This is a genomic window from Pseudomonas sp. PDM18, assembly GCF_014852585.1.
GTDB lineage: Bacteria > Pseudomonadota > Gammaproteobacteria > Pseudomonadales > Pseudomonadaceae > Pseudomonas.
Genome location: NZ_JACVBX010000018.1, coordinates 1 through 88,547, shown reverse-complemented (window position 1 = coordinate 88,547; position 88,547 = coordinate 1). Strand labels below are relative to the sequence as shown.

Here is an 88,547-nt window from a genome sequence, read left to right as displayed (position 1 = left end):
AGGACGGCGGGAGGCAGCTTGGGCTCCTACTCGTGCGACCAACACCGCGGACCTGCAGCTTGCCTCCCGTCGCTCTCACCTTCGAGCTTATCGAGCTTTGCAGACACAAGCGGGCCATGCCCGCGACCAGCCGGGTACCAGGCCCATCAGTCCGGCGTGGAGGAAAACCCGGCCTGTCGGCCGGTTCGCGGGCATGGCCCGCTCCTACAGGGGAAGCTTGGAGCGGGGGTTGCTCAAAGCTCGACCTCACCCCCGGCCAGCGCGCACAACTCGGTGAAGTCGACGATCTCCGTCTCCCGACCATCCACCCGGATCAGGCCGTGCTTCTGCAGGCGAGTGAAGCTGCGCGAGACCGTCTCCACCGCCAGCCCCAGGTAATCGCCGATTTCGTTGCGCGACATGCTCAGGCGGAAGCGCGTGGCGGAAAAGCCGCGCTCGCGGAAGTGCGCGGAAATGTTGAGCAGGAAGGCCGCGATGCGCGAATCGGAGTTCAAGCGCGAGAGCAGCAGCTTCATCTGCTGATCCTCGCGGATCTTGCGGCTCATCATCAGCATGATCTGGTGCGACAGGCCGGGAATCTGCAGCGACAGCTCTTCCAGCTGGTTGAACGGAATCTCGCTGCACAGGGTGCTTTCCAAGGCCTGTGCCGACACCGGGTAGCTGCCTTCACCCATGCCGGAAAAGCCGAAGATCTCGGTGGCGAAATAGAAGCCGGTGATCTTCTCCAGGCCCTGCTCATTGGTGGTGAAGGTCTTGATCGAACCGGAGCGCACCAGGAACACGCTATGGAACGGGTCGCCCTGGCGGAACACGAAGTCCCCCTTGTGCAGCAGGTGCCCCGGCTTGATGATCGCCTCCAGCTCCTGGACCTTGTCGTCACTCAGGGTGGGCGGTGCCAGCCGGCAGTTCTTGCAGTACGGTTGCGGTTTGATCATCTGATTCATCCATATCCCCATGCGCCGGCTAATCGCGCGCAATTCAGCGTTCCTCGGGCGCATTGCCCCCTCGTAGAACCATAGCAACTGACAGCCATCTGTCATCCGTCGGATCACCAGCCGGGAAGCTGGCCAATGGATTTTTCATACCCGCTTGACCCTTTCTTCACCGCGCCGACCTCAGTCTCCACGTCCATGCACCTGGGGCTATTTGGGGGAGACCGCCAACTCCGGCGTGCAGCGACGTGATCGGTCGGGACGACGCGCGTCGATCCCGCTCATTTTCCGGAGATACGTCGTGAATAAACTGCCTCAGATCACCCTGGCCTTCTGGGTGATGAAGATCTGCGCCACCACCCTGGGGGAAACCGCCGGCGACCTGCTGTCGATGACCCTCAACGTCGGCTATGCGATCAGCTCGCTGATCCTCATCAGCCTGTTCCTCGTCACCCTGTTCGGCCAACTCGCCAGCAAGCGCTACGTGCCCTGGCTGTACTGGCTGGTGATTCTCTCCACCAGCACCGCCGGCACTACCATGTCGGATTTCATGGACCGCACTCTAGGCCTGGGCTACGCCACCGGGTCGGCGATCCTCATCAGCATTCTGGTGGCGATCTTCGCGGCCTGGCGCTTCAGCGGCACCTCGCTGTCGGTGGACAACATCCGCAGCTTCAAGGGCGAGATGTTCTACTGGATCGCCATCCTCTTCTCCAACACCCTGGGCACTGCGCTGGGCGACTTCCTCGCCGACGACTCTGGCCTGGGCTTCGCCGGCGGCGCGCTGCTGATCGGCAGCCTGATCGCCGTGGTGGTGGCGCTGCATTACTTCACCAAACTGTCCTCGGTGCTGCTGTTCTGGGTGGCCTTCGTGCTGACCCGTCCGTTCGGCGCGACCCTGGGCGATGTACTGACCAAATCCCACGAGAAGGGCGGTCTGGACTTCGGCACCATCGGCTCCTCGGCCATCCTCGCCGGCATCCTGGTGGTGCTGGTAGTGGTAGTCAGCGTGCGGCAGAAGCGTGAAGAGCAGGATGGCGCAGCGGTGCTGTCTTCCTGACCCAGTAAAATGCTGCCCGTCCCCGTGAAAGTGATGACGGGCTAGCCTTGTGAAATTTGTTCTGTTATTTTTCATGAAAAATAATCAGAACAATTTCACGAGGTAGCGATGTTCCTGCGTTCGTCCGAACCGGTCGGCACCTACTACGCCGGCGCCAACCCCGAGCTGATCCAGCACCGTGAAGCCCTTCACGAGCCGCTGGAGTGCGAAGTTCTGGTGATCGGTGCCGGTTTCAGCGGCCTGCACACGTCGCTGCAACTGGTCGAAGGCGGGCGCCAGGTCTGCATGATCGAGGCCAGCCGCATCGCCTGGGCGGCCTCCGGACGCAACGGCGGGCAGGCACTGCCGGGCTGGTCCAGCGACCTGGGCCCCATCGAGGACGACCTTGGCCATGAAGGTGCGCTGCGCCTGTGGCAGGGCATGCTCTGGGCCGCCCACGAACTGCGCGACCTGCCGCAACGCCACGGCTTCGATTGCGACTACCGCATCGGCCACCTGTGGACCGCCGTGCTGCAACGCCGGGTCGGCTCGCTCTACGACTGGCAGGCCGAAGCCAATCGCCGCTGGGGCTACGAAGGCCTGCAGTTCATTCCCCGTGAAGACCTGCCGCAGTGGATCGCCAGCGACCGCTACCAGGCCGGGCTGTACGATCCGAACTCCGCGCACCTCAATCCGCTGAAGCTGGCCTACGGCCTGGCGGGCGCCATCGAGCGCGCCGGTGGCCGCATCTTCGAGCAGACCCGCGCGCTGAGCTTCCGCGAGACTGGCAGCGGCTATGAGGTCACCACAGAGCATGGCAGCGTGCGCTGCGCCTCCCTGGTGCTGGCCTGCAACGCCTACATCGACGGGCTGGACCGCGACGTCTCCGAACGCATCCTGCCGGTGGGCACCTACCAGGTCGCCACCGCGCCGCTGGGCGAGGAGCTGGCCCGCTCGCTGTTGCCGAAGAACTGCTGCGTCACCGACAACCAGTTCGTCCTCGACTACTTCCGCCTGACCCCCGATCATCGCCTGCTGTTCGGCGGCGGCTGCACCTACCTGGGCGGCATGCCCTCGGACATCCGCGCTGCCACGCGCCCCTATGTCGAGCGGGTGTTCCCGCAGCTCAAGGGCGTGGAGCTGGAATTCGCCTGGGGCGGGCACATCGACTGCAGCATGCGGCGCACCCCGGACATCGGCCGGCGCGGCAATCTCTACTGGCTGCAGGGCTATTCCGGCCACGGTGTACTGCCCAGCCTGGCCGCCGCCCACGCCGTGAGCGAAGCCATGCAGGGGCGCAGCGACGAGCTTGACCTCTATCAACGCATCCGCAATCCCGGGTTCCCCGGCGGCCAGCGCTTCGCTGCGCCACTGGAAGCCGTCGGCAAGGCCTGGTATCGATTGCGGGACTTTGTCTAATTCGGAACCTGCCATGACCCAGACGGTTGCCAACGAACACCTTGCCACGCTGATCCGCGACCTGCGCAAGCACAAGAACCTCACCCTGGGCGAGCTGGCCGAGCAGATCGGCCGCTCGGTGGGTTTCCTTTCCCAGGTCGAGCGCGGCCTGTCGCAACCGACCGTCGCCGACCTCACCGCCATCAGCGAAGCCTTAGGCGTACCGACCACCTACTTCTACGCTGGCGACACCCGCCGCGAGCGCGACTGGGTGACCCGGCCGAACGACCGCCGCACCCTGTACTACGCCGGTGGCGTCACTGACATCCTCGCCTCGCCGAACATGTCCGGCGGCTTCTCCCTGCTCGACAGCATCCTCGCCCCCGGCGCCACCAGCGGCGAAGGCCACCTGAACGACAGCTCGGAGCAGGGCGGCTTCGTCCTCGAAGGCGAGCTGACCATCTGGTACGAGGACGACACCGTCACCCTCTACCCCAACGACAGTTTCCAGCTGCCGCCGCACAGCCAGTTCCGCTACGGCAACCTCACCGACCAACCGACCAGGGTGCTGTGGATCTTCACGTGAATTTCGACCGGTACCTGCTGCGCTCGCCCATGCGGCGTTGGAAGTCGGCTCGGATTGCTCATTTAGCGGCCTAAACTCCGCATCCGAGACGACTTCCGCCTTGCCTGGCCTTCGCTCGCGACGGTCCCGCCTCGAAATTTCTCCCAGCGCCCGAGAACAAAAAGGCACCTCAATGAACCGCCCGATGCATCCCGACCTGCTCAGCGAAGTCCGCGCCTTCCGCCAGCAATACCCGGACATCCGCTACGTCGACCTGATCTGCCTGGACATTCCCGGCCACTTCTACGGCAAGCGCTACCCCGTGGACATGCTGGAAAAAGTCGCCGCCGGCAGCCCGCTGAAACTGCCGCAGAACTGCGTGCTGCTGGGCGTACAGGGCGGCCTGCACCCCATCGGCGACTATTGCTTCAACGACGGCGACCCGGATGCGCCGCGCCGCCTGATCCCCGGCTCGCTCAAGCCGGTGCGCTGGGAGAACCAGCCGCTGGGGCAGATGCTGATCAGCTCCGACGGCACCGCGGCGCCCATCGAGTTCGAACCGCGCGAAGTGCTCGCCCGCGTCATGCAGCGCCTGGAGTCCAAGGGCATCCGCCCGGTGGTGGCCTTCGAGCTGGAGTTCTACCTGTTCGACAAGAAGCTCGATGCCGGCCTGCCGCAGTACCCGCGCGACCCGCTGAGCGACGACGAGGACGACCAGCCAAACATGCACATCGAGCGCCTGTCGCGCTTCTCGGATGTGCTCCATGAAATCGTCGAAGCCTCCCGCGAACAGGGCGTGGACGCCAACGTCATCACCGCCGAGATCGGTCCGGGGCAGTTCGAGATCAACTTCGCCCACTGCGACGATGGCCTGCACGCCGCCGACCAGGCTGCGCTGTTCACCCGCGCGACCCGTGGCGTGGCGCTCAAGCACGGCTACCGCGCCAGCTTCATGAGCAAGCCTTACCTGCATGCGCCGGGCAGCGGCATGCACGTACACGTCAGCCTGTACGACCGTGACGGCAACAACCTGCTCGACCGCGACAACCAGCAGGCTCTGCGCCACGCCGTGGCCGGCTGCCTGGAACTGCTGCCGCACTGCATGCCGATCTTCGCCGCCAACCACAACGCCTACCGCCGCTACGGCTCCCGCGTGAACGCCGCGAGCAAGGCCAGCTGGGGCTTCGAGGACCGCGATGCGTGCATCCGCATTCCGGAGTCTGACGGCAAGAACCTGCGCATTGAGCACCGCCTGGCCGGCGCCGACGCCAACCCGTACCTGGTGCTCGCGGCGATCCTCACCGGCATGGAGCACGGCCTGGAAACGCGCCGGGAACCGATCCCGCCGCTGAACGAAGACCGCGCCAGCGGCATCGACTTCCCTCGCGACATGCTCGGCGCCGTCGCCGAAATGGAAGACCACCCGGTGGTCAAGGAAGGCCTGGGCAGCGAGTTCGTCTTCGTCTACTGCGAGAACAAACGCCACGACCACCTGGATTTCATGAACGAAGTCAGCGCGCGGGAGTACCGCTGGTTCCTCTGACGCGTAATGCTCTTTGTAGCGAGCTTGCTCGCGATTGCGGGCATGCTCCACTCCTTCAAAATCAAAAGCCCCTCTCCCTAACCCTCTCCCGCAGGCGGGAGAGGGGACTAAAGCGGCATCAGGCGAAACTCCGCGTGAACCGGCAACTCCAAACGGCCCCCTATCCCTTCGGAGCGGGGCGCGCAGCCAGGGCTGGGGAGAGGGTGGCTCCTGCGCGCACTGCACCTGCAGGGGCGGCCGGTGCCCGCAATCGCGTCCATGGGACGCTCCTGCAGGTAAGCGTCGTAGCCAGCCAGATTCTCTGAACCCGCTCCGCTGCCCGGCGGTCCATTCCATGCAAGAGGCAATCTCACAAGGAGCCACCGCATGGACCTCATCCGTATCCTCATCGCCATCCTTCTGCCGCCGCTGGGCGTGTTCCTCCAGGTCGGTTTCGGCGGAGCGTTCTGGCTCAACATCCTGCTGACGCTGCTCGGCTACATCCCCGGCATCGTCCACGCCGTGTACATCATCGCCAAGCGCTAACCCGCCCGGCTGCCCTCCCAGAAATGCTCCGCCAGCATCCTCAGCTCCGCCGCCAGTTCCGCCATCCGCGCGGCGCTGCGCTGGCAGGTCCCGACCTGCGCTGCGTTGCTGTCGGCCGAGCCGCGGATGGCGTGCAGGCTGCGCTGCACGTCCTCGCTGGCGGCGCCCTGTTCCTCGATGGCTTCGGCGATTTCCAGGCTCATCCGCTGGATCGCCGAGACCTGCTCGCTGATGCGCTCTAGCGTGCCCGCCGCCTGGCCGGCCTGGGCCAGGCTCGCCACCGCCTGATCGCAGCAATGCCATAGCGCCCGTACCGACTCCTCGGCGCCCTGCTGAAGGTTGCCTACCAGCGACTGGATGTCCCGCGCGGAATGCTCCGTGCGCGAGGCCAGCGCGCGAACTTCGTCGGCGACCACCGCAAAACCGCGTCCGCTTTCCCCGGCGCGCGCAGCCTCGATGGCGGCGTTCAGCGCCAGCAGGTTGGTCTGCCCGGCGACGTCGCGGATCACCTCGAGCATCCGCGAGATCGCCTCGCTGTGCTCCTTCTGTTGTTCCACCGCGGTGCTGGCTGCGCGCACGCCGGCTTCCAGCGCGGCGAGTTGCCCGCGTGTGCCGTGCACGTCCTGATGCCCGGACTGGGTGATGCGCTCGCTGCACTGCGCCGCCACGGCGCTGTGCTGCGCGTGGCGAGCGACTTCCTGGACGCTCTGCGCCAGTTGCTGCATGGCGCTGGCGACCTGCTCGGTCTCGCGCTGCTGCAACTGCGAAGCCGAGCTGCCGCCAGCCATGGCGTCGGCGAGCGCGGCGGAGTGCTCGGCCAGTTGCCGGGACGCGTCGGCCATGCGTCCGACCACGGCGGCGGTCTCCGCCTCCAGCATGCGGAAGGCGAAATCCAGCTCGCCGAATTCGTCCGCGCGGCCCGAGTAGAGCTGCTGGCTCAGCGGGTTGTCGGCAATCTTGCGCGCGCGCCCGAGCAGCACGCCAAGCGGTTGCAGGCGCAGTACCAGCCAGGCGCCGGAAGCACCCAGCGCCAGCAGGAACGCCAGGGCGGTCAGCTTGGGCAGCAGCAGAGCCAGAGTGGCTGCGCTGGCCTGCGCCAGCCCCAGCCCGACCAGCAGTTGCGGCAGTAGAGGTAGGCGTGGTCGACGCAATGTCCCGCCCTGGCGCATGCGCGCATAAAGGCGCTCTGCCGCGACGACCTGCTCGGCACCCGGGCGTGTGCGCACCGACTGATACTCGACGACCTTTCCCCCATGACGGATCGGCGTGACGAAAGCGCTGACCCAATAGTGGTCGCCGTTCTTGCAGCGGTTCTTCACCAGCCCCATCCAGCTGCGCCCAGCCTGCAAGGTCTGCCAGAGGTGGGCGAAGGCGGCGGGCGGCATGTCCGGATGGCGCACGCGGTTGTGGTTGAAGCCCACCAGTTCCTCGGCCTCGAAGCCGCTGATCCGGAGGAAATCCGGGTTCACATGACTGACCGCGCCCTTCAGATCGGTGGTGGAAAGGATGTTCGCGTTGAGCGGCACGTCCACCTGGTGGCCGGTGACCGGCATGTTGAGCTTCATCGCTGGTGCTCCAGGCGTGTCTGGAACAGTTGTTCCGGCGCCAGTGGCTTGCTGAACAGGAAGCCCTGGGCGTGGCGGCAACCCTCCTGGCGCAGGAAGTCGAGGTGCTCCTGGCGCTCGACACCCTCGGCCACCACTTCCAGGCCGAGGCTGTGGCCCAGGCCGATGATTGCCCGGCAGATGGCGCTGAGCTCCGGGTCGTCCGGCACGCGGGTGATGAAGCTGCGGTCGACCTTGAGGATGTGCAGCGGATAGCGCTTGAGATAGCCCAGCGAGGAATAGCCGGTGCCGAAGTCATCCAACGCCAGACGCACGCCTTCGGCAGCCAGTTCGCGCAGGCAGGCGAGGGTTTCCGCGCCGTCCTGCATCAGCAGGCTCTCGGTGATCTCCAGCACCAGGCTGCGCGGCGACAGGCCGCTCTCCGTGAGAATCTGCTGCACCCGCGCGGCGAAGCCCGGCTGCTGCAGTTGCCGGCTGGACAGGTTGACCGAGCAGTACAGGTTGCGATGCCCCTGGCTCTGCCACAGCGCCGTCTGCCGGCAGGCCTGGCGCAGCACCCAGTCGCCGACCGGGACGATCTCGCCGGACTCCTCCAGCGCCGGGATGAAGTCCAGTGGCGAGATCGACTGGCCATCGTGCTTCCAGCGCAGCAGCACCTCCACCGCTTCCCAGTGCGGCGAGTCGCGGTCCAAGCGGACGATGGGCTGGTAATGCAGGCTGAATTCCTCGCGGCGCAGCGCCTGGGCCAGCGCGCTTTCCAGGTCCAGCCGACGCTGCGCCTCGGCCTGCAGCTCCAGGCTGAAGCGCGCGTACTGCGCCTTGCCGGCCTCCTTGGCGCGGTACAGCGCCAGGTCCGCGGCCTGCAGGGTGTCGATGGCTTGGCCGTCGGTCATCAGCCCGGTGATACCGATGCTGGCGCTGACCACCAGTGTGCGGCCGTCCACGTGCAGCGGCTGGCGCAGGCAATCGAGCATCCGCTGCGCGACCTGCTCGGCGTCGACCAGGCTGGCCAGATCGTCCAGCAGCACGACGAACTCGTCGCCGCCAAAACGCGCCAGGTGATCGCCTGGCCGCAGGCAGCGCAGCAGGCGCTGGGACACTTCCACCAGCACGCGGTCGCCCACCGCGTGGCCGAGGCTGTCGTTGATCAGCTTGAAGCGGTCCAGGTCGATGAACAGCAGGCCAGATTCGCGCGCGCCGGGGCGGCGCTGGCGCATCAGGGCCTGCTGCAGAAGCTCGTCCAGACGCAGGCGGTTGCCCAGGCCGGTGAGCGGGTCGTGCCGCGCTGCGTGGCTGAGCTGGTGTTCGCTGGCCTTGTGCTGGCTGATGTCGGTCTGCGAGCCGGCCATGCGCCCATCGGTGACCACGCCGCGCGCCAGCACCCAGAGGTAATTGCCGTCGCGTTGGCGGATACGGTACTCGTGACTGAGCAGCGCGCTGCTGCCGCGCAGGTGAGCGTCGATGGCCTTGCGCAGGCCGGGCAGGTCGTCCGGGTGCACGCGAGCGAACCAACTGGTGCTGCCTTCGCCGAGGTTGTCGCGGGTCAGCCCGAGCATGCGCGCCCAGCGCTCGGAGACGTAGAGACGGTCATTGCCCAGGTCCCAGTCCCAGATGCCGTCGTTGGCACCGCGCAGGGCGCGGGCATAGCGCGCTTCGCTGTCCTCCAGCGCCTGGCGCTGGGCCGCGCCGTAGGTGTCGATGGCCAGCGACATGTCGAAGAACACGCGCTTGAGCAGGCTGGCGTAGGTCTGGGCTTCCGGGGCATCGCCCATCAGGTCGGCGAGCATCTGGTCCAGGTACAGGCGATACGCGCCCAGGTACCACTTCAGCTCGACGCCGACCTGCTGGTGCACCAGCCCGATGCGCAGGCGGTCGCGCACGTAGTCGGCATCCTGCGGGGCGTCCCAGAGCTGGCGGTAGTATTCGAACTGGCTGCATTTAAGCCGCGCCAGCGTTGCCGGCTCGGCGAGTATCGCCCCCAGCGGCGGGTAGTTGCGCAGGTGGTCGTAGAGCTGCTCGATGAAGCGCTGGTGGCAGCCCTCCAGTTCGGCGGCGCGGCCGTGGAGATGGCTGCCATCCTCCTCGCGCCACTCCAGGTAACTCAGGCGCTGATCGACTTCCATCGTCGACAGGCCGATGCGCTCGAGCACGCTCTCGAGCTTCGGTCCCAGGCCCATGTTCGGCTCCTTGCGGGTCTGCTGTTTTTGTCGGGCATGAAAAAAGCGCCGGCTCGTCGTCCAGTCGAAATCGACGGCGACCAACTCGGCGCTTTGTCTTGCAGGCCCACAAGTCCTGCCCGGCAAAGCCAGCTTCCGCAACGGCGGAACGCGGGTGGTTTGTCTTTTACACCAGAGGGCGCGGCCCCGACAACTCCTGCAGCGCCCCGCTCAAGCGCTGGCGCAACTCGCCCAGCTCGCGGGAGCGGAAGGCATGACGGGTGCGCTCCAGCACACCGATGGCATCGGCCAGCAGCGCGAGCATTCGTGCCGAATCGCTCAAGGGCGCGTCCTTGAACCAACGGCACAACGGCGCCTGCTCGCAATTGCGCGGCCCTTCCATCACTGCGCAGGGCAGCTCGTAGGCCGCCAGCAATGCACGAACCTGGCGCGCCAACGCCGGGTCCTGGGACGTGACCAGCAGTTGGACCGGATATCGGTGAAGAGTCATGGGGGCTCACTCATATCAGGAAGATGCCAATTTAATGGCTAATGGCTATCTGATATTGACCCTTGTCATAGGGCAAGACGGCTCCCGCCAGGGGCGTGTGGGCGAGTGTGAAGTGGCTCTCACTCGGCCGTGGGGGAAATTGACCCGCAGAAACGAAAAAAGCCGCGCTGAGGCGCGGCTTTTTGCTGAAAGGGTGGTGGGCCCACACGGACTTGAACCGTGGACCAAAGGATTATGAGTCCTCTGCTCTAACCAACTGAGCTATAGGCCCCCAGAAGGCGGGCGGATTATACCGGGGCGTTCTGGCTTGCGCCAACCGGATGCAGCGGGACCAGGAACCTGTTGGCAAAGGCGTCGGCCGGCAGCGGGGCGCTTAGGGCGTAACCCTGGATCTGGTCGCACCCTTCGGCTTCGAGGAATCGTTCCTGGGCTTCGCGCTCCACGCCTTCGGCGATTACCGTGAGATTCATGCTGCGACCCAGGGCGATGATGGCGCGGGCGATGGCGGCGTCATGGGGGTCGTCCGGTAGGCCGTGGACGAAGGACTGGTCGATCTTCAGGGTGTCCAGCGGTAGCTGCTTCAGGTAGCTGAGGGAGGAGTAGCCGGTACCGAAGTCGTCGATGGCCAGTTGCACGCCGAGGTGCTTGAGGCTGTGCAGGATCGCCAGGGCTTCCTCGGTTTGGTGCATGAGGAAGCTCTCGGTGATTTCCAGCTGCAGGCGCGAGGACTGCAGGTTGTAGTGGGCGAGCAGCTCGCGGATGCGTTCGACCAGGTTGGTCTGGCGCAGTTGCGCGCCGGCGAGGTTGACCGACAGCGGGCCGAAGGCGGCATGGCTGTCCTGCCAGCGGCTCATCTGCCGGCAGGCTTCGCGCAGCACCCAGTCGCCCAGCGGTAGGATCAGGCCATTTTCCTCGGCCAGGGGGATGAAGCGATCCGGGGAAATCGCGCCGAATTGCGGATGTTTCCAGCGGATCAGCGCCTCTGCTCCTACAAGTTGGCCGCTGGAGAGGGACAGCTTGGGCTGGTAGTAGAGTTGCAACTGGTCGCTCTCCAGGGCGCGGCGCAGTTCGTGTTCCAGGGCCATGCGTTCGGTGGCCTGGAAGGTCAGCTCGCGGGTGTAGAACTCGACGCGGTTGCGGCCCTGGGCCTTGGCCCGGTACATGGCGGCGTCGGCGTTCTTCACCAGGGTGGCGACGTCGCCGCCGTCGCTGGGGTAGAGGCAGATGCCGATGCTGGCACTGACGAAGAACTCCTGTTCGCCGGCGATGAACGGCTTGTCGAAGCAAAGCAGCAGCTTGTTGGCGACGTGTTCGGCATCCACCGCGTGATGCAGGCCGGGCAGCAGGATGATGAATTCGTCGCCGCCCTGACGGGCTACGGTGTCGACGTCGCGTAATTGCTCGCGCAGTCGCGTGGCGATGGATTTCAGCAGCAGGTCGCCCACCGGGTGGCCGAGGCTGTCATTGATGTGCTTGAAGCGGTCGAGGTCGAGGAACATGACAGCGCCCTGGTGGTCGTCTTCCTGGGCTTCCTTGAGCGAGGCGTTCAGGCGGCTTTCGAACAGCAGGCGGTTGGGCAGGCCGGTGAGCGGGTCGTGGTGGGCCTGGTAGTCCAGCCGCGCCTGGGCGTACTTGAGGGTGGAGATGTCGGCGAACACGCCGACGTAGTGGGTCAGTTCGCCGTCGGCGTTGCGCACGGCGCTGACGGTCAGCCACTCCGGATACAGTTCCTGGTTCTTCCGGCGGTTCCAGATTTCGCCCTGCCAGTGGCCTTCGGCGTTGATCTGGTGCCAGAGGGCGACATAAAAGCTGGTGTCGTGCTGGCCGGAGGCGAGCAGGCGTGGAGAGTTGCCTAGGGCCTCCTGTTCGCTGTAACCGGTGATCTCGCTGAAAGCGCGGTTGACCGCGACTATCTGCTGGCGCGCGTCGGTGATCATCACGCCTTCAGCGGTGCTTTCGAACACGGTGGCGGCGAGGCGGAGCTTCTCCTGCATCTGCTGCTGCTCGGTGATGTCCCGAGCGATGGTCAGCATGCAGTCGTCGTTGCCGATGGTGATGCGGTGGGCGGACAGCTCGCACAGGCGCAGGCTGCCGTCGCGGGTGCGAATCTGCGCTGTGAAGTCCGGGGCGCTTGAAGTGTTGTCGAGGATGCCCAGCAGCTTGCTGCGGTCGGCCGGGTTGGCCCACAGGCGCAGGTCCAGCGTTGAGCGCTCGGCGGCTTCCTCGCGGCTGTAGCCAGTGATGCGGGAGAAGCCTTGGTTCACTTCCACCAGGCGGCCGTCGCTGATGCGCGAGATGAGCATGCCGTCGGGGGAGGCGTGGAAGGCCTTGGCGAACTTCTCCTCGGAAACGCGCAGTTGTTCCTGGGTTTCCTTGACCTGGGAGATGTTTCTCACCACCACGACCAGCGCCGGAGTGTCGTCGAGGATGATGTGCTGGGCCGAGAGCAGGGCGGTGAAGCGTGTGCCGTCGCGGCGGTTGAGCGGAATCTCGACGTTGTTCAGCGGCTCGCCCTGCAGGCGCGCGAGCATCGCCGGGCCCATGCCCGGTTCGCCCCAGATGCCCAGCTCGGTGGAGGTCTTGCCCAGCGCCTCGCTGGCGGGGATGCCGATCTGCTGCTCGAAGGTGCTGTTCACCGCTAGCAGTTGCCCGTCGACGCGGCGCGCCAGGACGATGATGTCCGGGCAGTGGTGGAACACCGAGGCGAACTTCTGCTCGGACAGGCGCAGGGCCTGCTCGGTGTGCATGGCGTCGGTGATGTCGATCATCAGGCCGCGCAGGATCAGGTCGTCGCCGTGGTGGATCAGCGTGACGATGTCGCGAATCCAGACGATCCGCCCATCGGCGGCGAGCATGCGGTAGTCGAAGCTGTGGTTGCGCCCGGCCTGGCTTTCGCTCAGGCAGAAGTGGATGGCGCGTTCGGCGTCTTCCGCGTGTAGGGTGCGCTGCCAGAAGCCGGGCTCCAGCCAGTCCTTGATCGGGTAGCCGAGGAGTCGCTGGGCGTGGGGAGAGACGTAGGTGAAGCGGTTTTCCGCCAGGCGCATTTCCCAGGCGATGGCGGTGAGGCTTTCCACCAGGCCGCGGTAGTGCTGTTCGCTGTCGCGCAGTGCCTGTTCAAGCTTCTCGCGACGCTGCATTTCGCCGCGCAGGCGGCGGTTCATGGTGAATAGCACCAGCAGGGTGATGGCTGTCAGGAGGGCAATGGGGACGGCGATTTCGAGGACCTCGCGCCACACCGAGCGCCGGTCCAGCAGGCCGCCGACCCAGGGCGCCTGGAGGGCATCGATCTGCTCGACGGTCAGGTCGGCCAGTACCTTGTCGATGATGCCGGCGAAGATCGCCTGGTCCTTCGGCACGCCCATTGCCAGTTGGAAGCGATAGGGCGTTTCGCCGCTGATCTGCAGGCCGTCGAGCTTGAGCTGGCGCAGGTTCCAGACGGCGGAGGCGAGATCGCCGACGAATGCATCTACCTGCCCGGTGGCCAGGGCTTGCAGGCCGGCGGCGACGCTCGGCAGGGGTTGCAGGTTCAGGTCGGGGTGCTTAGCGGTCAACAGCTCGTGAGCTGCGTAGTTGGCCACGACGCCAACCTTGAGCCCGTAGAGTTCTTTGAGGCCGCTGGGAGCCGGGCCGTCCTTGCGGGCAAGGATGATGATCGGAAAGTCGAGGTAGGGGCGGGTGAAGGTCAGGTAGTCGAGGCGCTTGGGAGTAGCCATGACGCCGGGCAGCAGGTCGATGCGGTTGTCGCGTGCCTGTTGCAGGACTTCGCTCCAACTGGCCGGTTCGACCGGCTGCAACTTCACCTTGAGTTGTTGGCTGATGAGCTGCACATAGCTGGCAGCGAGCCCCTGGTAGCGGCCCTCCGTGTCGCGGAATTCAAAGGGTGGCCAGGAGGTGTCGACGCCCAGGCGCAGGCTGGGATGTGCCTGCAGCCACTGCTGCTCCTCGGGCGTGAGGCTCAGGGCGAATGCCTGTCCCGCCCAGAATGCGAGGCACCACAGTAGAACTGCCTGCAGACGCGGCATGAAGGGCCTCATTCCAGGAGGGGACTATGCCGAAGTGTAGACGTGGCACTTTGCCCGATGGAAGGCCCAAAGAAAAACCCCCGGTTTTGGCCGGGGGTTCTTCGTCACTCGTCGAGGAAGGAGCGCAGATGCTCGCTTCGCGACGGGTGGCGCAGCTTGCGCAGCGCCTTGGCTTCGATCTGACGGATACGCTCACGGGTTACATCGAACTGCTTGCCGACTTCCTCGAGGGTGTGGTCGGTATTCATGTCGATGCCGAAGCGCATGCGCAGCACCTTGGCTTCGCGAGCGGTGAGGCCGGCGAGGACTTCGCGGGTGGCTTCCTTGAGACTCTCGCTGGTCGCCACTTCGATCGGCGACTGCATGGTGGAGTCCTCGATGAAGTCGCCCAGGTGCGAGTCTTCGTCGTCACCGATCGGCGTTTCCATGGAGATCGGTTCCTTGGCGATCTTCAGGACCTTGCGGATCTTGTCTTCCGGCATGTCCATGCGTTCGCCCAGCTCTTCCGGTGTCGGCTCACGGCCCATCTCCTGCAGCATCTGGCGGGAGATACGGTTGAGCTTGTTGATCGTCTCGATCATGTGCACCGGAATACGGATGGTGCGGGCCTGGTCGGCGATCGAACGGGTGATCGCCTGGCGAATCCACCAGGTGGCATAGGTCGAGAACTTGTAGCCGCGACGGTATTCGAACTTGTCCACCGCTTTCATCAGGCCGATGTTGCCTTCCTGGATCAGGTCGAGGAACTGCAGGCCGCGGTTGGTGTACTTCTTGGCGATGGAGATCACCAGACGCAGGTTCGCCTCCACCATCTCCTTCTTCGCACGGCGGGCTTTCGCCTCGCCGATCGACATGGAGCGGTTGACGTCCTTGATCTCGGCAACGGTCAGCTGCGAGCTGGTTTCCAGGTCGACCAGCTTCTGCTGGTTGCGCAGGATGTCGTCACGCAGGCGCTCGATGGCCTCGGCATACTTGGGCTTGCCCTTGAGTATGGAGTCGACCCAGGCGGTGTCAGTTTCATGGCCGGGGAACTGGCGGAGGAAGTCGGCACGCGGCATGCGGGCATCACGCACGCACAGCTGCATGATAGCGCGTTCCTGGCGGCGGACGCTGTCCAGCGAATCGCGGACCTTGGCGACCAGTACGTCGAACTGCTTGGGCACGAGTTTGATCGGCATGAACAGTTCGGCCAGTGCGACCAGCTCTTCGGTTGCCTGCTTGCTGCCGCGGCCGTGCTTCTTCAGAGCCTTCTTGGCTTTTTCCAGTTGCTCGGAAACGGCGCCGAAACGACGAGCGGCTTCTTCCGGATCCGGACCGCCGTCGCCTTCTTCTTCCTCACTGTCGCCGTCGGACTCTTCGTCCTCTTCGTCCTTATCCTTGTCCTTGGCTTCGGCGTCGTCTTTCAGACCGACCGGCTCGACTTCCTCGGCCGGCACGGTGCCGTCATCCGGGTCGATATAGCCACTGAGGACGTCCGACAGGCGGCCGCCTTCGGCGACGATGCGGTTGTACTCTTCGAGAATGCCGTCCACCGCGCCGGGGAATTGGGCGATGGCGCTCATGACCTCGCGGATGCCTTCCTCGATGCGTTTGGCGATTTCGATCTCGCCTTCGCGGGTCAGCAGTTCCACGGTACCCATTTCACGCATGTACATGCGCACCGGGTCGGTCGTGCGGCCAACGTCGCTCTCTACCGCGGCAAGGGCGGCAGCAGCTTCTTCGGCGGCAGCTTCATCGGTATCGGTTTCCGCCAGCAGCAGGGCATCCGCATCCGGGGCTGTCTCGAATACGTTGATCCCCATGTCGTTGATCATGCGGATGATGTCTTCTACCTGTTCCGGATCAGAGATATCCTCCGGCAGGTGGTCGTTGACCTCCGCGTAAGTCAGGTAGCCCTGCTCACGACCACGGGTGATCAACTCTTTGAGACGAGATTGCTGTTGCGCTTTTCCGGACATAACACCCTATCCACTGAAGGTCTTGGCGGGCTGAAATAAGCCGAGGATTATACCAGATTCGAGGCTTCAGGCGCCAGTTCAGCTCTGGCTGCCTGTTGAAGAGGGGGTGCTGTAGTGCTCCCGCAGTAACGCTTTCTCTTCGTCGGTCAGTTCACTGGGGTTCTTTCGCAGCACACTGTGCAGGCGGGCTTCGCGGCTGCTGAGCAGTTGGTTGTGTGCAAGTGTAGTAATGGTGTCGACGAACTGCTTTTCAAGATTGCCGTCATCGATCAGCCATTCTTTCCCCGCCAGCACCTGCAGCAGGCGCCCTTGGGGTGTTCCGTGCCAGCGCGCGATGAGGTGCATCGAGCTCTGTTTCGGATTCTTCTGCAACGCTTCGACCAGGGCTGCGAGCAGTTGCGAGTAGGTCTGTCCCTCGTTGGAGAAGTGGCTCGCATCCTCGACGCTCTGCGCCAGTTGAGGATGGTGCAGCAGGGTGCGCAGCGCGGTCAGCGTCGGCGATTCGACGCTGATCTCGGTACGTGGCTGGCGCGGCGTGAAGTCGCCTTTCTTGCCTTTGCCGTCCCATTTGCGATCGCCCTTCCAGGGCTTCTTGCCCTGCTTGGCGCCGCCGTTGCCGGCGGAAAATTCCTGCGGAGCCTCGAAGTAGTTTGGAGCCTCCTGATAATGACTGTCGCCATGCTCTGCGAACTGGCCCATGTCGTAGTCGGCGTATTCGTGGGCGTGCTGCTCTGAGCCTTGTGCTCTGGTAGACACGGGCGCCTGGCTGGGCTGGCCTTGGCCGGTAAGGCCCGAGCGCGGCGCGCTGATCTGGCTGAGCGCCTCGGCGGACAGCCCGGTGATCTCGCCCAGACGCTGGCGCATCAGCAGGCGCAGGGTGTTGCCGGGAATTTTTTCCAGCAACGGCCCGGCCAGGGTCGCCAGGTGCGCCTTGCCTTCCAGCGTGCTGGGGTCGGCTTCCTGGGTCAGTTGCTGGAAGAAGTAGTCCGCCAGCGGCTGGGCCTGGTGGGCGAGGCGGGCGCGGAATGCGTCCGGGCCTTCGGCGCGCACCAGGCTGTCCGGGTCTTCGCCCTCGGGCAGGAACAGGAAGCGCACCTTGCGCCCGTCCTGCAGGTTACTCAGCGCCGACTCCAGTGCGCGCCAGGCAGCATTGCGGCCGGCCTGGTCGCCGTCGAAGCAGAAGAGGATGTTCGGCACGATGCGGAACAGCCGCTTGATGTGTTCTTCGCTGGTGGCCGTGCCCAGGGTCGCGACCGCATTGCGAATGCCCTGCTGTGCCAGCGCGATAACGTCCATGTAGCCTTCGACCACCATGATCTCGTCGAGATCCCGGTTGTTCTTCCGCGCCTCGTACAGGCCGTAGAGCTCCTGTCCTTTATGGAAGACCGGGGTTTCCGGCGAGTTCAGGTATTTCGGCTTGTCGTCGCCCAGCACCCGGCCGCCGAAGGCTATCACTCGGCCGCGGCTGTCGCGGATGGGGAAGATCACCCGGTCGCGGAAGCGGTCGTAGCGCTTGCCGCTGTCGGGGTTTTCCACCAGCAGCCCGGCATCGAGCATGGCCTTGAGTTGCAGGTTGTCGCCGCCCAGGTTCTTCAGCAGGTTGTCCCAGCCCGGCGGGGCGAAGCCCAGGCCGAAGTCGCGGGCAATCTCGCCGGTCAGGCCGCGGCCCTTGAGGTATTCCACTGCTGCCTTGCGCGCCGGGTGGCTTTTCAGCGCCTGGCGGTAGAACTCGGCAGCACCTGCCAGCAGTGGATAAAGCGGCGAGTCGACCGGTTGGCGCGGCTTGTTGCCGCGTCGGCCTTCCTCGCGGGGGATGTCCATGCCGGCGCGCTTGGCCAAGTCCTCTACCGCTTGGACGAAGTCCAATTGGTCGTGGTCCATGATGAAACCGAGCGCGTTACCGCCAGCGCCACAGCCGAAACAGTAATAGAACTGCTTGTCCGGGCTGACGGTGAAGGAGGGTGTCTTCTCCTTGTGGAACGGGCAGCAGGCGCTGTAGTTCTTGCCGGTCTTCTTCAGCTGGATGCGCGAACTCACCACATCGAGAATGTCGGTGCGGTTGAGCAGGTCATCGATGAAGGATTGTGGGATCAGGCCGGCCATAGACTCATCGGGACGCAGGGTGGATCCAAGCATAGCGCGGGGCGTTGAGGCCGCGAGCGAGGCTTGAGACTAAGCATGGGGCTGGAAAAGCAAAAACTCCGAAGTCCGCGAATGCGAATCGGAGTGGGGTGCCTGGTTTCAGGCACTCGCCCGGCGAGTGGGCCGGGCGATGCGGAAAGCGTGCGACGAAGCGCTGTAACTCAGTACAGGCGCTCGCGGCGGCGCTGTTCGCGCTGCACTTTCTTGGCATGACGCTTAACAGCGGCAGCGGCCTTGCGCTTACGCTCAGCGGTCGGCTTTTCGTAGAATTCGCGGCTACGGACTTCGGCCAGTACGCCTGCTTTTTCGCAGGAGCGCTTGAAACGACGCAGAGCTACGTCGAAGGGTTCGTTCTCTTTAACTTTGACGGCGGGCATCCAGGTCGTACCTTCAATGATTACCGGAGGATTTATCGCGCTCCTGACGGTTGTTCGGAGTCGGCGGTTTTCAAGGGTTGCGGATATTAAACGTTCGGAAGGAGGAATGCAAAGCCTCCGATCGAAAAGCACTGGTCCGAAGCCCAGCCGGCGATTATGATGCGCGGCTTCAATTTTGCCCAGAGTAAAGGCTCAAACCCATGCTAGTGCTGGGGTTGGAAACCTCTTGCGACGAGACCGGCGTCGCCCTGTACGACAGCGAAAAAGGCCTGTTGGCCGATGCGCTGTTCAGCCAGATCGACCTGCACCGCGTATACGGCGGTGTGGTTCCCGAGCTGGCCTCCCGTGATCACGTCAAGCGTATGCTGCCGCTGATTCGGCAGGTGCTGGCCGACTCCGGCCGCACCGCCGAAGACATCGACGCCATCGCCTACACCGCCGGACCCGGCTTGGTGGGCGCGCTGCTGGTCGGCGCGTCTTGCGCCCAGGCCATGGCGTTCGCCTGGGGCATACCGGCCGTCGGCGTGCACCATATGGAAGGCCATCTGCTGGCGCCGATGCTCGAAGAGCAGCCGCCGCAGTTCCCGTTCGTCGCCTTGCTTGTGTCCGGCGGCCACACCCAGTTGGTGCGGGTGGATGGCATCGGCCAGTACCAGGTGCTTGGCGAGTCGGTGGACGACGCCGCCGGCGAAGCCTTCGACAAGACTGCCAAGCTGCTTGGCCTGGCCTATCCCGGCGGTCCGGAGATCGCACGCCTGGCCGCGAGCGGAACCGCTGGTCGCTTCGTCTTCCCTCGGCCGATGACCGACCGTCCGGGCCTGGATTTCAGCTTCAGTGGCCTCAAGACTTTCGCCCTGAATACCTGGCAGCGCTGCGTCGCCGAAGGTGACGACAGCGAGCAGACCCGCTGCGACATTGCCCTGGCGTTCCAGACGGCAGTAGTCGAGACCCTGACGATCAAGTGCAAGCGCGCGCTCAAGCAGACTCACCTTAAGAGCCTGGTGATCGCCGGTGGTGTCAGCGCCAATCAGGCGCTGCGCCAGCATCTGGAAAAGATGCTCGGCGAGATGAAGGGCCAGGTTTTCTATGCCCGCCCGCGCTTCTGCACCGATAACGGCGCGATGATTGCCTATGCCGGCTGTCAGCGCCTGGTGGCCGGGCAGCAGGATGGTCCGTCGATCGGCGTCCAGGCACGTTGGCCAATGGAGTCGCTGCCGGCGATCTGAATAATGAAGCTGCAAACGACGCGGCACATGCTCTGAGCGGCATGGGCCGTTTTTTCGCTTGCAGCGCGGTACGCGGGCCGGGAAGCTCGCGGCTCTAGAAGTGACGCTCGCGCCCGGCGATCAAGTCGCGCAGGTTGCTGCGGTGGCGCCAGACGATCAGGCCGGTGAGCACGGTCATCGGCAGCAGCGCCGAAGGCTCCTGCCAGGCCAGCAGCGGCAGGGTCAGTGGCGTGGCCACCAAGGAAGCCAGGGAACTGGTGCGCGACAGCTTGAAGGTCACCAGCCAGGCGATTGCCGCGAGCAGGGCCGCCGGCGGGTACAGCGCCAGCAACATACCGGCGGCGGTGGCGACGCCCTTGCCGCCACGGAAGTTGAAGTACAGCGGGTAGAGGTGACCGATCACTGCTGCCAGCCCGATCCAGGCCTGCTCCACGTCGGACAGGCCGATCATCCGGGCAATGAGGACCGGCAGCAGCCCCTTGGCGAGATCGCCAAGCAGGGTGAGGATGGCGATCTTCCTCCCGGCCAGGCGCAGCATGTTGGTGGCGCCGGGGTTGCCCGAGCCGCTGGCACGCGGGTCGGCGGTGCCGAACAGGCGACTGAGGAGTACCGCGAAGGACAGTGATCCGAGCAGGTAGGCGAGGATCGCCAAGAACCAGAACATGGTTTCCACCGGAGACGAGGTCGTTTCCGATTCTAACGGGGCGCCGGCCGCTTGTCGTGTCGCCTTGGAGCATGCAGTCAGTGGACAGAGTTTTCATCGAGGGGCTGGAAGTGGACACCGTGATCGGCGTCTACGATTGGGAACGGGGTATCCGGCAGTGCCTGCGCCTGGACCTGACGCTGGGCTGGGACAACCGCCCGGCGGCGGCCGACGACGATATCGCCAAGGCCCTGGACTACGCCGTGCTCTCCGAGCGGGTCATGGCTTTCGCCCGTGACGCGCACTTCCAGCTGGTGGAAACCTTCGCCGAGCGCTTGGCCGAGCTGCTGATGGCGGAATTCGGCATCCAGTGGCTGCGCCTGAAAGTCACCAAGCCCGGCGCCGTTGCGGCCGCCATCGGCGTGGGTGTGGAGATCGAACGCGGATGCCGCTGACGACGGTCTACCTCGGGCTGGGCAGCAACTTCGACCGTGAGCGGCACCTGCTTGCCGGGCTGGAGGCGCTGGACGGCTTCCTCGAGGAGATCCACTGCTCGCCGGTCTTCGAGAGCGAGCCAGTGGGCATTCGCAGCGGCCCCTTCTACAACTTCGTGATCGTTGCGCGCACCGATCTGCCGCTGGCGGAGCTGAGTTTGCGGCTCAAGCATATCGAGGCGGACAACGGTCGCTATGCGCCGGAGCGCAAGGGCCTGCCGCTGGATATCGACGTGCTGCTGTACGGCGATCTGCACGGCGAGTTCGACGGCCTGACGCTACCGCGCGCCGAGGTGCTGAAGAACGCCTTTGTGCTCTGGCCGCTGGCGCTGCTGGCGCCCGAGGTGAAGCATCCGGGGGCGCAGTGTTCGTTTGCCGAACTGTGGGCGGATGCGCAGATCGCGCAGAAGCTCTGGCCGGTGCCCTTCCAGTGGCGCGGTGTGGAGCTGACACCAGCGGCGCTGATCGAGGCGCATCCGGCGGCTTGATCCCCCGTTCGGGGCTCTCCTGGGGCACAGAACTTCCTGGCGGCGAGCTTTTGGTAGGAGCGAGCTTGCTCGCGAACAGAGATCACCGGCGACACGAGCGCTGGGCGGGTTCGCGAGCAATAACGATGGCGTCCCCCTCGCTCCTACAGGGTTTCAGCCTGTGTGGCTTTCCTTGTAGGCCTTCAGTGCTGTCAGCCGCTCACGCTTGAGCGCTTCGCCCAGCTCGGCACCTTTGTATCCCTTCTCCAGCAATGGCTGCACCGCGACCGAGCGGGCGGCCTGCGCGGCGCCGCGCAGGTACTCGGCCTGCGGGTATTCGCGGTCTTCCAGTCCATGGCGGCCACGGGCGTCCATCTCGCTGGCGGCGAGAAACTCCTCGAAGCGCTGCGGCCGGCGGTAGACATCGAAGGACTGCAGCAGCTCGAGGATGGTGTTCGGCCTCAACTCCAGCGCGCGGTGGCAGTGGGTGTGATACTCGCCGACCAGCCGCGCCAGCTCCTGGCAGTCGCGCGGGACCTTGAAGCGCGTATTGATCGCGTCGATCAGCGGCAGGCCCAGGTGTTCGTGCGCATGGTGCTTGGGCCATTCTTCCTCGCGGGTTTCGCCCTTGCCCACGTCGTGCACCAGGCAGGCCCAGCGCACGCTAAGCGGCTGAGCGTATCTGGCGCATTCGCGCAGCACCGCCAGCACGTGCTCCCCGGTATCCACCTCCGGGTGATGCTGCGGCGGTTGCGGCACGCCGAACAGCGCGTCGACTTCCGGCATCAGCACGGCCAGGGCGCCACAGTCACGCAGGACCTGGATAAATACGTCCGGGCGCGATTCCATCAGGGCGCGGGAGATTTCCTTCCAGCTGCGTTCGGCGGTCAGCGCTTCCAGTTCGCCGGATTTCGACAGTTCGCGCATCAGCGTCTGGGTTTCCGGCGCCACGGTGAAGCCCATCGGCGCGTAGCGTGCGGCGAAGCGCGCTACGCGCAGCACGCGCAGCGGGTCTTCGGCGAAGGCCGGGGAGACGTGACGCAGCAGACGCGCTTCAAGGTCTTTCTGGCCGTGGTAGGGATCCACGACCTGGCCGTCGCTGTCCTCGGCCATGGCGTTGATGGTCAGGTCGCGACGGATCAGGTCTTCTTCCAGGGTGACGTCGGGGCTGGCGTAGAAGGTGAAGCCGCCGTAGCCACGCCCGCTTTTGCGCTCGGTGCGGGCGAGGGCGTATTCCTCGCCGGTCTTCGGGTGGAGGAATACCGGGAAGTCCGCGCCCACCGGGCGGTAGCCCTGGGCGAGCATCTCGTCGGCGCTGGCGCCGACCACCACCCAGTCGGTGTCGCTGAAGGGGATGCCGAGCAGGCGATCGCGCACGGCGCCGCCCACTTTGTAGATCTGCATGAAGCTGTCTCCTGTTCTGGGGGATAGCTTCAGGGTTCTGTGCGTTCGCTTCAAGTTGAGGTGCGTGGATGGTTCGCGAGCAAGCTCGCTCCTACGGGGTTTGTGGCTACGGCGCTGCGCTGGGGATTTGTTGGATGAGGGCGCCGATGGCGTCCTGCAGCAGGGCGGCGCTGGAGTGCGCGGGGCTCAGGCCGGTACTGACGGTGCCTTCCCAGAGCGTCTGCTCCTGCGCATCGGTCAGGCGCAGGCGTAGGGTGCCGGTTTCATCGCGCAGGCGGTGGATGGCGAGATAAGGACCGAGCGGGTCGGGCGGCGGCACGTCGACCTTGAACTCCAGCGGCGCGTCCTGCAGCGCCAGCCAGTAGTAGACGCGTAGCTGCGGCGCCGCGCTTTCGTGGTAGCCGCGCTCGATCAGGCCCTGGCGCACCTGGGCGTTGATCAGGGGATAACGGCTGCGGTAGGGCAGGGCGTCGACGGCATTTTCCGGTGGCATCAGCTGGAAACCGCGCAGCCCTGCCAGGCGCGCATCGGCGGGATGCGCGATCTGGGCATGCGGGACAGGGTTGCTGCAGGTCGCGACAGCAAGGCAGAGCAGGAGAATGGCGAACAGACGCATGGCGGTCTCCAGCGGGGTTGCCGCCATGCTTGTCACGCCTGCCGCGCCGGTCAACCGATCAAATGGGTGGGATGATCAGGTCGAGACGCGGGTAGCCCTCCTCGCTGTCGCGTTCACCCTTTGGGGGCATGTGGAAGGTGTTGACGATGTTCTCGCCCTGCAGGGTCTCCAGGTGGATGTCGAAGCCCCACAGGCGGTGCAGGTGCTTGAGCACGTCGTCGGTGGATTCGCCCAGCGGTTTGCGGTCGTGCTGCTGGTGGCGCAGGGTCAGCGAGCGGTCGCCGCGGCGGTCGACGTCCCAGATCTGGATGTTCGGCTCGCGGTTGCCGAGGTTGTACTGCGCGGCCAGGGTTTCGCGGATCTTGCGGTAGCCGTCGTCGTCGTGGATGGCGTCGACCAGCATGTCGTCCTTCTGGTCGTCGTCGAGGATGCTGAACAGCTTGAACTCGCGGATCACCTTGGGCGAGAGGAACTGCAGGACGAAGCTCTCGTCCTTGAAGCTCTTCATGGCGAACTTGATGGTGGCCAGCCAGTCGCTGCCGGCGATATCAGGGAACCAGCGCTTGTCCTCGTCCGTGGGGTTCTCGCAGATGCGGCGGATGTCTCGGTACATGGCGAAGCCCAGCGCATAGGGGTTGATGCCGCTGTAGTAGGGGCTGTCGAAGCCGGGCTGGTAGACCACGCTGGTGTGGTACTGGAGGAATTCCATCATGAAGCCGTCGCTGACCAGGCCTTCGTCGTAGAGGTCGTTAATCAGGGTGTAATGCCAGAAGGTCGCCCAGCCTTCGTTCATCACCTGAGTCTGGCGCTGCGGGTAGAAGTACTGCGCCACTTTGCGCACGATGCGCACCACTTCGCGCTGCCAGGGTTCGAGCAGCGGGGCGTTCTTCTCGATGAAGTAGAGGATGTTTTCCTGTGGCTCGCTGGGGTAGCGGGCCATGCCCTGTTCCTTGTCCTTGCCGCCGGCCTTGGGAATGGTCCGCCAGAGGTCGTTGACCTGGCGCTGAATCTGCTCCTCGCGCTCCTTCTGGCGCTGCTTCTCTTCCTCGGCGGAGATCGGGTAGGGCCGCTTGTAGCGGTCCACGCCGTAGTTCATCAGGGCGTGGCAGGAGTCCAGCAGGTCTTCCACGGCGTCGATGCCGTAGCGCTCTTCGCACTTGTTGATGTAGGACTTGGCGAACACCAGGTAGTCGATGATCGAGGTGGCATCGGTCCAGGTGCGGAAAAGGTAGTTGCCCTTGAAGAAGCTGTTGTGCCCGTAGCAGGCGTGGGCGATCACCAGCGCTTGCATGCACTGGGTGTTTTCTTCCATCAGGTAGGCGATGCACGGGTCGGAGTTGATCACGATCTCGTAGGCCAGGCCCATCTGACCGCGCTTGTAGTTCTTTTCCGTGCTGAGGAAGTGCTTGCCGTAGGACCAGTGGTTGTAACCGATGGGCATGCCGACGGAGGCATAGGCATCCATCATCTGCTCGGCGGTGATCACCTCGATCTGGTTGGGGTAGGTGTCCAGCGCGTAGCGCTCGGCGAGGCGGCTGATCTCGCGGTCGTATTGCTGGATCAACTCGAAGGTCCACTCCGAGCCGGTGGCGATCGGCTGGCGCTTGCTCATGCGACTAGCCTCCTCTGGAACAGCTCGCGGAACACTGGGTAGATGTCCGAGGCGGAGACGATCTGCTGCTGGGCGAAGCTGTCTTCGAAGGTATCGCGGATCTTCTCGTACTCGAACCACAGCGCCTGGTGCTCGCGCGGGGTGATCTCGACGTAGGTGTAGTACTGGACGAAGGGCATGATCTGCTTCATCAGGATGTCGCGGCAGACCGGCGAGTCGTCGTTCCAGTTGTCGCCGTCCGAGGCCTGGGCGGCGTAGATGTTCCATTCATTGGTGGGATAACGCTCGGCCATCACCTCCTGCATCAGTTTCAGGGCGCTGGAGACGATGGTCCCGCCGGTTTCGCGGGAATAGAAGAATTCTTCCTCGTCCACCTCGCGGGCGCTGGTGTGGTGGCGGATGAATACCACCTCGATCTTCTCGTAGTTCCGCTTGAGGAACAGGTAGAGAAGGATGAAGAAGCGCTTGGCGATGTCCTTGGTGGCCTGTGTCATGGAGCCGGAGACGTCCATGAGGCAGAACATCACGGCCTTGGAGGTCGGGTTGGGCTGCTTTACCAGCAGGTTGTACTTGAGGTCGAAGGTGTCGAGGAATGGCACCTTGTCGATGCGCGCGCGCATGCCGGCGATCTTCTGTTCCAGCTCCTGGATGTCACCGAGGTTGTCCGGTTCCTCGCGCTTCAGGCGGTCCAGCTCGGCTATCGCCGCGCGCAGCTTGCTGCGGGTGGAGCCGGACAAGGCGATGCGCCGCGCGTGGGCCGAACGCAGGGTGCGCACGATGTTGATACGCGAGGGGTTGCCCTCGTTGCTGATGCCGGCGCGCACGGTCTTGAAGGTGTCGCTGCCGGTGAGGTGGCGCTTGACCAGGTTGGGCAGCTCCAGGTCCTCGAACATGAAGTCGAGGAATTCCTCCTGGGTGATCTGAAAGACGAAGTCGTCCATCCCGTCGCCCTGGTTGCTCGCCTTGCCGGCGCCACGGCCACCGCCGCCACCCTGGGGGCGCGGGATGTGTTCGCCGGTGGTGAATTCCTTGTTGCCGGGGTGGATAACCGTTTGGCGCCCGCCACGACCATGGTGCAGGACCGGCTCGTCGATATCGCGGCCAGGAATACTGATCTGCTCGCCGTGTTCCATGTCGGTGATGGAGCGGCGGCTGACGGCCTCTTCGACGGCCTTCTTGATGTGCTCACGGTAACGCCGCAGGAAGCGCTGGCGGTTCACCGTGCTCTTGTTCTTGCCGTTCAGACGCCGGTCGATGACGTAGCTCATGAATGCTCCTCAGGGCCTGCTGCGCAGCGGCGTGGAGCCGCCACGGACAGGTCCGAATGCGACGGCGACCGGCGCGGCGGGAATGCCGCCGCGCCGATGGCAGACTACTGCGACTTGCGAACCCGCAGATACCATTCCGACAGCAGGCGCACCTGCTTCTCGGTGTAGCCGCGCTCGACCATGCGTTTGACGAAGTCGTTGTGCTTCTGCTGATCCTCCTTGCTCGCCTTGGCGTTGAAGCTGATGACCGGCAGCAGGTCCTCGGTGTTGGAGAACATTTTCTTCTCGATCACCACGCGTAGCTTCTCGTACGACAGCCAGCTGGGGTTCTTGCCGTTGTTGCCGGCGCGGGCGCGCAGCACGAAGTTGACGATCTCGTTGCGGAAGTCCTTCGGGTTGCTGATGCCAGCCGGTTTCTCGATCTTCTCCAGCTCCTCGTTGAGGGCGGCGCGGTTGAGGATCTCGCCGGTCTCCGGGTCGCGGTATTCCTGGTCCTGGATCCAGAAGTCGGCGTACAGCACGTAGCGGTCGAAGATGTTCTGGCCGTACTCGCTGTAGGACTCCAGGTACGCGGTCTGGATTTCCTTGCCGATGAACTCGACGTAGCGCGGCGCCAGATATTCCTTCAGGAAGCGCAGGTAGCGCTCGCGGGTTTCCGGCGGGAACTGCTCCTGCTCGATCTGCTGTTCCAGCACGTAGAGCAGGTGTACCGGGTTGGCGGCGACTTCATGCGGGTCGAAGTTGAACACCTTGGAAAGGATCTTGAAGGCGAAGCGGGTGGAAAGCCCGGACATGCCCTCGTCCACACCGGCGGTGTCGCGGTATTCCTGGATGGACTTGGCCTTGGGATCGGTGTCCTTGAGGTTTTCGCCGTCGTAGACCCGCATCTTCGAGTAGATATTGGAGTTTTCCGGCTCCTTCAGGCGCGACAGCACAGAGAACTGCGAGAGCATCTTCAGGGTATCCGGCGCGCAGTGGGCGTGCGCCAGGGAGCTGTTGATCAGCAGCTTGTCGTAGATCTTGATCTCGTCGGAGACGCGCAGGCAGTACGGCACCTTGACGATGTAGATCCGGTCGATGAAGGCCTCGTTGTTCTTGTTGTTGCGGAAGCTGTGCCATTCCGATTCGTTGGAGTGGGCGAGGATGATGCCGCTGTAGGGCAGGGAACCGAGGCCTTCGGTGCTGTTGTAGTTGCCTTCCTGGGTCGCGGTGAGCAAGGGGTGCAGGACCTTGATCGGCGCCTTGAACATCTCGACGAATTCCATCAGGCCCTGGTTGGCCCGGCACAGAGCGCCCGAGTAGCTGTAGGCGTCGGCGTCGTTCTGCGGGAATTCTTCCAGCTTGCGGATATCCACCTTGCCGACGAGTGCGGAGATGTCCTGGTTGTTCTCGTCACCCGGCTCAGTCTTGGCGATGGCGATCTGGTTGAGGATCGAAGGGTGCAGCTTGACCACGCGGAACTGGCTGATGTCGCCGCCGAATTCGTTGAGGCGCTTGGTTGCCCAGGGGGACATCACTGAGCGCAGGTAGCGGCGCGGGATGCCGTAGTCTTCCTCGAGGATGGCGCCGTCTTCGTCGGGGTTGAACAGCCCCAGGGGCGATTCGAACACTGGCGAGCCCTTGATCGCATAGAAGGGCACGTGCTCCATCAGTTGCTTGAGCTTTTCGGCGAGGGAGGATTTACCACCGCCGACCGGGCCCAGGAGGTAAAGGATCTGCTTCTTCTCTTCCAGGCCTTGGGCGGCGTGGCGGAAGAAGGAGACGATCTGGTCGATGCACTCTTCCATGCCATGGAAGTCGGCAAAGGCCGGGTAGCGGCGGATCACCTTGTTGGAAAAAATCCGTGACAGGCGGGAATCGACGGATGTGTCGAGTAGTTCGGGCTCGCCAATGGCCATCAGTATCCGCTCGGCGGCGGTGGCATAGGCGATCTTGTCCTGCTTGCAGAGATCCAGGTACTCCTGGAGGGAATACTCTTCTTGACGGGTCGCTTCGAAGCGTTCCTGGAAGTGACTGAAAATGCTCATGACGTCTCCTCGCTCGATGCATGGAGCCGGCGCCGGATCGGTCTGTGCGGGTGCGGTCGGGCTGCCAGCGCTGCCGGCGAGAATCCCCCAGAACTCCAACGGAACCTGGCCACTGCCCTGATCCGCCCCCAATGGTCACTGCCGATTAACCGGAAGCCGGTGTGCCGGCTCTCCCTTTTTTGGATGGCCTGAGGGAAAGGATAGTTCGTTCTTCAGTGTGTAAAGGACGAAAGAGCGAGAAGTTACAGATTTTTTGAAGGGGCTAATCCGCCCCTTTCGTAGGGGCTTTCAGTCAGAGCCGCCGGCGCTGGTATCCGCGGGATAGACGCTGCGCCACAGTTCGAAGCCACCATCGAGGCTGTAGACCTCGGAGAAGCCCTGCTGGACGAAATAAGCCGCCGCGCTCTGGCTGGAGTTGCCGTGATAGCAGACTACGACCAGCGGCGCGTCCATGTCCGCCTCGCGGATGAAGTCGGCCACCGAGTAGTTGTCGATGTGCCGCGAGCCGCTGATATGGCCTGTCGCGTAGCTCTGCGGGTCGCGAATGTCGACGACCTGCGCCCCGCTCTCGCGCAGTTGCTGGGCCTGGTCGGGGGCGATGCGTTTGAAGTCGCTCATGGGGTTACCTCGCAAGGCGCGCAGCCTGTGGCTGCGCTGCAATCATTCTGGTTTATCGGCGCAGCTGCAGTGGATGCGCTCGAGGGTATCGACGTTCATCAGCGTCATGCTGCCGCCCCATACACAGCCGGTGTCGAGGGCGAACAGGCCCGGGACGTCGCACTGGCCTTCCAGCGCGGCCCAGTGGCCGAAGATGATCTTGCGCCCGGCGGCCTTGCGCTCGGCATAGCTGAACCAGGGGGCGTAGCCGGGAGGCGCGGTGTCCAGGCCTTCCTTGGATTTCAGGTCGAGTTTGCCGTCGGGCGTGCAGAAACGCATACGCGTGAAGTAGTTGGTGATCACCCGCAGGCGCGCGATGCCGGTGAGCTTCTTGTCCCACTTGGCCGGCTCGTTTCCGTACATGCCATCGAGGAACATCGGCAACTGCGTGTCATCGCGCAAGGCCTTCTCGACCTCGGCGGCGCGTTGCAGGGCCTTGTCGATGTCCCACTGCGGCGGGATGCCCGCGTGCACCAGGGTGATGTCGCGCTGGGCGTCGTGGTGGACCAGTGGCATCTGCCTCAGCCATTCGATCAGCTGTGCGCAGTCCGGCGCTTCAACGATCTCGCGCAGGGTGTCGTTCTTCTTCAGGCGTTCGGCGTTGTAAGCGACGGCGACCAGGTGCAGGTCGTGGTTGCCGAGCACGCAGACCAGCGAATCGCGCATGCCATAAAGGAAGCGCAGGGTTTCCAGCGAGGCAGGGCCGCGGTTGACCAGGTCGCCCACCAGCCACAGCTTGTCCTGGGCCGGGTCGAATTTCACCTGCTCCAGCAGGCACTTGAGCGGTTCCAGGCAGCCCTGCAGATCGCCGACGGCGTAGATGGCCATCAGTGCAGCGCCCCCGGTACGGCGAGGCGGAACGCGGGGATCTCGGCGTCGAAGTGGTGCCCGTCGGTGGCGACCATCTGGTAGCTGCCATGCATGCTGCCGACCTTGGTCGCCATCACGGTGCCGCTGGTATAGGTGTGGCTGGCGCCCGGCTCGATCAGCGGCTTCTCGCCTACCACGCCGGCGCCGCGCACTTCCTGCACGTGGCCGTCGCCGTCGGTGATGATCCAGTGGCGGGTCAGCAGCTTGGCGGCCAGCTCGCCGTGGTTGTGGATGGTCACGGTGTAGGCGAACACGTAGCGCTGCTGCTCCGGCTGGGATTGCTCGGGCAGGTGGCGGGTGGTGACGCTGACGCTGACCTGGTAGCGGGGGTCGCTCATGCGGTCGGTCCTTGCTCGGCTTCCGGGTTGGTTTCGCTGTAACGGTTAGCCAGGCTGACGAAGTCGGCGACGCTCAACTGCTCGGGGCGCAGGGTCGGGTCGACGCCGGCGGCTTCGATGTCCTCGACGCTCATCAGCGTGCGCAGGGTGTTGCGCAGGGTCTTGCGGCGCTGGTTGAAGGCCTCGCGGACGATGCGTTCCAGCACGCGGTGATCCTTGGCCGGGTGCGGAGGTTCGGCGTAGGGCACCAGGCGGACGATGGCCGACTCGACCTTGGGCGGCGGGTTGAACGCGCCGGGGCCGACGGTGAACAGGTAATCCACGCGGCAAAAGTACTGCACCATGATCGACAGGCGACCCCAGTCGCCGTTGCCCGGCTCGGCGGCCAGGCGCTCCACCACTTCCTTCTGCAGCATGAAGTGCATGTCCTGGATCAGCGAGGCATGGTCCAGGAGGTGGAAGATCAGCGGGGTGGAGATGTTGTAGGGCAGGTTGCCGACGACGCGCAGCTTGTCCTCGGGAGAGGCGATCAGGCTGGAGAAGTCGAACTTCATGGCGTCGCCCTGGTGCAGGCTGAAGTTGGGCTTCAAGCCGAAGCGCCATTTCAGTTGCGGGATCAGGTCGAGGTCCAGCTCGATCACATCGAGCTTCGCGCCGCTGTCCACCAGGCCCTCGGTGAGGGCGCCCTGGCCTGGGCCGATTTCCAGCAGGTGCTGGCCTTCCTTGGCGGCGATGGCGCGCAGGATCTTGTGAATCACCCCGGCGTCATGCAGGAAGTTCTGCCCAAAGCGTTTACGGGCGCGGTGCTGGAAGAGTTCGGACATCGAAGGCTCCGGAGAGCAGCCGGGCGCTTGCGGCGGCCGGCTGGAGGCGGAAAAACCGTCAGTTTACCAGCCCGGCGCGGTCAGCACGAAACGCTGGCCGAACGGAGTGCCTGGGATCAGCGCGCGCCAGCGCCGGCTTCGGCCATCTGGTAGGCCGTTTCCAGGGCGACCTGCAGGCTGCCGCTGTCGATCCGGCCGGTACCGGCCAGATCCAGCGCGGTGCCGTGGTCCACCGAGGTGCGGATGATCGGCAGGCCCAGCGTCACGTTCACCGCCGCGCCGAAGCCCTTGTACTTGAGCACCGGAAGGCCTTGGTCGTGGTACATCGCCAGCACGGCGTCGCAGTGCTCCAGGTGCTTGGGGGTGAACAGCGTGTCGGCCGGCAGCGGGCCGATCAGCTGCATGCCCTCGGTGCGCAGGCGTTCCAGGGTCGGTTCGATCACGTCGATCTCTTCATGGCCGAGGTGGCCGCCTTCGCCGGCGTGGGGGTTCAAACCGCAGACCAGGATGCGCGGGTTGGCCAGGCCGAACTTGTCGCGCAGGTCGGCATGGAGGATGCGGGTCACGCGTTCCAGGCGATCTGCGGTGATGGCGTCGGCGATCTGCCGCAGCGGCAGGTGAGTGGTCACCAGCGCGACACGCAGGCCGCGGGTGGCAAGCATCATCACCACCTGGGCGGTGTGGGTGAGGTCGGCGAGGAATTCGGTGTGACCGGAGAAAGCGATGCCGGCTTCGTTGATCACGCCCTTGTGCACCGGCGCGGTGATCATTCCGGCGAAATGACCGTCCAGGCAACCCTGGCCGGCGCGGGTCAGGGTCTCCAGAACGTAGGCGGCGTTGGCCTGGTTCAGCTTGCCGGGTTCGACCGGGGCGGCCAGTGGTGTATCCCAGATATACAGAGTGCCGGCCGGGGCGGCGGCGCCTGGCCACTGGCCAGGGCCGACTTCCTGCAGGGTGACGTTCAGCCCCAGCAGGGCGGCGCGCTGGGTCAGCAGTTCACAGCTGGCGACGGCGACCAGGGGGTGCGGTTGCGCTTCGCGGGCCAATAGCAGGCAGAGGTCGGGGCCGATGCCGGCGGGCTCGCCGGGCGTGAGGGCGAACAGGTGGGAAGTGCTCATCAGGGGCTCTCGAATCGGGAATTGCAACGGATAGACCTACTGTACGACGAAGCCCTGGTTCTTCGAAGCGTTCGACTGGCAAAAAGAAACCCGGCCAGGGCCGGGTTTCTTTATTGAGCGACTCGCGCTGCTTACTGCTTGATCTCGACGTAGGCTTCGTCGCGGATCTGGCGCAGCCAGGCCTGCAGTTCCTCGTCGTACTTGCGTGCGCGGAGGGTCTGGGCGGCTTGTTGCTCGCGGAACTTGTCGCTGCTGTCGGTGGCGCGACGGCCAAGGACTTCCAGCACGTGCCAGCCGAACGGGGAGCGGAACGGCTTGGTGACCTGGCCTTGCGGTGCGTTGTTCATCACCTCGCGGAATTCCGGTACCAGGGATTCAGGGTCGACCCAGTTGAGATCGCCGCCGTTGAGTTTGGAGCCCGGGTCTTCGGAGAACTTCTTCGCCAGATCGGCGAAGCTCTCGCCAGCCTGGATGCGCTCGTAGAGCTTCTCGGCCAGACGCTGGGTCTCTTCTTCGCTGCGGATCTCGCTGGGCTTGAGCAGGATGTGGCGGACGTGGACTTCGTCACGCAGCATCTTGCTGCCACCACGCTTTTCTTCCAGCTTGATGATGATGAAGCCGCCCGGAGTTCGAACCGGCTCGGTCACGTCGCCCACGGCCAGGCTGCCGACCATGCTGTCGAACGGGGAGGGCAGTTGGGCAGCCTTGCGCCAGCCGATCTCGCCGCCTTCCAAGGCGTTGTCGCCGGCCGAGCGGGAAACCGCCAGTTGGCCGAAGTCGGCACCCTGCTTGAGCTGCTGGTACATTTCCTGAGCTTGACGAGCCGCCGCCTGAACGGTTTCCGGCGAGGCGCTGTCGGGTACCGGGATCAGGATGTTGGCCAGGCGGTACTCTTCGGAGAGCTGGATCTTGCCGAGGTCGGAAGACAGGAAGTTCTGCACTTCCTGCTCGCTGACCTGGATGCGCTCGGCCACACGACGCTGGCGCACACGGCTGATGATCATCTCGCGGCGCACCTGCTCGCGAGCCTCGTCGTAGGACAGACCATCGTGCGAGAGGGCGGCGCGGAACTGATCCAGGCTCATGTTGTTGCGCTGGGCAATGGTGCCCATGGCCTGGTTCAGCTCTTCGTCGGTGATGCGAACGCCGGAGCGGTCGCCGATCTGCAGCTGGATGTTCTCGATGATCAGACGCTCGAGCACCTGCTGGGTCAGCACGTGCTCGGGGGGCAGCGGCGCACCGCGCTTCTGAATGGTTGCACGGACTTCGCGCAGGCGCTGGTCCAGCTGGCTCTGCATCACCACGTCGTTGTCGACGATGGCGACCACACGGTCCAGCGGAACCACTTCGGCGTGCACGACGGAACTTGCCAACAGCGCGCCCAGCATCAGCGGGCGCAGGGCCTTACATAGCATTGTCTTCACGTTGACGATAACCCTGGATACCTTGGTCGAGGAAGCCTTCCACCTGGTTGCCAACCACGCCGCCAAGGCCTTTCAAGATGATTTGAAGGAATACACCGCGGTCGGCCTTGGACGTCGAGGTCACGAATTGCTCGTCGTCGTAGTCGACCCAGTAGCGATTGATCAGGCGCAGCTTCCAGCAGCAGCTGTCGTACTCGAAGCCACCGAAGGCTTCCAGCGTACGGCTCTGGTTGTAGTCGAACTGCCAGCGGCCGATGGCGGCCCACTGTGGCAGGACCGGCCAGATGAACGAGAGGTCATGCTGTTCGATCTTGTACTCGTCGCTGCCGTATTCGAACTGTCCCGTGCTCGGGTTGAAACGCTTGCTGTCCGCACGGTAGCGGTAGCCGGCGTTCAGCACCTTGCGAGGATCGGCTTCGGGCTGATAGTGGAACATCAGGTTGCCGTTGTCGGTGTGGTGCGTGTTCGGGTTCCAGTTGAAGTCGGAGCTGGCGTACCAGTCATGGTCGAAGCGGTAGATGCCGGTGAGCGCGTAGGGCGAGCGCCAGGTATCGGCGTCCGGATTCTTCGCTCCGCTGGCGCGCAGGTCGTCTTCGGTCAAGCCTGGCAGCTGTACGCGGCGGTCGCTGAAGTAGTAGATCTGGCCGGCGGCGATGTAGGCGCGCTCGAAGCCGTCGTCCTCGATGAAGCGAGAGCCCACGCCGAGGGATAGCTGGTTGGCATCGCCGATGCGGTCGCGTCCGGTGAAGCGGTTTTCACGCCACAGCGAGTCATAGCTGAAGGTGAATTCGCCGGTATCGAAGGTCGGCAGGTTGTCCTGGTCCTTGTACGGCACGTACAAGTACATCGCGCGCGGTTCCAGGGTCTGGCGGAACTTGGTGCCAGCGAAGGTGGTGTCGCGGTCGAAGTACAGGCCGCTGTCCAGCTTGGCCAGGCCCAGCGAGCGATCCGGGCTGCTGTCGTAGTTGATGTAGCTCGGCAGAGTGGCCTTGCCCTGGCTGTCCAGGTCGAGGTCGTACTTGGTGTACATGGCCTTGACAGTTGGCGTCAGGAAGCCCCAGCTGCGATTCATCGGCAAGCTGATGCCCGGTTCAGCGTGGAAACGATCGCCGGTAGCGCGAGCCAGGCCACGCAGGTAGGTATCTGGGCGTGCATAGAGCGTCGGATCGCTTTCGTTGAGACGGTAGAAGCCGTCATCCAGATCGCGATCGAAGCGCACGGCCTCGGTGCTGTAGGTGAAGTTCAATCCGCCCGGGTTGAATGGCAGCTTGCCATCCAGTGTGAGCTGCGGCAGGCGATCGTACGGGGTGACGTCAGTCACGGTCGCCAGCTGGTAGGACTGTGCGTTCAGTTTGGCGGTATAGCTGTCGCCACGATAGGTCAGGATGCCCTGCTGGTTGACGTAGGTCGGCGAACCGATACCCAGCGAGGTATCCAGGTCCTGGAAGTAGTACGGGTCGCTGATGCGGGTGTAGTCCACCTGCGCCAGGACACGCGAGTCGAGCCCGCTGACGTTTTTCCAGCCGTACAGCCAACGGGTGTCAGTGTACTGCGGGAAGTCCTTGCGGTCGTCGTTTTTGTCGTTCAGGTAGGCAGCGGTGACCTGCCCCTCGCTGCTGTGGGTCAGGTAGCGGAACTCACCTTCCATCAGCAGGCCGCGCTTGACCATGTAGTGCGGGTACAACGTGGCGTCGTAGTTGGGCGCCAGGTTGAAGTAGTACGGCGTGGTCAGCGTGAAGCCGGTGTCGGTCGAGCTCGCGAAGGACGGCGCCAGGAAGCCGGACTGACGACGGTTGTCGATCGGGAAATAGATGTACGGGGTGTAGAAGACTGGAATGTCCTTCACCCGCAGGGTCGCGTTGGTCGCGGTGCCGAAGCCGGTGGCCGGGTTCAGCTTGATGTTGTTGCCCTTGAGGACCCAGGCGTTGCTGCTGGGTTCGCAGCGGGTGTAGGTGCCGTCCTTGAGCTGGATGATCGCGTCTTCCTGGCGCTTGGCGTACAGCGCGCTGCCGCGGATCTGCGCCTGGTGCATGACGTACTCGGCGTTGTCGATCTTCGCCGCGCCGTTGTCCAGTTGCAGTTCGGCGTGGTCGCCGACGATCAGGGCGCCGTTGTCGCGCAGCTTGACGTTACCGACCAGCTCGCCGCGGTTCTCGGCCTGGTGCAGGTTGGCCTCGTCGGCCTCCACCTGCATGCTGCCCTGGCGCAGGACCACGTTACCCGCGAGGGTGGCGATCTGCTTTTCCTGCTCGTAGCGCGACACTTTCGCCGAAACGTAGGTCGGAGCCTCGTCGTTCGGCGTCTTGTCGTTCATGCCTGGACGGATCGGTTCGACATACTCGCCGCCGCAATACGGGCCCATTTCCGCCTGCTGGGCGGCGGTGAGCTTGTCGCGTGGGATCCAGTCGAGGTGGCTGTAGTCGCTGCTTCGCGATTTCAGACCGCGGCCGCCGGACTCGGTGACCAGTTGTTTCGGCTCTTCGACGGCGCTGCTCGAGCTGCCCGAGGACTTCGAGCTGCTGGCGGCGGCGGTGCCGCCGGCGCTGACCGAGCTCGCGCCGTGCTGTGGGCGCGGTACGCTGCTGGCGCTGTTCTGCGAGGAACAGTCCCAGGCGCCGGACGCGGAAGGCTGGCAGGCGAACTGCTCGCCGGGTGCCGCGGTCACAGAGGCGAGCGGCTGCATAGCCAGCAGGCCACCGGTCACCAGTAAGGGGAATTTTCTACGGAACACGGGGAAATTCACTGCCATCTTGTTAATCCGGGCTTCCTGCGAGCCATCGGCCCAAAGCGGACCGCACGCCTCTCGATGGGCTCAAAAAGATGCTGGATAATAAAGCATGACCCGCGCAACGGCTAGCGCCGTGGAGAACCCATAGAAATGTCACAGGATGCCCGTTACCAGCAGATGATCGGCTGGTTGGACTTGAGTTTGCCCGCAGTGTTCAACGCGCAGGGCTGGGGGCCGGTGCCCGAGGGGAGCCTCACCGCGGCCAGCAGCGACGCCAGTTTCCGCCGGTACTTCCGCTGGCAGGGCGAGGGTCGCAGCCTGATCGTGATGGACGCACCGCCGCCTCAGGAGAACGTCCGGCCCTTTATCAAGGTCGCCGGTCTGCTGGCAGAGGCCGGTGTTCACGTCCCGAAGATTCTGGCCGAAGAAGTCGAGCAGGGCTTCCTGCTGCTCGATGACCTGGGCCGCCAGACTTACCTGGATGTGCTGACTGCGCAGAACGCCGAGGAGCTGTTCGAGGACGCCCTCGACGCCCTGGTGGCCTTCCAGCAGGTCAATGTCGCCGAGCGTCTGCCGGCCTACGATGAGGCCCTGCTGCGCCGCGAGCTGCAGCTGTTCCCCGAGTGGTACCTGCAGCGCCACCTCGGCGTTACCCTGGAGGACGAGCAGCTCGCCCGCTGGGAGCGCACCTGCGACCTGCTGGTGCAGAGTGCCCTGGAGCAGCCGCGCGTGTTCGTGCACCGCGACTACATGCCGCGCAACCTGATGCTCAGCGAGCCAAACCCCGGCATCCTGGATTTCCAGGACGCGGTCCATGGTCCGGTGACCTACGACGTGACCTGCCTATATAAGGATGCCTTCCTTAGTTGGCCCGAGCCGCGCGTGCATGACGGGCTGTCGCGCTACTGGCGCAAGGCCCAGGCCGCCGGCATCCCGCTGCCGGACAGCTTCGAGAGTTTCTTCCGCGCCAGCGACCTGATGGGCGCCCAGCGCCACCTGAAGGTGATCGGCATCTTCGCCCGCATCTGCCACCGTGACGGCAAGCCACGCTACCTGGGCGACGTGCCGCGGTTCTTCCGCTATCTGGAGAGCGTCATCGCGCGCCGGCCGGAGCTGGCCGATCTCGCTGCGCTGTTGGCCGATCTGCCCAAAGACGAGACGCATCCCGCATGAAGGCCATGATCCTCGCCGCGGGCAAGGGAGAACGCTTGCGTCCGCTGACCCTGCACACGCCCAAGCCGCTGGTGCGTGCCGGCGGCGTGCCGCTGATCGAGTACCAGCTGCAGGCGCTGCGCCGGGCTGGATTCGATCAATTGGTGATCAATCACGCCTGGCTCGGCCAGCAGATCGAGGATCACCTGGGTGACGGTTCAGCATTCGGCGTGTACATCCGCTACTCGCCTGAGGGCGAACCGCTGGAAACCGGCGGCGGCATCTTCAAGGCGCTGCCGCTGCTGGGGGACGATGCCTTCGTCATCGCTAACGGCGACATCTGGACCGACTTCGATTACGCCAGCCTGCAAGGCGCGCTGGCCGAGGACGATCTGGTGCACCTGGTGCTGGTGGACAACCCCGGTCACCACACGCGTGGCGACTTCTGCCTGAGCGGAGGCCGCGTCAGCGATTACCGCGAAGGCCAGCCGAGCCTGACCTACAGCGGCATCGCCATCCTCCGTCCCGAACTGTTCGAGGGCTCCGAGCCCGGCGCCTTCAAGCTGGCGCCGCTGCTGCGCCAAGCCATGGAAGCCAACCGTGTGAGCGGCGTCCATCATCACGGGCGTTGGATCGACGTCGGCACCCATGAGCGCCTGGCGGAAGTCGAACGCCAGTTGGCGGAGGGCTGAGGTGTTCTGGCCGGGCACCTTGGTAGGCGTCATCGCCGGCTGGGCATTGGCGAGCATTCCGGGCGCCATGCTCGGCGCTTTGCTGGGCCAGGTCCTCGACCGGCGCCTGAAGCAACGCACCTGGACGGGGCTGTTCGATCAGTTGCGCGGTGGGCCGCGGGTTGGCGACCAGGAGTTGCTCTTCCTGCTGCTTGGCCGGCTGGCCAAGAGCCGCGGGCGTGTGATCGATGCGCATATCCAGCAGGCGCGGGCTGAAATGCAGCGTCTGCAACTGGATGACAAGGCTCGTCGCCAGGCCATCGATGCCTTTGGTCGCGGCAAGCTCGGCGGCGAGTTGCTGGACACCGGTCTGCGCCAGCGTCACGGTCAGGAGGCCACGGCCGAGGGGTTGATCCAGGCCTGCTGGCGCATGGCCTGGGCAGGTGGAGCGCCGAACGCTGCGCAGAAGAACCTGCTGCTGCAGTGGGGTGACTCGCTGGGGCTTTCCCGTTCCAGGGTGCTGGCGCTGTCGGCGGGCGCCGAGCCGCCGAAGCCTCCGGCCACGCCGCGCGAGTCCTACACCGCAGCGCTGCGATTGTTGGGCGTGACGCTGGAGAGCGAGCCGGAGGAGATCAAGCGTGCCTACCGCAAGCTGATCAGTCAGAACCACCCGGACAAGCTCGAAGGCATGGGCGCAAGCCCCGAGCGGATCGCTGCGGCGACCAACCGGACCCGCGAGATCCAGGACGCCTACCTGCTGGTGCGACAGCGTCGCGGTTTTCGCTGAATCGGGCGGCCCTCAGGGCTGCTCGATCGGTTCAAGGTGCATCGACAGCCAGCCGCGGATGCGCCGGTAGAGCTGTTCCTGCTCGGTGCCCAGGTCGGCAGGCAGGGCGTTCATGCCGATCTGCACGTAGTTCGGCGCCTTCTGCCGCTTGCTTGCCTGCAGGCGCAGCTTGGCGGCCGTCACGTCAGCCGCCTTGTCCTTGTAATAGAAGTCGCCGGTGGCGAGGTTCAGCAGCGGCACGGTCTCGTCCAGCGACGGCTTGAAGTCGCGCGGCATCTCCGGCGCCACCAGCAGCAGGTTCTTGATTTCGGCGGGCGTGCGTTCGCCCAGGTAGCGGGTCGCCCAGTAGGCGCCAGTGCCGTGGCCGAGCAGGACGATGGTTTTCGGGTTGTGTTGCTGGGCCAGTTCGACGGCCGACTGGATGCGCGCCAGTACCCGCTCTGCGTGGGCCTTGCGCAGTTCCACCGGGTCGGCGGGCGGCGGCGGGGCTTCGGCGCTGGCCTGGGCCGGCTCGGCGCTGCCGGCTTCGCCGGTGCTTTCCGGTGTCGGTGTCGCGCTGCCTTCGCTGCCCTTCACTTCGGGTTTGCTGGCGCTGTCGGTGGCCGTGGCATCGGTGTCGGCGCTGGCTTTGTCCGGCGATTCCTTCGGCCGTGGGATCGGCGCGGTGCTTTGCGGATCGGGCAGGGTGACGGCCAGGGTTTGCCAACCGGCATCGGGCAATTTGCGCCGCAGCGGGCCGATCGCCACCGGCCAGTCGGCGCTTTCGCCATCTCCGGGAATCAGGATCACTGCGCCCGAGGCGTCGGCAGCATTGGCCGGCAGCCACAGAGCCAGGAAGGTTTCATCGCCGGCCTTGAGTTCCTGGCGTTCGCTTTCGGGCAACTGGCGTACCAGGCCGCTGGCTTCGTCCTGGCTGCGCTCGCTCACGGCCGGGCGCACTACCGGCGCAGCGGCCGGCTTTTCGGCAGCGGGCTTGGCGTCTTCGGCCTGACTGGCGCCCAGTGGTGCAAGGCCGAGGCACAGGCTTAGGGCGAGAAACGTCGGGCGAGGAAAATGCGGCATCGAAGATATCCCTGTCTGGCGGGCAGCAAGCGGCGGGCGCGAGAGCGGCCAGCCTAGCGGCTTGTATTAGCTTTGTCAGGCGCAGGCGTGCCGGGTTCAACCGGGGTTGCTGTAAGGTATGCCGGCCATTTGCTTTGACCCGAGTGAAATACATGGTGCTGTCGGCATGAGACGTCTGTTCTGGAAAGCCTGTCTAGCCTGGCTGTGCTGCCTGCCGTTGCTGGCTGTGGCGGAAACCGCGGCGCCGCCGTTGACCCTGGATCAGGCGCAACTCGCGTGGCTCGCCGAGCACCCGCAGCTGCGCGTCGGCGCCGTGCTCGAAGCTCCTTATGTGCAGCAGGATCGCCGCCTGCAGCAGCTCTCCGGGGCTAACGTCGAACTGCTGGAGTGGCTGGCCAAGGCCCTACACGTCAGCCTGGAATGGCGCACCTATCCTGATCAGGCCGCGCTGGAGAAAGCCGTGCGCGCTGGCGAGATCGACCTGGCGCCCGGCGTCAGCCAAACACCTTCGACGCTGCGCGACTGGCTGTTCTCCGATCCCTACCTGCGTGTGCCTCGCCTCGTTGTGGGCGATCGCCGTAGCGGCACTTCGGTGGAGCTGGATACCCTCGGCGAAGGCGAGTCCGTCTCCGTGCGCGGCCCCGGCCCGGTGGTGGACTACCTGCGCGGCACCTACTCGGGGCTGACCCTGCAGGTCGTTGACAGCGACCGCGAAGTGCTGCGCAAGGTACTCGGCCGAGAAGCCAACTATGCGGTGATCGACGAGGCGCAACTGGCGCGCCTGACCCGCGAAACCGAATTCACCGGTCTGCTGGTGGTGGCCGACATCGGCTATCCGCAGTTGTTGCGCGTGGCGACCCGGCGCGGACTGCCGGAGCTGGCCGGGATCATCGATGCGGCCCTGCGCGCGGTGCCGGCCAAAGACCTCGATCAGCTTCACGAGCGCTGGCTGCAACCGACCTACCCGCGCCTGGGCTCGTCCCCTGGCTTCTGGCAGAACCTCTGCATTCTGCTCGGCCTGCTGCTTCTATTTGCGATTGCCGCGCTGATCTGGCTGCGGCGCCAGCACCACGCCCTGGAGTCGCGATTGCTCGCCGCCCGTCGCGATATTGAACTGCGCCAGTCGGCGGAGCAGGCGCTGCGTTTGACCCAGTTCGCCATCGACAGCAGCACCGTGGGCATCCTCTGGGTCAACTGGGACAGTCATGTGCGCTACGCCAACCGCGCGGCCGAGGAGATGCTTGGCTACTTGCCGGGCGCAGTGGTGGACCGGCCGCTGTCCGACTTCGAGCCGACGCTGAACATGGATCGCTGGCTCAACCTTTGGCGCCGCGCACGCAATGCCGACGAAGCGCCGCTGAGTTTCGAGACCCGCTGCCTGCGCGCCGACGGCCAGTGGCTGCCGGCGGACGTTTCGCTGAGCTTCCTGCGTTTCGGCGATTCGGAGTACCTGCTGGTGTTCCTCACTGACGTTACCGAACGCCGCCGCGCCCGCGCCGCGCTGGAAGAGAGTGAGGCGCGCCTGCAGGGCATCGCCGCCAACGTGCCGGGGCTGGTGTTCCGCCTGGAGCCCAATGCGCCGGACGATGACTCCGATTTCGCCTATATCAGCTTCATCACTGGCGGCAGTGAAACCTCCCTAGGCTACTCGCCCGGTTACCTGCGCGAGAGCGGCCTGGGCATCATGGGCCTGGTGCATCCGTCCGAGCGCGAAAGCTATCTGGCCAGCCAGTTGGAGGCGGTGGAAGGCCACCGCAACTGGCTGTGGCAAGGCCGCATCCTCACCCGCAGCCACGAGCCGCGCTGGGTCGACATCAAGGCCACCGTGCGCACCCTGGACGACGGTCGCCCGGCCTGGGATGGCGTGGTCTGGGACATCACCGAGCACAAGCAGATCGAGCTGGAGCTGCAGGATTCCCGCGCACAGCTGCGCGAGCTGTCGGCGCATCTGGAGAGCGTGCGGGAGGAGGAGAAGGCGCGCATCGCCCGCGAAGTGCACGATGAACTGGGCCAGGTGCTCACCGTGCTCAAGCTGGAAACCTCCATGTGCGAGCTGGCCTATGCCGAGCTGGACACTGGTCTTCGCGAGCGCCTGGACAACATGAAGCGCCTGATCGCCCAACTGTTTCAGCTGGTGCGCGACGTCGCCACCGCGCTGCGCCCGCCGATCCTCGATGCCGGTATCGGCTCGGCGGTGGAGTGGCAGGCACGCCGCTTCGAATCGCGCACGCAGATTCCCTGCCTGGTTCAGGTGCCGGAGAACCCGCCGGAGCTGTCCGACGCCAAGGCCATCGGGTTGTTCCGCATCCTCCAGGAGGCGCTGACCAATGTCATGCGCCATGCCCAGGCGCATACTGTGGAATTGCAACTGAGCGTCGAAGGGCGCGAGCTGTGCCTGCGTATCGCCGATGACGGTGTGGGCTTTGACCCGAACGCCACGCGCCAGGGCGTTTCCTTTGGCCTGGTGGGCATGCGCGAACGGGTGCTGATGTTCGGCGGCACCCTGCAGATCGACAGTCAGCCCGGCGAGGGCACTACGCTGTTGATCCGCGTGCCATTGCGTTCCCGGAGCGCATAGCCGGACGGCAAACATAACGACAATGACAAGCGTGGAGCGGGAGGAAAGGCGGTGATTCGAGTGCTGGTGGCGGAAGACCATACGATCGTGCGCGAGGGCATCAAGCAACTGATCGGCATGGCCAAGGACCTGCAGGTGGTAGGCGAGGCGACCAATGGCGAGCAGTTGCTCGAAACCCTGCGCCAGACGCCCTGCGAAGTGGTCCTGCTGGACATCTCCATGCCCGGCGTCAACGGGCTGGAAGCCATTCCACGCATCCGCGCACTGAACAATCCGCCGGCGATCCTCATGCTGTCGATGCACGACGAGGTTCAGATGGTCGCCCGTGCGCTGAAGGTCGGCGCCGCCGGCTACGCCACCAAGGACAGCGACCCTGCGTTGCTGCTCACGGCGATCCGCAAGGTCGCCAGCGGCGGCCGCTACATCGACCCCGATCTCGCCGACCGCATGGTCTTCGAAGTCGGCCTCACCGACTCGCGCCCGCCCCATGCGTTGCTGTCGGAACGCGAGTTCTCGGTGTTCGAGCGCCTTGTGCACGGCGAGGGTGTCAACGAGATCGCCCAGCAACTGGCGGTCAGCAGCAAGACCATCAGCACCCACAAGGCGCGGTTGATGCAGAAACTCAACGCCAACTCGGTGGCCGATCTGGTGCGCTACGCAATGGAACACAAGCTCGTCTGAATCATCTGCGACGCCGGCTTGACCTACGGCAGACTGCTCGCTGAATTTTCCCTCCACTCTGTGCGACGTGTCCGATTTCTGTAACACACCGTCTATCTAGCGGGCGTGAGGCAGGGAATGATTGCCGGCTTCATGCGGTACGTCGTGATAACAAGGAGAAGAAGATGTTGCGAGCGGTAAGGGGAGGGCTGCTGTTCGGCCTGCTGGGGAGCGCTGCGATGCCGGCGCTGGCGGACTACGTCACCGTGATTTCCTTCGGTGGCGCCAACAAGGAAGCCCAGGAGGCGGCCTTCTACAAACCGTTCAAGGAAGTGACCGGCAACGCCGTCGTACACGGTTCCTACAACGGCGACCTGGCCAAGCTCAAGCGCATGGTGGAGATCAGCCATGTGTCCTGGGACGTGGTGGAAGTCGAAGCCCCCGAGCTCGCACGCGGCTGCGAGGAAGGGCTGTTCATGAAGCTCGATCCCAAGACCCTGGGCAACACCGCCGATTTCGTTCCCGGCGCGGTGCAGCCGTGCGGCGTCGGCATCTTCGTTTGGACTACGCTGCTTGCCTACAACCAGAGCAAGCTGCAGGGCACGCCCGGCAGCTGGGCGGATTTCTGGGACACGAAGAAATTCCCCGGCAAGCGCGGCCTGCGTTGGGGCGCCAAGTACAGCCTGGAGTTCGCCCTGATGGCCGACGGCGTCGCGCCCAAGGACGTCTACAAGGTGCTTGCCACCAATGACGGCGTCGACCGTGCCTTCCGCAAGCTCGATGAACTTAAACCGAGCATCAACTGGTGGAAGTCCGGCCAGGACCCGGTGCGCGATCTCGCCAACGGCACCGTGGTGATGAGTTCCGCCTACAACGGCCGGATCGCCGCCGCGCAGGCCGAGCAGAAGGGCTTCCGCATGGTCTGGGCCGGCGGCATCTACGACTTCGACTTCTGGGCGCTGCCTTCGGGTGTGTTCAAGAAGGAACTGGCCGAGCAGTTCGTCAACTTCGCCGGCCAGCCGCAGCAGCAGAAAGCCTTCGCCGAGAACATTTCCTACGGCCCGACCAATCGCAAGGCCGTTGAGCTGCTGGCGCCGGACGTCGCCGCCAACCTGCCCACCGCGCCGCAGAACATCGCCAATGCCGTGGGCATGAACGTGGCGTTCTGGGCTGAGCACGGGGATGCACTGGAGCAGCGTTTCCAGGCTTGGGCAAAGCGCTGACGGCGGGAGTCTGGACCCGCCGTACGCGCTGCGGGTCCGACATGCAAATTCCCAATTTTTTGTAGGGCGATCCCTACAAAGCATCCTCTCTAAGCCTTATAGCAATCTCTCATACCGCCCGATTTGCGCGCCGGTTCTGCTTCTCTAGTCTTGAGATCAACGGCATTTACAAAAAAACAAAGGTGCGGTGATGGCCGAGAATCAGGCAAACGATGTGCTGGTGAGTTTCCGTGGCGTGCAGAAGAGCTACGACGGCGAATCCCTCATCGTGAAGGACCTCAATCTGGACATTCGCAAAGGCGAATTCCTGACACTGCTGGGGCCTTCCGGTTCCGGCAAGACCACCAGCCTGATGATGCTGGCCGGTTTCGAAACTCCTACCGCCGGTGAAATCCAGCTCGCCGGCCGCGCCATCAACAACGTCCCCCCGCACAAGCGCGACATCGGCATGGTGTTCCAGAACTATGCGCTGTTCCCGCATATGACGGTGGCCGAGAACCTGGCCTTCCCGCTCTCTGTGCGCGGCATGAGCAAGACCGATGTGAGCGAGCGCGTGAAGCGTGCGCTGTCCATGGTCCAGCTCGACACCTTCGCCGGTCGCTATCCCGGCCAGCTGTCCGGTGGTCAGCAACAGCGCGTGGCCCTGGCCCGTGCGCTGGTCTTCGAGCCGCAACTGGTGCTGATGGACGAACCCCTGGGTGCGCTCGACAAGCAGCTGCGCGAGCACATGCAGATGGAGATCAAGCACATCCACCAGCGCCTGGGCGTGACCGTGGTCTACGTGACCCACGACCAGGGTGAGGCGCTGACCATGTCCGACCGCGTGGCCGTGTTCCACCAGGGCGAGATCCAGCAGATCGCCCCGCCGGCGGAGCTCTACGAACACCCGCGCAATTCCTTCGTCGCCAACTTCATCGGCGAGAACAACCGCATCGCCGGCCAGCTTCAGGCCCGCGATGGCGACCGCTGCACCGTGGGTCTGGCGCGTGGCGAGAAGGTCGAGGCATTGGCAGTCAACGTCGGTAACGTCGGCGACACCGTCAGCCTGTCGATCCGCCCCGAGCGTGTGCGCCTGAACGGCCACAGTGAAAACTGCGCGAACCGCTTCTCCGGCCGCGTCGCCGAGTTCATCTACCTGGGTGACCACGTGCGCATTCGCCTGGAGGTCTGCGGCCGTACCGATTTCTTCGTCAAACAGCCGATCGCCGAGCTCGATCCTGCGCTCAGTGTTGGCGACGTGGTTCCGCTGGGCTGGGAAGTCGAGCACGTCCGCGCGCTCGACCCACTGTCCGCGGCGTAACAGCGCGGCCCGGCCACTCCCGGACGCATCCAAGAAAAACAAACCTGCACACTGTGGAGACAACAATAATGTCGAAGTCCTTGAAAGCATCGGGGCTCAAACTCGCAGCGCTGACCCTGGGCGTGGCCTTCGCGGCCCAGTCCATGGCCGCTACCGACCTGACCGTGGTGTCCTTCGGCGGCGCCAACAAGAACGCGCAGGTGAAGGCGTTCTACGGCCCCTACGAAAAGAGTACTGGCAACAAGATAGTCGCCGGCGAGTACAACGGCGAGATGGCCAAGGTGAAGGCCATGGTCGACACCAACAGCGTCTCCTGGGACCTGGTGGAAGTGGAGTCGCCGGAACTGGCCCGCGGCTGTGACGAAGGCCTGTTCGAAACCATCGACCCGGCCATCCTCGGCAAGGCCGAAGACTACGTACCGGGCGCCGTGAGCAACTGCGGCGTAGGCTTCTTCGTCTGGTCCACCGTGCTGGCTTACAACGCCGACAAGCTCAAGACCGCACCGACCAGCTGGGCCGATTTCTGGGACACCGGCAAGTTCCCGGGCAAGCGCGGCCTGCGCAAGGGTGCCAAGTACACCCTGGAATTCGCCCTGATGGCCGACGGCGTCGCGCCCAAGGACGTCTACAAGGTGCTGGCCACCAAGGAAGGCCAGGACCGCGCCTTCAAGAAACTCGATCAGATCAAGCCGAACATTCAGTGGTGGGAAGCTGGCGCGCAGCCGCCGCAGTACCTCGCTTCCGGTGACGTGGTCATGAGCTCCGCCTACAACGGCCGCATCGCTGCCGTGCAGAAAGAGAGCAACCTGAAGATCGTCTGGAACGGCGGCATCTACGACTTCGACGCCTGGGCCATCCCGAAGGGCGCCAAGAAGGTCGACGAGAGCCTGAAGTTCATCGCCTTCTCGGTTCAGCCCGAGCAGCAGAAGACCTACTCCGAGAACATCGCCTACGGCCCGGTCAACAAGAACGCCGTACCGCTGCTGAGCAAGGAGCTGCTGAAAGACATGCCGACCACCCCGGAAAACATGCAGGGCCAGGTGGGCATGGACGTGACCTTCTGGGCTGACTACGGCGAGCAGCTGGAGCAGCGCTTCAACGCCTGGGCCGCCAAGTAAGCAAGCCCTTACCGCCACGGTCGCCCGGACCGTGGCGGACCGGAACCGCCCCCCCCTCGCGGCGGCTCCTCCTGACACCACACCTTGGCCGCTCCCGGGCGGCCCGTTTTACCGGAGTTCGCTATGGCCACCGCTGTGTCGATGAACGAGGTCGCCGGCCCCACCCTCAAGCAGCGCCTGGCGCGTGCGGAGCGGATGAATCGCCTGAAGTCGCAGGCGCTGGTCCTGCCCCTGCTGGTCTTCCTCCTGCTGACCTTCCTCGTGCCCATCGCGGCACTGCTCTACAAGAGCGTGAACAACCCCGAGGTCGTCGGCGCGCTGCCGCTGACCGTCAACGCCATTTCCGAATGGGACGGCAAGTCGCTGCCTTCGGATGCGGTGTACAAGGCACTGAGCGACGACCTGGTCGCCGCGCGCAAGAACCAGACCATCGGTGACCTGTCCAAGCGCCTGAACATGGAGCTGGCCGGCTACCGCAGCCTGCTGTCCAAGACCGCCCGCGCGCTGCCGTTCAAGGAGCAGCCAGCGTCGTACAAGGACGCGATGGAAGCACTGGACGAGCGCTGGGGCGACCCGGCCTACTGGCAGGCGATCCGTCGCAACGCCAGCTCCGTCACTCCTTATTACCTGCTGGCGGCACTCGATCACCGCATCGATGATCTGGGCGAAATCGCCCGCGCCACGCCCGACCAGTCGATCTACCTGGACATCTTCGCCCGGACCTTCTGGATGGGCGCGGTGATCACCCTGATCTGCCTGGCGCTGGCCTACCCATTGGCCTACCTGCTGGCGATCCTGCCGACCCGCAAGTCCAACCTGCTGATGATCATGGTGCTGCTGCCGTTCTGGACCTCGATCCTGGTGCGCGTCGCCGCGTGGATCGTGCTGTTGCAGTCGGGCGGCCTGATCAACGGCGCGCTGCTGAAGATGGGCCTGATCGACCAGCCGCTGCAGTTGGTGTTCAACCGCACCGGCGTGTACATCTCCATGGTGCACATCATGCTGCCGTTCATGATCCTGCCGATCTACAGCGTGATGAAGGGTATTTCCCCCAGCTACATGCGCGCCGCGATCTCGCTGGGTTGCCATCCGTTCTCCAGTTTCTGGAAGGTCTACTTCCCGCAGACCGTGGCCGGTGTCGGCGCCGGTTGCCTGCTGGTGTTCATCCTGTCGATCGGCTACTACATCACCCCGGCGCTGCTGGGCAGCCCGAACGACCAGATGGTCAGCTACTTCGTCGCCTTCTACACCAACACCACCATCAACTGGGGCATGGCCACGGCCCTGGGCGGCCTGCTGCTGTTCGCCACCCTGGTGCTCTACGTGATCTATGGCTGGCTGGTGGGCGCGAGCCGCCTGCGCCTGGGCTGATGAGGAGAACAAGAAGATGCTGAGCCCCTACATGTCCCCGGTCGAGCGCGTGTGGTTCTACACCCTGCGTATCCTCTGCGGCCTGATCCTGCTGTTCCTGGTGCTGCCGGTACTGGTCATCGTGCCGCTGTCGTTCAACTCCGGCACCTTCCTGGTCTACCCGCTGCAGGGCTTCTCCCTGCGCTGGTACGCCGACTTCTTCAACTCCGCCGAGTGGATGCGTGCGCTGACCAACAGCATCATCGTCGCCCCGGCGGCCACCGTGCTGGCGATGGTCTTCGGCACCCTGGCATCGATCGGCCTGACTCGCGGCGAGTTCCGCGGCAAGGCACTGGTCATGAGCCTGGTGATCTCGCCAATGGTCGTGCCGGTGGTGATCATCGGCGTCGCGAGCTACCTGTTCTTCGCGCCGCTGGGCCTGGGCAACAGCTACATCTCGCTGATCATCGTCCACGCGGTGCTGGGTGTGCCGTTCGTCATCATCACCGTGTCGGCGACCCTGCAGGGCTTCAACTACAACCTGGTGCGCGCCGCCGCCAGCCTGGGCGCGCCGCCGGTACTGACCTTCTTCAAGGTCACCCTGCCGCTGATCGCGCCGGGGGTGATTTCCGGCGCGCTGTTCGCCTTCGCCACCTCCTTCGATGAAGTGGTGGTCACCCTGTTCCTCGCCGGCCCCGAGCAGGCCACCCTTCCGCGCCAGATGTTCAGCGGCATCCGCGAAAACCTCAGCCCGACCATCGCCGCTGCGGCGACCCTGCTGATCGGTTTCTCCGTCGTGCTCCTGCTGACCCTCGAGTGGCTGCGCGGCCGCAGCGAGAAACTGCGTACCGCACCAACTTCCTGATTCACAGTGTTTCGCGGACGGTTGCGTCCCTGTGCTCACCCACAGGGGCGGGACCGAGCCGCGATTTTTTTTGCCCGTTTCCCGCCTGATACTGCACTTTTCGCTTCGACTATCGGCCCGATCCCCTTCGAGCCGTCCGAGCGGCTACAATGCGCGCCATCCGTGATTTCCGCCCACAGAGGTGCGCCATGCAACCCTACGCCATCGCTCCGTCGATCCTTTCCGCCGACTTCGCCCGCCTGGGCGAGGATGTGGACAAGGTACTCGCTGCCGGCGCCGACATCGTCCACTTCGACGTGATGGACAACCACTACGTGCCGAACCTCACCATCGGCCCGATGGTCTGCACGGCGCTGCGCAAGTACGGCGTCACCGCACCCATCGACGTGCACCTGATGGTCTCCCCGGTGGACCGCATCATCGGCGACTTCATCGAGGCCGGCGCCACCTACATCACCTTCCACCCGGAAGCCTCGCAGCACATCGACCGTTCCCTGCAACTGGTCAAGGACGGCGGCTGCAAGGCCGGCCTGGTGTTCAACCCGGCCACCTCGCTGGACGCGCTCAAGTACGTGATGGACAAGATCGACATGGTCCTGCTGATGAGCGTGAACCCCGGCTTCGGCGGGCAGAAGTTCATCCCCGGCACCCTCGACAAGCTGCGCGAAGCCCGCGCGCTGATCGACGCTTCCGGCCGTGAGATCCGCCTGGAGATAGACGGCGGGGTGAACGTGAAGAACATCCGCGAGATCGCCGAAGCGGGCGCCGACACCTTCGTCGCCGGTTCCGCCATCTTCAACGCACCTGACTACGCCGAGGTCATCCGCGCCATGCACGCTGAGCTGGCGCAGGCGCGCAAGTGATGAGTGCTGCACAGCTGCCGTTCGCCGGACTGCCGCGTCTGGTGATGTTCGACCTGGACGGCACCCTGGTGGACTCGGTCCCCGACCTCGCTGCGGCGGTGGACAAGATGCTGCTGGCGCTCGGGCGCCAGCCGGCCGGCCTGGACGCCGTGCGTCACTGGGTCGGCAACGGCGCGCGGGTACTGGTGCGGCGCGCCCTGGCCAATGACATCGAGCACGATGGCGTCAGCGAGGAAGACACCGAGCGTGCCCTCGAACTGTTCATGGACGCCTACGCCGACAGCCACGCGCTGACCGTGGTCTACCCCGGCGTGATCGAGACGCTGAAGTGGCTGAAGAAGCGCGACGTCGAGCTGGCGCTGATCACCAACAAACCCGAGCGCTTCGTCGGCCCGCTGCTGGACGAGATGAAACTGGGCAAGTTCTTCCGCTGGATCATCGGCGGTGACACCCTGCCACAGCAGAAGCCCGACCCCGCCGCGCTGCTGTTCGTGATGAAGATGGCCGGCGTGTCGGCGGAGCAGGCCCTGTTCGTCGGCGATTCGCGCAACGACATCCTCGCCGCCAAGGCCGCCGGCGTGCGCAGCGTGGGCCTGAGCTATGGCTACAACCACGGCCGCCCCATCGCCGAGGAAACCCCGACGCTGGTGCTCGACGACCTGCGCCATCTGCTGCCTTGCTTCGACTCGGGCAAAGCGATAGTGTTGCCCGACTCCGCCTCAACTCCCGCTCAGCGAGACAGCACCGTGGAAACGGCTCCCCACACACTCTGGATGAAAGTCATCAAGGCCCTGGCCCGCTGGCGCTGGCGCGCCTGACTTCCTTTGGCCGGTCCGCCCGGCGCGTGTGTGCAACCAAGTCCGTTACCTCCTCATTCCACGAGGCTGATCATGACCCGCGAAGAATTCCAGCGCCTGGCCGCCGAAGGCTACAACCGCATCCCGCTGACCTGCGAAACCCTTGCCGACTTCGACACCCCGCTGTCGATCTACCTGAAGCTGGCCGACGGCCCCAACACCTACCTGCTCGAATCCGTGCAGGGCGGCGAGAAGTGGGGCCGCTACTCCATCATCGGCCTGCCCAGCCGCACCGTACTGCGTGTGTACGGCCACCAGGCGAGCATCAAGGTCGACGGCATCGAGACCGAGAGCTTCGAATGCGCCGACCCGCTGGCCTTCGTCGAGGAATTCAAGGAGCGCTACCGCGTGCCGACCATCGCCGGTCTGCCGCGCTTCAACGGTGGACTGGTCGGCTACTTCGGCTATGACTGCGTGCGCTACGTCGAGCAGCGTCTGGCGCAGTGCCCGAACCCCGATCCGCTGAACAACCCCGACATCCTGCTGATGGTCTCCGACGCGGTGGTCGTGTTCGACAACCTCGCCGGCAAGATGCACGCGATCGTTCTTGCCGACCCGGCTCAGGCCGACGCCTACGACAACGGTCTGGCCCAGTTGGAAGAACTGCTGGAGCGCCTGCGCCAGCCGATCACCCCGCGCCGCGGCCTGGACTTCAGCGCGGTGAACGCACCGGAGCCGCAGTTCCGCGCCAGCTTCACCCGTGAGGACTACGAGCGCGCCGTAGGCACCATCAAGGAGTACATCCTGGCCGGCGACTGCATGCAGGTCGTACCGTCGCAGCGCATGTCCATCGACTTCAGCGCCGCGCCCATCGACCTGTACCGCGCGCTGCGTTGCTTCAACCCGACGCCCTACATGTACTTCTTCAACTTCGGCGACTTCCATGTCGTCGGCAGTTCGCCGGAAGTGCTGGTGCGCGTCGAGGACGGCGAAGTCACCGTACGCCCCATCGCCGGCACCCGCCCGCGTGGCGCCACCGAAGAAGCCGATCGCGCGCTGGAAGAAGACCTGCTCTCCGACGCCAAGGAAATCGCCGAGCACCTGATGCTCATCGATCTGGGCCGCAACGACGTCGGCCGCGTGTCGCAGACCGGCAGCGTGAAGGTTACCGAGCAGATGGTGATCGAGCGCTACTCCAACGTCATGCACATCGTCTCCAACGTGAACGGCCAATTGAACGAAAAGCTCAGCGCGATGGACGCCCTGCGCGCCATCCTGCCGGCCGGCACATTGTCCGGCGCGCCAAAGATCCGCGCGATGGAAATCATCGACGAACTGGAGCCGGTCAAGCGCGGCGTCTACGGCGGCGCGGTGGGTTACCTCGCGTGGAACGGCAACATGGACACCGCCATTGCCATCCGCACCGCGGTGATCAAGAACGGCGAACTCCATGTCCAGGCCGGCGGCGGCATCGTCGCCGATTCGGTACCTGCAGCGGAGTGGGAAGAAACCATCAACAAGCGCCGCGCGATGTTCCGCGCCGTGGCGTTGGCCGAGCACACCGCCAAGGTGCATGGCCGCGATTGAGTTTGTCGCTCGATTGAAAAGCCCCGCTTCGGCGGGGCTTTTTATTGTGTCCTGAATGGTTTGCCTTGGCTGGACGCCTTCGGTTGGCGTCGTGCTTTGCGCTGACTCCAATCTGCCCCCTCTCCCTCCGGGAGAGGGCCGGGGTGAGGGGAAATCCAGCGCAGGAGTATCAGGAATTGCGGCTCTTCGTAGGATCGAGGGGGACGCCTAGTTCTTGCTCGCGAACAGAGTCTGCCGACTACTCCATCGCTGGGCGGGTTCGCGAGCAAGCTCGCTCCTACAATCCAGACCTCAACCCGCCTGCCGCGCCTCCACCACCTGCAAGCTCGCCTTGCGCCGGGCCAGCGCCGCGTCCGCCTGCTGCGAGCGTTCCTCCACATACGCCGCGAGGTGATCCACCGCGACGTACTGCATCGCCTTGTGGCTGTCGTCCAGCGTGGTCACCGGTAGGGCGATACGCCCGCAGGACAGTGCCTTGCTGAAATTTTCCCGGTTCAGGTTGCGGAACCAGCGCTCGCGCACCTGCTCCAGCGGCACCAGGACATCCCCGAAGATCTGGTAGACCAGGCTCACGGTTTCCGGGCGTGGGGCGTGGCGGACTTCTGCGGTCGGCTGCATGGGACTCTCCTGTTCCGATGGTGGTGGCGACAGGAGAAATATAGCAAAGGTTGTATTTCTCTTCAATCGACGCGCAAGAAAAAACCCCGCCGAAGCGGGGCGTCTTTGTTCTTGAATGCTTCAGCGCACCAGGGTAGGCGCGCGGCGATGACGCACGGTGGACCACCAGAACACCCAGCCGATCATGCGGATCTGCCCACTGTCGAACTGATCCGCCGGGTACTCCTCGTCGGGGTATTCGTCGCGGTTGAAGCTGCGCAGGCGGATGCCGCCGCCGGGCAGGCGGTAGACGAACTTCACCCGCAGCATGCCCTCGTGTTCCAGAGCGTAGATCTCGCCGTCAGTGATGTGCGTGGTGGCCGTGTCGATGCCGATGGTGGAGCCATCCATGATAAGCGGCTCCATGCTGTTGCCGGTGAGCTGGGCGCAGATCGCTGCTGCCGGGTCGACCCCCGCGGCGCGCAGCGTGGCGTACGAGAAACGCAGCTTGCGCCCCTCTATCTCGCGCACTGCGGTACGGCCGGCGCCGGCCGCCAGTTCCACTTCCTTGTACAGGCGTAGTTCCACTTCGTCCTCGTCCAGCGGTGTGTCGCTATCCCATGGGTGCAGCGGTTCCAGTCGCAACGGGCTGCCATCGGCCGGGCGCGGCGCAGGTGCGCTGGCACCCGGCGTCGGCGTGCCTTCGCCGGTGGCCAGCCAGGTCGGCGAGACCCCCAGCGCGCTGGCGATCTCGATCAGCTTGCGCGTGCTCTGCGCCTTGCCCGAGGTCAGCTTGTGGATGGTGTTCTGTGAAACCCCGGCGGCTTCGGCCAGGGTTTCCTGCTTGAGGTTGCGCGAGGCCATCGCCTGTTTCAGGCGGTCGGCCAGCGTCGATGAGGGAGTCTTGTCCATGGCGGCACTCTACCTCCTGGGTTGTAGCGTGTAAATAGCTTTGGTGTTGACTAAATATAGCTATGGTTGTAATCATAAAAGCCAGCAGCCCACCGGACAGACAAACCCCGGTTCGGCTGAAGGGAGGCAGTGGCTTCCCCCTCACCGCGGCAAGGATGCCGCGGGTTGCCTGCAGACCGTAACGAGCGGGGCAGGCTGGAGGATGCGGGTGGGCCAGGGAGGCGCCGCCCGCGTACCGGCAAGGGATGCCGCCCGACGAGTCGGCATCCGCGACGAATAGATCGCGACTGACCACCCCAGGCGGCCGAAGCTCGGCGACCACGGAGGGCATGTCGCCAGGAGGACCTTCATGAACCAACACCCGAACTGCACGATGCAGCCCGAATCCCTCGCCGATGCGGAGGTGCGCCGTGGCTGATATCGCCGACTACGCCAACGACCTGATGCTGGAGCGCATCGAAGACATGCTGCACAGCCGCCGCTCCCCGGTGGCGATCAGATCCGCCGAGTATTGCGAGGATTGCGGCGATGACATCCCCCCGGCGCGCCGCCTGGCCGCGCCGGGCTGCACCCGCTGCATCGACTGCCAGGCAATGGATGAACTGGAGCGGCGGCACTGAGCCGCGCGGGAGAAACGCCGTGATCAAACCCATCGATGAAATGCTCAAACTCTGGGCCGAAGAGATGCACAACCCGGGCAGCGCCGGCGGCGGTTATGCCGGCGGCAACCTGCTGGCGATGATGATGGCCAACAAGGGCGAGATGATTCGCGGCACGCGGGGCAGCAAGGTGATCCTGGACCGTGTCGCGGAGCTGGACCTGATCATCAACCACCTGCCGGACCAGCAGAAGGACGTGGTCACCGAGCACTACCTCAACCACGACAGCGAGGCCACGCAGAAGTACCGGCACTGCCGCTGCAGCCGCAATACCTTCTACCTGCGCCTGCACGTGGCGCACCAGAGCATTCAGTCACGGCTGATGCGCCGCGTCGCCTGATCCTTTCCCTTCTTCATCCAAAGCCCGGCCCTGCGCCGGGTTTTGCGCTTTTCGCGGGTCCCCTTGAGCTATGCTCGCGGTCCATGACAACACCTATCCTGATTCGCCGCGCCGAAACCGCCGACACCGATGCCATCCTGCGCATCCTCCGCGAAACCTACGAAACCACCTGGAAGCCCGAGCTGAGCGCCGAAGCCATCGCGCGCTTCGAGTCTTCTGCGCACACAGCTGCTTATGTGCGTGCGCGCCTGGCACATTTCGAAGTCGCCTGCCTTGGCGGCGAGGTGGCCGGCCTGCTCGACTGGCGCGACGACTTCATCGATGCCCTGCATGTTTCTCCCAGTCACCAACGCCAGGGAATCGGTGCGGCACTGCTGCGGCATGCGGAAGGCATAATTGCTGGGGCAGGTCATGCGGAAGTCCGCCTCGAAACCGACACATTCAATCGGCAGGCATGTTCGTTCTATCGGCGACACGGTTACCATGAACTGGACCGCTATCCCGATGAAGAATGGCAGAGCGGGTTCACCACCCTGCTGATGGGAAAGTCTCTGGCTGGTGGTTGATTCGAGGCATCTCGCTTTGTGCTTCGCGTCCGCGCATACAGTCTCCACCAGCCCAAACGTATCCACTGCTACCAGAGTGTTCAATACTGCCTGGTGTTCTTCTGCTGCTGACCTTTTGTCTCGTTGCCGATACAGTAGGGCCCGCTAGCCTCCGATGGCGGCCGACAGTGGCTGCTCATAATCAACGATAAGAAGTGTCGGAAAGGACTCTCCATGCTTGTATGGGATGATCACCGTTTCTCCATTCGAACCCACATCTTCCAGACTATTCGGCAACTGTCCGATCTGTTCTCGTTGAAAGAGGCGGATGGCTTCATTCTCGGAAAACCTCGCCGTTATATCGACAAGTACGTCGAACACCTGACCGGCATGTCGCACCGCAACATTTTTGAACTTGGCATCTTTCGTGGCGGCAGCACGGTATTTCTCAACGAATTCTTCCAGCCGGACCGACTGGTCGCCATAGACTTCATGGAGAAGCCGGCCGCGCAGTTGGATCGATACATTGCCGAGCATGCCGCCGGGCAAGTGAGGGCTTTCTACGGTGTGAATCAGGCCGACAGTGCTCGTCTGATCGCCATCTGCGAATCCGAGTTTGCCGGCGAACCGCTGGACCTGGTGGTAGACGATGCTTCGCACTACCTCCAGGAGTCGCGAATCTCTTTCAACACCCTGTTCCCTCGACTCAAGGCCGGCGGCAGCTATGTGATCGAGGACTGGGCGTGGGCCCACCAGTCGATTGAGGTCGCAGACCTGAAGAAGCCTTTCGCCGGCAAGGAGTCGTTGGCCAACTTGGTGATCGAGATCCTCCTTGCCAGCGTCAGCCATCCTGAGTTGATTGATGAGGTCATCGTCAATGACGGTTTCGTGGTCGTCCGCAAAGGACAGGTCGGTACGTCACCAGGATTCGACGTGGGCCAGATGAGTTATCTGTTGGGCAATCGGGTCGGGGGTGGTGACTATTTCGCGCGCTTCAGTTAACGGCCGGTTGACCGGTTTGATGCAGCAGGCCTTTGCGCCTTCGCTACATTTATCATTCAAGGGCGAGCTGCGCCCGTGATCCGAGGTTCGGGATGTTTTCGTTCAACTTTCAGTTGGCGTCAGACAAATCGAGCCCGGTATATGGAAGCTTGTTGCCGATACGTTGCCCTCCTATTGCAGTGCATGGAGGTGGAAGCCTTGTTCCGGCGGGAATCGGGGGGTAAAAAGTAGTCATTCTTGTAAAGGTGCGTCCCCAGGGAGCACAACGCGAAATACCGAAAAGCCCGGCCACTGAGCCGGGCTTTTTCATGCCCGTGTTTTTCTGATCCGTCGTTGCGGCGGGTGGCCGGCGAGCACGCCGGCAGTCATCCCCGGTTGGCTGATAGCCGCCGGTTTCGCCCGTTCGCGGGCGTCTTTATCCAAGGTGAGCCAATGGGCAACGAACCTCAGACCCTGGCCGACGTGCCTTTGTGGGGGCTGATCCTGCTCGCGATCGCGGGCGGCATCAGCGGCGAAATGTGGCGCGCCGACAAGGCGGGCCTGGGCGGCTGGCGGTTGCTGCGGCGGTTGGCGTTGCGCTCCGGCGCTTCCATCGTCTGTGGCATGGCGGTGATGTTCCTCGCCATGTCCTGCGGCGCCTCGCTGACCCTCGCCGCCGCCATCGGCAGCCTGACCGCGGCGGCCGGCGCGGAGATCGCGGTCGGCCTCTATGAACGCTGGGCGGCAAAGCGCCTGGGTGTCTGCGAACTGCCGCCAAGCGAGCGTGGGCAAGAGTGAAGCTGCGAGGAGACGACATGTCCGAACAACCTTTGACCCTGGCGCTGCTGCTCGATGCAGTCGAGCAGACGCTGACTGAGCGACTGACCGAGGTCGGCACATTCCTGCGCGGCCCGCTGAAGCAGGCGCCGACGCTGCTCCCCGCGCTGGCGCTGGAGTACGCCGGAGTGCTGCCGGGGCACGATCCCGGCAATGGCCAGACAGCACTGATTTGCCGGCTGCAGGCACGCTTGCTGGTGGCGCGCGATGATGCCGAAGCGGAGGAGCTGGCGCTGCGTAATGTCGCGGCGCTGGCGGTCCTGCTGCGTGCACAGAACTGGGGGCTGGAACTGGAGCCGGTGAGCTTCATCCAGGCGCAACCGGAGCTCGACAACCCGCAGCTCGCGGCCTGCCGCGTGTGGCTGGTGGAGTGGCAGCAGCCGGTGCTGCTGGGCGAGACCGAGTGGCCCTGGGAAGACCAGCCGCCGGGCAGCCTCGTGCTCGGATTCGACCCGCAGACCGGGCCCGGCCACGAGGACGATTACTTCGATCCCGGAGGCCTGCAATGAACCAGGACTACGTGAGCGCCGAACACGACCGCATGCTCGCTGCCCTGGTGATGCCCTGCGAAGTGGTGGCCGTGGATCTGGCGGCGGCGCGGGTGCGTGTGCGCTCCGGCGAGTGGACCAGCGCCTGGGTGCGCTGGCACGCACAAGCTGCTGGCGCCGCGCGGCACTGGCGCGCGCCGAGCCTGGGCGAGCAGGGCGTGTTGCTCAGCCCGTCCGGCATGGCGGCCATGGGCACTTTCGTTCCGGGCCTGTTCGGCGCTGCCTCAGCGGCGCCGAACAATCGCGGCGAGGTGGAGAGCTGGCATTTCCCCGATGGCGCCGTGCTCAGCTACGACTGGCAGGCGCATCGCTACGACCTGCAACTGCCCGCCGGTACCGCCACGGTGAAAGTCGGCGGCACCCAGGTAGTGATCGACCCCGGAGCGGTGAATGTCACCGCTGCCAGCATCCAACTGACCGGCCCGGTGAGCATCAAGGGCGCACTGACGGTGAACGGCAACATCAGCAGCACCGGCTCGATCTTGGATACCGCCGGCAACAGCAACCACCACACACACTGAAGTCGCTTCGACTTCCAACCCAGGCCCGCCGCGTGCGGGCCTCTGCATTTCTGGAGACCTGCCATGGGCAACTTTTCCCGTGCGCACCCTGAGCGACGGAGGGCACGACCATGATCGGCATGGATCGACGCAACGGCCAGCCGCTGAGCGCGCTGGCGCACCTGAAGCAATCCATCGAGGACATCCTCACCACGCCGCTGGGTAGCCGGCGCATGCGTCCCGAGTACGGCAGCCGCCTGCGGCGCATGGTTGACCTGCCGGTGACCGAAGGCTGGAAGGGCGCGGTGCAGGCCGAGGTGGCACGCGCCATCGGCCGCTGGGAACCGCGCCTGCGCCTAAGCTCGGTGCAGGTGGTGGCGGTGGTCGCCGGCAGCGTTTCGCTGCGCCTGCGCGGCGTCTACCTGGGCGATGAGATCGGACTGGAGGTGGCGGCATGAGCCTGATTGACCTGTCCCAGCTGCCGGCGCCGCAGGTGGTCGAGAGCCTCGACTACGAGACGCTCTATGAAGAGCTGCTGGCGGACTTTCGCAGCGCCATGGGCGAAGGCTGGACGGCGGCGGTGGAGTCCGATCCGGTGGTCAAGCTGCTCGAACTAGCTGCCTACCGCGAGCTGCTGCTGCGCGCCCGGATCAACGATGCCGCCCGCGCTGTGATGCTCGGCTACGCGACCCAGGGCGACCTCGATCAGCTGGCCGCCGGCTACAACGTGAAGCGCCTGGTCATCCAGCAGGCGGATGCGACGACCTCGCCGCCAACTCCGGCTGTGCTGGAGGGTGACGACTCGCTGCGCAACCGCACTCAACTGGCCTTCGACCAGCTCTCGGTTGCCGGCCCGCGCAATGCCTACGTGGCCTTCGCCCTGGGTGCCGACGGGCGAATTGCCGATGTCTCGGCGATCAGTCCGCAGCCGTGCGAGGCGCTGGTCAGCGTGCTGTCTTCCGAAGGCAATGGCGCGGCGACGGCGGACCTGCTGGATGCCGTGCGCAAGGCGCTGAACGACGAAGACGTACGTCCGGTGGGCGACCGCCTCACGGTGCAGTCCGCGGCGATCGTGCCCTATGAAGTCGACGCGTTGCTCTACATCTATCCGGGCCCGGAAGCCGAGCTGATCCAGCAGGCCGCCGAGGCTTCGCTGCAGAGCTACATCGCCACGCAGCGGCGCATCGGCCGCGACATCCGCCGCAGCGCACTGTTCGCCGCGCTGCATGTGGAAGGCGTGCAGCGCGTCGAGCTGGCCAAGCCGGCGGCGGATGTGGTGCTCGACTCGACCCAGGCGGCGTATTGCAGCGGCTATCAGATCCGCGTGGGAGGTTCGGATGAGTAGCCGCCTGCTGCCGATCAACTCGACGCCGCTGGAGCGCGTGCTGGCGGATGTACAGGTTGCCGACCTGCCGGTGCCACTGCGTGAGCTGATGGACCCGCAACATTGCCCTGTCGCGCTGCTGCCCTATCTGGCCTGGGCCTGGTCGGTGGACCGCTGGGACCCGACGTGGAACGAGGCGGTGAAGCGCAAGGCGGTGGCTGCGGCGTTCCGTATCCACCAGCACAAGGGAACCATCGCTGCGCTGCGGCGGGTGATCGAGCCGCTGGGTTATCTGATCGAGATCATCGAGTGGTGGCAGGGCTCGCCCATGGGTGAGCCGGGCACCTTCCGCCTACGCATCGGCGTGCTCGACAGCGGTATCAGCGAGGAAATGTACCAGGAGGTGGAGCGCCTGATCGAAGACGCCAAACCGCTCACGCGGCACCTCATCGGGCTGGATATCAGCCTGGAATCCCAGGGGCGGATCACCGTCGGCTCCGGGCAATACGACGGCGACATCGTCACCGTCTACCCCTACCTCCCGGACGTGATCGAAGCGATCGGCAGCCACGGCTTGCCGGGCCGGGAACACACCATCGATAGCTTGAGTGTCTACCCATGGCAGTAACCTACTACGCACTTCTCACCACGATCGGTGCCGGCAAGCTGGCGAATGCCACCGCGCTGGGCACCACCCTGAAAATCACCCAGCTCGCCGTGGGCGACGGTGGCGGCAACGTGCCGAGCCCCGACGCCAGCCGCACCCAGCTGGTCAACGAAGTCCGCCGCGCACCGCTGAACCGCCTGAGCGTCGACCCGGCGAACAGCGCGCAGATCATCGCCGAACAGGTCATCCCCGAGGACGTGGGTGGCTGGTGGATCCGCGAGATGGGCCTGTACGACGAAGCTGGCGCGCTGATCGCCTACGCCAACTGCGCGCCGTCCTACAAACCCCAGCTGGCCGAAGGCAGCGGCCGTACCCAGACCGTGCGCATCGTGCTGATCGTCAGCAACGCCGCGTCGGTGGAATTGAAGATCGATCCGAGCGTGGTGCTGGCGACGCGGGAGTATGTGGATTCGGCTTTCCTTACGCGAGTGGCCACGGCGACCAGCCTCGGGGTTGTCAAACTAGCAACAGCGGCAGAAGTGCAGGCGGGCACGGAGGCGACTCACAGCATTACGCCTGCCACCCTGGTAACTCGAACTGCCACGGAAACGCGTGCGGGATTGGTTGAATTGGCCAGCGCCGCTGAGGTGCAAGCCAAGATCGATACCACTCGAGTTGTCACCCCGGCTGGACTTTCCTCCTGCAAGGCATCCGAGACAGCATCCGGATTGGTAGAGCTCGCCACCACTGCGGAAACTGCGTCCGGAACTGATGCGGAGCGTGCAATTACACCATTGGGGTTGACCGCTCGTACTGCGACCGAAACACGTACGGGCTTGGTTGAGCTGGCCAGCGCCGCTGAGGTGCAAGCCAAGATCGATACCACTCGAGTAGTCACTCCCGCCGGGCTTGCCTCCTGCACGGCATCCGAGACGGCGTCCGGATTGGTTGAGCTCGCCACCACTGCTGAAACAGTGTCCGGAACTGATGCTGAGCGTGCGGTGACCCCGGCAGGCTTGAGTGCTCGCACGGCGACTGACACACGCACGGGATTGGTGGAGTTGGCTACTGCTGCGGAGGTTCAGGCTAAGACTGACACCGCAAGGGCGATCACTCCCGCCAGCCTGGCGGCGTGCACAGCGACTGAGGCCCGATCCGGACTGGTTGAGCTTGCGACGACTGCCGAGGCGGCAGCTGGAACTGATACGGAGCGAGCGGTGACTCCCGCGGGCCTCGCGTTGGGCATCAGTTCACGCTTTAGCGCTGAAAACGTCTGGCGGTCTGCGTCTGTAGTTCTCAACGTGGCTGGCGCCGTGAAGTACGAACGCTTGCCTACGGGCCTAGTGCGAATGTTTGGCACGGTCATCCCTACCGGTAATAGTGAAGGTAAGGGGACTGTGCGGGTTAACTTTCCGTTCGCGTTGAGCTCCGTCTGGTCAGTAGTGGCGACCGAGTTCCAGGCCGAGGCGACCGTCGGCTCGGGAATTCAAGCATCTCCCAGCGTAGTTACCGGTTCTTACGTGGATATCTGCTTCAAGACGTTGCCCAACGGCGCCCTGCGAATTGAGTACCAGATACTTGGAAGCGTCTGAAGCCGCGCTCTGGCGGTCGCTTCCGAGCAACTTGCATTTCGTTCCATGAGTCAGTCTGCACTGGCCTTACGACAGGGCCAGTTCGAAAAGGACTCTTCACATCAGCAGGATGTCGTTTCGATCTGCTGAATGTCCCAAAGCCAACCGCCTCCCGGCGGTTTTTTTATGTCTGGAGAAAACCTATGAGCTTCTTTCACGGCGTCACCGTGACCAATGTCGACGTCGGTGCGCGCACCATTGCGCTGCCGTCGTCTTCCATTATCGGCCTGGTGAATACCTTCACCCCCGATGCCAAGCTGACCGCGCAGGCCGATGTGCCGGTGCTGCTCACCAGCCTGCGTGAAGCGGCCGCCGCGTTCGGCACCGCCTCGGCGATCTACAAGTCCTGCACCGCCATCTTCACCCAGTCCGCCGCGGTGGTCGTGGCGGTGGGTGTGGCGAAGGTCGAGGATGCGGCGCAGCTGACCTCCGCGATCATCGGCACCGTCACCGAAGCGGGCCAGCGGACCGGCCTGCAGGCGCTGCTCGATGGCAAGTCGCGCTTCAACGCCCAGCCGCGTCTGCTGGTTGCGCCGAAGCATTCCGCCACCCAGGCGGTGGCCACCGCCATGGGCGCGCTGGCCGAGAAGCTGCGTGCCATCGCCATCGTCGACGGCCCGAACACCACCGACGAGGCGGCCATCGCCTACGCCGGCGAGTTCGGCAGCAAGCGCATCTACCTGGTCGATCCGGGCGTGCAGTACTGGGATACGGCCAGCAGCGTCACCGTCGATGCGCCGGCCTCGGCCAATGCCGCCGCGCTGTTTGCCTGGACCGACAGCCAGTACGGCTTCTGGTCCTCGCCGTCGAACAAGGAACTGCTCGGCATCACCGGCACCGGCCGCCCGATCGAGTTCCTCGACGGCGACGAGACCTGCCGCGCCAACCTGCTCAACAACGCCAACATCACCACCATCATCCGTGACGACGGCTACCGCCTGTGGGGCAACCGCACCCTTTCCAGCGACGCCAAGTGGGCCTTCGTGACCCGCGTGCGGACCATGGACATGGTGATGGACGCGATCCTTGCCGGCCACAAGTGGGCGGTCGACCGCGGCATCACCAAGACCTACGTGAAGGACGTCACCGAGGGCCTGCAGGCCTTCATGCGCGACCTGAAGAACCAGGGCGCGGTGATTGACTTCGAGGTCTACGCCGACCCGGAACTCAACACCGCCAGCCAACTGGCCGAGGGCAAGGTGTACTGGAACATCCGCTTCACCGACGTACCGCCGGCCGAGAACCCCAACTTCCGCGTCGAGGTGACCGATCAATGGCTCACCGAAGTCCTGGACGCAGCTTAAGGAGAACCCAAGATGATTCCGCAGATCCTGACCAACACCAACCTCTTCGTCGACGGCGTGAGCTTTGCCGGTGACGTGCCCTCCCTGACCCTGCCGGCCCTGAAGGTGAAGACCCAGGAGTACCGCGCCGGTGGCATGGATGCGCCGATCCTGCTCGACATGGGCCTGGAGGCCATGGAGGCCAAGTTCACCACCAACGGCGCCCGTCGCGAGGCCATGAAGTTCTTCGGCCTGAGTGACCAGGGTTCCTTCAATGGCACCTTCCGCGGCTCCTTCAAGACCCAGAAGGGCGGCACCGTACCGGTGGTTGCCACCGTGCGTGGCCTGCTCAAGGAAGTCGATCCGGGCGAGTGGAAGGCCAATGAGCTGGCCGCGTGCACCTACAGCGTGGCCGTCACCTACTACAAGCTGGAAATCGAAGGTCGCGAGATGTTCGAGATCGACCCGGTCAATTCCGTGCGCAAGATCAACGGCGTCGATCAGCTCGCCGCGCTGCGCGCTGACCTGGGCGCCTGAGGAGAACCCTGATGCAAGACTCCGTCAAACAGCCCGCGTGGCTGAGCCTGTCCGAGGACGCGGCCGTGGTGAAGCTGTCCCGCCCGACCTCCTGCAATGGCGTCGAAGTCGATGCCCTCACCCTGCGCGCGCCGACGGTGCGTGATATCCGCCAGGCCAGCAAGGTGGCCAGCGATGACGAGGAGCGCGAGCTGCAACTGTTTGCCTCGTTGGTGCAGGTCAGCCGCCAGGACCTGGAGGGGCTGAAGCTCAGTGACTACCAGCGTCTGCAACACGCTTACTTTCGCCTGGTGCGAGAGGACGCGGATGAGCTTCGCGCTGATGCGCCAACTGGCGCGGCGGCTGGCGACTGAGTCGGGCTTCACGGCCGGCGAACTGGACCGTATGACCTTGAGCGACCTGCGATGGTGGCTGGGGGATTAGGCGGGCTGGTTTGCCCAGGAAAGGGGCGCTGGCTGACCGGCGCCCCTTTTTTCGTCAGAGGGGCGAGTGATGAACGATGAATGAATCTACTGAGATGATGCCGACCGTGGGTGGAGTGCTCGACACGTCCCTCGGTCAGGCGCTCGCCGACGCTTCGGCGCGTATGCGCAGCCTGGAGTTTCTCGGAACCTGGAGTGTCGCGCTGGATAGTCTGCGCGATGAATCGCGGCTGATCCGCGACACCCTCGGTCGTCAGCTGCAGGTACTGGAGCGTGGCGCGGGAGAGGTTCGTACCGGCTTGCAGCGGATCATCGGTCTGCTGGGCAATCCCGGCGTCATGCGCGGCGGTGGGAGCGGCTGGCAGCGAGGTGAGTCCGCCCTGCCTTCCAGCGGCTTCGTCGGCACGATGTTCCGCAGCCTGCAGTTCAACGGGAAGGTGCAGGAGCTGGCCGCGCGCGGTGGAATTTCTGGCGACCAGAGCGAGCGGGATCTCGCGCGCAGCGTCCGGCAGGTGGCGAATGACAGCGGGTTATCGAGCGACGATGTGCTCGATCTGATCCGGCTGATGATGAACCAGGGGATGGACCTCAAGACCTCCCTGGCCTTTCTCCCGGATGCTGCGACCTTCTCCTATGGGCAAGGCGTGCCGCTGGAGCGCACCGCCGAATTGACCCAGCGTCTCCATGAGGTCGGTGGCGTGACCAGCGCCGGCGATATGCGGGCGCAATACGCCTCCCTGGCGCAGCGCCATGACCAGGGTGAAGGTTCGGTCGAGCTGCTCGCGCGTCGCCTGTCGAGCCAGTTGTCCGAGCGCGATCCGTCGGATGCGAAGGGCAACCGCGAGTGGATACAGAAGCAGCAGGTCGATGGCGCACAGTCGGAAGGCGGGCGCTGGCTGCGGGACAATGCGAATGCACGCATGGGCACCCGCCAGGGGCAGAGCGAGTCCCTCGAGAGCGCCTGGCAACAGTTCTGGCGCAGTGTCAGCGACGCCAATCAGGACACCTTCCGCCCGTTGATCGGGCCTGCCACGCAGAGGCTTGGCCAGGCCACCGCGTTGGTCGAGGAAAACCCCGGCCTGACCGCCGGCCTGACTGCGCTGGTTGCGGTGGCAGGCGGTCTGAAGGTCCTGAGTGATGTGCGGGGCGTTTACAAGGACGTGAAGGATGTCGCCGCTGCGACGAAGTCCTGGGGTGGGCGCGTTCTGGGACGTAGTGCGGACATCGCCTCAAGTGTCGGATCGGCGATCCGGCAGGGCGCGGGCAGGGCATACCAGGCCGTTGGCAGCATGGCTGGTGCCGCCTGGCAGCGGACCGTCAATTGGGGCAGCCGCGCAAGTACCTGGGCGGGCAATGCCGTGACCGGTGTTCGTCAGAGTGTGGGATCGCGCACCGCTGCCTTGGCCGGCGGAGTGAAAGATGCCTGGCAAGGTGTCTCCAGTTGGACGGGGGCAGCCAGTCAAAAAGCCGGTGCATATATTGGCTCCACATGGAGTGCAGCAGGTCGTGGGCTACGGAGCGTCGGCGAGTGGCTGGGCAGCGCGATGCGCAGTGGAGTAGGCCGTGCGATTGGCCGGCGGGCACTCACAGCCGTCGGGCCTGGCATCACGGCCTACAAAACCTACACCGGCAATGGCTCGGCCCAGGACCAAGCCCAGGGCTACGGCGATGCGGCGGGCTCTCTGGTCGGGGGACTTGCCGGGGCTGAGGCTGGAGCCTTGGCGGGCGCGGCCGTTGGATCCTTGGTTCCGATTGTCGGAACGGCTGCGGGAGCCCTCGTTGGCGGGCTGGTGGGCGGGGCACTGGGCGCCTGGGGTGGTGGGGAGGTCGGCAAGTCGCTGGGTGACGGGCTGTATCGAGTGTTCAGCAACGATTCGGACGAAGATGATTCGACTTCGGCACGGGCATTCGACCTCGGCAATCCCGTTTCACGCGATTCAGGCGTTACGGACGCGTCGCGGCCTTCTCCCAACTCATCCGCACCCACTGCTCCGCTGGTGCCGACGTCCGAAACCTGGACGTTCTCGCCCCAGATCAGCATCAACGTGGCCGGCAACGTCAGTGACCCCGAACAGTTGGCCAATGAGTTGCTGCCGCGCCTGCGGCGGATGCTGGCGGATTTCTCCCAGGATCGGCAACGCGATGCGCTGTTCGACATGGTCGTGGTGTAAGGAGGCGTTATGGCGTATTGGGAACAAATGCAGAATGGCCTGTCGCAGCTGGCCCAAGCGGCCGAAGATGGCCGTCGCGACTTGGACGAGGTGATCGCGCCGGTGAACGGCGCCGTCAGCGACATCCGTGGCGCGGCCGCTGAGCTGGAGGGTTTGCCGGGCGTCTCGCCGGAAATGGCGGGCCAGGTGCAGCGAGCAATGCAGGGCATCGAGCGCGCGCACGTCAAGGTCAACAAGGTGGTCAACACCTACAACAGCGCAGCGCGGGCCCTGAAGGGCATCGATGAGCGCATGCAGGGGCTGGGCGAGCAGGTCGACCGAGCGCGGAAGGCGGTGGATAAGGTGGTCGGCAAGGTCGGTGAATCGCTGGGTTCGATACTGCCCAGCTCGGTACTGGCCCCCCAGCTGACACCCGGTGATTTCATGTGCGCTATTCCCCAGCCGCACCTACTTGTCATGACCGTCGTGGGTTCGCAGACGCAGTTCTTCTTCAACATCGATACGGTGCCTTTCGAGTCGGCGACTCGCACGAGCCAGCTCACCTGGAAGGAGCAGGCGCGGCTTGGCCGGCGGGGCGCTCTGCAATATGTCGGCGTCGGCGCGGAGACGCTATTGCTGAAGGCCACGCTCATGCCTGCCCTGTCGCGGGTATCGGGTAAGCGCGTTGGATGGAAGATTCCGAACCAGCTGCGCGAAATCGCCTTGAGCGGCAAACCGGTGAGCCTGATCAGCGGTTATGGGGATCCCCTGGGAACCTGGTGCCTGACCAAGGTGACCGAGACGCAGAGTGCCCTGCTCACCAATGGGGTCCCGCGTAATCAAGTCTTCGAACTGGAGTTCAACCGCTATGGCGACGACAACGATCTATCGCAGCAGTAATGGCGACGTGCTGGACCAGCTCTGCTATCAGCGCTACGGCCATCTCAAGGGCTGCGTGGAGGCAGTGCTCAATGCCAATCCGGGCCTGGCCGACGAGCCGCAACCGTTGCGCGCCGGCGTGCTGATCCGCATGTCCGATTTGCCGGCTCCGGACAATCCCCAGGTGCGCCTGTGGGATTGATCCGCATGTTCCATCCAGGCCCCGCGAAAGCGGGGCCATTTTATTCGGGTGCCCCATGAAACCTGTCTTTCGCATCGTCGCCGATGGGCGCGACATCACGGCACAGGTCAACGACCGCGTGCTCGAGTTGGAAGTGCTGGATAAGCACGGCCTGGAATCGGACACGCTGTCGCTCACCCTCGACGACCGCGCAGGCACCGTGGCATTGCCCCGGCGCGGCGCGGAGCTGGCGCTGTACCTGGGCTACGAGGAAACGGGCGTGGCGCCGATGGGCCGCTACAAGGTCGATACGATCACCTTCAGCGGCGCGCCGGACACTCTAGTGATCAAGGCCAAGTCTGCAGACGCGCGCAACGTGGCGAAATCCATCCGCAGCGACAGTTGGGAGAATGTGACACTGGCGCAGATCGTCGAGCGCATCGCCGGCCGCAATGGCTGGCAAGCCCAGTGCGAGGTGCAGACGCGGATCGTCCGCGCGGACCAGATCAACGAGTCCGACTATCACTTCATCACCCGCCTGGCTCGGCAGTACGATTGCACGGCGAAGATCGCCGACCTGAAGCTGCTGGTCATGCCGCGTCAGGCTGGCCGCAGCGCGTCGGGGCAGCCACTGGACTCGGTGCTACTCAGGCGTGGGGACGTCAGCTCCTTCAGCTTCACCCTGGATGATCGCAAGGTAGTCGCGCAGGTGAGCGTGCCCTATCAGGGGCCCGATGGAGCCTTGCGCACAGTCAAGGTGGCCAATCCGGACGCGCCGAAGACGGTGCAGGCGGAGTACGTCGAGCGTCATGTCCAGGCCAACGAAGCGGCGGCACAACAGTTGGCCAGGTCGCGCCTGGCGGACTTCAACCGACAGACCGCTGGCGTACGCCTGGGGCTGCCGGGCCGCGCCGATCTGTTCGCCGAGTGCCGGGTCGAGCTGAGCGGCTTCAAGGCGGGTGTCGATGGCATTTACCTGGTCGATACCGTGACCCAGCACTATGACGCGAGCGGCTGGTCCACCCGTGTGCTGTGCAATGGCGGCAACGATGGCAAGGCGCTGGCCGGGGAGGGCGGCTGACATGCTCATCGACGAACGACAGCTACTGCTGATCTTGCCTAACGCCCGCCCCGTCGCAGGCGTTTTTGTTCCGGTGCTGCAGGCCGCGATGCGCGACTTCGCCATCGACACGCCACAGCGCGTTGCCGCCTTCCTCGCCCAGGTCGGTCACGAAAGTGCGCAGCTGACCCGTTGCGTGGAAAACCTGACCTACAGTGCCCAGCGTCTCGCTGCGGTCTGGCCCCGGCGCTTCCGCAGCGCCGACGGCTCGCCCACGGCACTGGCGCGGGATGTGGCGTACCAGCCGGAGCGTATCGCCAACCTTGTGTACGCGGGGCGCAACGGCAATGGTGACGAGGCCTCCGGCGATGGCTGGCGCTTTCGCGGACGGGGACTGCTGCAGGTGACCGGGCGGAGCAATTACCGTTCTGTCGGAGAAGGACTCGCACAACCTTTTGTCGCTCGCCCGCAACTGCTGGCCGAGCCGCGTTGGGCCTGCCGTAGCGCCGCCTGGTGGTGGCAGCGCAATGGGCTCAACGAGCAGGCGGACGCAACGCGCTTCGAGGAAATCACCCGGCGCATTAACGGCGGGCTGAACGGTCTGGAGGAGCGCACGCGGCTATGGCGCCTTGCGTTGGAGGTACTGGGATGAACCGCTTCTGGCTGGCGCTGGGCATGGCCGGCTTTCTGTTTGGGGGCTTCATCGGCGGTTGGCTGACGGCGCGTTTCTATGGCGGGCAGCTGGAGAGCCTGCGGCAGGAACAGGCGCGCTGCAATGACGCCGGCAAGGTGCTGGAGTCGAAGCTGGCGCTGCAGAACACCCAGGTCGAAGCGCTGGAGCAGGCTGCCCGCCAGCGGGTGGATGTCGCCGAGCGCGCCCTGGCCCGGGCTCGCGAACAGGCGCAAAGCCATGACGCCGCAGCCAGCCGGCTGCTGCTGGAGCGCAGCGAAGGGGATGAGTGCGCCGTGGTTCGTCAGTTGATCGACCGGGAGCTGTTGCGATGAAACTGCCGGTGCTGATCCTTACGCTGCTGCTTGCCGGTTGTGCCACAACTCAGCCAAACCCCGCTCAAGTGCGTATCCCCATCCCGGTGCCGTGCCAGGCTCCGGCCGTCGAAGCCCCTCGTTTCGCCACCGCCGACCTGCGCGCGGCGGATGATCTGCAAACCAAGGTACGGGCGCTGTTGGCTGAGCGGCAGCAGCACCTCGCCTACGAAACCCGCCTGCGCGCCGCGCTCGACGCGTGCCGCTGAACCTTCCCACCTTCGTCGGCAGGGCCGCCGCGCGTATTGCGCTGGCGCCCGGCCTTGGGCTACTGTTCGGCCATCGCTAGGCGAGACCGCAACCGTGATCCACAGCACCCGCATCATCACCTCCCTCCTCAAGGCATTCGCCCGTTGGCGCTGGCGCGCCTGATTCCTTCTTTCCCGGCATAACGCCGGTCTCTTCTTACGCGTCCATTTCTCCCATCCGCTGGCATAATTGCCAGATTCGCGCAGCCCGCGAGGCCGCAATGGGTGTCGACGATGGCGCGATCCGAAAGCAGTGCAATCATGAGGTTCGAGCAGACATGCTGCTGATGATCGATAACTACGACTCCTTCACCTACAACCTGGTGCAGTACTTCGCCGAGTTGAAGGCCGACATCCACGTCATTCGCAATGACGAGCTGAGCGTCGACGAGATCGCCGCGCTCAACCCCGAACGTATCGTCCTGTCCCCCGGTCCGTGCACGCCGAACGAGGCTGGCGTGTCCCTGGAAGTCATCGAGCGCTTCGCCGGCAAGCTGCCGCTGCTGGGCGTGTGCCTGGGCCATCAGTCCATTGGCCAGGCTTTTGGCGGTGACGTGGTGCGTGCGCGGCAGGTCATGCACGGCAAGGTCAGCCCGGTGTTCCACAAGGATCTGGGCGTATTCGCCGGCCTGAACAATCCGCTGACCCAGACCCGTTACCACTCCCTGGTGGTGAAGCGCGAGACGCTGCCCGACTGCCTGGAAATCACTGCCTGGACAGCGCTGGAAGACGGCTCGGTCGACGAGATCATGGGGCTGCGCCACAAGACGCTGAACGTCGAGGGCGTGCAGTTCCACCCCGAGTCGATCCTTTCCGAACAGGGCCACGAGATGCTGGCCAACTTCCTCAAGCAGACCGGCGGGGTGCGCGCATGAACATCAAGGAAGCCCTCAGCCGTGTGGTCAACCAGCTGGACCTGACCACCGAGGAAATGCAGGACGTCATGCGCGAGATCATGACCGGGCAGTGCACCGACGCACAGATCGGCGCCTTCCTCATGGGGATGCGCATGAAGAGCGAGACCATCGACGAGATCGTCGGCGCCGTGGCGGTGATGCGCGAGCTGGCCGACCAGGTCGAACTGGACAGCCTCAGGCACGTGGTCGACGTGGTCGGCACCGGCGGCGACGGCGCGAACATCTTCAACGTGTCCTCGGCGGCGGCCTTCGTGGTCGCCGCGGCTGGCGGCAAGGTCGCCAAACACGGTAACCGTGCAGTCTCCGGCAAGAGTGGCAGCGCCGACCTGCTGGAAGCTGCCGGCATCTATCTGGACCTCAAGCCGGTTCAGGTGAAGCGTTGCATCGAGACCGTCGGCGTCGGCTTCATGTTCGCCCAGGTCCACCACAAGGCCATGAAGCACGCAGCCGGTCCGCGCCGCGAGCTGGGCCTGCGTACCCTGTTCAACATGCTCGGCCCGCTGACCAACCCCGCCGGCGTGAAGCACCAGGTGGTCGGCGTGTTCAGCCAGGCGCTGTGCCGCCCGCTGGCCGAGGTGCTCAAGCGCCTGGGCAGCGACCACATCCTGGTGGTGCATTCGCGCGATGGCCTGGACGAGTTCAGCCTCGCCGCACCAACCCACGTTGCCGAGCTGAAGGACGGCGTGGTTACCGAATACGAAGTGCAGCCCGAAGATTTCGGCATCAAGAGCCAGAGCCTGATCGGCCTGACGGTGGACAGCCCGCAGCAGTCGCTGGAGCTGATCCGTGATGCCCTCGGCCGGCGCAAGACCGAGGCCGGGCAGAAGGCTGCCGAGCTGATCGTGCTCAACGCCGGCGCCGCGCTCTACGCCGCGGACCTGGCCACCAGCCTGCACGAAGGCATGCAATTGGCCCACGACGCCCTGCACACCGGGCTGGCGCGGGAGAAGATGGAAGAGCTGGCGGCCTTCACCGCCGTTTACCGAGAGGAGAACGCACAGTGAGTGTGCCGACGGTTCTGCAGAAGATACTGGCCCGCAAGGCCGAAGAAGTCGCCGAACGCCGCACCCGCGTGAGCATCGCCGAGCTCGAGCAGCTGGCGCGTGCCGCTGACGCCCCGCGCGGTTTCGCCAATGCCCTGCTGGAACGCGCCAAGCGCCGTGAGCCGGCGGTGATCGCCGAGGTGAAGAAGGCTTCCCCGAGCAAGGGCATCCTGCGCGAGAACTTCGACCCTGCCGATATCGCCCGCAGCTACGAAGAGGGCGGCGCAGCCTGTCTCTCGGTGCTGACCGATATCGACTTCTTCCTCGGCAGCGACGCCTACCTGAAGGAAGCCCGAGCGGCCTGCAAGCTGCCGGTGATCCGCAAGGACTTCCTGATCGATCCGTACCAGGTCGTGGAAGCTCGCGCCATCGGCGCCGACTGCATCCTGCTGATCGTCTCGGCGCTGGATGACGTACGCATGGCCGAGCTGGCCTCGGTGGCCAAGGACGTCGGCCTCGATGTGCTGGTGGAAGTGCATGACGCGCCGGAGCTGGAGCGCGCACTGAAGACCCTGGACACCCCGCTGGTCGGCATCAACAACCGCAACCTGCACACCTTCGAGGTGAGTCTGGAGACCACCCTGGACCTGCTGCCGGAGATCCCGCGCGAGCGTATGGTGATCACCGAGAGCGGCATTCTCAACCGCGCGGATGTCGAGCTGATGGAAGTCAGCGATGTGTTCGGCTTCCTGGTCGGTGAAGCCTTCATGCGCGCCGATGAGCCGGGCACCGAGCTCAAGCGCCTGTTCTTCCCCGAGCGCAGCAAGGTCAAGCTGGGTGCCGATCCGGACTGACGCATCCTGCGGACACAAAAAAGCCGGCGATTGCCGGCTTTTTTGCTTTCTGGCGACTCTTCAGCGGGTGCCGAAGACCACCATGGTCTTGCCTTTCACGTGCACCAGGCCCTGCTCTTCCAGGCTCTTGAGCACGCGGCCGACCATTTCGCGAGAGCAGCCGACAATGCGGCCGATTTCCTGGCGGGTGATCTTGATCTGCATGCCGTCCGGGTGAGTCATGGCGTCCGGCTGCTGGCACAGGTCCAGCAGGGTGCGCGCGACGCGACCGGTGACGTCGAGGAAGGCCAGGTCGCCGACCTTGCGCGTGGTCTTGCGCAGGCGGTCAGCCATCTGGCTGCCCAGGGTGAAGAGAATCTCCGGGTCCTGCTGGCTCAGTTCGCGGAACTTTGCGTAGCTGATCTCGGCGACTTCGCATTCGGTCTTGGCGCGGATCCAGGCGCTACGCTCCTGGCCGGTGCTGCCTTCCTTCTCGAAGAGCCCCATCTCCCCGAAGAAGTCGCCAGTGTTGAGGTACCCGATGATCATCTCGCGGCCGTCGTCATCCTCGATCAGGACGGTTACCGACCCCTTGATGATGAAGAACAGGCTCTCGCAGCGGTCACCGGCGTAGATGATGGTGCTCTTGGCGGTGAAGCGGCGGCGATGACAGTGCGCGAGCAACTTGTCGAGGTTCTTGATTTTGGGTGTGAGGGTAATAGCTACCATGCCCGAGTCCCGGAAAGTAGAAAGAGTGGCCTTTGCACAACAGGCGCTAATGATTTTTTATGTTCAGCTGTAGTGCCGTGCGTCCCTGGCGCGATCCCCCTCGATCCCCAGGGCGGCATGATTGCCTTGCTGAGCAGTCTTGCATGTATGTAAATCAGCAAGAGCTTAACAGACGACGTGTCACCAGCAATCGGAAGTCTGGAACGTTCGTGTAGGCAATTTCTGAGAGTGTGCCAGTAAACCGGCGCCAGCTTAAGTGATAAATGCATACTGGCCGTGTGGAAATGAGACCTGGGTAACAGCCATCGCTCCCACTGGGCGTGCTAGGGGCCTGTGATAAGCTGTCGCCCCTTTTTTTCCGGCGGAGTTCCTTGCAATGAAAGCGCGAATCCAGTGGGCGGGTGAGGCGATGTTCCTCGGTGAATCCGGCAGCGGCCACGTCGTGGTGATGGACGGCCCGCCAGACGCCGGTGGCCGCAACCTGGGCGTGCGCCCCATGGAAATGCTCCTGCTCGGCCTGGGCGGTTGCACCAACTTCGACGTGGTCAGCATCCTGAAGAAGGGCCGCCAGCCCGTGGAAAGCTGCGAGGCCTTCCTCGAAGCCGAGCGTGCCGACGAAGACCCCAAGGTGTTCACCAAGATCCATGTGCATTTCGTGGTCAAGGGTCGTGGCCTGAAGGAAGCGCAGGTGAAGCGCGCGGTGGAACTGTCTGCCGAGAAATACTGCTCCGCGTCGATCATGCTCGGCCGCGCCGGCGTCGAGATCAGCCACGACTACGAGATCGTGGAGCTGGGCTGACAGCCCCCTTCATCCTTTCATCATCAAGGGTGCGCAAACTCTGGCAGAGGTCGCCTGACCTCTGCATAATGCGCCACCTTTTTTCAGGGCCATCCGGCCCGAAACCAAGCAACCACAATCGCCATCGCGAAGAGGTGTAAACCGTCCTACGCAGGTGCCGCCGTACGCATCTGACGGGCATGCTCAACCACGCGGCAGAGCCGCATTTGATGAGAGTTATCCCACGGTGAAAAGTAAACTCAAGCTCCACGGGTTCAACAACCTGACGAAGACCTTGAGCTTCAACATCTATGACATCTGCTATGCCGAGACGCCTGAAGACCAGCAGGCCTACGTGCAGTACATCGACGAAGAGTACGATGCCGAACGTCTCACGCAGATCCTCACCGATGTTGTCGACATCATTGGCGCAAACATCCTGAACATCGCCCGTCAGGATTACGATCCGCAAGGCGCCAGCGTAACCATCCTGATCTCCGAGCAGCCGGTCACCCCGACCGACAGCCAGATCGAGGAGTCCCCGGGGCCGCTGCCGGAAACCATCCTGGCGCACCTCGACAAGAGCCATATCACCGTGCACACCTATCCGGAGATCCATCCGGTGGAAGGCATCGCGACCTTCCGGGTGGACATCGATGTGTCGACCTGCGGCGTCATCTCGCCGCTGAAAGCGCTCAACTACCTCATCCACCAGTTCGACTCGGACATCGTCACCGTGGATTACCGCGTGCGCGGCTTCACCCGCGACGTGGAAGGCAAGAAGCACTTCATCGACCACGAGATCAACTCGATCCAGAACTATCTCTCCGACGACACGTACGAGGCCTATCAGATGACCGACGTGAACGTGTACCAGGAGAACCTGTTCCACACCAAGATGCTGCTCAAGGAGTTCGACCTGGACAACTACCTGTTCGGGGATGCGACCAGCAACCTGTCGCCCGAACAGCGCAAGCAGGTGGAAGAGCGAGTGCGACACGAAATGCTGGAGATCTTCTACGCGCGCAACATGCCGCGCTGATCTTCCGTGCGATAAAAAAAGGGCGCCCGCTGGGCGCCCTTTTTGTTGCCTTCCGGATCAGATCCGGTAGGTGGACTTGGTCATTACCTTGGACAGCAGCGTCATGCCGAACTTTACCGGTGCCGGGAAGCGCAGGCCGCCAGCCTCGATGGCACTGGTGGCGTGGTGCTCCTCGTCTTCGCGCATCTGTTCGAGGATGGCGCGGGACTTCTGGTCCTCGGCGGGGATTTCCGCCAGGTGTTCGTCCAGGTGCTTGCACACCTGGTCCTCGGTGGCTGCGACGAAGCCCAGGCTGACGCGGTCGCTGATCAGCCCGGCGGCAGCGCCGACACCGAAGGACAGGCCGTAGAAGATCGGGTTGAGCACGCTCGGGCGGCTGCCCAGCTCGCGGATGCGCTGTTCGCACCAGGCGAGATGGTCGACTTCCTCGTCGGCCGCCTCTTCCATGGCCTTGCGCACCTTTGGCAGCTTGGCGGTCAGTGCCTGGCCCTGGTACAGCGCCTGGGCGCAGACCTCGCCGGTATGGTTGATGCGCATCAGGCCGGCTACGTGGCGGGCATCGGTGTCGCTGAGCTCGGCGTCGGGCTGGACGATGGCAGGGGACGGACGTCCCGGGTGGCCGCTGAAGGGCAGCAGGGTGCGCAGCGCGGCATCGGCCTGCAGCAGGAAGCGGTCGGCGGGGGAGTAGTGACGGTCGGCGGACATGGCGCACCTCCGAGTAGGAACATTCGCCACGCAGTTTACCGGATGGCGGATGACAGGTCTTGCCGAGGTGCGCGCAGGTTCTTCTGCCAGTCAGCCGAGGATCAACCCGGCGGCCAATGCATCTGGCGCTGGCCCAGCACGTGCATGTGTATGTGATGCACGGTCTGGCCGCCCAGGTCGTTGCAGTTCATCACCACGCGGAAGCCCTCGTCGCAGCCTTGCTCCTTCGCCAGCCGCTGGGCGGTGAAGAGGATGTGCCCGGCCAGCGGTTTGTCCGCCTCGGTCAGGTCGTTGAGGGTGGACACGTGCTTCTTCGGGATCACGAGGAAGTGCACCGGCGCCTGCGGGCCGATGTCGTGGAAGGCGATGACCTGGTCATCTTCATAGAGCTTGCGCGCGGGAATGTCCCCGGCGACGATCTTGCAGAACAGACAGTCCACGAAATGCTCCTCCAGTCGTGTGGTCAGGAGCAGCAGTTTAGCGGCCGTCGACCGCCGCGCCCAGTTCCGGGCCGGCCAACGCAAGGAGCGAGCGTGCAGAACGATATCCACGACCTGGGCCTGGTGCTCGACTCCAGGGTCAAGCTGATCGTCATCGAGTCCTGGGATGAACCCCGTGTACTGGAGACCCTGACCGGTCTGGCGGTGCGCCGTGGGCTCAACCTGCAGCTGTGGTCGTCGACCGAAGGCCTGCAGCGCCTGGGTTTTGGTGGGGAACCCCAGGGAGAGAACGACAGCCGCGAGGCGGAGAATGCCCTGCGTCTGATCAAGGCTGACCCGCAGCCGAACCTCTATGTGCTCTGCGATCTGCATCCTTATCTGATGGATAACCCGCGCGCCGTGCGCCTGCTCAAGGAGATCGCCATGGCCGAGGGCAATTTCCGCCCCACGGTGGTGCTGGTGTCCCACGCGCTGAAGCTGCCCGCCGAGGTCCAGCGCTTCGCTGCGCGCTTTGCGCTGTCGCTGCCCTCCGAGGATGAGCTGGTGGGGCTGGTGCGCGAGGAAGCGAGCCGCTGGAGCGAGCGCAACAAGGGCGCGCGCGTGCGCACGGACAATCGGACCCTGCGCCAGGTCGTGAAGAACCTGCGCGGCCTGACCCACGGCGAAGCAAGGCTGCTGGCACGCAGTGTGATCTGCAACGATGGGGCGATCACCCAGGAAGACCTGCCGGAGCTCAATCGCACCAAGTTCGAGCTGCTCAACCTCGACGGCGTACTCAGTTTCGAACACGACACCGCTCGCTTCGCCGAAGTGGGCGGGCTGGCCAATCTCAAGCGCTGGCTGGGTGAACGGCAGAGCGCCTTCACCGAGAACAAGGAGAAGGACCTGCCCAAGGGCGTGCTGCTGGTGGGAGTGCAGGGCGGCGGCAAGAGTCTGGCGGCCAAGGCCGTTGCCGGTCTTTGGAGCCTGCCGCTGCTGCGCCTGGATTTCGGCAGCCTCTACAACAAGTACTTCGGCGAGACCGAGCGTAATTTGCGGGAGGCTCTGCGCCTGGCGGACAGCATGGCACCCTGCGTGCTCTGGGCGGACGAGATAGAGAAAGGCGTGGCCACCGGCGATCAGGACAATGGCGTCAGCCAGCGCGTACTGGCGACGCTGCTGACCTGGATGGCCGAGCGCAAGGCACCGGTATTCATGGTGGCCACTGCGAACGCCATCGATCGCCTGCCGCCGGAGCTGGTGCGCAAGGGGCGCTTCGACGAGCTGTTTTTCGTCGACTTGCCGGACCCTGGCGTGCGCATGGACATCTTCCGTATTCACCTCGTGCGCCGGGAGCTGGAGGTGACGCAGTTCGATCTGGGCGAGCTGGCCGAAGCGGCCGACGGTTTCTCGGGGGCGGAGATCGAGCAGGCGGTGGTGGGCGCCTTCTACGCCGCGCAGGCACGGCAGAAGGCGGTGGATCAGACGCTGCTGCTGGAGGAAATCCGCCGCACCGCACCGTTGTCGGTAGTCATGGCGGAAGAGCTGGCCGCCCTGCGCCAGTGGGCCGACGGCCGTACCGTGCGTGCGGACTGAGCCTGAATCAGCCGGCCAGCGCCAGGCGATTGATGCGCCCGGCTAGCTTGCGCATGACCCAGCGTGGCAGCAGGCGCACGCCACAGGCGAACAGACGGTTGCGCCAGCCGGGGATGATCAGCGCGGGCGCGCGGCGCAGCGCTTTCACGGTGAGGAAGGCGACTTCCTCGGGAGTCATGACGCGCTTGCCGTCGTCGAGCTTGCCCAGGCGCATATCGGCATTGCGGTAGAAGGCCGTGCGGGTCGGTCCCGGGCACAGTACCGAGACCTTGATGCCGCGGCCTTTGAGTTCTTCGCGCAGACCTTCGGAGAAATGCAGCACGAACGCCTTGCTGGCGTAGTAGCTGCTCATCCATGGACCAGGCAGCAGGCTGGCCATAGAGGCGACGTTGAGAATCCGCCCGCCGCCGGTGCGCTCCATCATCGCGCCGATGCCGTGGCACAGGCGGGCCAGGGCCAGGACGTTGAGCTCCAGCAGTTCCTGCTCGCGGGACCAGTCCTGGTCGATGAACGCGCCGGAGGTGCCGATGCCGGCATTGTTCACCAGCAGCTCGATCTGCCTCCCGCTCTGTTCCAGCTCGTGCAGCAGGCCGGAAATCTGCAGCGGCTCGGCCAGGTCGCAGACGCGGAACAGCACTTCCACCCCGAAACGCTGAGACAACTCACAGGCGGCGCTGTCCAGTGCATCGCGCTGGCGCGCCACCAGGATCAGTGCCTGGCCACGGCGGGCGAGGGCTTCGGCCAGGGCCAGGCCGATGCCACTGGAAGCGCCGGTGATGAGGGCAAAACGAGGCATTCAGGAGTCTCTGTGACGGGGTGGCGTTCGACCACGCCCGCCACGGGTTGTTGCATTACTGATCCGAGTCGCCGCCTTCGGTGTCGCCACTGCTGAAGTCGCCGTCGGAAGGCTCCGCGGTGGCTGCCGGATCGGCAGCCTCGTCGCCCTGCTGGTACTGCGAGGACTGCGCCGCCTGGGCGCGTTCGAGGTAGCTCTGGTAGGCCGGTATCGCGATGGCGGCGAGGATACCGCCAAACACCGGGAACAGCAGCCAGGAGAAGGCCAGGACCTTGACGGCAGTGCTGTTGGGCGGCGGCGGGGGGCCGAAGCGGTTGGCGGTCTGCTCGCCGGGCATGAACAGCATCAGAAGGCTGAGAACCACGTTGACGAAAGGCACCAGCAGTGCCAGCCACAGCCAACCGGACCAGCCCAGGTCGTGCAGGCGTTGTACGCCGATGGGCACGCTGAAGACCATAGCGGCGATGACCACCGCGGCGATGGCAACCACGCCCAGGGGCAGGGATACGGCCATCAGCAGGCTGGCGACCAGGTAGGCGCCGAAGACGATGAAGGACAGCGCGGCGGACCAGCCGAGATAGCGCACCCGACCGATCCGGCCGGACAGGCTGCGGACTTTCAGTTCGCCGAATTCCGGCAGGTCGTCGCCGACCTTGGCCTGGGGCGGCGCATAGGGAGAGGCGGGCGCGTTCGGAGCAGTGGCTGCCGCAGCGGGCGCCGGATTGGCCGCCAGTTCGGCCTGGCGTGCCAGGTATTTCTCGATGACGATGCCGCAGGCGCTGCACTCGATGTCTGTGGCCTGTTCGTGGCCGCACTTGGGGCAGGTCATCCGCTCGTTGCTGGTGCTTTCGCCGGAGGCGCGGGCCGCCAGGGTCGCTTCGCTGGGATGGTCATCGGTCTCCACCAGGCTGAAACCGGCAACGCCTTCGGCTTCCTTTCGGGCGTTGGCGCCGGCGCCATGGAGGGCGCGCAGGTACTTGTCGGCCTCGTCGCCTGAGAGGTCGCGCTTGAGCACGACCGGCTGGCCGCTGAACAGCGCTTCGATCTTCGCGGCGTCGCTCTTGAACAGGCGGGCGAGATTTTCCTTTGCGGTTTCCAGGGGTGTCTGCGGCATCAGCGCGCCGTCGAACACGATCTTGAAGCGGGATTGATCCATCGGGGCATCCTTGTCTTCTGGCTATGTTGGAATCGCTACAGCGTAATCGGGCCGCCGTAGGCCAACAAGCGGCCCCGGCGGATATATCGTGAGCGGTGCCGCAGCTCAGACCAGCAGCTGGTTGGACAGGCCGGCGCTGCGGGTCAGGGCCTGGCGGTACTCGTGGTCGAGCCGCGCAATCAGCTCGCCCACCGCGGGCAGGTCGCGGATATCGCCGACACCCTGGCCGGCGGACCACACGGTTTTCCATGCCTTGGCCTCGTCGCTGACCGGCTTGAGCTTCTCGCCGTAGTCGAGCGCGCCCTTGTCGTTCAGCCGTTGCATGTCGAAGCCCGCGGCTTCCAGGCTCTGGCGCATGAAGCTGGCCGGCACGCCGGAGACGGCGGGGGTGTGGATGATGTCGGCGGCGCGGGCGTTGAGCAGCATGTGCTTGTAATCCTCGGAAGCGGCGCTCTCGCGGGTGGCGATGAAGCGGGTGCCGAGATAGGCGAGGTCGGCGCCCAGCACCTGGGCGGCGAGGATCTCGTGGCCGTGGTTGATGCAGCCGGCCAGCAGCAGGGTCTTGTCGAAGAACTGACGGATCTCGGCGACCAGCGCGAACGGGCTCCAGGTGCCGGCATGGCCACCGGCGCCGGCGGCCACGGCGATCAGGCCATCGACGCCGGCTTCCGCCGCCTTCTCGGCATGGCGGCGGGTGGTGACGTCATGGAACACCAGGCCGCCATAGCTGTGCACCGCATCCACCACCTCGCGCACCGCGCCCAGGCTGGTGATGACGATGGGCACCTTGTGCTCGACGCAGAGCTTGAGGTCTTCCTGCAGGCGCGGGTTGGTGTTGTGGACGATCAGGTTCACCGCGTAGGGCGCTGCCTGCGGGTCGGCCGCCAGCCCGGCTTCGATCTCTTCCAGCCAGGCCTTGAAGCCGCTGCTCTCGCGCTGGTTCAGCGCGGGGAAGCTGCCGACGATGCCGCTCTTGCAGCAGGCCAGCACCAGTTGCGGGTTGGAGACCAGGAACATCGGTGCCGCCACCAGGGGAATGCGCAGGCGTCGGTCGAGCAGGGCGGGCAGGGACATGACAGTCTCCTTGTCGGGGTCAGAAGGGTTTGACGACCACCAGGATCACGATGGCGATCAGGAACAGTACCGGCACTTCGTTGAACCAGCGGTAGAACACATGGCTGCGGCCGTTCTCGCCACGGGCGAAGCGCTTGAGCATGGCGCCGCAGGCGTGGTGGTAGCCGATCAGCAGGACCACCAGGGTCAGCTTGGCGTGTATCCAGCCCTGGGTCAGCCAGGCCGGGTTGAGGTAAAGCATCCAGGCGCCGAGGACGATGGTGAGGATCATCGATGGGCCCATGATGCCGCGGTACAGCTTGCGCTCCATGATGCAGAAGCGCTCGCGGCTGGCGGCGTCCTCGCTCATGGCGTGATAGACGAACAGTCGCGGGAGATAGAAGAGGCCGGCGAACCAGCAGACCACGGCAATGATGTGAAAGGCTTTCAACCACAGGTAAAGCATCGGAATTTCCTCGGATCACGGTTGAGCCGATAGTAGTGGCGCCGTGCAATGCCGTCATCCCTGTGTCTATTACACTGAGGTCTTCCGTCCGTGGCTGTTTGCCGCGCGCGCCGCACGGCATCCGGAAGATGCCCGGCTTCGTGTCCATGTCAGAACCTGCACCGCCGGAGAGTTCCAGCGAGCCGACTGGTGATTCGTCTGCTCGCATCGTCCCCAAGCGCCCGCTGGCGCGACACCCATTGCTGCGTCAGTGGCGGCGCAACTTGGCGTTCTGGCTCGGTGCGCTGCTGGTCGGCCTGGTGGCCCTGGCCTTCGCCCACCTGGCGGACCTCGCCAGCGCGACCTTCCGCAGCGTGGTCGCGCGCAGCCCGTGGTGGCCGTGGTTGCTTTGCCCGCTGGGCTTCGCCGGCCTGGTCTGGCTGACCCAGGGGGCGCTGAAGAACACTCGTGGCAGCGGCATTCCACAGGTCATCGTGGCGCTGGAGCAGCGCAGCAGCCGCACGCGCAATGCCCTGCTATCGGTGCGGATTGCCGTGGGCAAGCTGGCGATGACTCTGCTGGCGCTGCTGGTGGGGGCCTCGGCCGGCCGCGAGGGCCCGACCGTGCATATCGGCGCGGCACTTATGTATTCGCTCGGCCGTCGCCTGGGGCTCTACGACAAGCGCACGGTGTCCGGCCTGATCATCGCTGGCGGTGCGGCGGGCATCGCGGCGGCCTTCAATACGCCACTGGGCGGGGTGGTCTTCGCCATCGAGGAACTGAGCCGCACCTTCGAGCAGCGCTTCAGCGGGCTGGTGCTCACCGCCGTCCTGCTCGGCGGTATGGTCACGCTCGGCCTGATGGGCAGCTACAGCTATTTCGGTCGCCTTTCGGAAAGCATGCCGCTGGGCCCGGCCTGGATTGCCGTGGTGGCCTGCGGAGTGCTCGGGGGCTTGCTCGGCGGCCTCTACTGTCGGCTGGTACTGCCGACCCAGCGCGGTCCGCTCAGCTTCATCAGCCGTTGGCGCGGGCGCTGGCCGATCCGCTTCGCCGCTGCCTGCGGGCTGGTGCTGGCGCTGCTCGGCCTGCTGTCCGGGCAACATGTGTTCGGCACCGGGTACGCCGAGACCCGGTCCATCCTCGAGGGGCAGCCGGTGGTGGGGCATGACTTCCTCCTGTGGAAGTTCATCGCCAACGTGATTTCCTTCATCGCCGGCATCCCCGGCGGGTTGTTCTCGCCCTCGCTCACCGTCGGCGCCAGCCTGGCGCCCTGGCTGACGCCGCTGATCCCCGGCGCAAGCCTGCCGGCAGTGGCCCTGCTGGGGATGTCCGCCTACCTCGCCGGAGTCACGCGCACGCCGCTCACCGCCACGGTGATTACCGTGGAGATGTCCCACAGCCCCGACATGCTGATTCCCATCCTCGCCGCCACGCTGCTGGCCAGCGGTGTCTCGGCGCGCCTGAACCCGCTGCCGATCTATCACGCGCTCGCTCGTCAGATGCAGGAAACCCTGGCTCCGACCAAAGGCTCTTAAACCCGCGTGTATTCGCTCTGTTCAGCAGGGGCAGCGGCTCATATCATGGCTGCCCCTGAATTTGGCCCCATAGGTGGAGTGACAGGCAGATGATCAAGGTCGGTATCGTAGGCGGTACGGGTTATACGGGCGTGGAACTGCTACGCCTGCTGGCACAGCATCCTCAGGCTCGCGTCGAGGTGATTACCTCGCGTTCCGAGGAGGGCGTGAAAGTCGCCGACATGTACCCGAACCTGCGAGGCCACTACGACGGCCTGGCTTTCAGCGTGCCGGACGTGAAGCGTCTGGGCGAGTGCGACGTGGTGTTCTTCGCCACTCCACACGGCGTGGCTCATGCACTGGCTGGCGAGCTGCTGGCAACCGGAACTCGGGTGATCGACCTGTCCGCGGACTTCCGCCTGCAGGACGCCGAGGAGTGGGCCAAGTGGTACGGCCAGCCCCACGGTGCACCCGAACTGCTGTCCGAAGCCGTCTATGGCCTGCCGGAAGTGAATCGCGAGGCAATCAAGTCGGCGCGCCTGATCGCCGTTCCCGGTTGCTACCCGACCGCCACCCAGCTCGGCCTCATCCCGCTGCTGGAGAACGGCCTGGCTGACGCCAGCCAGCTGATCGCCGACTGCAAGTCCGGCGTCAGCGGCGCTGGTCGTGGCGCCAAGGTCGGTTCGCTGTTCTGCGAAGCCGGCGAAAGCATGATGGCCTACTCGGTGAAAGGTCACCGTCACCTGCCGGAAATCAGCCAGGGCCTGCGTCGCGCCGCCAAGGGCGATGTCGGTCTGACCTTCGTGCCGCACCTGACCCCGATGATCCGTGGTATCCACGCGACCCTGTACGCGCGCGTCGCTGATCGTGGCGTCGATCTGCAGAAACTGTATGAAGAACGGTACGCCAACGAACCATTCGTCGACGTGATGCCGGCCGGCAGCCATCCGGAAACCCGCAGCGTGCGCGGCGCCAACGTGTGCCGCATCGCGGTGCACCGTCCGCAGGGCGGCGACTTGGTGGTGATCCTGTCGGTGATCGACAACCTGGTGAAGGGCGCGTCGGGCCAGGCGATCCAGAACATGAACATCCTGTTTGGCCTGGACGAGCACCTGGGCCTGTCCAACGTCGCACTGCTGCCGTAAGGAAAGACTGCCTCGGAATGCGGTCGATTGATCTGGACCAATGGATGAGTCGGATTAGTTGACCGTTTTTCTGGGGTAAGCGGATAATGGTCCGCAATGTTGTAACGTACGGCCTCGGCCGGGAGAGTTTTCACCATGACCATCGAAACCTTCACCCCCACTCCGCTGATGTTCTCGCAAGGCGCTGCGAACAAGGTGAAGAACCTGATCGACGAAGAAGGCAACCCGCGCCTCAAGCTGCGGGTGTTCGTCACGGGCGGTGGCTGTTCGGGCTTCCAGTACGGGTTCACCTTCGATGAAGACACCGCGGACGACGACACCATCGTCGAGCGCGACGGCGTCAACCTCGTGGTCGATCCGATGAGCTTCCAGTACCTCGCCGGTGCGGAAGTGGACTACCAGGAAGGCCTCGAAGGTTCGCGGTTCGTCATCAAGAACCCGAACGCAGCGACCACCTGCGGCTGCGGTCAGTCCTTCTCGATCTGATGCCGTAGCAGCGAAAACGCCGCGCAAATGCGCGGCGTTTTTGTTTGCGTGGGGGATTCAGGCGGGGTGGAGCGCGCCGAGAATACGTGGCCCCCTCGCGGCCGTGACTTCCGGGCAGTTGCCGGGCTCGCGTTCGAAGAAGCGATGGGCCAGCCAGGCGAAGGCCATCGCCTCCATCCATTCCGGCGGTACGCCGCGCTCGAGGCTGCTGATCACGCTGGCGCCCGGCATGTGCGCGGCCAGTCGTTGCATCAGCGTCGCGTTGAAGGCGCCGCCACCGCAAACCACCACTTCCTCGCAGCCGGGTTGCGCGTCCAATAGTGCTGTAGCGATGCTTTGTGCGGTCAGTTCGAGCAGGGTTGCCTGCACGTCTTCGGCCTTCACCGGGCCGTGGCCGGCCAGGGCTGTGTTCAGCCAGTTCAGGTTGAAGCGCTCCCGTCCGGTGCTTTTCGGGCCTTTGGCGGCGAAGAAGTCATCGGCCAGCATTTTCTGCAATAGCGCCTGATCGATGCTGCCGCTGGCAGCCCAGGCGCCGTCGCGGTCATAGGCTTCGCCGCGCTGCTCCTGAATCCAGGCATCCAGCAGGACGTTGCCGGGGCCGCAGTCGAATCCGCGAACCGGCTTGCCAGGGCTGAGCAGCGAGACGTTGCTGAAACCGCCAACGTTGAGGATGGCGCACTCGCGACCATCTCTATCGAACAGCGCGCGGTGGAAGGCGGGTACCAGCGGTGCACCCTGGCCACCGGCGGCTACGTCGCGGCGGCGGAAGTCGGCGACGACGTCGATGCCGGTCAACTCGGCGAGCAGTGCTGGGTTGCCAATCTGCATGGTGAAGCCCAGGTGCGGCTCGTGGCGAATGGTCTGGCCATGGCTGCCGATGGCGCGAATCGCGCTGGCGCTCAGCTTCTCACGGGCGAGGAGTTCATTGATGCCCTGGGCGGCCAGACGCACCCAGCTGTTTTCCGCGAGGGCGGAGCGGGCAATTTCGTCGGGGCCGGAAGAGCAGAGTGCCAGTAAGTCGGCACGTAGCGCCGTGGGCATCGGGAGGTAGTAGGAGGCGAGTAGAGTGGTCTGCTCGCCTTGCTCGATCAGGGCGATGTCCAGCCCGTCGAGACTGGTACCGGACATCACCCCCAGATAGAGCGGCATGACTCAGCGCTTGTTCAGGGCCAGGAAGGTCGCCTTCTCCTGGTCCATGCGTGCGATCAGCGGTTGCGCCTGAGCCATGAAGCGCTTGCGCTCCGGGCCGGACAGTGGGTCGGCGGTCGGCAGCTTGGCGCTCAGCGGGTCGACATGCTGACCGTTGACCTGGAACTCGTAGTGCAGGTGCGGGCCAGTGGCGAGGCCGGTCATGCCAACGTAGCCGATGATCTGGCCCTGCTTCACCGCCACGCCCGAGCGGATGCCCTTGGCGAAGCGGCTCATATGGCCGTATACGGTGCGATAGCGCTGGCCGTGCTGGATCACCACGGCGTTGCCGTAGCCACCTTTGCGGCCGGCTTCGAGAATCTTGCCGTCACCGGTCGCCTTGATTGGGGTACCGATTGGCGCCGCGTAGTCCACGCCCTTGTGTGCACGAATCTTGTTCAGGATCGGGTGGAAACGCCCAATAGAGAAGCGCGAACTGATGCGGGCAAAGTCCACAGGAGTACGGATGAATGCCTTGCGCATGCTGCTGCCATCAGCGCGCAGGTAGCTGGTGCTGCCCTGTTTGCTGGTGTAGCGCACCGCCGTGTATTCCTTGCCGCGGTTGACGAAGCGCACCGCGAGGATGCTGCCGGTGCCGACCTGCTTGCCCTGTACCTGCTGGGACTCGTAGATCACGTCGAACGAATCGCCTTCGCGAATATCCTGGGCGAAATCGATGTCGTAGCCGAGGATGTTGGCCATCGACATGATCAGGTCGTGGGACAGCCCGGCGTTCTTGCCGGCGACGAACAGCGAGCTGTCGACGCGGCCGTGGGCATAGTTCGCATGCACCGAGGGTTTGACCAGGTCACGCTTGAAGTCATAGCCCTTGGCAGACTTGTTCAGGCTGATCGTCTCGAGGTCGCTGCGCTTGACCTTCAGGCCCTGCAGCTCGCCCTTGGTGTCGATGAGGAAGTCCACGTCCTGGCCGATATCAAGACGGGTGAACTGCTTGGCGTCCTTACTGGCGGCAAGCATGTCGTGCACGACGTTCGCCGGCAGGCCGGCCTTCGCGAACACGGTAGAAAGGGTGTCGCCCTTGCCCACGGTCACGCTTTTCCACGCAGGGTCTGCGGAAGCGGAGAGGGAGGGTTGTTGGTTCGAATCGGCGAGATCGTTCTTCTTTTCCGCGCCTTTCCCGGCGCTGTTCTGGTTGTCCGGCTGGCCTTCTATCTGTGCAAAAGGCGAAGAGCCGTCGTCTTCCGTGACCGCGTTGGGTCGAAGATCGTCTTTTTCCTGAAGGATCTGCTCAGTGCTGTTTTCCAGCTCGAGATTGAGAGTGGTCTTCTTCGCCTCGACCTCGGCCGAGGGGAACACCAGCAGAGCCAGGCTGAGGAGCGCTGCTACACCGCTTGCGGCCAGCAGATGGCTCTTCGGGTAGTACGGCGCTTTCTGATCGGATTGCGTCATGGCGTGAGTGGTGTTTTTGGAGTGTGAAATAACTGCCTAAAATATAACCCAATTCCCTATGAAGCAACCCTGATGTCGGGCTTCTGACGTCCTGTCCTCTGACGCTGGGCAAAACTTGTTTTTAGTGCCTGTTCTTGTATCGTTGGTTCCCTTTCGCAATTCGCAACGTACAGGAACCTGCAATGAAGTCGGTCGAAGAGCAGCTGGCGCTGATCCAGCGCGGTGCAGACGAAATTCTCGTGGAGGCCGAGCTGATCGAAAAGCTCAAGCGCGGCCAGCCCCTGCGTATCAAGGCCGGCTTCGACCCGACCGCTCCTGATCTGCACCTGGGACACACCGTCCTTATTAATAAGCTTCGTCAGTTCCAGGAGCTGGGCCATCAGGTGATCTTCCTGATCGGTGACTTCACTGGGATGATCGGTGACCCCAGCGGTAAAAGTGTTACCCGCCCACCCCTCACCCGCGAGCAGGTTCTCGAGAACGCCGAGACGTACAAGGCCCAGGTCTTCAAGATCCTCGACCCCGCGAAGACCGAGGTAGCCTTCAATTCCACCTGGATGGACCAGCTTTCTCCTGCTGATTTCATTCGTCTGGCTTCCCAGTACACCGTTGCTCGTATGCTGGAACGCGATGATTTCAGCAAGCGCTATGCCAGCAATCAGTCCATCGCCATTCACGAGTTCCTCTATCCGCTGGTTCAGGGCTATGACTCGGTGGCGCTGCGTGCGGACGTCGAGCTTGGTGGTACCGACCAGAAGTTCAACCTGCTGATGGGGCGTGAACTCCAGCGTGCCTATGAGCAGGAGCCTCAGTGCATCTTGACCATGCCGTTGCTGGAAGGTCTGGACGGCGTTAAGAAGATGTCCAAGTCTCTGGGCAACTACATCGGCATTCAGGAAGCGCCGGGCGTCATGTACAGCAAGCTGGTCTCCATCCCGGATACCCTGATGTGGCGTTACTTCGAGCTGCTCAGCTTCCGCTCCATGGAAGAGATCGAGGGCTTCAAGAAAGACGTCGAGGCTGGCGCCAACCCGCGTGATATCAAGATCAAGCTGGCGGAAGAGATCGTCGCCCGCTTCCATGGTGAAGAAGCTGCTGCTTCCGCGCACAAGTCCGCGGGTAATCGCCTGAAAGAGGGTGAGCTCCCGGAAGACCTGCCGGAAGTAGAAGTAGCGGCGGCGGAAGATCTGCCCATTGGCGCTGTCCTTAATAAGGCAGGCCTGGTGAAGAACTCCGCTGTTGCTCGCGACCTGCTGTCGTCCGGAGGCGTGCGCGTTGATGGCGAAGTCGTGGATCGCAGCTTCGTCTTCAAAGTAGGCGCTACCCACGTCCTGCAGGCTGGCAAGAAGGCTTTCGCTCGCGTCTCCCTGGTCGCTGAGTGAAGAAAGTTTAAATTAGTCGTTGACGGCCGATTTAAACTCCCTATAATGCGCACCACTCCCAGCGACGAAGCGCTGAAAGAACTTGAAAATCAAGTACTTACAGGTGTTCTGAGGTGGGAGTGGTGGTCAGGCGGGTGATTCACTTGCCGCTCTTCATTCGCTGCTTCGGTAGCGGGCTGAAAAGAAGATCGCCGAGGTGGTTGACAGCGAGTTTGATCGCTGT

85 protein-coding genes and 1 tRNA gene are annotated in these 88,547 nt (G+C 64.5%); 52 read left to right on the top strand and 34 right to left on the bottom strand.

The window, feature by feature from the left end; genetic code table 11:
• Positions 1–233: 233 nt before the first annotated feature.
• Positions 234–935 (bottom strand): fumarate/nitrate reduction transcriptional regulator Fnr, encoded by a 702-nt coding sequence (gene fnr / locus IB274_RS27225; protein ID WP_412548454.1) that lies wholly within the window; start codon positions 933–935, stop codon positions 234–236.
• 298 nt (positions 936–1,233) lie between these two features.
• On the opposite strand from fnr, the gene IB274_RS27220 reads away from it, so the two are divergent.
• The 5 genes from IB274_RS27220 (at position 1,234) to IB274_RS27200 (ending at position 6,002) form a co-directional block, all read left to right on the top strand.
• Positions 1,234–1,992: a hypothetical protein gene (locus tag IB274_RS27220; protein ID WP_192435889.1), complete on the top strand. Its 759-nt coding sequence runs from the start codon at positions 1,234–1,236 to the stop codon at positions 1,990–1,992.
• A 108-nt stretch (positions 1,993–2,100) separates the two neighbouring features.
• Complete coding sequence (locus IB274_RS27215; RefSeq protein ID WP_192435888.1) at positions 2,101–3,390, top strand: NAD(P)/FAD-dependent oxidoreductase; 1,290 nt, start codon at positions 2,101–2,103, stop codon at positions 3,388–3,390.
• A 13-nt stretch (positions 3,391–3,403) separates the two neighbouring features.
• Complete coding sequence (locus IB274_RS27210; RefSeq protein ID WP_192435887.1) at positions 3,404–3,955, top strand: helix-turn-helix domain-containing protein; 552 nt, start codon at positions 3,404–3,406, stop codon at positions 3,953–3,955.
• Between the two features lie 172 nt (positions 3,956–4,127).
• Positions 4,128–5,477, top strand: a complete 1,350-nt coding sequence (locus IB274_RS27205) for a glutamine synthetase family protein (protein WP_192435886.1) — start codon at positions 4,128–4,130, stop codon at positions 5,475–5,477.
• Between the two features lie 366 nt (positions 5,478–5,843).
• Positions 5,844–6,002, top strand: a complete 159-nt coding sequence (locus IB274_RS27200; RefSeq protein WP_003084988.1) for a YqaE/Pmp3 family membrane protein — start codon at positions 5,844–5,846, stop codon at positions 6,000–6,002.
• Here the strand turns inward: IB274_RS27200 and IB274_RS27195 are convergent.
• The 8 genes from IB274_RS27195 to rpsU all read right to left on the bottom strand — a co-directional run bounded on the left by IB274_RS27195 (position 5,999) and on the right by rpsU (position 18,733).
• The gene (locus IB274_RS27195) at positions 5,999–7,567 is read right to left on the bottom strand and encodes a PAS domain-containing methyl-accepting chemotaxis protein (protein WP_192435885.1); all 1,569 of its coding nucleotides are present in this window, start codon (positions 7,565–7,567) and stop codon (positions 5,999–6,001) included. The genes IB274_RS27200 and IB274_RS27195 overlap by 4 nt on opposite strands.
• Positions 7,564–9,744, bottom strand: coding sequence for a putative bifunctional diguanylate cyclase/phosphodiesterase (locus IB274_RS27190; RefSeq protein WP_192435884.1), 2,181 nt, complete (start codon positions 9,742–9,744; stop codon positions 7,564–7,566). Before IB274_RS27190 ends, IB274_RS27195 begins: the two co-directional genes overlap by 4 nt.
• A gap of 166 nt (positions 9,745–9,910) precedes the next feature.
• Positions 9,911–10,234 carry a hypothetical protein gene (locus IB274_RS27185; protein WP_024763617.1) on the bottom strand — a complete coding sequence of 108 codons (324 nt, stop codon included), beginning with the start codon at positions 10,232–10,234 and terminating at the stop codon, positions 9,911–9,913.
• Between the two features lie 194 nt (positions 10,235–10,428).
• Positions 10,429–10,505: transfer RNA gene (locus IB274_RS27180), tRNA-Ile, on the bottom strand.
• A 16-nt stretch (positions 10,506–10,521) separates the two neighbouring features.
• Positions 10,522–14,256, bottom strand: a complete 3,735-nt coding sequence (locus tag IB274_RS27175; RefSeq protein WP_192435883.1) for a bifunctional diguanylate cyclase/phosphodiesterase — start codon at positions 14,254–14,256, stop codon at positions 10,522–10,524.
• Positions 14,257–14,360: 104 nt separating this feature from the next.
• On the bottom strand, positions 14,361–16,214 hold the full coding sequence (rpoD, locus tag IB274_RS27170; protein WP_192435882.1) for an RNA polymerase sigma factor RpoD: 1,854 nt from the start codon (positions 16,212–16,214) through the stop codon (positions 14,361–14,363).
• 78 nt (positions 16,215–16,292) lie between these two features.
• On the bottom strand, positions 16,293–18,317 hold the full coding sequence (gene dnaG, locus IB274_RS27165; protein WP_192435881.1) for a DNA primase: 2,025 nt from the start codon (positions 18,315–18,317) through the stop codon (positions 16,293–16,295).
• A 200-nt stretch (positions 18,318–18,517) separates the two neighbouring features.
• Positions 18,518–18,733 carry a 30S ribosomal protein S21 gene (rpsU, locus tag IB274_RS27160; RefSeq protein ID WP_003085057.1) on the bottom strand — a complete coding sequence of 72 codons (216 nt, stop codon included), beginning with the start codon at positions 18,731–18,733 and terminating at the stop codon, positions 18,518–18,520.
• Between the two features lie 200 nt (positions 18,734–18,933).
• Between rpsU and tsaD the strand changes: the two genes are divergently transcribed.
• A complete protein-coding gene (tsaD, locus tag IB274_RS27155) occupies positions 18,934–19,959 on the top strand; it encodes a tRNA (adenosine(37)-N6)-threonylcarbamoyltransferase complex transferase subunit TsaD (RefSeq protein WP_192435880.1) in 1,026 nt (341 codons plus the stop codon).
• 94 nt (positions 19,960–20,053) lie between these two features.
• Here tsaD and plsY read toward each other — a convergent pair whose 3' ends face one another.
• Positions 20,054–20,623 (bottom strand): glycerol-3-phosphate 1-O-acyltransferase PlsY, encoded by a 570-nt coding sequence (gene plsY, locus IB274_RS27150; protein ID WP_192435879.1) that lies wholly within the window; start codon positions 20,621–20,623, stop codon positions 20,054–20,056.
• A gap of 80 nt (positions 20,624–20,703) precedes the next feature.
• On the opposite strand from plsY, the gene folB reads away from it, so the two are divergent.
• Positions 20,704–21,057 carry a dihydroneopterin aldolase gene (gene folB, locus IB274_RS27145; protein ID WP_015475255.1) on the top strand — a complete coding sequence of 118 codons (354 nt, stop codon included), beginning with the start codon at positions 20,704–20,706 and terminating at the stop codon, positions 21,055–21,057.
• Positions 21,048–21,584 (top strand): 2-amino-4-hydroxy-6-hydroxymethyldihydropteridine diphosphokinase, encoded by a 537-nt coding sequence (gene folK / locus IB274_RS27140; RefSeq protein WP_192435878.1) that lies wholly within the window; start codon positions 21,048–21,050, stop codon positions 21,582–21,584. Before folB ends, folK begins: the two co-directional genes overlap by 10 nt.
• Before the next feature lie 153 nt (positions 21,585–21,737).
• Here the strand turns inward: folK and IB274_RS27135 are convergent, their stop codons facing one another.
• The 12 genes from IB274_RS27135 to IB274_RS27080 form a co-directional block, all read right to left on the bottom strand.
• The gene (locus IB274_RS27135) at positions 21,738–22,967 is read right to left on the bottom strand and encodes a multifunctional CCA addition/repair protein (RefSeq protein ID WP_192435877.1); all 1,230 of its coding nucleotides are present in this window, start codon (positions 22,965–22,967) and stop codon (positions 21,738–21,740) included.
• A gap of 106 nt (positions 22,968–23,073) precedes the next feature.
• Positions 23,074–23,583, bottom strand: a complete 510-nt coding sequence (locus IB274_RS27130) for a DUF4136 domain-containing protein (RefSeq protein ID WP_192435892.1) — start codon at positions 23,581–23,583, stop codon at positions 23,074–23,076.
• Positions 23,584–23,641: 58 nt separating this feature from the next.
• The gene (locus tag IB274_RS27125) at positions 23,642–25,195 is read right to left on the bottom strand and encodes a SpoVR family protein (RefSeq protein ID WP_192435876.1); all 1,554 of its coding nucleotides are present in this window, start codon (positions 25,193–25,195) and stop codon (positions 23,642–23,644) included.
• Positions 25,192–26,463, bottom strand: a complete 1,272-nt coding sequence (locus tag IB274_RS27120; protein WP_192435875.1) for a YeaH/YhbH family protein — start codon at positions 26,461–26,463, stop codon at positions 25,192–25,194. Before IB274_RS27120 ends, IB274_RS27125 begins: the two co-directional genes overlap by 4 nt.
• A gap of 104 nt (positions 26,464–26,567) precedes the next feature.
• Positions 26,568–28,490, bottom strand: a complete 1,923-nt coding sequence (locus tag IB274_RS27115; RefSeq protein ID WP_045212719.1) for a PrkA family serine protein kinase — start codon at positions 28,488–28,490, stop codon at positions 26,568–26,570.
• Positions 28,491–28,778: 288 nt separating this feature from the next.
• A complete protein-coding gene (gene glpE, locus IB274_RS27110) occupies positions 28,779–29,108 on the bottom strand; it encodes a thiosulfate sulfurtransferase GlpE (protein ID WP_045212715.1) in 330 nt (109 codons plus the stop codon).
• Between the two features lie 42 nt (positions 29,109–29,150).
• Positions 29,151–29,975 (bottom strand): symmetrical bis(5'-nucleosyl)-tetraphosphatase, encoded by an 825-nt coding sequence (locus IB274_RS27105; protein ID WP_192435874.1) that lies wholly within the window; start codon positions 29,973–29,975, stop codon positions 29,151–29,153.
• Positions 29,975–30,355, bottom strand: a complete 381-nt coding sequence (gene apaG, locus IB274_RS27100) for a Co2+/Mg2+ efflux protein ApaG (protein WP_054908027.1) — start codon at positions 30,353–30,355, stop codon at positions 29,975–29,977. Before apaG ends, IB274_RS27105 begins: the two co-directional genes overlap by 1 nt.
• Positions 30,352–31,179, bottom strand: a complete 828-nt coding sequence (gene rsmA / locus IB274_RS27095) for a 16S rRNA (adenine(1518)-N(6)/adenine(1519)-N(6))-dimethyltransferase RsmA (protein WP_192435873.1) — start codon at positions 31,177–31,179, stop codon at positions 30,352–30,354. The genes apaG and rsmA overlap by 4 nt, the downstream gene beginning before the upstream one ends.
• 116 nt (positions 31,180–31,295) lie before the next feature.
• On the bottom strand, positions 31,296–32,297 hold the full coding sequence (gene pdxA, locus IB274_RS27090; RefSeq protein ID WP_192435872.1) for a 4-hydroxythreonine-4-phosphate dehydrogenase PdxA: 1,002 nt from the start codon (positions 32,295–32,297) through the stop codon (positions 31,296–31,298).
• Positions 32,298–32,428: 131 nt separating this feature from the next.
• On the bottom strand, positions 32,429–33,721 hold the full coding sequence (locus IB274_RS27085) for a peptidylprolyl isomerase (protein WP_192435871.1): 1,293 nt from the start codon (positions 33,719–33,721) through the stop codon (positions 32,429–32,431).
• Positions 33,702–36,470, bottom strand: coding sequence for an LPS-assembly protein LptD (locus tag IB274_RS27080; protein ID WP_192435870.1), 2,769 nt, complete (start codon positions 36,468–36,470; stop codon positions 33,702–33,704). The genes IB274_RS27085 and IB274_RS27080 overlap by 20 nt, the downstream gene beginning before the upstream one ends.
• Before the next feature lie 129 nt (positions 36,471–36,599).
• Here IB274_RS27080 and IB274_RS27075 point away from each other — a divergent pair, with 129 nt between their 5' ends.
• From IB274_RS27075 to IB274_RS27065, 3 genes are read left to right on the top strand one after another with little or no spacing between them, the layout of a single operon-like run.
• A complete protein-coding gene (locus IB274_RS27075) occupies positions 36,600–37,622 on the top strand; it encodes an aminoglycoside phosphotransferase family protein (RefSeq protein WP_192435869.1) in 1,023 nt (340 codons plus the stop codon).
• Positions 37,619–38,293, top strand: a complete 675-nt coding sequence (gene murU / locus IB274_RS27070; RefSeq protein ID WP_192435868.1) for an N-acetylmuramate alpha-1-phosphate uridylyltransferase MurU — start codon at positions 37,619–37,621, stop codon at positions 38,291–38,293. Before IB274_RS27075 ends, murU begins: the two co-directional genes overlap by 4 nt.
• Position 38,294: 1 nt before the next feature.
• Positions 38,295–39,059, top strand: a complete 765-nt coding sequence (locus tag IB274_RS27065; RefSeq protein ID WP_192435867.1) for a DnaJ domain-containing protein — start codon at positions 38,295–38,297, stop codon at positions 39,057–39,059.
• A 12-nt stretch (positions 39,060–39,071) separates the two neighbouring features.
• Here IB274_RS27065 and IB274_RS27060 read toward each other — a convergent pair whose 3' ends face one another.
• A complete protein-coding gene (locus IB274_RS27060; RefSeq protein WP_192435866.1) occupies positions 39,072–40,121 on the bottom strand; it encodes an alpha/beta hydrolase family protein in 1,050 nt (349 codons plus the stop codon).
• Positions 40,122–40,287: 166 nt separating this feature from the next.
• Here IB274_RS27060 and IB274_RS27055 point away from each other — a divergent pair, with 166 nt between their 5' ends.
• The 10 genes from IB274_RS27055 to trpE all read left to right on the top strand — a co-directional run bounded on the left by IB274_RS27055 (position 40,288) and on the right by trpE (position 52,462).
• The gene (locus tag IB274_RS27055) at positions 40,288–42,699 is read left to right on the top strand and encodes a PAS domain S-box protein (protein ID WP_192435865.1); all 2,412 of its coding nucleotides are present in this window, start codon (positions 40,288–40,290) and stop codon (positions 42,697–42,699) included.
• A gap of 51 nt (positions 42,700–42,750) precedes the next feature.
• The gene (locus IB274_RS27050; protein ID WP_045212692.1) at positions 42,751–43,380 is read left to right on the top strand and encodes a response regulator transcription factor; all 630 of its coding nucleotides are present in this window, start codon (positions 42,751–42,753) and stop codon (positions 43,378–43,380) included.
• 164 nt (positions 43,381–43,544) lie between these two features.
• The gene (locus IB274_RS27045; RefSeq protein ID WP_192435864.1) at positions 43,545–44,582 is read left to right on the top strand and encodes an ABC transporter substrate-binding protein; all 1,038 of its coding nucleotides are present in this window, start codon (positions 43,545–43,547) and stop codon (positions 44,580–44,582) included.
• A 190-nt stretch (positions 44,583–44,772) separates the two neighbouring features.
• Positions 44,773–45,882 (top strand): ABC transporter ATP-binding protein, encoded by a 1,110-nt coding sequence (locus tag IB274_RS27040; protein WP_192435863.1) that lies wholly within the window; start codon positions 44,773–44,775, stop codon positions 45,880–45,882.
• 68 nt (positions 45,883–45,950) lie between these two features.
• A complete protein-coding gene (locus IB274_RS27035) occupies positions 45,951–47,000 on the top strand; it encodes an ABC transporter substrate-binding protein (RefSeq protein WP_192435862.1) in 1,050 nt (349 codons plus the stop codon).
• 123 nt (positions 47,001–47,123) lie between these two features.
• A complete protein-coding gene (locus IB274_RS27030; RefSeq protein WP_192435861.1) occupies positions 47,124–48,371 on the top strand; it encodes an ABC transporter permease in 1,248 nt (415 codons plus the stop codon).
• Positions 48,372–48,387: 16 nt separating this feature from the next.
• A complete protein-coding gene (locus IB274_RS27025) occupies positions 48,388–49,215 on the top strand; it encodes an ABC transporter permease (RefSeq protein WP_045214142.1) in 828 nt (275 codons plus the stop codon).
• A 188-nt stretch (positions 49,216–49,403) separates the two neighbouring features.
• Positions 49,404–50,078, top strand: coding sequence for a ribulose-phosphate 3-epimerase (rpe, locus tag IB274_RS27020; RefSeq protein ID WP_192435860.1), 675 nt, complete (start codon positions 49,404–49,406; stop codon positions 50,076–50,078).
• On the top strand, positions 50,078–50,896 hold the full coding sequence (locus tag IB274_RS27015; RefSeq protein WP_192435859.1) for a phosphoglycolate phosphatase: 819 nt from the start codon (positions 50,078–50,080) through the stop codon (positions 50,894–50,896). The genes rpe and IB274_RS27015 overlap by 1 nt, the downstream gene beginning before the upstream one ends.
• A gap of 72 nt (positions 50,897–50,968) precedes the next feature.
• Entirely contained in the window at positions 50,969–52,462 is a 1,494-nt protein-coding gene (gene trpE / locus IB274_RS27010; protein WP_192435858.1) for an anthranilate synthase component I, read from the top strand.
• A gap of 291 nt (positions 52,463–52,753) precedes the next feature.
• On the opposite strand, the gene IB274_RS27005 is transcribed toward trpE, so the two are convergent.
• Both IB274_RS27005 and IB274_RS27000 read right to left on the bottom strand, forming a co-directional pair.
• Entirely contained in the window at positions 52,754–53,080 is a 327-nt protein-coding gene (locus IB274_RS27005; RefSeq protein WP_192435857.1) for a pyocin activator PrtN family protein, read from the bottom strand.
• A 120-nt stretch (positions 53,081–53,200) separates the two neighbouring features.
• Positions 53,201–53,971 (bottom strand): XRE family transcriptional regulator, encoded by a 771-nt coding sequence (locus IB274_RS27000; protein WP_192435856.1) that lies wholly within the window; start codon positions 53,969–53,971, stop codon positions 53,201–53,203.
• Between the two features lie 410 nt (positions 53,972–54,381).
• Here IB274_RS27000 and IB274_RS26995 point away from each other — a divergent pair, with 410 nt between their 5' ends.
• The 24 genes from IB274_RS26995 (at position 54,382) to trpC (ending at position 72,501) form a co-directional block, all read left to right on the top strand.
• Entirely contained in the window at positions 54,382–54,591 is a 210-nt protein-coding gene (locus tag IB274_RS26995) for a TraR/DksA C4-type zinc finger protein (protein ID WP_192435855.1), read from the top strand.
• A gap of 19 nt (positions 54,592–54,610) precedes the next feature.
• Entirely contained in the window at positions 54,611–54,970 is a 360-nt protein-coding gene (locus IB274_RS26990) for a hypothetical protein (RefSeq protein WP_192435854.1), read from the top strand.
• Between the two features lie 83 nt (positions 54,971–55,053).
• Entirely contained in the window at positions 55,054–55,536 is a 483-nt protein-coding gene (locus IB274_RS26985; RefSeq protein ID WP_192435853.1) for a GNAT family N-acetyltransferase, read from the top strand.
• Between the two features lie 213 nt (positions 55,537–55,749).
• A complete protein-coding gene (locus IB274_RS26980; protein ID WP_192435852.1) occupies positions 55,750–56,517 on the top strand; it encodes a class I SAM-dependent methyltransferase in 768 nt (255 codons plus the stop codon).
• Positions 56,518–56,949: 432 nt separating this feature from the next.
• The gene (locus tag IB274_RS26975) at positions 56,950–57,294 is read left to right on the top strand and encodes a phage holin family protein (protein WP_192435851.1); all 345 of its coding nucleotides are present in this window, start codon (positions 56,950–56,952) and stop codon (positions 57,292–57,294) included.
• A gap of 17 nt (positions 57,295–57,311) precedes the next feature.
• Positions 57,312–57,842, top strand: coding sequence for a hypothetical protein (locus tag IB274_RS26970; protein ID WP_192435850.1), 531 nt, complete (start codon positions 57,312–57,314; stop codon positions 57,840–57,842).
• Entirely contained in the window at positions 57,839–58,402 is a 564-nt protein-coding gene (locus IB274_RS26965; protein WP_192435849.1) for a phage baseplate assembly protein V, read from the top strand. Before IB274_RS26970 ends, IB274_RS26965 begins: the two co-directional genes overlap by 4 nt.
• A gap of 110 nt (positions 58,403–58,512) precedes the next feature.
• The gene (locus tag IB274_RS26960) at positions 58,513–58,839 is read left to right on the top strand and encodes a GPW/gp25 family protein (protein WP_017517323.1); all 327 of its coding nucleotides are present in this window, start codon (positions 58,513–58,515) and stop codon (positions 58,837–58,839) included.
• On the top strand, positions 58,836–59,726 hold the full coding sequence (locus IB274_RS26955; protein ID WP_192435848.1) for a baseplate J/gp47 family protein: 891 nt from the start codon (positions 58,836–58,838) through the stop codon (positions 59,724–59,726). The genes IB274_RS26960 and IB274_RS26955 overlap by 4 nt, the downstream gene beginning before the upstream one ends.
• Positions 59,719–60,333 carry a phage tail protein I gene (locus tag IB274_RS26950; RefSeq protein ID WP_192435847.1) on the top strand — a complete coding sequence of 205 codons (615 nt, stop codon included), beginning with the start codon at positions 59,719–59,721 and terminating at the stop codon, positions 60,331–60,333. The genes IB274_RS26955 and IB274_RS26950 overlap by 8 nt, the downstream gene beginning before the upstream one ends.
• The gene (locus tag IB274_RS29765; RefSeq protein ID WP_225615057.1) at positions 60,324–61,904 is read left to right on the top strand and encodes a phage tail protein; all 1,581 of its coding nucleotides are present in this window, start codon (positions 60,324–60,326) and stop codon (positions 61,902–61,904) included. Before IB274_RS26950 ends, IB274_RS29765 begins: the two co-directional genes overlap by 10 nt.
• A gap of 182 nt (positions 61,905–62,086) precedes the next feature.
• Complete coding sequence (locus IB274_RS26940; protein ID WP_192435846.1) at positions 62,087–63,247, top strand: phage tail sheath family protein; 1,161 nt, start codon at positions 62,087–62,089, stop codon at positions 63,245–63,247.
• A 12-nt stretch (positions 63,248–63,259) separates the two neighbouring features.
• Positions 63,260–63,763, top strand: coding sequence for a phage major tail tube protein (locus IB274_RS26935; protein WP_017517328.1), 504 nt, complete (start codon positions 63,260–63,262; stop codon positions 63,761–63,763).
• Positions 63,764–63,774: 11 nt separating this feature from the next.
• Complete coding sequence (locus IB274_RS26930; protein WP_192435845.1) at positions 63,775–64,116, top strand: phage tail assembly protein; 342 nt, start codon at positions 63,775–63,777, stop codon at positions 64,114–64,116.
• Positions 64,117–64,280: 164 nt separating this feature from the next.
• On the top strand, positions 64,281–66,356 hold the full coding sequence (locus IB274_RS26925) for a hypothetical protein (protein WP_192435844.1): 2,076 nt from the start codon (positions 64,281–64,283) through the stop codon (positions 66,354–66,356).
• Between the two features lie 9 nt (positions 66,357–66,365).
• Positions 66,366–67,235, top strand: coding sequence for a phage tail protein (locus IB274_RS26920; protein WP_192435843.1), 870 nt, complete (start codon positions 66,366–66,368; stop codon positions 67,233–67,235).
• Entirely contained in the window at positions 67,204–67,416 is a 213-nt protein-coding gene (locus IB274_RS26915) for a tail protein X (protein ID WP_192435842.1), read from the top strand. The genes IB274_RS26920 and IB274_RS26915 overlap by 32 nt, the downstream gene beginning before the upstream one ends.
• Positions 67,417–67,471: 55 nt before the next feature.
• A complete protein-coding gene (locus tag IB274_RS26910) occupies positions 67,472–68,476 on the top strand; it encodes a phage late control D family protein (RefSeq protein WP_192435841.1) in 1,005 nt (334 codons plus the stop codon).
• 1 nt (position 68,477) lies between these two features.
• On the top strand, positions 68,478–69,107 hold the full coding sequence (locus IB274_RS26905) for a glycoside hydrolase family 19 protein (RefSeq protein WP_192435840.1): 630 nt from the start codon (positions 68,478–68,480) through the stop codon (positions 69,105–69,107).
• A complete protein-coding gene (locus tag IB274_RS26900) occupies positions 69,104–69,460 on the top strand; it encodes a hypothetical protein (RefSeq protein WP_192435839.1) in 357 nt (118 codons plus the stop codon). Before IB274_RS26905 ends, IB274_RS26900 begins: the two co-directional genes overlap by 4 nt.
• Complete coding sequence (locus IB274_RS26895; RefSeq protein ID WP_192435838.1) at positions 69,457–69,708, top strand: hypothetical protein; 252 nt, start codon at positions 69,457–69,459, stop codon at positions 69,706–69,708. Before IB274_RS26900 ends, IB274_RS26895 begins: the two co-directional genes overlap by 4 nt.
• 317 nt (positions 69,709–70,025) lie before the next feature.
• Positions 70,026–70,622: an aminodeoxychorismate/anthranilate synthase component II gene (locus IB274_RS26890; protein ID WP_017517337.1), complete on the top strand. Its 597-nt coding sequence runs from the start codon at positions 70,026–70,028 to the stop codon at positions 70,620–70,622.
• Positions 70,619–71,668: an anthranilate phosphoribosyltransferase gene (gene trpD, locus IB274_RS26885; RefSeq protein WP_192435837.1), complete on the top strand. Its 1,050-nt coding sequence runs from the start codon at positions 70,619–70,621 to the stop codon at positions 71,666–71,668. Before IB274_RS26890 ends, trpD begins: the two co-directional genes overlap by 4 nt.
• Positions 71,665–72,501, top strand: coding sequence for an indole-3-glycerol phosphate synthase TrpC (gene trpC / locus IB274_RS26880; RefSeq protein ID WP_081520757.1), 837 nt, complete (start codon positions 71,665–71,667; stop codon positions 72,499–72,501). Before trpD ends, trpC begins: the two co-directional genes overlap by 4 nt.
• Before the next feature lie 60 nt (positions 72,502–72,561).
• Here trpC and crp read toward each other — a convergent pair whose 3' ends face one another.
• Entirely contained in the window at positions 72,562–73,209 is a 648-nt protein-coding gene (gene crp / locus IB274_RS26875) for a cAMP-activated global transcriptional regulator CRP (RefSeq protein WP_024763566.1), read from the bottom strand.
• 376 nt (positions 73,210–73,585) lie between these two features.
• Here crp and IB274_RS26870 point away from each other — a divergent pair, with 376 nt between their 5' ends.
• Positions 73,586–74,008: an OsmC family protein gene (locus IB274_RS26870; RefSeq protein ID WP_192225413.1), complete on the top strand. Its 423-nt coding sequence runs from the start codon at positions 73,586–73,588 to the stop codon at positions 74,006–74,008.
• Between the two features lie 226 nt (positions 74,009–74,234).
• Positions 74,235–75,029 carry an adenosylmethionine decarboxylase gene (gene speD, locus IB274_RS26865; RefSeq protein ID WP_017517341.1) on the top strand — a complete coding sequence of 265 codons (795 nt, stop codon included), beginning with the start codon at positions 74,235–74,237 and terminating at the stop codon, positions 75,027–75,029.
• Positions 75,030–75,086: 57 nt separating this feature from the next.
• Here the strand turns inward: speD and coq7 are convergent, their stop codons facing one another.
• Both coq7 and IB274_RS26855 read right to left on the bottom strand, forming a co-directional pair.
• Positions 75,087–75,734 carry a 2-polyprenyl-3-methyl-6-methoxy-1,4-benzoquinone monooxygenase gene (gene coq7 / locus IB274_RS26860; protein ID WP_081520755.1) on the bottom strand — a complete coding sequence of 216 codons (648 nt, stop codon included), beginning with the start codon at positions 75,732–75,734 and terminating at the stop codon, positions 75,087–75,089.
• Positions 75,735–75,835: 101 nt separating this feature from the next.
• Positions 75,836–76,174, bottom strand: coding sequence for a histidine triad nucleotide-binding protein (locus tag IB274_RS26855; protein ID WP_081520754.1), 339 nt, complete (start codon positions 76,172–76,174; stop codon positions 75,836–75,838).
• A gap of 93 nt (positions 76,175–76,267) precedes the next feature.
• On the opposite strand from IB274_RS26855, the gene IB274_RS26850 reads away from it, so the two are divergent.
• Entirely contained in the window at positions 76,268–77,749 is a 1,482-nt protein-coding gene (locus tag IB274_RS26850; RefSeq protein ID WP_192435836.1) for an AAA family ATPase, read from the top strand.
• 7 nt (positions 77,750–77,756) lie between these two features.
• Here the strand turns inward: IB274_RS26850 and IB274_RS26845 are convergent, their stop codons facing one another.
• The 4 genes from IB274_RS26845 to hemJ all read right to left on the bottom strand — a co-directional run bounded on the left by IB274_RS26845 (position 77,757) and on the right by hemJ (position 81,220).
• Complete coding sequence (locus tag IB274_RS26845) at positions 77,757–78,545, bottom strand: SDR family NAD(P)-dependent oxidoreductase (protein WP_192435835.1); 789 nt, start codon at positions 78,543–78,545, stop codon at positions 77,757–77,759.
• A gap of 55 nt (positions 78,546–78,600) precedes the next feature.
• Positions 78,601–79,701 (bottom strand): DUF805 domain-containing protein, encoded by a 1,101-nt coding sequence (locus tag IB274_RS26840; RefSeq protein ID WP_192435834.1) that lies wholly within the window; start codon positions 79,699–79,701, stop codon positions 78,601–78,603.
• A 105-nt stretch (positions 79,702–79,806) separates the two neighbouring features.
• A complete protein-coding gene (locus IB274_RS26835) occupies positions 79,807–80,775 on the bottom strand; it encodes an NAD(P)H-dependent flavin oxidoreductase (protein WP_081520751.1) in 969 nt (322 codons plus the stop codon).
• A gap of 19 nt (positions 80,776–80,794) precedes the next feature.
• Positions 80,795–81,220: a protoporphyrinogen oxidase HemJ gene (gene hemJ / locus IB274_RS26830; protein ID WP_192435833.1), complete on the bottom strand. Its 426-nt coding sequence runs from the start codon at positions 81,218–81,220 to the stop codon at positions 80,795–80,797.
• A 146-nt stretch (positions 81,221–81,366) separates the two neighbouring features.
• On the opposite strand from hemJ, the gene IB274_RS26825 reads away from it, so the two are divergent.
• From IB274_RS26825 to erpA, 3 genes are all read left to right on the top strand, one after another.
• Positions 81,367–82,734 carry a chloride channel protein gene (locus IB274_RS26825; protein ID WP_225615056.1) on the top strand — a complete coding sequence of 456 codons (1,368 nt, stop codon included), beginning with the start codon at positions 81,367–81,369 and terminating at the stop codon, positions 82,732–82,734.
• 89 nt (positions 82,735–82,823) lie between these two features.
• On the top strand, positions 82,824–83,858 hold the full coding sequence (argC, locus tag IB274_RS26820; protein WP_192435832.1) for an N-acetyl-gamma-glutamyl-phosphate reductase: 1,035 nt from the start codon (positions 82,824–82,826) through the stop codon (positions 83,856–83,858).
• Positions 83,859–83,993: 135 nt separating this feature from the next.
• Positions 83,994–84,344, top strand: a complete 351-nt coding sequence (gene erpA / locus IB274_RS26815; protein WP_045212604.1) for an iron-sulfur cluster insertion protein ErpA — start codon at positions 83,994–83,996, stop codon at positions 84,342–84,344.
• 57 nt (positions 84,345–84,401) lie between these two features.
• Here the strand turns inward: erpA and IB274_RS26810 are convergent, their stop codons facing one another.
• Both IB274_RS26810 and IB274_RS26805 read right to left on the bottom strand, forming a co-directional pair.
• Positions 84,402–85,493 carry an anhydro-N-acetylmuramic acid kinase gene (locus IB274_RS26810; protein WP_192435831.1) on the bottom strand — a complete coding sequence of 364 codons (1,092 nt, stop codon included), beginning with the start codon at positions 85,491–85,493 and terminating at the stop codon, positions 84,402–84,404.
• 3 nt (positions 85,494–85,496) lie between these two features.
• Entirely contained in the window at positions 85,497–86,942 is a 1,446-nt protein-coding gene (locus IB274_RS26805) for a peptidoglycan DD-metalloendopeptidase family protein (RefSeq protein ID WP_192435830.1), read from the bottom strand.
• A gap of 182 nt (positions 86,943–87,124) precedes the next feature.
• On the opposite strand from IB274_RS26805, the gene tyrS reads away from it, so the two are divergent.
• On the top strand, positions 87,125–88,324 hold the full coding sequence (gene tyrS, locus IB274_RS26800; RefSeq protein ID WP_192435829.1) for a tyrosine--tRNA ligase: 1,200 nt from the start codon (positions 87,125–87,127) through the stop codon (positions 88,322–88,324).
• Positions 88,325–88,547 lie beyond the last annotated feature (223 nt).

What these genes read in the sequence shown, in the direction of transcription:
- fnr (WP_412548454.1), bottom strand. Translation starts at nt 935, where the DNA reads ATGATCAAACCGCAACCGTACTGCAAGAACTGCCGGCTGGCACCGCCC.
- IB274_RS27215 (WP_192435888.1), top strand. Translation starts at nt 2,101, where the DNA reads ATGTTCCTGCGTTCGTCCGAACCGGTCGGCACCTACTACGCCGGCGCC.
- IB274_RS27210 (WP_192435887.1), top strand. Translation starts at nt 3,404, where the DNA reads ATGACCCAGACGGTTGCCAACGAACACCTTGCCACGCTGATCCGCGAC.
- IB274_RS27205 (WP_192435886.1), top strand. Translation starts at nt 4,128, where the DNA reads ATGAACCGCCCGATGCATCCCGACCTGCTCAGCGAAGTCCGCGCCTTC.
- IB274_RS27200 (WP_003084988.1), top strand. Translation starts at nt 5,844, where the DNA reads ATGGACCTCATCCGTATCCTCATCGCCATCCTTCTGCCGCCGCTGGGC.
- IB274_RS27195 (WP_192435885.1), bottom strand. Translation starts at nt 7,567, where the DNA reads ATGAAGCTCAACATGCCGGTCACCGGCCACCAGGTGGACGTGCCGCTC.
- IB274_RS27190 (WP_192435884.1), bottom strand. Translation starts at nt 9,744, where the DNA reads ATGGGCCTGGGACCGAAGCTCGAGAGCGTGCTCGAGCGCATCGGCCTG.
- IB274_RS27185 (WP_024763617.1), bottom strand. Translation starts at nt 10,234, where the DNA reads ATGACTCTTCACCGATATCCGGTCCAACTGCTGGTCACGTCCCAGGAC.
- IB274_RS27175 (WP_192435883.1), bottom strand. Translation starts at nt 14,256, where the DNA reads ATGCCGCGTCTGCAGGCAGTTCTACTGTGGTGCCTCGCATTCTGGGCG.
- rpoD (WP_192435882.1), bottom strand. Translation starts at nt 16,214, where the DNA reads ATGTCCGGAAAAGCGCAACAGCAATCTCGTCTCAAAGAGTTGATCACC.
- dnaG (WP_192435881.1), bottom strand. Translation starts at nt 18,317, where the DNA reads ATGGCCGGCCTGATCCCACAATCCTTCATCGATGACCTGCTCAACCGC.
- rpsU (WP_003085057.1), bottom strand. Translation starts at nt 18,733, where the DNA reads ATGCCCGCCGTCAAAGTTAAAGAGAACGAACCCTTCGACGTAGCTCTG.
- tsaD (WP_192435880.1), top strand. Translation starts at nt 18,934, where the DNA reads ATGCTAGTGCTGGGGTTGGAAACCTCTTGCGACGAGACCGGCGTCGCC.
- plsY (WP_192435879.1), bottom strand. Translation starts at nt 20,623, where the DNA reads ATGTTCTGGTTCTTGGCGATCCTCGCCTACCTGCTCGGATCACTGTCC.
- folK (WP_192435878.1), top strand. Translation starts at nt 21,048, where the DNA reads ATGCCGCTGACGACGGTCTACCTCGGGCTGGGCAGCAACTTCGACCGT.
- IB274_RS27135 (WP_192435877.1), bottom strand. Translation starts at nt 22,967, where the DNA reads ATGCAGATCTACAAAGTGGGCGGCGCCGTGCGCGATCGCCTGCTCGGC.
- IB274_RS27130 (WP_192435892.1), bottom strand. Translation starts at nt 23,583, where the DNA reads ATGCGTCTGTTCGCCATTCTCCTGCTCTGCCTTGCTGTCGCGACCTGC.
- IB274_RS27125 (WP_192435876.1), bottom strand. Translation starts at nt 25,195, where the DNA reads ATGAGCAAGCGCCAGCCGATCGCCACCGGCTCGGAGTGGACCTTCGAG.
- IB274_RS27120 (WP_192435875.1), bottom strand. Translation starts at nt 26,463, where the DNA reads ATGAGCTACGTCATCGACCGGCGTCTGAACGGCAAGAACAAGAGCACG.
- IB274_RS27115 (WP_045212719.1), bottom strand. Translation starts at nt 28,490, where the DNA reads ATGAGCATTTTCAGTCACTTCCAGGAACGCTTCGAAGCGACCCGTCAA.
- glpE (WP_045212715.1), bottom strand. Translation starts at nt 29,108, where the DNA reads ATGAGCGACTTCAAACGCATCGCCCCCGACCAGGCCCAGCAACTGCGC.
- IB274_RS27105 (WP_192435874.1), bottom strand. Translation starts at nt 29,975, where the DNA reads ATGGCCATCTACGCCGTCGGCGATCTGCAGGGCTGCCTGGAACCGCTC.
- apaG (WP_054908027.1), bottom strand. Translation starts at nt 30,355, where the DNA reads ATGAGCGACCCCCGCTACCAGGTCAGCGTCAGCGTCACCACCCGCCAC.
- rsmA (WP_192435873.1), bottom strand. Translation starts at nt 31,179, where the DNA reads ATGTCCGAACTCTTCCAGCACCGCGCCCGTAAACGCTTTGGGCAGAAC.
- pdxA (WP_192435872.1), bottom strand. Translation starts at nt 32,297, where the DNA reads ATGAGCACTTCCCACCTGTTCGCCCTCACGCCCGGCGAGCCCGCCGGC.
- IB274_RS27080 (WP_192435870.1), bottom strand. Translation starts at nt 36,470, where the DNA reads ATGGCAGTGAATTTCCCCGTGTTCCGTAGAAAATTCCCCTTACTGGTG.
- IB274_RS27075 (WP_192435869.1), top strand. Translation starts at nt 36,600, where the DNA reads ATGTCACAGGATGCCCGTTACCAGCAGATGATCGGCTGGTTGGACTTG.
- murU (WP_192435868.1), top strand. Translation starts at nt 37,619, where the DNA reads ATGAAGGCCATGATCCTCGCCGCGGGCAAGGGAGAACGCTTGCGTCCG.
- IB274_RS27060 (WP_192435866.1), bottom strand. Translation starts at nt 40,121, where the DNA reads ATGCCGCATTTTCCTCGCCCGACGTTTCTCGCCCTAAGCCTGTGCCTC.
- IB274_RS27055 (WP_192435865.1), top strand. Translation starts at nt 40,288, where the DNA reads ATGAGACGTCTGTTCTGGAAAGCCTGTCTAGCCTGGCTGTGCTGCCTG.
- IB274_RS27045 (WP_192435864.1), top strand. Translation starts at nt 43,545, where the DNA reads ATGTTGCGAGCGGTAAGGGGAGGGCTGCTGTTCGGCCTGCTGGGGAGC.
- IB274_RS27040 (WP_192435863.1), top strand. Translation starts at nt 44,773, where the DNA reads ATGGCCGAGAATCAGGCAAACGATGTGCTGGTGAGTTTCCGTGGCGTG.
- IB274_RS27035 (WP_192435862.1), top strand. Translation starts at nt 45,951, where the DNA reads ATGTCGAAGTCCTTGAAAGCATCGGGGCTCAAACTCGCAGCGCTGACC.
- IB274_RS27030 (WP_192435861.1), top strand. Translation starts at nt 47,124, where the DNA reads ATGGCCACCGCTGTGTCGATGAACGAGGTCGCCGGCCCCACCCTCAAG.
- IB274_RS27025 (WP_045214142.1), top strand. Translation starts at nt 48,388, where the DNA reads ATGCTGAGCCCCTACATGTCCCCGGTCGAGCGCGTGTGGTTCTACACC.
- rpe (WP_192435860.1), top strand. Translation starts at nt 49,404, where the DNA reads ATGCAACCCTACGCCATCGCTCCGTCGATCCTTTCCGCCGACTTCGCC.
- IB274_RS27015 (WP_192435859.1), top strand. Translation starts at nt 50,078, where the DNA reads ATGAGTGCTGCACAGCTGCCGTTCGCCGGACTGCCGCGTCTGGTGATG.
- trpE (WP_192435858.1), top strand. Translation starts at nt 50,969, where the DNA reads ATGACCCGCGAAGAATTCCAGCGCCTGGCCGCCGAAGGCTACAACCGC.
- IB274_RS27005 (WP_192435857.1), bottom strand. Translation starts at nt 53,080, where the DNA reads ATGCAGCCGACCGCAGAAGTCCGCCACGCCCCACGCCCGGAAACCGTG.
- IB274_RS27000 (WP_192435856.1), bottom strand. Translation starts at nt 53,971, where the DNA reads ATGGACAAGACTCCCTCATCGACGCTGGCCGACCGCCTGAAACAGGCG.
- IB274_RS26985 (WP_192435853.1), top strand. Translation starts at nt 55,054, where the DNA reads ATGACAACACCTATCCTGATTCGCCGCGCCGAAACCGCCGACACCGAT.
- IB274_RS26980 (WP_192435852.1), top strand. Translation starts at nt 55,750, where the DNA reads ATGCTTGTATGGGATGATCACCGTTTCTCCATTCGAACCCACATCTTC.
- IB274_RS26975 (WP_192435851.1), top strand. Translation starts at nt 56,950, where the DNA reads ATGGGCAACGAACCTCAGACCCTGGCCGACGTGCCTTTGTGGGGGCTG.
- IB274_RS26970 (WP_192435850.1), top strand. Translation starts at nt 57,312, where the DNA reads ATGTCCGAACAACCTTTGACCCTGGCGCTGCTGCTCGATGCAGTCGAG.
- IB274_RS26965 (WP_192435849.1), top strand. Translation starts at nt 57,839, where the DNA reads ATGAACCAGGACTACGTGAGCGCCGAACACGACCGCATGCTCGCTGCC.
- IB274_RS26960 (WP_017517323.1), top strand. Translation starts at nt 58,513, where the DNA reads ATGATCGGCATGGATCGACGCAACGGCCAGCCGCTGAGCGCGCTGGCG.
- IB274_RS26955 (WP_192435848.1), top strand. Translation starts at nt 58,836, where the DNA reads ATGAGCCTGATTGACCTGTCCCAGCTGCCGGCGCCGCAGGTGGTCGAG.
- IB274_RS26950 (WP_192435847.1), top strand. Translation starts at nt 59,719, where the DNA reads ATGAGTAGCCGCCTGCTGCCGATCAACTCGACGCCGCTGGAGCGCGTG.
- IB274_RS29765 (WP_225615057.1), top strand. Translation starts at nt 60,324, where the DNA reads ATGGCAGTAACCTACTACGCACTTCTCACCACGATCGGTGCCGGCAAG.
- IB274_RS26940 (WP_192435846.1), top strand. Translation starts at nt 62,087, where the DNA reads ATGAGCTTCTTTCACGGCGTCACCGTGACCAATGTCGACGTCGGTGCG.
- IB274_RS26935 (WP_017517328.1), top strand. Translation starts at nt 63,260, where the DNA reads ATGATTCCGCAGATCCTGACCAACACCAACCTCTTCGTCGACGGCGTG.
- IB274_RS26930 (WP_192435845.1), top strand. Translation starts at nt 63,775, where the DNA reads ATGCAAGACTCCGTCAAACAGCCCGCGTGGCTGAGCCTGTCCGAGGAC.
- IB274_RS26925 (WP_192435844.1), top strand. Translation starts at nt 64,281, where the DNA reads ATGATGCCGACCGTGGGTGGAGTGCTCGACACGTCCCTCGGTCAGGCG.
- IB274_RS26920 (WP_192435843.1), top strand. Translation starts at nt 66,366, where the DNA reads ATGGCGTATTGGGAACAAATGCAGAATGGCCTGTCGCAGCTGGCCCAA.
- IB274_RS26915 (WP_192435842.1), top strand. Translation starts at nt 67,204, where the DNA reads ATGGCGACGACAACGATCTATCGCAGCAGTAATGGCGACGTGCTGGAC.
- IB274_RS26910 (WP_192435841.1), top strand. Translation starts at nt 67,472, where the DNA reads ATGAAACCTGTCTTTCGCATCGTCGCCGATGGGCGCGACATCACGGCA.
- IB274_RS26905 (WP_192435840.1), top strand. Translation starts at nt 68,478, where the DNA reads ATGCTCATCGACGAACGACAGCTACTGCTGATCTTGCCTAACGCCCGC.
- IB274_RS26900 (WP_192435839.1), top strand. Translation starts at nt 69,104, where the DNA reads ATGAACCGCTTCTGGCTGGCGCTGGGCATGGCCGGCTTTCTGTTTGGG.
- IB274_RS26895 (WP_192435838.1), top strand. Translation starts at nt 69,457, where the DNA reads ATGAAACTGCCGGTGCTGATCCTTACGCTGCTGCTTGCCGGTTGTGCC.
- IB274_RS26890 (WP_017517337.1), top strand. Translation starts at nt 70,026, where the DNA reads ATGCTGCTGATGATCGATAACTACGACTCCTTCACCTACAACCTGGTG.
- trpD (WP_192435837.1), top strand. Translation starts at nt 70,619, where the DNA reads ATGAACATCAAGGAAGCCCTCAGCCGTGTGGTCAACCAGCTGGACCTG.
- crp (WP_024763566.1), bottom strand. Translation starts at nt 73,209, where the DNA reads ATGGTAGCTATTACCCTCACACCCAAAATCAAGAACCTCGACAAGTTG.
- IB274_RS26870 (WP_192225413.1), top strand. Translation starts at nt 73,586, where the DNA reads ATGAAAGCGCGAATCCAGTGGGCGGGTGAGGCGATGTTCCTCGGTGAA.
- coq7 (WP_081520755.1), bottom strand. Translation starts at nt 75,734, where the DNA reads ATGTCCGCCGACCGTCACTACTCCCCCGCCGACCGCTTCCTGCTGCAG.
- IB274_RS26845 (WP_192435835.1), bottom strand. Translation starts at nt 78,545, where the DNA reads ATGCCTCGTTTTGCCCTCATCACCGGCGCTTCCAGTGGCATCGGCCTG.
- IB274_RS26840 (WP_192435834.1), bottom strand. Translation starts at nt 79,701, where the DNA reads ATGGATCAATCCCGCTTCAAGATCGTGTTCGACGGCGCGCTGATGCCG.
- IB274_RS26835 (WP_081520751.1), bottom strand. Translation starts at nt 80,775, where the DNA reads ATGTCCCTGCCCGCCCTGCTCGACCGACGCCTGCGCATTCCCCTGGTG.
- hemJ (WP_192435833.1), bottom strand. Translation starts at nt 81,220, where the DNA reads ATGCTTTACCTGTGGTTGAAAGCCTTTCACATCATTGCCGTGGTCTGC.
- IB274_RS26825 (WP_225615056.1), top strand. Translation starts at nt 81,367, where the DNA reads ATGTCAGAACCTGCACCGCCGGAGAGTTCCAGCGAGCCGACTGGTGAT.
- argC (WP_192435832.1), top strand. Translation starts at nt 82,824, where the DNA reads ATGATCAAGGTCGGTATCGTAGGCGGTACGGGTTATACGGGCGTGGAA.
- erpA (WP_045212604.1), top strand. Translation starts at nt 83,994, where the DNA reads ATGACCATCGAAACCTTCACCCCCACTCCGCTGATGTTCTCGCAAGGC.
- IB274_RS26810 (WP_192435831.1), bottom strand. Translation starts at nt 85,493, where the DNA reads ATGCCGCTCTATCTGGGGGTGATGTCCGGTACCAGTCTCGACGGGCTG.
- IB274_RS26805 (WP_192435830.1), bottom strand. Translation starts at nt 86,942, where the DNA reads ATGACGCAATCCGATCAGAAAGCGCCGTACTACCCGAAGAGCCATCTG.
- tyrS (WP_192435829.1), top strand. Translation starts at nt 87,125, where the DNA reads ATGAAGTCGGTCGAAGAGCAGCTGGCGCTGATCCAGCGCGGTGCAGAC.